The organism is Agarivorans sp. DSG3-1, assembly GCF_046774965.1.
In the GTDB taxonomy this organism is placed as follows: domain Bacteria; phylum Pseudomonadota; class Gammaproteobacteria; order Enterobacterales; family Celerinatantimonadaceae; genus Agarivorans.
Map to the genome: position 1 here is coordinate 1,207,058 of NZ_CP177241.1, position 115,343 is coordinate 1,322,400.

101 protein-coding genes, 2 tRNA genes and 4 rRNA genes (2 of these 107 running past the window's edge) are annotated in these 115,343 nt (G+C 43.1%); 54 read left to right on the forward strand and 53 right to left on the reverse strand.

All coding sequences use genetic code 11. The annotated features are described in order from the left end of the window. The 10 genes in view from ACLD71_RS05680 to ACLD71_RS05725 are tightly spaced (at most 22 nt apart) and all read left to right on the forward strand, a layout consistent with a single transcriptional unit that may run on beyond the window. Positions 1-200, forward strand: the 3' end of a protein-coding gene (locus tag ACLD71_RS05680) for a hypothetical protein (protein WP_411993512.1). 625 nt of this gene lie to the left of the window's left edge; only the last 200 of its 825 coding nucleotides appear in the window; its start codon lies beyond the left edge, outside the window; its stop codon occupies positions 198-200. After that, positions 197-616, forward strand: coding sequence for a flagellar hook assembly protein FlgD (locus ACLD71_RS05685; RefSeq protein WP_411993514.1), 420 nt, complete (start codon positions 197-199; stop codon positions 614-616). Before ACLD71_RS05680 ends, ACLD71_RS05685 begins: the two co-directional genes overlap by 4 nt. Positions 617-628: 12 nt before the next feature. Further along, positions 629-1,825, forward strand: a complete 1,197-nt coding sequence (flgF, locus tag ACLD71_RS05690) for a flagellar basal-body rod protein FlgF (protein ID WP_411993516.1) — start codon at positions 629-631, stop codon at positions 1,823-1,825. A gap of 10 nt (positions 1,826-1,835) precedes the next feature. After that, positions 1,836-2,573 carry a FliM/FliN family flagellar motor switch protein gene (locus ACLD71_RS05695; RefSeq protein WP_411993518.1) on the forward strand — a complete coding sequence of 246 codons (738 nt, stop codon included), beginning with the start codon at positions 1,836-1,838 and terminating at the stop codon, positions 2,571-2,573. A gap of 1 nt (position 2,574) precedes the next feature. Then, on the forward strand, positions 2,575-2,877 hold the full coding sequence (locus ACLD71_RS05700; protein WP_411993520.1) for a FliM/FliN family flagellar motor switch protein: 303 nt from the start codon (positions 2,575-2,577) through the stop codon (positions 2,875-2,877). Further along, a complete protein-coding gene (locus tag ACLD71_RS05705; protein ID WP_303552725.1) occupies positions 2,864-3,223 on the forward strand; it encodes a hypothetical protein in 360 nt (119 codons plus the stop codon). Before ACLD71_RS05700 ends, ACLD71_RS05705 begins: the two co-directional genes overlap by 14 nt. After that, positions 3,216-3,977, forward strand: coding sequence for a flagellar type III secretion system pore protein FliP (gene fliP / locus ACLD71_RS05710; RefSeq protein WP_411993522.1), 762 nt, complete (start codon positions 3,216-3,218; stop codon positions 3,975-3,977). The genes ACLD71_RS05705 and fliP overlap by 8 nt, the downstream gene beginning before the upstream one ends. Before the next feature lie 16 nt (positions 3,978-3,993). After that, positions 3,994-4,647, forward strand: coding sequence for a sigma-70 family RNA polymerase sigma factor (locus ACLD71_RS05715; RefSeq protein ID WP_411993524.1), 654 nt, complete (start codon positions 3,994-3,996; stop codon positions 4,645-4,647). 22 nt (positions 4,648-4,669) lie between these two features. After that, positions 4,670-7,579, forward strand: coding sequence for an alpha-amylase family glycosyl hydrolase (locus tag ACLD71_RS05720; RefSeq protein WP_411993526.1), 2,910 nt, complete (start codon positions 4,670-4,672; stop codon positions 7,577-7,579). A gap of 1 nt (position 7,580) precedes the next feature. Beyond that, positions 7,581-8,072, forward strand: a complete 492-nt coding sequence (locus ACLD71_RS05725; protein WP_411993528.1) for a tetratricopeptide repeat protein — start codon at positions 7,581-7,583, stop codon at positions 8,070-8,072. Positions 8,073-8,095: 23 nt separating this feature from the next. Here ACLD71_RS05725 and ACLD71_RS05730 read toward each other — a convergent pair whose 3' ends face one another. From ACLD71_RS05730 to ACLD71_RS05740, 3 genes are all read right to left on the reverse strand, one after another. Beyond that, positions 8,096-8,425, reverse strand: coding sequence for a hypothetical protein (locus tag ACLD71_RS05730; RefSeq protein ID WP_411993530.1), 330 nt, complete (start codon positions 8,423-8,425; stop codon positions 8,096-8,098). Positions 8,426-8,430: 5 nt separating this feature from the next. After that, positions 8,431-9,015: a tetratricopeptide repeat protein gene (locus ACLD71_RS05735; RefSeq protein WP_411993532.1), complete on the reverse strand. Its 585-nt coding sequence runs from the start codon at positions 9,013-9,015 to the stop codon at positions 8,431-8,433. A 164-nt stretch (positions 9,016-9,179) separates the two neighbouring features. Next, complete coding sequence (locus tag ACLD71_RS05740) at positions 9,180-10,097, reverse strand: glycosyltransferase family 2 protein (protein ID WP_411993534.1); 918 nt, start codon at positions 10,095-10,097, stop codon at positions 9,180-9,182. Positions 10,098-10,215: 118 nt separating this feature from the next. On the opposite strand from ACLD71_RS05740, the gene ACLD71_RS05745 reads away from it, so the two are divergent. Beyond that, positions 10,216-10,923 carry a hypothetical protein gene (locus ACLD71_RS05745; protein WP_411993536.1) on the forward strand — a complete coding sequence of 236 codons (708 nt, stop codon included), beginning with the start codon at positions 10,216-10,218 and terminating at the stop codon, positions 10,921-10,923. 331 nt (positions 10,924-11,254) lie between these two features. Further along, the gene (locus tag ACLD71_RS05750; RefSeq protein WP_411993538.1) at positions 11,255-12,508 is read left to right on the forward strand and encodes a hypothetical protein; all 1,254 of its coding nucleotides are present in this window, start codon (positions 11,255-11,257) and stop codon (positions 12,506-12,508) included. A 60-nt stretch (positions 12,509-12,568) separates the two neighbouring features. Here the strand turns inward: ACLD71_RS05750 and ACLD71_RS05755 are convergent, their stop codons facing one another. The 7 genes from ACLD71_RS05755 to ACLD71_RS05785 form a co-directional block, all read right to left on the reverse strand. After that, positions 12,569-13,585, reverse strand: a complete 1,017-nt coding sequence (locus tag ACLD71_RS05755; protein WP_411993539.1) for a transposase — start codon at positions 13,583-13,585, stop codon at positions 12,569-12,571. A 580-nt stretch (positions 13,586-14,165) separates the two neighbouring features. Further along, complete coding sequence (locus ACLD71_RS05760; protein ID WP_411993541.1) at positions 14,166-23,822, reverse strand: DUF6531 domain-containing protein; 9,657 nt, start codon at positions 23,820-23,822, stop codon at positions 14,166-14,168. Positions 23,823-23,954: 132 nt separating this feature from the next. Next, positions 23,955-24,332, reverse strand: a complete 378-nt coding sequence (locus ACLD71_RS05765) for a phage integrase SAM-like domain-containing protein (RefSeq protein WP_411994835.1) — start codon at positions 24,330-24,332, stop codon at positions 23,955-23,957. Between the two features lie 323 nt (positions 24,333-24,655). Beyond that, positions 24,656-26,089 carry a hypothetical protein gene (locus ACLD71_RS05770; RefSeq protein ID WP_411993543.1) on the reverse strand — a complete coding sequence of 478 codons (1,434 nt, stop codon included), beginning with the start codon at positions 26,087-26,089 and terminating at the stop codon, positions 24,656-24,658. Positions 26,090-26,160: 71 nt separating this feature from the next. Next, the gene (locus ACLD71_RS05775; RefSeq protein WP_411993545.1) at positions 26,161-29,235 is read right to left on the reverse strand and encodes an efflux RND transporter permease subunit; all 3,075 of its coding nucleotides are present in this window, start codon (positions 29,233-29,235) and stop codon (positions 26,161-26,163) included. 48 nt (positions 29,236-29,283) lie between these two features. Further along, positions 29,284-30,393 carry an efflux RND transporter periplasmic adaptor subunit gene (locus ACLD71_RS05780; protein WP_411993546.1) on the reverse strand — a complete coding sequence of 370 codons (1,110 nt, stop codon included), beginning with the start codon at positions 30,391-30,393 and terminating at the stop codon, positions 29,284-29,286. Further along, a complete protein-coding gene (locus ACLD71_RS05785) occupies positions 30,384-30,686 on the reverse strand; it encodes a hypothetical protein (RefSeq protein WP_137673546.1) in 303 nt (100 codons plus the stop codon). The genes ACLD71_RS05780 and ACLD71_RS05785 overlap by 10 nt, the downstream gene beginning before the upstream one ends. Positions 30,687-31,037: 351 nt before the next feature. On the opposite strand from ACLD71_RS05785, the gene ACLD71_RS05790 reads away from it, so the two are divergent. The 11 genes from ACLD71_RS05790 to ACLD71_RS05840 all read left to right on the forward strand — a co-directional run bounded on the left by ACLD71_RS05790 (position 31,038) and on the right by ACLD71_RS05840 (position 38,893). Further along, a complete protein-coding gene (locus ACLD71_RS05790; RefSeq protein ID WP_221075429.1) occupies positions 31,038-31,469 on the forward strand; it encodes a TetR/AcrR family transcriptional regulator in 432 nt (143 codons plus the stop codon). A gap of 362 nt (positions 31,470-31,831) precedes the next feature. Then, on the forward strand, positions 31,832-32,092 hold the full coding sequence (locus ACLD71_RS05795) for a hypothetical protein (protein ID WP_411993548.1): 261 nt from the start codon (positions 31,832-31,834) through the stop codon (positions 32,090-32,092). Positions 32,093-32,213: 121 nt separating this feature from the next. After that, entirely contained in the window at positions 32,214-32,885 is a 672-nt protein-coding gene (locus ACLD71_RS05800) for a hypothetical protein (protein WP_221075431.1), read from the forward strand. A 28-nt stretch (positions 32,886-32,913) separates the two neighbouring features. Beyond that, positions 32,914-33,252 carry a hypothetical protein gene (locus ACLD71_RS05805; protein WP_137673549.1) on the forward strand — a complete coding sequence of 113 codons (339 nt, stop codon included), beginning with the start codon at positions 32,914-32,916 and terminating at the stop codon, positions 33,250-33,252. A 73-nt stretch (positions 33,253-33,325) separates the two neighbouring features. Further along, a complete protein-coding gene (locus ACLD71_RS05810; RefSeq protein WP_411993550.1) occupies positions 33,326-33,484 on the forward strand; it encodes a hypothetical protein in 159 nt (52 codons plus the stop codon). Positions 33,485-34,028: 544 nt separating this feature from the next. Then, positions 34,029-34,364 carry a hypothetical protein gene (locus tag ACLD71_RS05815; protein ID WP_137673550.1) on the forward strand — a complete coding sequence of 112 codons (336 nt, stop codon included), beginning with the start codon at positions 34,029-34,031 and terminating at the stop codon, positions 34,362-34,364. A 282-nt stretch (positions 34,365-34,646) separates the two neighbouring features. Beyond that, complete coding sequence (locus ACLD71_RS05820; protein WP_221075433.1) at positions 34,647-34,868, forward strand: hypothetical protein; 222 nt, start codon at positions 34,647-34,649, stop codon at positions 34,866-34,868. 202 nt (positions 34,869-35,070) lie between these two features. Next, positions 35,071-35,628: a recombinase family protein gene (locus ACLD71_RS05825; RefSeq protein ID WP_411993552.1), complete on the forward strand. Its 558-nt coding sequence runs from the start codon at positions 35,071-35,073 to the stop codon at positions 35,626-35,628. Between the two features lie 505 nt (positions 35,629-36,133). Then, a complete protein-coding gene (locus ACLD71_RS05830; protein ID WP_411993553.1) occupies positions 36,134-36,352 on the forward strand; it encodes a hypothetical protein in 219 nt (72 codons plus the stop codon). A gap of 165 nt (positions 36,353-36,517) precedes the next feature. Continuing rightward, positions 36,518-37,261 (forward strand): hypothetical protein, encoded by a 744-nt coding sequence (locus ACLD71_RS05835; RefSeq protein ID WP_411993554.1) that lies wholly within the window; start codon positions 36,518-36,520, stop codon positions 37,259-37,261. Between the two features lie 780 nt (positions 37,262-38,041). Continuing rightward, positions 38,042-38,893: a DUF6602 domain-containing protein gene (locus ACLD71_RS05840; RefSeq protein WP_411993556.1), complete on the forward strand. Its 852-nt coding sequence runs from the start codon at positions 38,042-38,044 to the stop codon at positions 38,891-38,893. Positions 38,894-39,070: 177 nt separating this feature from the next. On the opposite strand, the gene ACLD71_RS05845 is transcribed toward ACLD71_RS05840, so the two are convergent. Then, the gene (locus ACLD71_RS05845; protein WP_411993557.1) at positions 39,071-39,526 is read right to left on the reverse strand and encodes a hypothetical protein; all 456 of its coding nucleotides are present in this window, start codon (positions 39,524-39,526) and stop codon (positions 39,071-39,073) included. Positions 39,527-39,555: 29 nt separating this feature from the next. Then, the gene (locus ACLD71_RS05850; RefSeq protein ID WP_411993559.1) at positions 39,556-39,891 is read right to left on the reverse strand and encodes a hypothetical protein; all 336 of its coding nucleotides are present in this window, start codon (positions 39,889-39,891) and stop codon (positions 39,556-39,558) included. A gap of 300 nt (positions 39,892-40,191) precedes the next feature. Here ACLD71_RS05850 and ACLD71_RS05855 point away from each other — a divergent pair, with 300 nt between their 5' ends. From ACLD71_RS05855 to ACLD71_RS05875, 5 genes are all read left to right on the forward strand, one after another. Next, positions 40,192-40,626 carry a TetR family transcriptional regulator gene (locus ACLD71_RS05855; RefSeq protein WP_411993561.1) on the forward strand — a complete coding sequence of 145 codons (435 nt, stop codon included), beginning with the start codon at positions 40,192-40,194 and terminating at the stop codon, positions 40,624-40,626. A 213-nt stretch (positions 40,627-40,839) separates the two neighbouring features. Beyond that, positions 40,840-41,367, forward strand: coding sequence for a prepilin-type N-terminal cleavage/methylation domain-containing protein (locus ACLD71_RS05860; RefSeq protein ID WP_411993563.1), 528 nt, complete (start codon positions 40,840-40,842; stop codon positions 41,365-41,367). 11 nt (positions 41,368-41,378) lie between these two features. After that, the gene (locus ACLD71_RS05865; RefSeq protein ID WP_411993565.1) at positions 41,379-42,332 is read left to right on the forward strand and encodes a DUF2971 domain-containing protein; all 954 of its coding nucleotides are present in this window, start codon (positions 41,379-41,381) and stop codon (positions 42,330-42,332) included. A 90-nt stretch (positions 42,333-42,422) separates the two neighbouring features. Continuing rightward, positions 42,423-43,352: a hypothetical protein gene (locus tag ACLD71_RS05870; protein ID WP_411993567.1), complete on the forward strand. Its 930-nt coding sequence runs from the start codon at positions 42,423-42,425 to the stop codon at positions 43,350-43,352. 310 nt (positions 43,353-43,662) lie between these two features. Beyond that, complete coding sequence (locus ACLD71_RS05875; protein WP_411993569.1) at positions 43,663-44,148, forward strand: hypothetical protein; 486 nt, start codon at positions 43,663-43,665, stop codon at positions 44,146-44,148. Positions 44,149-44,428: 280 nt separating this feature from the next. On the opposite strand, the gene ACLD71_RS05880 is transcribed toward ACLD71_RS05875, so the two are convergent. Next, positions 44,429-45,469, reverse strand: coding sequence for a transposase (locus ACLD71_RS05880; RefSeq protein ID WP_411993571.1), 1,041 nt, complete (start codon positions 45,467-45,469; stop codon positions 44,429-44,431). 2 nt (positions 45,470-45,471) lie between these two features. After that, positions 45,472-46,353 (reverse strand): site-specific integrase, encoded by an 882-nt coding sequence (locus ACLD71_RS05885; RefSeq protein WP_411993573.1) that lies wholly within the window; start codon positions 46,351-46,353, stop codon positions 45,472-45,474. 407 nt (positions 46,354-46,760) lie between these two features. Between ACLD71_RS05885 and ACLD71_RS05890 the strand changes: the two genes are divergently transcribed. Then, positions 46,761-46,991: a hypothetical protein gene (locus ACLD71_RS05890; protein WP_411993575.1), complete on the forward strand. Its 231-nt coding sequence runs from the start codon at positions 46,761-46,763 to the stop codon at positions 46,989-46,991. Between the two features lie 9 nt (positions 46,992-47,000). On the opposite strand, the gene ACLD71_RS05895 is transcribed toward ACLD71_RS05890, so the two are convergent. From ACLD71_RS05895 to ACLD71_RS05955, 13 genes are all read right to left on the reverse strand, one after another. Next, positions 47,001-49,520, reverse strand: a complete 2,520-nt coding sequence (locus ACLD71_RS05895) for a hypothetical protein (protein WP_411993576.1) — start codon at positions 49,518-49,520, stop codon at positions 47,001-47,003. After that, complete coding sequence (locus ACLD71_RS05900) at positions 49,517-50,836, reverse strand: hypothetical protein (protein ID WP_411993578.1); 1,320 nt, start codon at positions 50,834-50,836, stop codon at positions 49,517-49,519. The genes ACLD71_RS05895 and ACLD71_RS05900 overlap by 4 nt, the downstream gene beginning before the upstream one ends. A gap of 36 nt (positions 50,837-50,872) precedes the next feature. Then, complete coding sequence (locus tag ACLD71_RS05905; RefSeq protein WP_411993580.1) at positions 50,873-51,379, reverse strand: hypothetical protein; 507 nt, start codon at positions 51,377-51,379, stop codon at positions 50,873-50,875. Between the two features lie 323 nt (positions 51,380-51,702). Further along, positions 51,703-52,044 (reverse strand): helix-turn-helix domain-containing protein, encoded by a 342-nt coding sequence (locus ACLD71_RS05910; protein WP_411993582.1) that lies wholly within the window; start codon positions 52,042-52,044, stop codon positions 51,703-51,705. A 68-nt stretch (positions 52,045-52,112) separates the two neighbouring features. Further along, the gene (locus ACLD71_RS05915; RefSeq protein ID WP_411993584.1) at positions 52,113-53,282 is read right to left on the reverse strand and encodes a site-specific integrase; all 1,170 of its coding nucleotides are present in this window, start codon (positions 53,280-53,282) and stop codon (positions 52,113-52,115) included. Between the two features lie 170 nt (positions 53,283-53,452). Then, positions 53,453-54,817 (reverse strand): tRNA uridine-5-carboxymethylaminomethyl(34) synthesis GTPase MnmE, encoded by a 1,365-nt coding sequence (gene mnmE, locus ACLD71_RS05920; RefSeq protein ID WP_137673569.1) that lies wholly within the window; start codon positions 54,815-54,817, stop codon positions 53,453-53,455. Positions 54,818-54,904: 87 nt separating this feature from the next. Continuing rightward, entirely contained in the window at positions 54,905-56,545 is a 1,641-nt protein-coding gene (yidC, locus tag ACLD71_RS05925; protein WP_137673570.1) for a membrane protein insertase YidC, read from the reverse strand. A gap of 8 nt (positions 56,546-56,553) precedes the next feature. Next, a complete protein-coding gene (gene yidD / locus ACLD71_RS05930) occupies positions 56,554-56,808 on the reverse strand; it encodes a membrane protein insertion efficiency factor YidD (protein ID WP_137673571.1) in 255 nt (84 codons plus the stop codon). After that, positions 56,778-57,086, reverse strand: a complete 309-nt coding sequence (gene rnpA, locus ACLD71_RS05935) for a ribonuclease P protein component (protein ID WP_373681410.1) — start codon at positions 57,084-57,086, stop codon at positions 56,778-56,780. The genes yidD and rnpA overlap by 31 nt, the downstream gene beginning before the upstream one ends. A 49-nt stretch (positions 57,087-57,135) precedes the next feature. Beyond that, positions 57,136-57,270, reverse strand: coding sequence for a 50S ribosomal protein L34 (rpmH, locus tag ACLD71_RS05940; RefSeq protein WP_016400276.1), 135 nt, complete (start codon positions 57,268-57,270; stop codon positions 57,136-57,138). A 217-nt stretch (positions 57,271-57,487) separates the two neighbouring features. Then, positions 57,488-58,234 (reverse strand): amino acid ABC transporter ATP-binding protein, encoded by a 747-nt coding sequence (locus tag ACLD71_RS05945; protein WP_137673573.1) that lies wholly within the window; start codon positions 58,232-58,234, stop codon positions 57,488-57,490. Position 58,235: 1 nt separating this feature from the next. Then, the gene (locus ACLD71_RS05950) at positions 58,236-58,904 is read right to left on the reverse strand and encodes an amino acid ABC transporter permease (protein WP_411993587.1); all 669 of its coding nucleotides are present in this window, start codon (positions 58,902-58,904) and stop codon (positions 58,236-58,238) included. Continuing rightward, entirely contained in the window at positions 58,904-59,662 is a 759-nt protein-coding gene (locus ACLD71_RS05955; RefSeq protein WP_137673575.1) for an amino acid ABC transporter substrate-binding protein, read from the reverse strand. Before ACLD71_RS05955 ends, ACLD71_RS05950 begins: the two co-directional genes overlap by 1 nt. Before the next feature lie 227 nt (positions 59,663-59,889). On the opposite strand from ACLD71_RS05955, the gene dnaA reads away from it, so the two are divergent. From dnaA to ACLD71_RS05980, 5 genes are all read left to right on the forward strand, one after another. After that, on the forward strand, positions 59,890-61,293 hold the full coding sequence (gene dnaA / locus ACLD71_RS05960) for a chromosomal replication initiator protein DnaA (protein WP_137673576.1): 1,404 nt from the start codon (positions 59,890-59,892) through the stop codon (positions 61,291-61,293). A gap of 20 nt (positions 61,294-61,313) precedes the next feature. After that, on the forward strand, positions 61,314-62,417 hold the full coding sequence (dnaN, locus tag ACLD71_RS05965; protein WP_303513099.1) for a DNA polymerase III subunit beta: 1,104 nt from the start codon (positions 61,314-61,316) through the stop codon (positions 62,415-62,417). 10 nt (positions 62,418-62,427) lie between these two features. Continuing rightward, positions 62,428-63,513 carry a DNA replication/repair protein RecF gene (gene recF, locus ACLD71_RS05970; RefSeq protein WP_137673578.1) on the forward strand — a complete coding sequence of 362 codons (1,086 nt, stop codon included), beginning with the start codon at positions 62,428-62,430 and terminating at the stop codon, positions 63,511-63,513. Then, positions 63,506-65,923, forward strand: a complete 2,418-nt coding sequence (gene gyrB / locus ACLD71_RS05975; RefSeq protein ID WP_411993591.1) for a DNA topoisomerase (ATP-hydrolyzing) subunit B — start codon at positions 63,506-63,508, stop codon at positions 65,921-65,923. Before recF ends, gyrB begins: the two co-directional genes overlap by 8 nt. A 187-nt stretch (positions 65,924-66,110) precedes the next feature. After that, positions 66,111-66,587, forward strand: a complete 477-nt coding sequence (locus ACLD71_RS05980; protein ID WP_137673580.1) for an Hsp20 family protein — start codon at positions 66,111-66,113, stop codon at positions 66,585-66,587. Positions 66,588-66,642: 55 nt separating this feature from the next. On the opposite strand, the gene ACLD71_RS05985 is transcribed toward ACLD71_RS05980, so the two are convergent. From ACLD71_RS05985 to fadB, 14 genes are all read right to left on the reverse strand, one after another. Then, on the reverse strand, positions 66,643-67,890 hold the full coding sequence (locus ACLD71_RS05985) for a valine--pyruvate transaminase (protein ID WP_411993592.1): 1,248 nt from the start codon (positions 67,888-67,890) through the stop codon (positions 66,643-66,645). Between the two features lie 152 nt (positions 67,891-68,042). After that, positions 68,043-69,881, reverse strand: coding sequence for an alpha-amylase (locus ACLD71_RS05990; protein ID WP_411993594.1), 1,839 nt, complete (start codon positions 69,879-69,881; stop codon positions 68,043-68,045). Between the two features lie 86 nt (positions 69,882-69,967). Next, positions 69,968-70,417, reverse strand: a complete 450-nt coding sequence (locus ACLD71_RS05995) for a hypothetical protein (RefSeq protein WP_411993596.1) — start codon at positions 70,415-70,417, stop codon at positions 69,968-69,970. A 240-nt stretch (positions 70,418-70,657) separates the two neighbouring features. After that, positions 70,658-72,736: a glycine--tRNA ligase subunit beta gene (gene glyS / locus ACLD71_RS06000; RefSeq protein ID WP_411993598.1), complete on the reverse strand. Its 2,079-nt coding sequence runs from the start codon at positions 72,734-72,736 to the stop codon at positions 70,658-70,660. Positions 72,737-72,746: 10 nt separating this feature from the next. After that, on the reverse strand, positions 72,747-73,652 hold the full coding sequence (gene glyQ, locus ACLD71_RS06005) for a glycine--tRNA ligase subunit alpha (RefSeq protein ID WP_303554306.1): 906 nt from the start codon (positions 73,650-73,652) through the stop codon (positions 72,747-72,749). Positions 73,653-73,783: 131 nt separating this feature from the next. Then, positions 73,784-74,035, reverse strand: coding sequence for a sulfurtransferase TusA (tusA, locus tag ACLD71_RS06010; RefSeq protein WP_137673585.1), 252 nt, complete (start codon positions 74,033-74,035; stop codon positions 73,784-73,786). 174 nt (positions 74,036-74,209) lie between these two features. After that, the gene (locus ACLD71_RS06015; RefSeq protein ID WP_137673586.1) at positions 74,210-75,322 is read right to left on the reverse strand and encodes an ABC transporter ATP-binding protein; all 1,113 of its coding nucleotides are present in this window, start codon (positions 75,320-75,322) and stop codon (positions 74,210-74,212) included. A gap of 6 nt (positions 75,323-75,328) precedes the next feature. Then, positions 75,329-76,183: a carbohydrate ABC transporter permease gene (locus tag ACLD71_RS06020; RefSeq protein ID WP_137673587.1), complete on the reverse strand. Its 855-nt coding sequence runs from the start codon at positions 76,181-76,183 to the stop codon at positions 75,329-75,331. A 2-nt stretch (positions 76,184-76,185) separates the two neighbouring features. Then, on the reverse strand, positions 76,186-77,058 hold the full coding sequence (locus ACLD71_RS06025; protein WP_201798740.1) for a carbohydrate ABC transporter permease: 873 nt from the start codon (positions 77,056-77,058) through the stop codon (positions 76,186-76,188). Positions 77,059-77,164: 106 nt separating this feature from the next. Further along, positions 77,165-78,415 carry an ABC transporter substrate-binding protein gene (locus ACLD71_RS06030; RefSeq protein WP_303554310.1) on the reverse strand — a complete coding sequence of 417 codons (1,251 nt, stop codon included), beginning with the start codon at positions 78,413-78,415 and terminating at the stop codon, positions 77,165-77,167. Positions 78,416-78,553: 138 nt separating this feature from the next. Next, complete coding sequence (locus ACLD71_RS06035; RefSeq protein ID WP_137673590.1) at positions 78,554-79,993, reverse strand: ATP-binding protein; 1,440 nt, start codon at positions 79,991-79,993, stop codon at positions 78,554-78,556. Beyond that, complete coding sequence (locus ACLD71_RS06040) at positions 79,983-80,699, reverse strand: response regulator (RefSeq protein ID WP_137673591.1); 717 nt, start codon at positions 80,697-80,699, stop codon at positions 79,983-79,985. Before ACLD71_RS06040 ends, ACLD71_RS06035 begins: the two co-directional genes overlap by 11 nt. Before the next feature lie 131 nt (positions 80,700-80,830). Beyond that, positions 80,831-81,994, reverse strand: coding sequence for an acetyl-CoA C-acyltransferase FadA (fadA, locus tag ACLD71_RS06045; RefSeq protein WP_303554314.1), 1,164 nt, complete (start codon positions 81,992-81,994; stop codon positions 80,831-80,833). Between the two features lie 14 nt (positions 81,995-82,008). Then, a complete protein-coding gene (fadB, locus tag ACLD71_RS06050) occupies positions 82,009-84,168 on the reverse strand; it encodes a fatty acid oxidation complex subunit alpha FadB (RefSeq protein WP_411993602.1) in 2,160 nt (719 codons plus the stop codon). A gap of 271 nt (positions 84,169-84,439) precedes the next feature. On the opposite strand from fadB, the gene pepQ reads away from it, so the two are divergent. The 11 genes from pepQ (at position 84,440) to pssA (ending at position 95,867) form a co-directional block, all read left to right on the forward strand. Beyond that, positions 84,440-85,765 (forward strand): Xaa-Pro dipeptidase, encoded by a 1,326-nt coding sequence (pepQ, locus tag ACLD71_RS06055; protein WP_411993604.1) that lies wholly within the window; start codon positions 84,440-84,442, stop codon positions 85,763-85,765. Further along, on the forward strand, positions 85,756-86,385 hold the full coding sequence (locus tag ACLD71_RS06060) for a YigZ family protein (RefSeq protein ID WP_137673595.1): 630 nt from the start codon (positions 85,756-85,758) through the stop codon (positions 86,383-86,385). The genes pepQ and ACLD71_RS06060 overlap by 10 nt, the downstream gene beginning before the upstream one ends. Positions 86,386-86,454: 69 nt before the next feature. Continuing rightward, the gene (locus ACLD71_RS06065; protein ID WP_137673596.1) at positions 86,455-87,912 is read left to right on the forward strand and encodes a TrkH family potassium uptake protein; all 1,458 of its coding nucleotides are present in this window, start codon (positions 86,455-86,457) and stop codon (positions 87,910-87,912) included. Positions 87,913-87,914: 2 nt separating this feature from the next. After that, a complete protein-coding gene (gene hemG, locus ACLD71_RS06070; RefSeq protein WP_411993607.1) occupies positions 87,915-88,448 on the forward strand; it encodes a menaquinone-dependent protoporphyrinogen IX dehydrogenase in 534 nt (177 codons plus the stop codon). A 424-nt stretch (positions 88,449-88,872) separates the two neighbouring features. Further along, a 16S ribosomal RNA gene (locus ACLD71_RS06075) occupies positions 88,873-90,415 on the forward strand. Between the two features lie 76 nt (positions 90,416-90,491). Then, positions 90,492-90,568 (forward strand) — tRNA-Ile (locus tag ACLD71_RS06080). Positions 90,569-90,593: 25 nt separating this feature from the next. Then, positions 90,594-90,669 (forward strand) — tRNA-Ala (locus ACLD71_RS06085). Positions 90,670-90,905: 236 nt separating this feature from the next. Continuing rightward, positions 90,906-93,796, forward strand: a 23S ribosomal RNA gene (locus tag ACLD71_RS06090). Positions 93,797-93,913: 117 nt separating this feature from the next. Then, a 5S ribosomal RNA gene (rrf, locus tag ACLD71_RS06095) occupies positions 93,914-94,029 on the forward strand. Between the two features lie 88 nt (positions 94,030-94,117). After that, positions 94,118-94,233: ribosomal RNA gene (gene rrf / locus ACLD71_RS06100) — 5S ribosomal RNA — on the forward strand. Together the 16S, 23S and 5S rRNA genes with 2 tRNA genes alongside form the textbook arrangement of a ribosomal RNA operon. A 284-nt stretch (positions 94,234-94,517) precedes the next feature. After that, entirely contained in the window at positions 94,518-95,867 is a 1,350-nt protein-coding gene (gene pssA, locus ACLD71_RS06105; RefSeq protein ID WP_137672606.1) for a CDP-diacylglycerol--serine O-phosphatidyltransferase, read from the forward strand. 94 nt (positions 95,868-95,961) lie between these two features. Here the strand turns inward: pssA and ACLD71_RS06110 are convergent, their stop codons facing one another. Then, entirely contained in the window at positions 95,962-97,452 is a 1,491-nt protein-coding gene (locus ACLD71_RS06110) for a CoA-acylating methylmalonate-semialdehyde dehydrogenase (RefSeq protein WP_411993609.1), read from the reverse strand. A 24-nt stretch (positions 97,453-97,476) separates the two neighbouring features. Further along, positions 97,477-98,820, reverse strand: coding sequence for an aspartate aminotransferase family protein (locus tag ACLD71_RS06115; protein WP_411993611.1), 1,344 nt, complete (start codon positions 98,818-98,820; stop codon positions 97,477-97,479). Between the two features lie 103 nt (positions 98,821-98,923). Between ACLD71_RS06115 and ACLD71_RS06120 the strand changes: the two genes are divergently transcribed. Beyond that, the gene (locus ACLD71_RS06120) at positions 98,924-99,841 is read left to right on the forward strand and encodes a LysR family transcriptional regulator (RefSeq protein ID WP_137672603.1); all 918 of its coding nucleotides are present in this window, start codon (positions 98,924-98,926) and stop codon (positions 99,839-99,841) included. Between the two features lie 9 nt (positions 99,842-99,850). On the opposite strand, the gene ACLD71_RS06125 is transcribed toward ACLD71_RS06120, so the two are convergent. Further along, positions 99,851-100,504, reverse strand: a complete 654-nt coding sequence (locus ACLD71_RS06125) for an alpha/beta hydrolase (protein ID WP_411993613.1) — start codon at positions 100,502-100,504, stop codon at positions 99,851-99,853. A 92-nt stretch (positions 100,505-100,596) separates the two neighbouring features. Here ACLD71_RS06125 and ACLD71_RS06130 point away from each other — a divergent pair, with 92 nt between their 5' ends. Both ACLD71_RS06130 and ACLD71_RS06135 read left to right on the forward strand, forming a co-directional pair. Continuing rightward, positions 100,597-100,998, forward strand: coding sequence for an SMI1/KNR4 family protein (locus tag ACLD71_RS06130; protein WP_303516910.1), 402 nt, complete (start codon positions 100,597-100,599; stop codon positions 100,996-100,998). Between the two features lie 7 nt (positions 100,999-101,005). After that, complete coding sequence (locus ACLD71_RS06135; protein ID WP_137672600.1) at positions 101,006-101,323, forward strand: MGMT family protein; 318 nt, start codon at positions 101,006-101,008, stop codon at positions 101,321-101,323. A 3-nt stretch (positions 101,324-101,326) separates the two neighbouring features. Here the strand turns inward: ACLD71_RS06135 and ACLD71_RS06140 are convergent, their stop codons facing one another. Next, positions 101,327-101,614, reverse strand: coding sequence for a hypothetical protein (locus ACLD71_RS06140; protein ID WP_137672599.1), 288 nt, complete (start codon positions 101,612-101,614; stop codon positions 101,327-101,329). A 404-nt stretch (positions 101,615-102,018) separates the two neighbouring features. Here ACLD71_RS06140 and ACLD71_RS06145 point away from each other — a divergent pair, with 404 nt between their 5' ends. Then, on the forward strand, positions 102,019-102,330 hold the full coding sequence (locus ACLD71_RS06145) for a GIY-YIG nuclease family protein (protein ID WP_411993616.1): 312 nt from the start codon (positions 102,019-102,021) through the stop codon (positions 102,328-102,330). Between the two features lie 7 nt (positions 102,331-102,337). Here ACLD71_RS06145 and ACLD71_RS06150 read toward each other — a convergent pair whose 3' ends face one another. Both ACLD71_RS06150 and ACLD71_RS06155 read right to left on the reverse strand, forming a co-directional pair. After that, positions 102,338-103,144: a substrate-binding periplasmic protein gene (locus ACLD71_RS06150; RefSeq protein WP_411993618.1), complete on the reverse strand. Its 807-nt coding sequence runs from the start codon at positions 103,142-103,144 to the stop codon at positions 102,338-102,340. Between the two features lie 180 nt (positions 103,145-103,324). After that, a complete protein-coding gene (locus ACLD71_RS06155) occupies positions 103,325-104,206 on the reverse strand; it encodes a DMT family transporter (RefSeq protein WP_137672596.1) in 882 nt (293 codons plus the stop codon). A 113-nt stretch (positions 104,207-104,319) separates the two neighbouring features. On the opposite strand from ACLD71_RS06155, the gene ACLD71_RS06160 reads away from it, so the two are divergent. Beyond that, positions 104,320-105,228 carry a LysR substrate-binding domain-containing protein gene (locus ACLD71_RS06160; RefSeq protein WP_137672595.1) on the forward strand — a complete coding sequence of 303 codons (909 nt, stop codon included), beginning with the start codon at positions 104,320-104,322 and terminating at the stop codon, positions 105,226-105,228. Between the two features lie 104 nt (positions 105,229-105,332). Here the strand turns inward: ACLD71_RS06160 and ACLD71_RS06165 are convergent, their stop codons facing one another. Beyond that, the gene (locus ACLD71_RS06165; RefSeq protein WP_161985107.1) at positions 105,333-105,956 is read right to left on the reverse strand and encodes a TetR/AcrR family transcriptional regulator; all 624 of its coding nucleotides are present in this window, start codon (positions 105,954-105,956) and stop codon (positions 105,333-105,335) included. A gap of 292 nt (positions 105,957-106,248) precedes the next feature. Here ACLD71_RS06165 and ACLD71_RS06170 point away from each other — a divergent pair, with 292 nt between their 5' ends. The 4 genes from ACLD71_RS06170 (at position 106,249) to ACLD71_RS06185 (ending at position 109,244) form a co-directional block, all read left to right on the forward strand. Continuing rightward, on the forward strand, positions 106,249-106,779 hold the full coding sequence (locus ACLD71_RS06170; protein ID WP_411993621.1) for a twin-arginine translocation signal domain-containing protein: 531 nt from the start codon (positions 106,249-106,251) through the stop codon (positions 106,777-106,779). Then, a complete protein-coding gene (locus ACLD71_RS06175; protein WP_411993623.1) occupies positions 106,772-108,355 on the forward strand; it encodes a GMC family oxidoreductase N-terminal domain-containing protein in 1,584 nt (527 codons plus the stop codon). Before ACLD71_RS06170 ends, ACLD71_RS06175 begins: the two co-directional genes overlap by 8 nt. Before the next feature lie 78 nt (positions 108,356-108,433). Further along, a complete protein-coding gene (locus ACLD71_RS06180; protein ID WP_303516892.1) occupies positions 108,434-108,853 on the forward strand; it encodes a secondary thiamine-phosphate synthase enzyme YjbQ in 420 nt (139 codons plus the stop codon). Positions 108,854-108,932: 79 nt separating this feature from the next. Then, entirely contained in the window at positions 108,933-109,244 is a 312-nt protein-coding gene (locus ACLD71_RS06185) for a DUF3301 domain-containing protein (RefSeq protein WP_411993625.1), read from the forward strand. 1,841 nt (positions 109,245-111,085) lie between these two features. On the opposite strand, the gene ACLD71_RS06190 is transcribed toward ACLD71_RS06185, so the two are convergent. The 5 genes from ACLD71_RS06190 to ACLD71_RS06210 all read right to left on the reverse strand — a co-directional run. Next, the gene (locus tag ACLD71_RS06190; protein WP_411993627.1) at positions 111,086-112,444 is read right to left on the reverse strand and encodes an MATE family efflux transporter; all 1,359 of its coding nucleotides are present in this window, start codon (positions 112,442-112,444) and stop codon (positions 111,086-111,088) included. 154 nt (positions 112,445-112,598) lie between these two features. Next, positions 112,599-113,312, reverse strand: coding sequence for a sulfite exporter TauE/SafE family protein (locus ACLD71_RS06195; protein ID WP_411993629.1), 714 nt, complete (start codon positions 113,310-113,312; stop codon positions 112,599-112,601). Positions 113,313-113,378: 66 nt separating this feature from the next. Beyond that, complete coding sequence (locus ACLD71_RS06200; protein ID WP_411993631.1) at positions 113,379-114,398, reverse strand: Gfo/Idh/MocA family oxidoreductase; 1,020 nt, start codon at positions 114,396-114,398, stop codon at positions 113,379-113,381. Between the two features lie 17 nt (positions 114,399-114,415). Next, positions 114,416-115,246: a hypothetical protein gene (locus tag ACLD71_RS06205; protein WP_137672577.1), complete on the reverse strand. Its 831-nt coding sequence runs from the start codon at positions 115,244-115,246 to the stop codon at positions 114,416-114,418. A gap of 46 nt (positions 115,247-115,292) precedes the next feature. Then, positions 115,293-115,343, reverse strand: the end of a protein-coding gene (locus ACLD71_RS06210; protein WP_411993633.1) for a TetR/AcrR family transcriptional regulator. Its footprint extends 558 nt past the window's final position; only the last 51 of its 609 coding nucleotides appear in the window; its start codon lies beyond the right edge, outside the window; its stop codon occupies positions 115,293-115,295.

Consider the following 115,343-nt stretch of genomic DNA (forward strand, 5'->3'; position numbering starts at 1 on the left):
TTAACTCTATATCTTTTAAGAAATTAACTTATATCAGGTTAGTCGATGGAAATGTCAAAGTAGTGTTGCGAGATTATCGTATTGATCAAGAACAGATGAATGAGTGGTATCACGAAATTAGAAGTAGTCTTAAACCTCATACTGGCTATGTACTAAATGGAGTGAGCCACCCAACAATTGGTAAAGGGAGGTCATCGTGAATGTAGAAGCTATTGGCGCTAATTTAGGTGCCCAGCAGGCAAGTTCCTTGGATAATACAACCTTATCTCAAGAGGATTTTATTAAGCTTTTTATGGCGCAGTTGAACTTTCAAGATCCCTTGGAACCCGTAGATAACGCTGAATTTCTGGCTCAAATGGCTCAGTTTACTGCAGTAGAACAAACAAGGATGATGAATGAAAAGCTGGATAGTTTATTGGCATTTGGAACTGTTGAGCAAGCAACTAGTTTAATCGGAAAACCTGTTGAAATCCGCAGTGGAACAGCAAATCAACCAGGAATTGTTAAGGCTGTTGAATATACAGCAAACGGCCCTAGTTTGACGATCGACACTGGAAGCAGCGAGTACTTAAAAGGAATTTCTATCTCTGACATAACGGTTGTCACAGATCAGTAAAAGGAGATCAGTATGTTACAAGCATTTTATAGCGGACTATCTGGATTAGTTAGTTTTTCGAAAGGACTAAATCAGTTATCCAATAACGTTTCAAATATGAATACCCCAGGTTTTAAAGCTAAAGACTCTTTCTACCAAAGTGTTACCGGGGATAATGGCACTACTTTAAGTAACGAGTTTTTAAGGGAAAAACAAGGCGACATAAGAAGTACTGGTAATTATACCGACTTAGCTATAGATGGTGCAGGTTTCTTTGTTCTTCAAGATGGGGCAAACAGTTACCTAACTCGCGCTGGACAATTTACCATTGATGAAAATAATTTACTGGTAGATAAGGCAACAGGTTATGCAGTAGCTGGTATTGATAAGAACGGCAATTTACAAAACATCAATATTACCGATAACAAGTTCTTGCCACCTGAAGCAACGTCTAACGTTATGTTTGAAGGAAATATTTCAGCAGACGGCGACGCGCACTCAGTAGAAAATGTATTCGTTTTTAGTCGAATAGGAGAAAACTTAAATTACAAGTTTGAGTTCGCAGATAGACACGCAATATATAAAACTGAACAAGATGCAGATGGCGAAGATATTGAAGTACCAACTGGTGAGGTTGGTTGGACCGTTAAAGTCAAAGATGCTAATGACAATGTCGTTTCTACTGGAGAAGTCCGGTATTCCGCCGATGGAAAAATAGTCGATGCATTTAGCCAAATAGAAATAGAAGTCCCCCAAGATTCAGCAAATCCCGACGCTGATAAATCAACCGTAACTTTAGATTTTTCTAATACAAGTGGTTATGCCGCTGGAGAGTATTCTGATATGTCGGCGTCAGCAGAGGATGGGCATGCCTTAGCAGGATTGACGCGAGTAAGCTTTGATAAAACAGGTAGTTTAAAATTAACGTACTCAAATGGTGATGATGTAATAGCTGGCCAAGTTGCGTTAGCTAATGTCAACAACGTTAGTATGTTGAAGCAAGAAAGCGGAGTATTGTTTTCTGCAATGAACGACGGAGATGTCATTCTTGGTCGAGCCGATTCTGGCGAGTTTGGCGAAATTATTGGCGAAAGTATTGAGCTTGCTAACGTTGAGTTGGCAGAAGAGTTTGCCGATATGATGATAGTTCAAAGGGGCTATCAGGCTAGCTCTCATGTCATGAATATCGCAAATGAAATGATAGAAACTCTATATAATTCAGGGCGATGAAGTAAATCTTATGAAACCAATTAGATTTTCAAATCGTTCAGGTTTGCAAGTATTAATGGAAGCTTTTCAGCCCCTTGTTGAACAGTGGAAGATTAACTGGGTGTCTACAAATTCCGAGCACTTAGCACTCGAAGCCGATTTATTACTGTCACCACCAACTCAAAAAAGTTGGTTCAGTGTCAGTGCTAACAAAGGCCACTTATTTGTCCCACACGATGAACAAACATTAGTAAGTTTGGTCGAGCTTATTTTCGGCGTTGATGATAAAGCTGCCCGAGTGCTTTTAGAAAAAAATATAACTAAAACTTTGGTTTTTCATGCAATAGAAGAACTTCTATTGTCTTTTTCTGCGCATTTAGGTGGTAACTCAAAGCAACATTTGGTTGAGACTAACAAGCCTTCTTTGCAGTTCGGATTAATAAATGCCGGGGGATATGTTTTTACGCTTGGGCCAATAGAAATCGTAGCTGACGGCGCATTGACTAAAGTTGAAAACCCAAGTTCTTCTCAACTCAGTAGCTTAAGTTCTAGTATCGAGAAATCTAAGGTTACAACTGAAATATACCTACCGACTAGCAAAGTAAAATATGATCAAATAGTCAATTTGCAAAAAGGCAATTTGCTGATCACCGATGCTAAGGTGGGCAACGCTTTGGAGTTACGAGTTAACAACAAAGCATTTAAAGCAGGTTTTTTAGCAAAGCGGGAAAAAAACTTAGTTTTACAGATTAATAATGAGGACCGTTGAAATGGAAGAAGTAATTGTATCTGATTTAGCCATAGAAGAAGTAGGTGAAGAGATAGTTACTAACGACGTAACTTGGCGAACAGAGGCTATTAAAGAGGTCGAGGTTGAAATAGAAATTAGAGTCGGTCAGGCTTTAATGACAGTTGCGGAGTTATTTTCTTTAAATAAAGGAAGTATCGTAGAGCTAAGTAACCACCTTAACCAACCTGTGGAACTCTTACTGAACAACAAGGTTATCGGAGAAGGTGTTTTAGTCGCCTGCGGTGATAACTATGGCGTAGAAGTTACCAATGTTGCAGAGTGATGAAAAAGAGCTGATAAATACGCAAATCGTAAGTTCAGACTTAGCATTTAAATCCGCCCCAACTACTGACTTTTCAACAATGCTAAGTATTGTTGTTGTTTTATTAGTGGTGTGCGTCATAGCCTTTTATTTATCAAATAGAAATAGAATGTTCATCAAGAAGTCTCCTGCTACTAGTCAAGATAAGTGGCACCTAGTGGAACGAATTAAACTCTCTGATAGTACAAGTATATATATTGTTAGTGATGGTCAAACCCAATGGCCAATAGCAGAGTCGAGTAAGAATATCGAGGTATTGGCGTCAGTCAAAAACCGAGAGCATGATGCGAATATCCACAATGAATAATAGAAAAAGGTTGTTGTTCAAGAGTTGCTTAGTGTGCTTTATGGGGATGCCATTTATTGCACAAGCCGCCGTTCCTGGGGGCATACCGTCACTACCTGAAAGTACATTCTCATTGTTAGAGGACGATTGGCAGGCTCCGGTTAAGTACCTAGTTATGGTTACTGCATTATCGTTTATCCCTGCGGCAATGATAGCTGCCACCTCTTTTACACGAATAATTATTGTTTTAAGTATGTTGCGCATGGCATTGGGCTTGCAGTCCTCCCCGCCAAATTCAGTTATTGTTTTACTGTCTCTCTTCCTTACTTTTTTTTCTATGTCCCCAGTTATTGAAGAAGTAAATAACTTAGCGATAAATCCTTACTTAAACCAAGAGCAAAGTTTCAAGTCGTCTGTAGACATAGGAGCTGAGCAATTTAAGAAATTTATGGTTGTTAATACTGAAGAAAATGCCTATCTGTCATTACTCGAAGCTACGAACACGCCTCCTCCTCAGAGTATGGATGATTTGTCTTATTTACACTTAGTCCCCGCCTTCATGCTAAGTGAAATTAAAGTAGCTTTTCAGATGGGCTTTCTTATTTTCATCCCGTTTGTGCTCATCGACCTAATTGTTGCAAGTGTATTAATGGGATTGGGGATGATTATGGTGCCACCCATGACCATTTCAATGCCCTTAAAAATTTTGGTCTTCGTATTAGCTGATGGTTGGAATTTGCTCACGCACTCTCTTTTATTGAGTTTCGCTAATTGAAGACCCGGCTACCAAAATGAACGAAAACGCTAAGTTAACAGAAGTTGTAAACTTGTACTCTTCGTGGACAAGAGGTGTCGCGAAGAGTTTGTACATTAAATACTATGCTTCAGGTGTTGAGCTTGAGGATTATGTGCAATATGCAACAGTAGGGTTAATAGAGTCAGCCGAGCGATTCGATCGCAAGCAGCCTGTAAAATTTACCAGCTTCGCTTACTTACGCGTAAAGGGTACGATTCTTAATAACATTTATAAATACTCAGAGGTGGGTAGTCTCAGTCACAATATTAGGCGCAGAGAAAAAGAGCGTTTGAGTAGCTTAAAAGAAAGCGCAGAGACCACAATCGAGGCCTATTCTTCATTGGTTATCGAGCTGTCCATTGCCAACTTGATAGAGGACAAAGTAGAACATCTTTTTTCTGAAGAGCAAAATTTAGAGCCTTACCAAAACTACGAGAATACTCAAGTTTTGGGCTTACTTAAACCGTTACTCATACAACTACCCTATCTACAAAAACAAGTAATGACTTTGCATTATTTTCATCAATTGCCGTTTGCAAATATTGCTTCAGTGCTTAATCTAAGCCGCGCACGAGTATCTCAGTTGCATGTTGAGGCTTTACGAGTTGTGCGAAAGAAAATGGAAATTAACAAATGTTACGATTGCTAATTGAAAGGAAGCTATAAATAGTATGCTGGCAATTGCATGTACCTTAGTTGACGCGGAAGAACAGCTAGATTTTTTTATCCGATACCATCTGTCTATTGGTTTCGACCGTTTATATCTTTTCTTTGATGACCCTTTGGATAGTTCAATCGAAATTGCAGTCCGTTATCCTCAGGTAGTTGCAACTAAATGTGATGCTAGCTGGAGAGAACAATGTAAGCAAAGCTTAAAACCTAGCTCTATATTGGAGGCAGGTTTATACGATCAAGAGGCAATGATAAGGCAAGAGGCTAATTTACGGTTTGCTTTAAAAAAGGCATCTAAAGATAAAGTCTCATGGCTTTTACATATCGATATTGACGAATTGTTCTATGTTCCTACATATGATGCTAAAGCACACTTTAAAGAAGTTGCTAAAAGTGGGAAAAAAAACATCCTTTACGCTAATGCAGAAGCACTTATTGATTCAAAAAATACGACTCGTATTTTACCTAGTTCCAAGCTATTTAAGCGGAACTTCTTTAAACAAAACAAATGGGTCTTTTCCCAAGCACAAAGAGATCTACTTAAGTCGCTGGGTATCAAACCAGAGCATTATTTTCACTACTACCAAAATGGTAAATCTGCAATTCATTTAGACCAGGGTATAGAAGTTATAGATGTTCACAGTTTCAAAACCAAAACACCCCCCTTCCTCTGGGAGCAAGATCAGGCTAAGGTCTTGCATTTTCCTTGTCCCACTTATGATTCTTTTGAAAAAAAATATCAGCGTTTAGGGCTATTCTCTAATCAATGGCGCGGTAGCCCGCGAGATGGATTGTTTATTAGTAAGCTACATACCCAATCAAGAGATGTAGCAGCCCAAGGTGTGAAGCTAAAGGAATTCTACACATCTAATTTTTCGCTAGAAGATCTCGCCATTATAGCTTCACTTCAGCAGGCAGGTTTGGTTGATAGCATAGAGTCGTTGGAAAATCAGGTAAAAAGCCAACATCAACTAGTCGCTAGTTCTATAGCTTCTAGAAATAAGCTAATAGACAAATTACAAGGCTACTGTGAGCAACAAAATCTAAGTGCCAATCTTACTGAACCATTAATTAGTCAATTAGTTGAACACATTGGCCGTTTAGAATACGCCCTAAGTACGGTTTATCCTAAAGAAGGCTTAGCACATCAAATTATTGAATCGGCTTTCAAGCTAGTAGTTCAAGCAACGGAAACTCGATCACCTTTTTTCCGCGATGTTGACAACCAACGTGGTGCCGAACACGATTGGCTTTCGGCCAGTTCACGAGTCGGTGCTTGTTTGTATGTAGACAAATTTGCTGGCAACTTTTCGGGCTTAAAAGCACGCTTAAGTTATTTACGTGACATGGGAATAAACTATCTCTACTTGTTGCCTCCTTTTGAAGCACACCCAGGTAAGAATGATGGTGGATTTGCAATTAAAGACTATGAGCAAATTGCAGCTCACTTAGGTGGTAATAGCCAGTTTAATGAGTTTGTTTCTCTATTAAAAAAATATGATATCGGATTGTGTTTAGATTTCGTGCTTAATCATACTGCTATGTCACATGAATGGGCTCAAAAGGCGATAGCGGGAGAAGAAGACTACAAGAACTATTATTGGCTTTTTGAGTCTGAGCAAGAGGCCATACAGTGGCTGAATGGAGTAGAGGACACATTCCCAGAACAAGGGCGTGACATTAGCTTTAATAAAGAGCTGAACTGCTATATTTGGACAACCTTTAATCAGTATCAATGGGACCTAAACTACAGTAACCCTAATGTTTTTTTGGCTATGTTAGAAAAGCTGTTGTCATTGGTTAATATGGGGGTCGATGTTCTCAGGCTTGATGCTATTCCGCACATTTGGAAAGAGAAAAATACCGGTTGTAAGAACCGGCCAGAATGTCACTTGTTAGTTGAAGCATATCAAGCGTTTGCTTCAATGCTATCTCCAACAGTCAAACTTGTATCAGAAGCCATAGTGTCTCCCGATAAAGTAGAAGACTATATACAAGATGACCGAACCAGCTACGCTTATCGACCCGTACTAACAGCCTCGTTATGGTATTCAATTATGAGTGCCGACTGCTCGGTTATGAGGCATCAGTTATCGCGTTGGAGTGCTTTGCCAAAAAATTGTAACTGGATAAGCTATGTCAATTGCCATGACGATGTACACTGGGTGTTTAGCAATAATTCTTTACTTGAACAAACACCTAGCCTAAAAATCAATCATTTTTACGACAAAATACTGTCTTTCTACATCAACCCCACAGATAGCACTTTCGCCAGAGGAAAACTATTTCAAAGAGCGCGTATAGTAGGCTCAACAGCATCTTTAGCTGGCCTAGAAAAAGCCTTAGATAACTCTGACCAATTGGGGATAGAAAAAAGTGTAGCTCGTATTCTATTGATGCACGCTGTTGTCTTGTCTATAGGTGGTTTACCCATTATCTACATGGGCGACGAAGTCGCTGAACTTAATGATTATAGTTATGTCAACGATCAAGACCTTGCCTATGATTCGCGTTGGATCCACAGACCAAAGCGGAACTGGTTCGCACTAAAAAATGCTTTAGCGCGGCCAAATAGTCCAGAATCTAAAGTGCGTTCCAGCTTAACGCAGTTGTGTTTATCCAGAAAAAAATTGCCAGTTTTGTCTGGTCATATATTTAAACCAGCATTAACTGACTCGCGACAAGTTTTTGCCTTTACCAGGGAAGATAGCGAATGTGAATTTCTCTTCTTAGGTAACTTCTCCCCATTACCTCAGGTTATCGCCACTTTAGATAGTGCAAAAGAGTTAGCGGCGAATAATTGGAGAGATGTTTTAGATGATGACCCCAAAGAAAAACCATTACCCAAGTCACTAAAGCCTTATCAATATTATTGGCTAATTAGGATTAAAGTTAAAACGGAGATTTAATATGTTAAATGAGAAAAAATTATTGGAATCAGATGAGCTACTTGCGTTGTCTCGTATAGCTATTGAGCGTGAAGATTATGAAGGCGCACTTATGAAGCTAAAGTCAATATTAGATGAGCCGGAAATTCCAGTAGGAGTTTATGCTTTACTTGGAAGGGTATATGCCGCTTTAGAACTGTTCGAAAAAGCAATAATTGCGTTCGATGAGTACCTAATACATAGGCCCGAAGTAGTGCCAGAAAAGTTTCATCTAGGAGCTGTGTATAGAGAGATGGGAGAGAACGAAAAAGCACTACAAATCTGGGATGAAGTACTAGAGAAAGCACCTGATTTCCCGCCGGTTTTATACAATCAAGCTCTCTATTACCTAGAAGAGAAAGACGAAGATGGTGCAATAGAAAAGCTTAACTATATTATTGAAAATATAGATCCTGAAGATAACCATGTAGATATGGCCAATCGATTATTATCAACAATAAGTTTAGCGTCATAATTATCTATGCAAGAGAACAGATTCTATCTATTAGAGTTTAGAATCTGTTCCAATAAAAGTTGCATGTCTTCATCCGAAGCTAGCAGGCTTGAGATTTTACTACTTAGTTTATTAATATCATTTTCAGTCAGCTTTTCTGCCAAAGGATGCTTACTAATAATATTTTGGTTCAACTTAAAAATAGCTTCTTGTGGATTATCGTTATAGAGTTTTTTAAGTGCAGAAAAGTCTATAGGTGTCGGCTTTTTCTGCAAGCGTTCACTAACAGCCTCTTTCTTTTTTGTTCTACTTTGAGAGTTTTGTCCTAAGCGCTGTATACTAGTTGGCGCAATAGAGCGAACTATCTTAGTCATAGCTGTTACTGCTTATATGCGCCAAGTAAAAACGAATGAGTAGATAAGTCATCGATATTACTTTCTAACTCCGCTGCTGGCTTTGTGTTTTCGGTACTATTGTTAGCAATACTTGGCATTGTTTCCAATGCTTCAATTACACCTTCCATATCTCCGTTAAGTGAAGGGTTCTCATTATTAATACTAATACCCAGTTTAAGTTGTTCGATCGCTTCATTTTTTTTATTCTCTAGTGAGAATAAAATACCTTTAGCAAAGTGAATCAAGTACTCTGGAGTAGCAGTAGCTAACTCTTTTAGCTCAACAGCGCCATCTTCTGTTTGACCTGTTGCTAGTAGAGATAGTGCTAACTGAAATCGAGCTAGAGAAAAATCAGGTTCAGTTCTTAAACAGTCTTTAAAGCCTACTATAGCTTCGTTAAACATACCTAAACTAGCGTAAGTTGACGCCAACAAAAATTTCCCTTGATGATGTTCGGGACTCCTTTCTACTAACTCTTTTAAATAGCTCAGCGCTTTGTCATTTCGCTGATTGTTTGCCGCATCAATCGCTAAGTGAAAAAGCTCGTTAGTAGAGAAGTTCGACGTCATTTAGAAAATCCTTGTTCCGCTAAAGTAGAGGTGAAATTGTCGTGTTAAGTGAATGAAACCGACTAAGGTATACACACCTTAGAATAGCATTATTGCTTTAGGCTTAGGAAATAGAATATAAGTTTTAATCACAATATTGTTAGTTAACGTGCAGGTGCTATATCCTAAGTGCTTGCTATATCTTTCTGCTGACTATGAAAAACCATTTTATGTTCAAATATTTCAAAAATGCTAAGCCAGTCAAGTGGAGCTTTTTCACATAGGCCAGCTTCATAGAAGAACACATCAGAAAAGCTTTGTTGTTCTAATATTCTTATATCGTTATGCTTCGAGTAAAAGTATTGAATATTTTCTAGCCATTGGTGGTACTTGTCTTTGTTTAACTGCTCTGCAGAACTTAAATGCCAAACAGCATTATTAAGCATTTCAAACTCAACTGCTTCGTTGGTCAACCTATAGCCCAGCTCAACGTCTTCTAATCCCCAACCCAAAAATTTTTCATCGAAGAGAGTATTCAAAAATAGCTCTTTTTCTATACAGAAGTTACAACTCCAAAAAAGGTGCCACTTTCCTGCTAGGGTATTTATGGGGCGGTTAAAGCGTTGCTCCAAACTTAAACGAATGTCTTTATGCCATTTAACCTTGTTTGTAATGGCAGCCAACCCCGTTTTATTGTATTGGTTTAGCACTAAGCCTAAATAATGTGGCGGTATCTCATTTCTTGTGCCCAAAACTAACCGTCTTTTGGGTTTACACTTGAAGTACTGGCAGTATTTCGACAGTAGTGTTGGTTCTACAAAGTGGTCACCATCTACAAAAACCAAATAAGAATACTTTGCAAGTGCAGCACCTTTGTTCCTTGCCCTGGCCCTAGAGGATTGTTTGTTTCTAGGTAGGTAAAGGTAGTTGATTTTTATATTGCTTGGAAAGTCAGATAATTTATTGAGCGGTTGGGAACTCCCATCGTCAATAACTATAAGCTCAAACTCACCCTTTGAGTAATTAAGCTTGGCGTAAGAAGCTAGTGCCAAGTTCAACAATACTGGGTCATCTTTGATAATGATTACAATTGAAAAGTTCATATAAATTAACTACAAAGCCTACAAATCAGTTTTTATTATAAGCTTTTCATAATTTCTTGAAAGCGCTTTCTTGGGCGTGTAATGTGTAGAGTATATTCACAAGTAAGGGGAAACTTAGTTGGACCAGCCTCTCTGCATATTGCTAACAAACTATAAACGTCCGCAAAATATTCCAAACATTATTAATGAGTGCCTAAAGGTTAAAAACCTAGAGCAGTTGATCCTTATTGATAATTCGAAATTTGGTTTAGCCAAACAAATAGACTATCAGTTACCCTCAGAAGTTGTATACATGGGCGATGGCATAAACCGAGGCGCGAGTTATCGCTTTAGCATTGCTGCAAGCTTGAGGGGAAAAGCTGTACTGTGCCTAGACGACGATCTCTTTCTAAGTGCAGAGCAAATAGGGCTCTTGCAGGCTAAGTTTACAGAACAGCCAAATAGAATGCATGGGGTTTGGGGGCAGAAAGTGGTAACAAAATATAAGCAGTTGGTATTAGCTGGTGGTCTATATGGCCAAAACACCGAGTTAGATATACTTAATCGTGTTTATATGTTTAGCCCTTATTATGCAGAGCAAGCACAAGTATTCGCTAAGAATCTTGGCTTTAACAGCTGGAGCGAAATTGGTCCTACGGATGATATCTTGATGAGCTATTCTGGGGGTAATAAGCCACTATGCCATGATGTGGGGGCTATTCAAGACTGCCCTAGCTCTAATGCTCCTGGGGTAGCCGTTTGGATGAGTAAAGGCTTCCATAAAATTAGATCTCAGCTTGTAAGCCGTATTTTGGAATACAAGAGGAAACAACCCTTAGAGAGCTAACGCCCTTAAGCTCTTTCTTCACTCATGTGCAGGGCCATCCAACTAGTATTGCGTTTACTTATTCTACGAGCACTAAAGAGTTTCACAACTTGTGGATATCAAGGCATGAGGGGAGCAGCGTCGCGAAGACTAGGTACATCGCGCTGTTTTTATGGCTTTCAATTTCACGTTTATAGCAAGCGCCTTGCCGATATAAAACTACCTTAAGTTAAATATTGTTATGTGTCAGATCAACTATTGATAATTAATTTCCTAGTAAGTCTCTTACTTTATGTAAAATGTTGTTTTTATTAAATTAAATATAGAACTTAAAATACAAGGAAGTTAAGAAATGAAGTTTTGGAAGTTGTTATCTGTTGTCTCTGTATTAAGTTTAGCTGCTTGTGGTGGGGGAGGTAGTGACGGTGGTGGTGGCAACTCAGATGTTGAAGAATCTACAATTCTTTCTAGTCAATACCTACCTGCTCAAATTGGAGCGGTTTGGCGCTACTCCGATGTGAATACTGGCCAAATTCACCAGCTTTCCAGCTCCAGCGTTGCTTCATCTTCAAATAATACAGAGCGCTTTACGTTAAATTGGGAGCACAGTGGCTTTAAGCAATCCTTTAACCACTCACAAGGAGAGTTGTTTATTGAGAGCCTTCAGGTTGAACAGCTTGTTATTGATGGAAAAAATTACAAACTTAATTTCAACCTTTCCGATAATCCAATGCTTTTGTTACCCGAATTTGCGCCAGAAGGAAAACGCCCAGATCTTGGATACAAAGACTTGGGAGTTACTATTAGCCCAAGTATTGGGGCAACTTATGGCGACTACTTGCAAGAGTGGGAATATCACGGAATTGATACGGTTGTCACCGCCTCGGGTAATTATGAAGCGCTACATATTAGTTACTGGTTGGCGCTTAATGTGTCTGTAGATGTCGATGACTTGGGAGTCACTGTTAGTGAGCAGATACACCTCGAACAAGAGCTGTGGTTTAGCCCTTCTATTGGTATTGTTAAGTTAGTCGATCGAAGTGAATCAGCAACTCAGCCACTTGAGTTATCTTTTATTAGCTTTAATAAGTACTTAGATGATGCTGGGAATGCTAGCGAGTTACCAGTGAATATTAGCATTGATCAAGAAAGCCCTTGGCGTAACCTTAATGCTGCCTATGGTTTAGATCAATATTACGGCACTTGGGGAAATCAAAGTTACACATGTAATCCTGATCTTTCGAGTACCTCTATTTATGAATTAACGGTCGCAGAAGAGTTATTAACTTTACGCACTACAACCTACGATAGCCTTTATTGTATTAATGCAGGCACTGATATTCACAAGACAGAATCAATAAAATCAGGAACATATAGATTTATTGATAATGGAGAAGCGTCCTCTAGTATTTCCTTAGTTCTTAACGTAGAGAATCACCTTTATAGAGCTCTAAACGGTAGCGGAGAGTGGGGAGAATATGAGGAAATGCGGACAGGCGGAGGGGAAATGCTAACGCTAGAAAAGCTGGATAATTCTCGAATTAATTTGGGAGTTTATGAAGCTGAAACTCTGTATCTCAATGAATTGAATTTCATTGCTCCTTAGAGTTCAGCGGTTAATATTGCTTAGGAAAGCTCAAGCTAGCTCTTGAGCTTTTTTGTAGATTTAATATAGTGTTGCTGGCTTATCCACTTTCTCACATAGTTGTAATCGACCACGAGTGGCACACCAACTTCTTCCGGTTTGTTTAGCATGTTGCTGTAAATGCTCATTCGAACCAGCAGCGCTTATAAAGTGCTTATCAAAAGACTTTATTATTTTTAGCCAATCTTCTCGGTGAATACTTAATCTATCCATAATGGGCTGAACATGCGCAGGAATTGCGCCGCGTTTATCGGCACGCACGCAGCGGCCTGTCCAATCAACCAGTTCTATGTATTCATAAAGGTTAAAGGGTAAACCTGGGCTAGGTTTGCCATGGGCTATATATCCGGTAAATGCTAACACCTCACTTGGCTGCAAATCGTGCGTGGATTTAGCGGCTTTTAAGGCCAGTATGCGACGTTGAATACTGGTAAAATCAGAGTCTTCTGGGGTATCTGCTATTTTGGCTCTTACTGGATTTAAATCCACGTAAGCCATGCAAGCCAATACCGCTGCTTCATCAAGCAAGGCTTGAGACTTAAAACGCCCCTCCCAAAAACGCCCTTTGCACTGGTCTTCCTCATTGGCTTGGCGAGCAATGTGCTCATTTAGGCAGCGCATAAACCAACTAATATCAAATAGGCGTTCGCGCCATTGCTCTAGCCGCTCAATCGCTTTAGGGTATTGTTCGTCTTTAGCGTGTGGGTCATTAAGGTATTGCTCAACCGCATTGTGCCCGTTAAACAATTGCTTCCAACGGGTGTTTATCTGGCTATAGCTCCATTGTTGGGCTTGCTGCTGGTTAACCCGCAATACTAAATGATAGTGGTTACTCATCACCGCATAAGCCGCTACATCAATAGAAAACACCTCGGCGAGTTGAGTGAACTTATCAACTATCCATTGTTTGCGGTGGTTAAAGTTAGCACCACTTGCTCGGTCTTCGCCACACAAAAATGCTCTACGAACGCAGCGGCAAATGCAGTGGTAGTAGGGCGTACTGTCTAAACAAATTTGCTGCTGGCGAGCTCTGGTCATAACAGCACCTCTAGGGCTTGGAGTGTACTTAAAGCCTAGAAGTGCAGTTTGGGATTGTCAAAAAGACTTGGGTGTCCTTTCCTTCTTTTTTTCCTTCTTTTTCCTTCTTTTCCTGAGAAAAAGTGCCAAAGAAGTCTCCAAGTTTATTTGACCGTTACAGCTCCCAATAAGCTTAATCGGCAATTGATGGCATAGACTTCAGAGCTTGTGAAATTATCTTCATTATCTAGCTTGATATACATTTTAAATAAACTCGCCTCACCGTTTACTGAAGATAGCCATATGTATGTGAATTTGTTAAGCCACAACTTATAATTTTTAATAGTTCCTTTTTTACTTGATTTAGATAAAGGCGACCGGTATTTTTTTAGGCAAATGTAAAAGTTGTCAAGTTTCCCTGAGGATATGGCTACACTACCTTTACCGGAAACTAGTCGATAGCTAGTATTTGGTGAAAAACTCGCAAGATGGCTCTCTAGTTTCTTTCCGTCTGAGATCCTGCCAAAGAACATGATGTACGACCAAAAGATAAAGCCTACCACAGGAATTATTATCCTTAGGCTAGTTCGTACCGATTTAATCATTTGTCCAGCCCGCCTTCTATGATAGTGCCTGTACCCGCCTTGTAATATAAACCACCGCCTGGAAGAAGGGCGTTTACACCTTTATCCCAAGTAAAAGAGGTTTGTGTTCCCCAAATATTACCGTTATCAGCTCTTACAATGCCAGTATCGAGAGATTGAACTCCCAAGTCTATTTCTCCCCCCATAATTGTATAATCACCACTTAGTGCCAAATCGTATTGATTTGTAGGGAAAAAACTAAATTCCATTCCTGTGCTAGCTCCTGGGATGGGTATCATAAACTCGGAACCCACTTCGGCGCTGCCATAGCCACCATAACTAATATCCCACGAATCGAAATCAATTGAAATATACCCCCCAAAAGCAACTGCGCCTGTACCACCAGCGCTTGCACTATTAGTATTGCCTAGCGCAAAGGTTAGCCCGTCAACCCCTTCTCCGTAATGGTCAATGACGTAAACTGCGGCATCTAAGTCCCCTTCTGTTAATGCCAAAGTAACCAGGCCCGCAACTCCAGAAGCCGCTAGATGCGCTACGTCTCCTAGTGCACCAACAGCTTTATCAAATAGGTTAAACGATGCTTGCTGATTGGAAGTAGTGAATCGCGAATTGGGTACCGTTTCACTAAAGAAGTCGTATTCTCCAAGTGAGCGATTTAGTGCTGTTAAATGAGCTTGTTTGTTGGAGTTGGTTAATGTTTTGTTATTTTCTAAGCTATAGACTTCGTCTTTTGAGCGATTTCTATAACCCATGGCGACATTAAGTTCATTCATAGTCATGCCTTCAGTCGTCATGCCGCCAATATTTGCCCACATCATATCCGCTGGATTTAGACCCACTCTCGCTGTTGCTTGATCCCTTAGGCCGTTAGCGTAAGCGTCACTGATTCTGGCACTTCTCTGCATTTGCCTAGTTGCTTCAGCTTGAGCATTTTGTGCAGCATAAGCCGCCTTGCTATACCCGCCCGCGACACTATTACCAATCATATTACCAAAGGCATCAATGGCAATGCTCGACCATTCGCGTTTACCGCCTATGTCCATCCACTGCCTTGCCACGTTTTCAGCTGCGCCGCCTGCAAAGGATGAGGCCATATCTCTGGCCATGTAGCTGCCTTCAAGTGTCGCATCGCCAAAGGCGGCTTTACCTCCATACTGCCCCGCAATAGAGCCTGCCACACCTGCCGCCATGCCTTTCCAGCTAAAGCTGCCGTCGTCGAGGATTTTGTTGGTGAGATAGTTACCCGCAGTTTGAACGGCGGCTTTAGTGGCTATATGACCAATTTTGCCTGCTTCGCCGGCAAGGCTGGCCGCTTCACTAGCTATTGCACCAACTCCTGCAGCTAATGCGCCTCGCGCTCCTGCTTTAAACATGGCGCCAACATCAAAACCATCTTGTATGCCTAGAGCCATGCCAACAGCTTGGCCTGCTGCGTTACCCGCTGCCGCGGCCATTGCTCCGGTAGCTATTTTGCCTGCTAAGCCTCCGGCAATAGGGAAGTACACTGCTACAACCACTGCAACGACAACAGTCACAATAGCCACAATCATTTGTGCACAGCCGGTATCACTAGGCGGTGGTGCTACCGCTTCGGCATCGGTTTTGCCTACGACATCGCTAGGGTTATAAGGCTTAAAGGTGTCGCTGGTATTGTGTACGTTGCTATTCACCGTAGGAATAGTCAGGCTCATACCTTGCTTTAAGCTAGCCGTTGGCTCAATAGCGTTAGCATCGGCAATCATGTACCACAGTGAGCCATCGCCCCATAGTTTTTGGGCAATGCCTTTTAGCGTGTCGCCATTATTAACTGTGTAAGTACCGGGTGCCGCCTGTTGCATTTTAGAGGCTTCAACATAGTTGCTCTCAAAGTTACTGTCAGACAAAGACCCTGTGTCGCCGAGTACGTTGCCATTGGCGTAGTAGTAGTCTTGCATTTTGGTGCCGTCACGGCGGAATAGTACTTGCCCGTCACGATTGTTAATCAGCATGCGGTCGTGACCTTTGGAGCGGGTATTAGAGCCGCGCACATACAACAGCTCACCAAAGCGGTCGTAGTAATTTGTGACATTATTAGGTGTCCACTGGTCACGCGAAGTGGTCATAGTGGAGCTGGCTTGCTGGTAGCCTTCAAAATAGTTATAGGTTTTTTTGTGGGTTTCTGAGTAGCTCAGCGCATCTGAATCGGTAGTGAGCAGTTTATTGTCTTGACGGTAAACCTTGACGCTATAACCCGTTACATTACCAGCGCTATTGTATTTACCTGCGTAATCTACGTACGACGCGACGCGCAGTGCGGTTTTACTAAATACTTTTACCACGTAGGTATTGCTGCCATAGCCACCTCCGCGGGTTTCGTTTACGTGTAAGTCTCGTAAATTGTAGTTAGTTTGTCGTTTTAATTGCGAACCGTTGCCCCAGCTATAGGCGGTTCTGCCAATAGTTGTGCCTGTTTTTGCGTGGCTATTACCTTCGCCATTCTTGGTCGCATAAGTGTATTCGTTAGACAATCTGCCTAGGCTGTCGTAATTGCGGTACGTTTGCTTTGGCGGCGTTCCACTATACGTGGAGCTACTATGATTTTTCTTGTAGTAGGTATATTGAAGCTTACTTGAGTTATACAAGTATTTGTAATGCTCGTGGTCATACTTATTATCATGGCGATACACCTCTTGTGTACGGCGGTCTAACTTGTCGTAAGTAAAACGACGCGTACCATTTTTGTAGCCGCCTGTCGAGGTGGCATTGGCCATGATGATGCGGTTAGCGGCATCATAGGTGTAGTAGTAATCTTTAGTCTCTAGGCTGGCGTTGCTCGAGGTTTTGTATACTTCCGCTTTCACATGGCGTCGATTGCCCATGGCGTCGTATTCATAACTTAAGCTTTTAAGTCCAGAGGTGTTGGTGATGCTGGGTGGCACGTAGGCACTGCCATAGCTGGCGCTAGAACCGTCCATGATTTTAGGGGTATAGGTTTGTTGTGGCGATGTTACTTTCACCAGCTGACCTCTAGTATTGTAACTATTGGTAGTGGTTCGATTAAAGCTAAATACCAGCGTTTCTGAGCCGGGAACACTCACCATATTGCCGCCGTATTGATGCCTCTCTAAGTAAGAGTAATTACGGGTATATTTGCGGTAAGAGCTGTGTTTTTCGCTAAGGCGGTTACCCATTTTGTCGTAGGTATAGGTGCTTGACTCATTTTGCAGCAAGCCGCTAACAGAGGTGAATGTGGCACTCCATTGCGTGGTTTTAGCTCTGCCTAGCAAATTGGCGACGTCGTCCCAGCCATCGGTGCCGGTACGAGAGATGGTTTTTAGGTTGCCGTTTTCGTAGTAGCTATAGGCTTTAATGTTGTTGCCGTTAGTTTCGCGGTAAACCTGTTTGTGGCCGTTTAAACTTAGTGTTGTGGTTCGCCCGGCTAAGTCGCGGCGTTTGGTAACATTGCCGTAGGTATCAAACCACCAGTATTGGTAGCGGCCATCAGCATTGGTTTGTTTGTACTTTCTATTTAACGAGTCGTAGTAGTATTTGGTGACTACACGCTCTAGGTTGCGGGTGGCAATTACATTACCACTGGCATCGTATTTGGTGTAAACGGTATTGCTGCTGTTTTCGCTGGTACCGGTAATGTCTTTAACTCTTCTACCTGCTTGATCATAAGCATAGGTGCGAGTTAAGCCGTAGCTGTAATAACTCCCCGAGCTACTAATTAGACCTTCACGGGTGACAAGGCCGCGCTTGTTGTATTCGGTACGGCTGTATTGACCCAAGGCATTTTTGGTGTAGGTTTTATTGCCGTAGGCATCGTATTTGTAATAGGTGATAGCGCCTATTTCGTTACGCTCCCAAGACAATAGTCCTGCACTGTCGTAGGACCAGGTTCTTACTTTTCCTAGGGCGTTGGTTAAGCGGACTTGGTTGCCTAGCTTGTCGTAGCGATATTCTTGCTCCGCACTATATGGATTGGCTTTACCATAAACAGAGACCGCGGGGAGTTTTTCCCAAACTACTTGGTTATTTAGATTGAAGCGTTGCTCTGTAACTCCACCAAGCGCATTGGTACTCTTAATCACATTGCCCCAGCGATCAAATTGCTGCTTGGTAATGGGGGTTTGAAACGCCGACTGAGTATTGTTTCTAAATTGTGGTAAGCGCTGTTCGGTTAAACGGCCTAGCTTGTCGTAAATATTATAGGTGCTGTAGTCATCTTGAGCCGTTGCAGTACTGCCGACTAAAACTTGTTTGGTTACTTTGCCTGACAAATCGTAGAGCATAGCACTGGTATCGCCATTGCTCTCTCGTTTACCAATCATTTGACCGGCTTTATTGTAACTATAGTTATAGTTGAGGCTGGTGTTTTTACCAGAAGAGCTAATTTCCCCAAAAGCATTATAACGAGCGCTATCACCGCGGCCATTCACCGCTGTATAGATTTGGTTGCCGCGTTTGTCATAGTTATAAGTTTTGGTGATGGTGTAGTCGTTTTGGGTATCGCCGTACCAATAAGTATAGTTGTTATCAATAGCAAGCCTTTCAGACTTAACGTTGCCTTTTTGGTCGTATTTAATGTAGGTTGAAATGTCATCGCCGTTGGTGGTGACTATTTGTTGGCCACGGGCATCGAGTTTATAGTATGTTTCAACATCTCCTGTTTTGCCTGATGCGTCTTTATCAAGTTGGCGAACAATATCGCCATGAATGGTGTAAGTAAAATTACTAATGTGGCGACCATGCGCTGAGGGAGTATTAAATCCAGTGTTACCACTCGCTGTTAGGTGATCTACTCCTGCTTTAACGGTTTTTCGCCCAAGCGCGTCGTAACTATAATTAGTCATTCCGTTCGCAGCATTGAACTCAGCTGTAATGTTGCCGACTGCATCGTAGCTAGTTTTGGTAATGAGGGTGCCGGTAGCGCCACCTAGGTTTCCATCCGTGTAGAAGTTATGGCTGCTGGCACTATTTGCATCCCAGCGGTTCTCTTGGGTTTTTCTGCCTAGTGCGTCATAGGTATAGCTGGTATATCTGTCGTAGCCAATACTTGCTGTTCCACCTGTTCTCTTGTTGTAGCCGGAAGTGGAAATTGAAGTAGCCGTCTGCGCATACTCATTTTTTTGGCGCATTTGGCCAAATTCGTTATAAAAGTACTCTGTTAGGTAACCTAGGGCGTCGGTTTCGGCGCGTTTTTGACCATCGTTATTGTAATAGAAATGTTTATCTGCCCATGCGTCGTAGTCTACACGGGTACGTTCTTTTATTACTTCGCCAAATACGTTGTAGGTAAATTGAGTTTCTGGAGCAACGCTCTTAACTCCTACGCCAGAGTCGTAAATGGAGATGACGTCACCTTTGACTTTAAATACCCGGCCTTGGCGGTCGAAGTAGCGGGTTAAGCGGCGGTCATTGCTATTAGTGCTAATTCGGCTCGCAGCTAAACTTTCTGAAATGGCGTAGCCATCTCCAATGCCTGATAGGTTAAATTTGTTGTTGTAGCGTATAACCTGAACGGTTGACTCACTGGCGCTGCTTTCTCCGTATTTATACTCGGTAACATAGGCATCTTCGTCAATTTCATAACGCACGCGACCTAGTTTGTCGTATACCTTGTAAGTGTTAACTCCCATTTCATCTTTTTGAGCAACGGCTAAACCAAGCGCATTGTAGGTGATGGTTTTGCTGAGGCGCACTCTGCCAGTGCCACTGGTGAAGTGCACTTTACCATCACTGGCGCTAAAGTATCCTGGCTGTAAAATTTTGGTTTGGCGATTTGCTGCATCGTATTGATACTCGGTGACTCGTTGGTCGGCCGTGCCGTAACCTTCTATGCGCTTGGTTAGGTTGCCGTTATTGTCATAGTAGAACCTAGTATCTGGACGGGTGGTGGCATAAGTAGTATTGCTGCTGCTATTGCTAATGGCGTAGTGGATGCTGGGAGCCAGTTCGCGAGTTAAGCGATTGCTACTGTCATAATAGTAATGCCACGTTTTATTGTTCTTATTGGTGAACGAGGTTTTATTACCATTTACATCGTAGGTGTACGATTCTTTTTTACCGAGCGCGTCGGTAGTGGAAGTTAGACGGCCTGCGTTATCGTAGGTGTATTGGGTGATTCGATTGCCGGTTTTTGCATTTGCACCCAACCAACTGGCCACACCGCTTTCAGTACTCCACGTGCCAGTGAACTTTTTAGCGTATTGAATGGTTTTAGTAACTTGACCAAGCGCGTTAAACACTGATTCTTGTACATAGCCTAAGGTGTCTTTGCTGAAGCGTGCGCGGCCTAACTCATCAAAAAGCGTTACTGTTGTTCTATCTGAGGAACTGGCACCACTGCGTTTACCAACGGTTACGCCTACTTGATTACCAAAGGCGTCATAGTGATATTTGGTTAAAGTATCATCTGCTGAAATGGCGGAAGTATTGCCGTAATTAACAACTGTGTTAACTTCACCGCGAGCGGTGTAGGTGTAATCAGCAATATTGCGTAGCCCGCCAGTTGTTTTCCACATATCGGTACGCTGAATTTCGCCAAAATCATTATATGTGTAGTCAGTCAACAGGCCTTTAGCGTTAAATTCGCGAGTTTTTAGTCCGCGGCGGTCATAAGTAATGCTGTATGAGCGGGCATCTAAACCATGATCGCGAGCTGCGTTTAAGCGAGATGTTAATGTGCTGTTTATTGCACCACCAGACAAGCCGGAAAGGCTAATTCTTTTGGCAAATTGCCTAGTCTCGCTAACTTGTCCAAAGTTGTCATAGGTGGTTTCTGACACTTCACCAAGAGGATTGACGCTGTGTGTTAGTCGCCCTAATGTATCGTAGAAAAATAAGGTTTTATGATTACGCCCATTAATCGCTTGGGTTTTTCTACCCGCACCATCGTAAACATAAGTGGTTGACTGGGAACCTTGAGTTGTTTTAGTGAGTTCGCCAAATTTGTTGTAAGCGTTAACGACACTGGTGCTGCCATTGCTTTGGCTAAGCAGTTGACCCACTTTGTTATAGCTGAAAGTGGTACTCACGCCAACTGGGCTTACGGTGGTTTTGATCTCACCCGTTTTGCCGTAGTCTGTGCGAGTGCTTATTCTATTTGATGTACCACCGGCATAGCTTTGTAGGCTGGCTATAGTGGTAGTTGCGCTGATGTTGGCCGTAATGGCACTTTTATATTGATAGTTGTATTGGCGATTAGAGTACTCGTCATAGACAATCTCACTCAGCCCGCCTTCTGCATTCACCGAGGCCTTTAGGCGATTAGTACCGTCGTAGTAGTTAAAGCTGTGGCGGTCGTCTTGGTGAGCGCTTGGTCTTAGCTGGCTAAGTGAGCCAGAGGCTCGGTAACTGCTATTGGTGGCATTTTTGTATGCAATGCTTTCAACTAACAAACCTTGGGCATTGTACTTGCTTTCGCTTAAATAGCCGGCAGCATCTAAGTGGGCGATTTGCTTGCCAGTTAGATCGTAAAAGAAGCGCTGGGTGCGTGAGCCCATTGTGGTTTTTATTACCTGACCGGCACTGTTGTAGTAAGAGGTACTTACTTTGCCTTCACCATCTGTGCTAGTTAGTTGGTTGCCTGCCTTGTCGTAGGTAAATACGTTTACTCTATCTTTAGCACTATTTGCAGCTGGCTTAAATTGGCTGATGTGAGTTTTAGTAACGGTGGTACCGTTAAACCAGCTGGCTGTGCTAGTGTGATTCCAGTACGCTTTGGTGCTAGCAACTTGCCCTGTGGTGTTATAAAGCGTTTCCGTCACTAAGCCATCATGGCCGACGATGGCGTTTTGTCGCCCTGACTCATCATAAAAATAGAAGGTGCGTTGGCCAGTGGGCGACTGCGTCATGGCCACTTGGCCGTTAGCATTGTAGTAAGTGCGCGCTATACGGTGAGTACTACCGTATGAAGTATCAATACTGCTTAGCTTACCTGCGGCATCAAATACCGAGGTAGTGATTTTGCCCTCGGCGTTAGTGACCTTAACGGTGTTACCGCTATAAACCGTTGAACTTGAGTAATTATTGCCATTGGTCACTTTGGTTACGCGACCCTCTCCATCGTAGGCATAGCTCGATATTGTGTTTACACCATTTCGAACCGCGATAGATTGCAGTAGTTGCCCATGTTGGTCGTATACAAATTTGGTGCGAATGGCTGCGCTGTTGAAGGTACCAGCACCACTGGTTGTGGTAGTGGCGTAAGAGCGGGTCTCTGTAAGTTGATCGCGCCCATCGTAGTAATAATCTGTTCTACTGGTAAGTGTTTTATTTTGGGCGCCTCGCCAGCTTTCCATTTGACTAAGGCTTAACTGAGTACTTACTGGTAGTGAAGTAACATTGTACTTTGCCTGTTGGTATTGGATGGTGGCGTGTTTTGTACCTACAGTATTGTAATGGTGTGAGGTCACGCGCCCTTCGGCATCTATTACAAAACGCAGATGCTTTTCGCTGTCGTAAACATAACGAGTGGTGCTTGGAGTGGTCGTTTTATTTAGGTAAACCGTTTCACTAAGCAGCAGTTTACCGCTATAACGCCATTCAGTTTTATTTCCTTCCCCGTCAATGGCGCTGGTTCGATTACCTGCGCTGTCATAGGTATATTTGGCAACGTCGTAACCCGCACTGGCATTGTGCACCCGAGTTAAATGATCTTTGCTGTCGTAGTAGAAGCGCGTATCTAGACGACGAGCTGAAACGTTCAAACTGCTGGTGCTAGGGGTGAGGGTGCGGGTTAGTCGATTATCGTTGGCTGCATCAAAGTAGTATGTCCAGGTGCGATTAAAGCCATCTTTGATGTTGGTGTAACCACTACCATAGCTATAAGTTAATTTGTGGCCGGTACCATCGGTGACAGTGGCAATTTTGCTGCCCGTGTAAGTAAAGCTGACCTTGCTGCCATCACTTTGGTTTACTTCTCTAATGCGAGTGCTAGAACCATCATAAAGATAGTTGGTGGTGAAACTGTCTCCGGTTAGTGCGGTTTTTACTTTGGTTAAGCGCTGTGCACTGTCGTAGCTGTAATCGACTTGGCTTGTCCAGCTACCGTTAGCATAGGTAGTTAAGCGAGACATTTTGCCTGATGGGCCGTTGTATTCAAACGCCATGCGTTCGCCATTGCCAAACGTAATACTCGTTAGCTTGGTACCGCTATAGGTATAAGTTCTAGTGTTTCCATCGGCATCAGCGGATGAAATCAAATAACCGACGCTATTGTATGTATCTTTAGCGCCAGTTTTTAGATTGGTATAAACGTAGTTGCTACCCGATTTGGTGATTTGACCGACTTCATCTTCACCGTTGGTATTTTTAAACACACTGCCACTAAGGGAATAGCTTGCTGTGCTTGAGTCACCTCGGCGTAAAGTGATGCTGTTGCTGGAAATGGAGCTAAGTTGGCGTTCGAAACCAAAGCGCCACCCGTTGGCGTCTGAATCATTCCACGCGCCTTGGCTGTTGTAGGTTCTTTCAGCAATGATATCTAAGCCGCGACCAACCAAAATTTCATCATGGTCGGTGAGGACTAAGTTACCTGTGCTTGCATTGACATAATTGCCTAGGCCGCCTTGCCTGAGTGATGCGTTACCAGAACTAAAGTGGCTAGATAAGTGATTTAAAGAAGAGTCGGCCAAACCTAAATCGCGACCAAACATCAATGCTGTCATGCTGAAATCCCTGTCAATATCCTGTCGTCAATCGCTACGCCAGTCGCGAGTGACAAAAACTGTTTCTAAAAGAGTTATCAAGCGAGATTTTTATTTGTTAAGGACTAATTTAAATTTTTTGTAAAAAAGTTTTTAAAGGAGGCTAAATTGGCGACGTTCTTCTTGGTTATGGCTGGGCATTTTATGGATGCTGAGGTGCTTAGTTTTAGCCCAGTAATCGTATTCCTTGCTTTCCCCGTGGTTCAGATTGGTATACTTAAAACCGTCTAACCAGTCTTTGTCCAGTTCTTCAAAGTTAAGATCATGTTTTCCACAATAAACAAGCAGGTGCTTTTGAGCAGATATCCAGATCGAATAATTGGATTTTGAGGTGGTTTGGTCTTGGATATCAACTTGCTGCTGAAAGTAGTCGATAAAACTGGCTTCTTGTTTTGTTCTATCTTCAAAACCATGCTTTTGAGATTGCCATTCAACCAGTCGTTTGCCCTTGATGGTTTCAGCGAGAAGCAGATGTTCTTTGTTATGCTGGCATTTTTGAGATGTTTTTGTTTACTCTAAGTGTACGTTTTTCAATAGAAATTTTCATTTTAGTCCCCAATTGGGGACCATAATTAGAAAACAATGAAAACTAACGAACAGTGATATCTAATAAAATCAGTAAGTTAGTTGTCGTTGTTTGCCGTTAATTTCCCTTATTTACCCACTTTACTTTCCGATACAGAAAGTGAAGATGCCCATAAACACAGGTGTGGTTGCACACTTGGGGGACCGATTGGGGACCAAATTGATAAATGTGTTCTCAACCCAAGTGCACTTTCCTAATAGAATATAGTCTATTTAAAATTAGTGCATTGGCTTTCTGACATTGAAGTTTCTGAATCACCGCATTCTAATTTATGGGTACCATCACGATAATTAGTATATTTTTCCCACTTACCATCGCTATTATGGCTAGTCATAACTTGAGCGGGCTTACTGACGTTTTCACTGAAGTCATTTTTCGTTCTCGACCAATAGTCAGCGCCATGAGATTCATCACTGTAAAAATCGGTGTCTACTACCTCTCTAATCGGGGTTAAGTCTTCTTGAGTCACTGAATCTGTTACTCCAATTAGATGGCTAAACCCACTATTGTTGTCGGTATGGTAAACGTGTTCAGTAGAGCTAGATAGCTCAGAGCCGCTATAGTTTTTTGTGATTAAAGATTGCATTACCTCACTACCGGCGATCATTTGAGATTCACATTCTGTCCAATCGGTGACGTCATAATAAACTGAGTTTCTAACGCCTGATGACTGCTGTAAGGTTGTTTCTAGCCATTCACTCACCGAGCATCCGTAGCCAAACTCTGCATAGACTAAGTTGACAGTTTTCTCTATGTTCATACCACTACGCTGAACCGTTTTCATCGAACTTTTATCGAATAGACTCACCTTAGTACTGAGGTCATCAGACATAACAAAAGTCTCAGAATCGAAGTTACCATTAGATGTTTGAACAAATTCATAACGGTACCAATCGTCATATAGTGAATCCTTATTTGCTAGCCGCCCTAAGAAATATTCAACCCAAGCAAAATCTGCGTTTGGATGCTGATCTAGTAATTGCTTGGTTTCTTCATATGACTTTTGCAATCCGGGTACCAGTTTTTGTGCAAGCTGATGGAGTGAATCATCTCCGGAGTGGATATAGTCAGCGTACAATTCGCTAACAGTAATGTTGTATCGATTAGCAATTCGCCATTCTTGCTCTCGCAATCTATGTGCTATATCTTCTCGAAGTTCTTGTCCGGCAATAATAGACTGACAAGATAAATTTCCTGATTGATAAACGCGAAGTTCTTGCTCAACTTGCTTCCAAACAACGGAGGTTAACGGCGTCAAATTCAACAAATCTTGATCTGTCATTAATGCAAATTGAGGTGGGAAAACCATCGAATAAGCATTTTCTATAGGTGTATTAATAAAATCGGTATCTATCGCACCCACAGGCACATCTACGACTATAGGCACGTACTGAGCACATTGGCTATAACGTGACGGAATAACTAGCTCAAACTCTCCCTCTTCTTGCGTCACAACACTGGGTTCACCTGCATCATGTAAACTGTTGAAGTTTAGATCTAGGAAAACAGTAGCGCCGATGATATAGCCATCAATCGCTCTTCCTTTAAAGGCTTTAACTGGGTTATCGTTGTCAGTGCTGCCACCGCAACTTACCAATAGGGTTAATATGGAACAGTGTATTATGAGTTTAAATAGACTCATTATTTATCCTTAGATACTGTGATCCATTCAGGCTGGTTTGATGCCTGAATGGATGTTTTAGTGACTCTTTTTTAGAGGGGTAAATTAAGATTTTTTGTGCTTTCAGTAGCTTTTATGTTGAAGAAAATTGCATAAAGTACAGGCACTATAATTAAGGTGAGTAAGGTCGCGAAAGTAAGCCCGAATACCAATACAACTGACATCGATTTAAAGAATGCGTCAAAGAATAAAGGAATAACCCCTAGCACTGTGGTTAATGCTCCCATCATTACGGGTCTAACTCGGCTGGCCGCTGCGTCAACAACAGCATCGTGCCTTGGTTTCCCTTCAATAATTTCTAAATCAATTTGGTCAACCAACACAATGGCATTTTTAATTAGTAAGCCAGACAACGACAGAAGGCCCAAAATAGCCATAAACTCCATTGGTGTTCCTGTGGCTAACAAGCCTGTAGACACTCCGATCAAGGCCAAAGGTACTACCAGCCAAATAACTATTGGTTGCCTCACCGAGCCAAACAACACAAAAACAGTAATCACCATCGCAATAAGACCTAATGGAATGGTTGATGCCAAATTGTCATTAGATTCTTTAGAATCTCCATACTCTCCACCCCATTTCAAGGCGTAACCTTCTGGGAGGTCAATCGCTTCAATTTTTGGTTTTATGCGATTGAATAGATCGGTTGTAAGCTCACCGGGAACAGGATCTGACTGCGCCTTAATTTCCCATTGGCGGTCAACTCGCCTTACTAAACCATCACGCCAAACCGTTCTATACCCGTTAGTTATTTGACCAATAGGTACGCTGGCTCCGGTGATAGAACTAATAACTTGTAAGTTTTTGATATCGGTAACGCTGTTGCTCTCAGCTTTCGGTGCTTTGGCAATAATTGGGATCAGCTCATCGTTATCGCGGTAGGTACCTATTCTCATTCCTGAGAAGTTAGTCTCTAGCGCTGAGGCTAAGTCTTCTCTAGATACACCTACTCTTTGGGCTGCTTGAATTGCGTAAATAGGCTCGATTACGCTAATAGCTTGCCGCCAATCATCTTTAATAGATAAGGCTTTACCATCTTCGGCCATTATTGCTTTGGCTTGGTCAGCAAGGTGGTGCAATACTTTAGGATCAGGGCCACTAAATTTTGCCTCTATGCGTGAACCTCCACCTGGTCCTAATACAAACTTCCATGTTTTACCTTGGGCATCAGGGTAGGCGTTATCAATATAGCGTTGAATCTCGACAAGTAACCCATCGATAACTTTGTCATCTTGGGTGCGTATTAATAATTGGCCGTAAGCAGAGTTTTGTGACTCTGGGGCATATACAAGCATGAAACGCGGTACGCCTCCACCAATCGACGCTTGCACAGTTTTAACTCCTTCTAAAGACTGAATATGCTTCCCTAGGCTTTCTATATCTTTCTTTGTTTTAGTAATATCGGTTCCTTGTGGAAGCCAGTAATCAACAACAAACATAGGCGTCGTAGAAGCAGGGAAAAAGCCCGGTTTAACAAATTGGAATCCCCATACAGAGGCACAAAACAGCGCAACAACTCCCACTACAACAATAAAGCGTTGCTGGAGAGTGGCGTAAAGTAGTTTTTTGTATAATGTAGAGAAGCGGCTATCTGTTTGTTGGCTAAGATTGTCACCCAAAGATTCTTTGAACAACCAGAAGCAGAATAGCGGCGTTAAGGTAATAGCAAATAACCAGCTATACATTAAAGAAATAAGGATTACCCAGAACAGGTGACCGGTATATTCTGCTGTTGAACCAGGGGCGAATCCAATGGGAGCAAAAGCTATAATTCCTACTAGTGTTCCTCCCAACAAAGGCCAAACTGAGCGTTTAACAATTTGTTTGGCAATGGCTAATTTTTTAGTACCATTTAAAATACCTACCAATATCCCTTCGGTGACAACAATCGCATTGTCTACCATCATTCCTAAGGCAATAATGAGCGCACCTAATGAAATGCGATGCATAGGAATATCAACAAAATTCATCGTTGCAAGTGTGGCAAAAATAGTCAAAAGCAAAATCGCGCCAATAACAATGGCTGACTTAAAGCCCATAAAAATAAGCAGGGTTACAATCACTATCACCAGTGCCGCAATCACATTCACTACAAAGTTTTCAACTGACGAATCGACAATTTTACCTTGGTGATAAAACTCATGTAATTCAATTCCTAGTGGTCTTAGGTTTTTGGTTTCTGCTATCTTGGAATCAATATCTGAACCAATTTTTACGATGTTGCTGCCTAGTAGGCCTGAAATACCAATAGCCACAGCAGGTTTACCGTTATATAGATATTCTTTTTCTTCTGGTTCGCTATAACCGCGCCACACTCGCGCGATGTCTTTGAGATAAATAAGTTTACCGTCTGCGTCGGTGCTTATAAGGAGGTTTTGAATCGACTCAACCGAGTCAACAACATTGGTTGGGTCTATAACTAAGCGCTTATTACCAACTTTAACGTTACCCGACGAAACCACTGCGTTTTGTTGAGACAGTAGGCTAACAACATTAGAAATAGCTAAGCCTAACCTTTTAGCATCTTGATTCGATATCTCGACATAAATGGCTTCTTTTTGTAACCCGTCAAGGGTAACTCGAGCAACACCGTCTACTTGTAGCAATGAACTCTGTAAGGTTTTTGCGTATTTTTTTAACTCTGCGTTTGAATAACCGTCGCCCGTTACAAAATAGAGCAGACCAAATACGTCACCAAAGTCATCTGCCACATAAGGTTTACCGGCGCCTGTTGGTAAAGCTGACGAAATATCACTGATTTTATTACGCAGTTTGTTCCAAACTAACTGTAAATCACTTCGAGTTTTTGACGCGTCATATCTTACTTCTACGTTTATTTCAGACTTTCCATAGGTTGAAACAGATTCAATAGTCTTTACTTCGGCTAACTGTTGAATGGCTTTTTCTAAAGGTTCGGTAATTTCCAGCGCGACTTCATGAGGGCTTGCGCCAGGATAGCTAGTAACAATAACAGCTTGTCTAATCGTAAATTCAGGGTCTTCGAACCTCGCCATGTTTTGATAGGCATGCCATCCACCAACTATTGTTAACAACATAACAATAACGCTCAACACTGTATTTTTTATTGTAAATTCAGCAATATTCATTAGTTCTCGCCTGCTCACGGATAACTTTTACAAAATGACTCAATAAGATTATTTCCATTTTCTTACCTTCATCCCTTCGTATAAGTAGGTCGCTCCCGCACTGACTATTAGTTCATCTTTTGCTATTCCTGATGTAGCAGCGAGCATTTCACCAACACCTTCTGCTATGTGTATTTTCCGTTTCGTAACCGTCATGTTTTCACTATTTACTACCCAAACGTAAGCATCACTGCCATCACTTGTTATTGCGCTTAATGGTATTAGGGGGTGATTTTCCGAATGGTCTGCCAACGTGTGTATTTCGATGGTTGCATTCATTCCTGGAAGAACTAACAAGTTGCTAGGAGCTGAAAACTCAAAAGTAATGTTATAAGTTTGTGTTGCGCTATCTGCCAATAAGGTGGCTTCTCGATAATAAGCGGCAATTTTTCTCTCTGGGGCAATATCAAGAACAATAAAAGTGTTGGTATTATTTTGCTTATTTGTGCTTTGGTATAATTCCGCTAAATAGTTTGCTGGCATGTCGATAGATGCTTCTTGAGTATCGCCGCCAATAAACTTCACTATAGCCTGAGCGCTTGATACGGTTTGCCCATTATCGACCATTTTTTTAGCAATAACGCCATCAAATGGCGCGGTTAAAACAGAATCATTTATAGCTTGTAGGGCACTGTCTAATTGGGATCGCTTTACGTCGCGTTCAGTTAAACGTTCTTGCAAAGCGCTTTGGGAAATAGCATTTTTTTTAGATAATTGCCGCGCTCTATTGTACTCAATTTCGGCACTTCTAAATTGAGCTTTAGATTTGTTTAGGCTATTTTTCAGTTCGCGTTGGTCAAGGCTTGCAATCACCTCTCCTTTTTTCACGAATTGTGCATTTTTTACCGGAAGCGAAATAACTTTACCGCCTGATGTAAAGCTTAAATCAACAAGGCGATTATCATTAATGATTGCTGGAAATATAGATACTTCCTTGTCGCCAGCAACAGAAATTTTCATTATTTTTACGGGACGAACATCTTCATTTAGTGGACGCATAGAGTCCTCACCATTACAAGCAAGCATACCCGCTATAAAAACAGTTACCGTTATTAGTCGAAAACCCGCGCTATGAAACATTTTAATCCCCTTTAAAATAGATAACTGTTCTATAACCACTTGTTTTCGATGATGCCGCACATAATTGCGAGTTCTAATTTGTTGGTATTGTCTAAGCGTCTGAACTCCTTCTCTTGTGCTCTTTTCATGTCTTTTTTCCACCAATGGTTACGGCTAGCAATTTTGTACCTAGCTATCACTTTAAAGTTTGCTGCATCTTTATCTGATTTATCTATCTCACCAGCTAAATGGCAGGCGGTTATTTGCGCAAAGGTTTTTCCTGCGTCTTTTTGCTCACTGGCGTTAACCAACATAGGAGTCATTAAGGCCAACAAAACAATAAATTTTTTCATTCTTTTTTCCATATAGACCAATCACTGTGGCCATTATTGAGTGAGAAATGTAAGACCCCTTTGAGGTTTCTTAGCAAGGTGAGTTTTTGGTTATGCAAATAGGGCAAGAAGTGAGTTAGTCACTAGTTTTCTATTACCCACCAAAAAAGGATGCCATCCTTTTTTGGTGGATAATAGAGTGATGCTGCTGCTGGGTCAACAGATTTTTGACTAACTTTTACACAAAGGTTGTTTTAATTTTATGATCATCAATTCAAAAGAATCGTATAGGTCAAAAGTCTTGCCGGTCTAGTAAAGTAAATATTGCTAGTGCTACTATTGAAAAACATAGTGACAAAGAGTTACAACAAAATGCCGGCCAATTTAATGAGTATAAAATCGGAACGAACCAGAGCTAAGATTATTGATGCAGCCTTAAAAATAACCATGAGTGAAGGGTTTGATAAAGCTACATTTGTACATATAGCTGAAACGGCGGGCATTTCTAAGTCTGGGATTAATGCCCATTTTAAGAGAAAATCTGACATAGCAGCACAGCTAGCGCCGATTTACATTCAAATGATTAAAGAGCCTCTTAATTTTGACTCCACCACCGACTTTTATAATTCTTGGGTGGATTCGTTCAATACAAACGCACAATTTAAAGCGGCTATATTGTCTGTGGGACCAATCATCCCAAAGTTAGACGGTGTAAAAGGTTTATTCGATACCATCAATGGGCACCCGGAAGATGTTAAGCGGTGTGTGTATATGTGCGTTGGATTTTCCGTTATAAACAGTTAAAAAAGCGCGCAAAGTTCCCACCGCTTCCTTAAAAACATTCGAATAACTCCCATACTAATTAACCGAAACCAAACTTTCTCAAACTTGGTTTCGGTTGAATCATCAGCTTGAGTACTTAAGTATTTGCTAATGGTTAACACTCATATTGGTAGCTCCTAATTTAAGTTTCGATGCTTAAAGTTATTTTTCTTGACAACCATTTTCATACAACACAATATAAAAAGGATGCCGTCCTTTTTTGTGGGGGTGTCGTAGTTTTGTTGCAAAGTTTGCAACTAAGTTTCAGCAGTAAGATTGTTGGAAACAAGCAAAGCAAGTCGCTCTTGAACTGGGCGCTGTTTAATCCATAGAGAAGTATCAAAATGAAAAACATATTAGCTATTACAGCGCTATCTTTCGCTCTAATACTAACCGGTTGTGGTGAGCCTACATTATCAGCCGAAGGTGAAGCTGCTGTTAACTATTTAACTAACTACAACTATCTAAAGGACAATTGTGAAATAGATAGCATGGAAGATTTAGGTATGGCTATGGGCGTAGTAATGGTAAGCCCAGTGCTGTTAGCCGAACTAGGCCAAGATAAAGAAGGAAATGAAGAATTCTTAACCAAGAGACAAGCCTGAATCACGGGTTCATGTGGTGACGTTAGGCAAGCTATTAAAGACGCTGGTAAAGCATTTAAAGCTGTTAGCAAATAGCAAACCCTAAACCCTCGAAAGAGGGAAAACCGACCAGAGAGAAAATATGAATAAATTGCTCGCCTTATCAGCGTTAGTTATTGTCCTAGTTGGCTGCGATGCCGAGGTTATCGTGCCTGTAAACATTAGCCAAGTTAGCAACTTAGAGTTAAACGATACGGTCATTACTTCTCAAGCAAAAATTACCATCGATGGTTCATGTAAAGACCGCGAAACAGGTGCCGAGTCCGATTCATTGAGTAAAGCCAATGGAATGATGTGGAACTTGTTTGCCCGTGAGCATGAGTTTGTATCATGCAAAGCAACTAGCAAGTACGCATTCGATTCAATTGTTACATATAACATCGAAACCCAATTGATCACGAAACAAGGGGGCATGAATAGTTCAAAGAATAAACGTGAATTAGGGTTAGGTTTAGCCGACGGTAAAGTGTTGCTTATGGTATCTGATAAGCTCAAACAACGCTTGAAAGCCCGCACAGGTGAACTTGATTCAGTTGAACCAACCTTTAACGTAAAGCTAGTAAACGATACAACTGAATTAGTAGAAGCAAGTTCGAAAGGTGTCTATATCTATACAGGAAAAAGCTTCACGCCGTATCAAGAAGCAGGCTACACAATTAAACCTAAAGGCTCGTTCTACATAAGAACTGGCTCAGTTGGAGCTGATGCCCTCACTACTCATGGTTACACACATTTCGCAACAATCACTAAATAGTTAAACCTATCTAACCAAGAAGAACACAATGTCTAAAACTACTTTAATAAACTGCCCAACTTGTTCAAAAGAAATAGCTTCAACATCTCATAAATGTGTTGGCTGTGGCTCATTAATCAATAAGCCTAAACGCTCTATCTTCGGCAAGCTAATCAAGTGGTCGTTCATCTTATTTAACATATTTATGGCTTGGTGGATGTTTGCAGGTATGGACGCTGCAACCACTACTATGGATAGTTTAGAAGGTGCCGAGGCAGCAGGGGCAGCTATTGGTACGGGTATCGGGGCAATGCTTATATCAGGCATTTGGGTTATAGGTGACATCATTTTAGGCTTATTTGTATTGTTTACCCGCCCTAAATCTTAATAACTAACTCTTCGAATGGCTAACTAACCATCTAACTAAATAGTTAGCCTCAAATAACCAGGGCGACATAAAAATGAAAGCACTTAGAATACTTCAAATAACAATTATCGTTATTTTGCTGGTAGCAGCATTTATGCCGGTTAAAGCATTTTCAGCCAATCCAAAACTGATCCCTGCCACTACTTCTAGCCACGTTCACACCACCATTATCAAAGGTTTTTTACCCACATAAACCCAAACGATTGTTTACAACGTTGCTACTAATTAAAGACCTGAAGTGTATGGCGCTAAGTAAAGCGTAATAGCCACTCAATAGTGGGGGCGGCAATAAACCAGAGAGAAAACAACACATGTTAGCAATTACTAAATATGTCATAGCTTACTTCGTAATAGTAACTCTATTAACGCTAGGCCTATGTATTAGCGATGCCAAAGCAACCCCTGATTCAAAACAGAAAAAAATCAGGGACGAAAACCAAGGCGCATTGGTTAGCTATAACCCAGTAGTAAAGACACTGCGGCTCTGAATGATCAACCCACCAGATAATTAAACACTACTAATTGCTTGAAGTGCCAAGTAACCACAACCTTTTTATGTATATGAGTCTATAGATGTTAGGCATCCAATAGCGGGGAACAAATGAAGTACAACTTGTTGGCAACCTTGCTGCTTGTATGCGGTTTTGATGCTGAACCAGTAATAACATTCATAACAAATTTAACTCTATAACTACGGTCTCGTTTGAGGCCAATCAACCTAAATGGAAACCGCACACATGAAAAATGTATTAACTTTCGCAGCATTTACAACAACTCTTGTTCTAACGGGTTGTGGTGAAACCAAGTTATCACCGAAAGGGGAAGCGGCAATGAGTTATATGGCTAATTACGTTTATCTTAAGAATAACTGTGAAGTCGATTCAATGGCCGATTTAGGTATGGCTATGGGAATGGCTATGATGGCCCCTATTGTATCGGCTGAACTGAACGGTGATAAAGATGCTAGCGATTCATTGCTAAAAGAACGTTCTGCTAGGGTAACTGGTTCATGTAAAGAAGTAGACCAAGCAATCTCGGATGCAGGCAAAGCATTCAAAGCAGCTAGCCAATAATAACTAATCATGGCCTCTACGGAGACCTTTTTAAGCAAGAGATCCCCACTATGAAAAACTCAACTAGATTAAACATAGGCTATAGCCTACTTTACTTAAGCTTAGTATTCCTATTTGCAGGCCTAAAACTGCATCATGTAGATTGGTTCGCATTTTCCGGAGTATCAGCCGCATGCGCAATACTTCTAATCATCACAGGAACAATACACAACAGTATCGTTAAGTCTCACAACAAGATGATCAAACAAATTGAAGAGATGTTCGTAGTAGAAAGAGATAAGTATGAATAGTTTTGTTAAACGTCTTATCAATGTACTTAGTGCTATTGGCTACCTAACCTCAATCGGTTTTCTTGTGGCCGGGTTTGTTAATATCCGTCACGACGATGTGTTCTGGTGGGCATACCCAGTTATGGTTTTAATGGCCTTGGGTATTCCAGCTTTTATAACAGCAGGTCTAAGTTACTTAATTGGCATAGGGTTCAAACCATGGCATAAAAATTAAGCTCTATATTATCAGTGAACAATTGATCAAATTTGTCTACTTTTCTTCTGTCATCCCGATTTTTAGCATTAACACTATATTTTGAGTATACCCAAGTGACCACATTTGTCAGATGTCTACTTTCGTATTCAATAGGGTGGATATAACGTTTTGAATACAAACGTTTCATTCATTCTAGAGTTAATTGAATACAGGAGAGGGTATGTTAGGCCAGAATATTGGATATACACGAGTAAGCACTGCAGAGCAGTCAACCTTAAGGCAGTTGCATGGGTTACAGCTGGATATTGTTTTTGAGGACAATATTTCTGGCTCTGTTAAACAGCGGCCTGGTTTAGATAGTTTGCTGGCGCACATTCGAACTGGGGACGTTGTTCACGTTCACGACATTTCTCGTTTAGCGAGAAATACTGGGCATTTGCTCTCCCTCGGCGAGCTATTCCTATCTAAAGGGGTATCACTACATTTCCACAGGGAAAATTTAGTCTTTACCGCTGATAGTTCCAGCCCTATGAACCAACTTCTACTCACCCTATTAGGCGCTATTTATCAGTTTGAACGTGCGATGATTAGAGAGCGGCAAGCAGAGGGCATCGCGTTGGCCAAAAAACGCGGTGTATACAAAGGGCGAAAAAGTACAATTAATAAAGACGCTGTAGTGGAGTTGAGGCTCGCAGGTTTAAGCTACAGAAAGATCGCTAAGGAGCTAAGTATTAGCTTATCTAGCGTACAGCGAGCTTTAAAGCAAACTAATGAATAAAGCATTGATTCATTTTTTAGTGTTACTAATTAGGTCTATTGGTTCAAGTTTATGAGGGAGATAATAGATATATTACCTTTCTGGTTTACTTCCTAGGAATACCCTAATTGGGATCCCAATTAGGGCTCCAATACTGGACACCCCTTCATTTGGCTGAATTATTTGCTAAAGCCATTACTAATCTATTTAACGATATATCGGTAAGTCATTTGATGAGATAACAAGGGGTTTTTAGTTCTGTATTATATTCGTTGCTGTAATTGTTAGGCTTAGAGTTAGCGAATCATTTGAAAACCCCTTTTAATCCGTTATGGATTAAAATTTGAGGTTAAGATTATGAGTAACATCACTCGTGAAATGGCTCAAAGTGGATTGATGACGGTTCTTAAAATATTAGATCTATGGGGGGTGTAATCAAGCACAAAATTTCGCAATTTTAAACATCGATATAGCTGACTGTCATAACCATCATGCCCTTCACTTCGAGTCAAAGCTACTACTTAGAATGAGTTATGTGTTGAGTATTCATTCAGCCCTCAGAACTATCTTTAGTGAACGTAAGAATTTTTATGGCTTCATGAAGATGGTGAATATAAATGGCTCTTATTTCGGCAACACGCCGTTAAGTATTATCTCTACAGGCTCTTTAGATGATTTGGAGCAATTAGCTAATCACATGGTATTACTGAGTAAGGGTACTATTACTTCACATCATATAAACTGAGTTGATATAGCAACGACTCTTACCAAGTTGAACCATTGTTTTCTGTATAGGAAGTAGTTACCGTGCAGGGCTAACAAGTTTTTGCCCCATTATGTGTTACAGCTCCCTCAAAACTACTTTTAATTATCTGTTAGCTTGCAAAGTATACATAAAGGAAATCAATCAATGAAAAAATTATTGGGTCAGCTGTTGATATCTGCCATCAGCTTATTTTATTTGCCATTTTCAATGGCTGAGTCGAGCTGGGAGTATAGGTCTGAATATGGCTTCTTTGGAAAGCTAAGTTTCTCTAAAAAATATGAATCACCAGTACCAAAAGATTACAAATATTGGATAACTCTAAGTTTTGATTGTGGATACTCAGGTAAGGATATGCACGATTATTATGGTTCAAGCCCTAAACTACCTTATTTGACTCTTTCTGGGCATGATGTCGAATTTTTCTATGCTGACGGCGTAAAGTCTCCAGATGTTTTTGGTTACAACTATTCAAGAATTGGTGGTGGTCAAGTTAAAGATATTCTTGAACAAAAAGTGATTGTTGTTCGAGATATTAAATCAGGAAAACAAGTCCAACTGGATCTCACAGAGCTACCGGAATTAGTGGAACAGCATAGTTATGAAATTAATGAATGTTATACAGCGTACCAAAATTTAGAGCGTGAACTACTTGTATCTGATATCAAACTATATGGTGGTTGGTTTTTAGGTTTGTGCATGTTCGTACTAGTTTTTGTTAAAAAGTTTCATGGAAAAACAATGTTTAGTCGATTTTTTGCTTATGCACAAAAGCAGCGTCAAGGAAGCAAAGAAAAGCGATTTCAACAAAAGGTTTCTAAACGGGTTGAAGAGTTAGAAATTGAAGAGCAAGCTAAGGAAAAATTACACAAAAAAAGGAGTAGCTTCTAAAATAGTAAGCTAATCGGGTCGCCGGAGGTATCTAGCTTCCAGCCCCCACAACACCCTGCATGCGGCTCCGCGCAGGGCGTTTCCTGAGAATGGTTAAAATACAACGGCCGATTAGCTCCTTTGCATTCCAATGATGGCGTCTGTTTTTGCGCCATGGCTCCTAAGTCCGGTCGGATACGGAGACAATGGGCTGCACAGGATCCTCATTGATTTTCAGGTTCAGGCCTTCACCATGCCCCAACCATTACTATGGGCGCTGGGCTTCTGCTGACTTCTACTTAATTACCTTAAAAGTTACCCCCTAAAGCGCTATCGTTGTTCATCATGTTCGCTCACTTAGGTTGATGAGGCTTAAGTGCCGGTCCTGTTGAGCTAGCGGCCAAGCTAGTGAGTTAAACGACCGCGTGTTAAGCAGATCTCCCCAGATAAGAACATGCACTGTCTCTGCACTGCTGCATCATTTACGGTAGCCGTTAGATCACGTGGCTTCGTTGTCTTGTGCCAGCTCGCCTCCAGCCTACGCCCCATATGATGTTTTTGTTCATCAGCTCGCAGATTTGCGTCCGTCTTCCTTTAGATATTCTCTCGCGGTAATGCCCTTGCCATTCGCTAGTAGTTAGCGTTAAATAATCAAAGAGTTATTAAACGGTGACCTTTCTACAGAGGACTTTCACCTTTCTAGTTCATGCCCATGGCGTACACAAAAACAGCCAAGGTGACGCCCAAAAGCGGCGCGCTTGCTGTTGGCGTTAGCTCTTCTAAGGATAAAGGACTCATACTTTGAAATATAGGCGCGAACATGGAACGAGAAACCCTGTAATTGAACAGGAAGAAAAGTCTATATTACTAGCGGTAGATCGGGCCCTTTCATCTTCTTCAAATTCTCAGACTATAGGCAGAAATGGCGAACTACCTTTGGTGGACTTTCTAAACCGTTATTTACCTCCAACCTTCAAAGCAGTGTCTGGTCATTTCTTGACTCCTAAGGGCAATATTTCTCCACAAATTGATGTAATGGTTCTTGACTCAAGGTATCCATTATTAGCAGAAAATATTGATGGTTCAGTATTGGCAATGCTTCACTCTGTTGTACAAACAATTGAAGTCAAAACTAATATGACTTCAACAGACTTAAAAAAAATTGCTAGCGATACGAAAAAAATTCGTATCTTAATGAACGAAGTCGATAGCTTTGCAAATCAAGAATCATTTAGTCCGCCTACAGCAATGGTTTTAGCATATAGAATTAAGAATAAGCTAGACACCGTCGAACAGTCGTTTTGCAAACACTCAGAACCAGATAAATTTCATTTCGATTTAACGATTCTTAGATTATCGGAAACGGATTTAAAGCACCAGAACGTTGGCTGCGAGTTGCGTTTTGAACCAGTTCAAGCAGAAGATATGCCCGAGTTCAAAGAAAAGTATGATGTGCCTGATGAGTACCTAAATGGTAATTTTGTGTTTGGTATTCGTGCAAGCTACACACCGTTGTCAGATGTGTATTATTCCATGGTGCAAACAGGCTATTACACGCTTGGTGCGCGAGACTTTGGGTTTAATGATATTGGTGAACACGTTATGGATTATATGTCTTGGTCTACTGCGCGTTGGAACGAATTATATGAATAATCAGGCAATCAGGCAAAGCAGCGGACCCCGCAAACTCATTTTTGTCCAGAACCTCGTTACAAGCTAGAAGCAGTTTCTCCCCTTCGGATAACAAAATGCAGAGCGACACCGTTTTATCTGGTTTATGCCGTTTCTACATCAAATTGATTTCAACAAAGCTGCTTGCAGTCTCACTGATTAGTAACAGTTGGTAGTTGTTAGTGTGCCGGTAGTGTTTGATGTGCAATAAACCGGTTTATTGCGCTGTAACTGGTCGTTTAAATCTTTCCATGCTTGAGTATTCGCTTGAGATTGAGAAGCAACTTGTTGTTTGTGTTGGTTCATTCGACTAATAAACGAATATATGTAAGAGCATTGTAATTCTGTTACGTAGTCATTCTTACGCGCTTCATACACAGAGCTGATGGTTGCTACTTTCGGTTCAGACCAAGTGCTTACTGCATAGTTAGCTGCATCTCTTAGTGCAGCAGCGGTTTTTCCATCTATTTTATTGCTATTAAGGCAGTTTGTTCCTAATGCGTGCATTCTACCTATGTCATTGGCTGCTTCGGTAGTCATCACAGGTTTAGTCATCGCACAACCGGATAGCGCTATTGATGTAATTAGTGCTGTGCTGGTTAGTAATTGTTTCACTATTTATTTTCTTCTAGTTCAGGGATTAATTATTGAGGATATTGAATTTGGTCGTAACTATTTAATGCGATGCTGGGTTTGCCTTTGTAGTAAGACACATGGCCACTGATACATACACGAGTGTTCACGTATTTATCGAGGCGTTTAGCATCACTAGGCATGAACCGGAAAGAGACTGCTGTTAGTCTATGGTTTGGATAGTGACCATCAAGGTTAACGAAAAGAGCTTTCTTAGAAAGTACTATTTGAGATACCACACCACACGTATCAACGTTAGATGCTGTTGCATCCTTGATACATAGTGCAATGGTTACGAGTAGTAATGGTGTTATGTAGATAAATGGGTGTTTGGGGCTAATTTTCACCGGTTTAGTCCTAAATTATTGGAATCAGTTTGCCATAACCATAATGTTGCTTCTATCAACGGGTTAAAGATTTTAGGTTTAGATATTCTGTCTACGATCATCTAGAGGCTTGTTATATTTCAGCACATATTATTGTAATCAAAAAAGGGTGTCATCCTTTTTTACGGTTAATTGTAATAGGCTCATGTTTAGGTTTATTGGTTGCAGGGTCCTGAACACAATCTGGGTTACCAAACCGTTAGTACTTCACCCCTTTGTTTCTTTGATGTAGCATAAACGTCCTTTTTTTATTAGTGTCTAATGATGGCCAAGTCTACTCAAGCTGAAGCGGCAGTTACCCGTCAAAAAATAATCGATGCCGCTTATCACATCACCATAGATAAAGGGTTTGAACACGTTACATTAGGTGTACTTGCTAAGGCTGTCGGGATTACTCGCTCTGGGATTAATTGTCACTTCAAAAAAAAAGAAGATTTAGTCAACGTTCTTGAACCTATATTTTCAAAAATGCTGACCGCACCACTGGATTTTAGTTCAACAGATGCTTTTTATGATTCGTGGAAGACGGCGTTAAGGTGTGACCATGAATTTAAAGCAGCAGTTAAAGCGTGCGGGCCTATTATCCCACCTCGTAAGGGGATTGATGGATTGATAAATAAGTTACATGGCCCTAGGCAAGAGGTTGAAGACAGCGTATTAAAGTGTATCGGGTACGCGACCTACACTCTGTCGTAGTTCAAATCATAGGGCGTTCATCCACTCCTTATTCTTCAATTTAAGATTTCTTCTACTAAATCTACTTGACTAAAATTAGTTAGCGAACGTAAAATCACCATCTTAAGGTGCGATGCACTTTAAGGTGCGCTTGTTAACTGTAGCTTCGTGAAGAGACTCTGGCGATATTCTGCAGTAGTTTGGTCTGAGGCTTAAAGTCTTAATTAGTATGGTATGCCTTGGTTTGATGGCGTGTTTATCTTGAATATTATCAAAGGCATAGGAATGAAGAGTAAAGGTTTTACAATAATAGAATTAGTCGTTGTAATAGTGATACTTGGAATTCTAGCTGTTACCGCCGCACCGCGTTTTATTACCCTTCAAGGTGATGCAAAAAATGCTGCACTTGAGGGAGTTAAAAGTGCAATGGAAGGTTCATTTGCAATGGCATACGGAAAATTAGCGATTGCGGGTTTAGAGAAAGGATATGTACTGCCATTGAATCCGGCGATAGACGATTGGTGTCAATTTTGTATGTTTATAAATGGATATCCGGCTAACAATACCAATACGTTGATTACACTAGTTGATGGCGTTGGAAATAGCAGAGTTGAACCTGAATCAGATTTTTACATATGGCCAAGTACATCGGCAATAATCGCCTTTCGTGATGCAAAAGCACCTTTTGTAAATTGCTACCTTAAATATAATCCACCTGAAGATAATAAGCCCTACAAGATTGATATTATACCGTGTGAGTAATGGGAGTCGCTTTGAAGCAACTTTTTAAATATTTACCTGAACCAAGAAATTTGTTTGATGAAGGGTTTATTCGTTTATCTCAACCAGTTGCTCTAAATGATCCGTTCGAGGCATCATTTTGCAGTGAAAGTCTAGATGAGCTAAGTTCACATTTTGATTATTCAATGGCGCAAGATCCTGAGTTTGGGGATATTACATTTTCACAGTATATCGAAATGAGAAAGCACAATATTGGTGTTATTAGTCTTTCTGAAAATAAAGAGAACTTATTGATGTGGGCTCATTATGCTAACGAGCATAAAGGTGTTGTTGCTGGAATTTCTCACTTCTCCAGAATGGATTCTATTTTTCAAAAACTATTCAGGGCGGACACTCTTATAAATACTTCATGGGGCGAAAATTACAGCCCGTTTGATGGCATACCTAAACCAGTATCCTATAGAAAGGGACTTCGTTATAGAAATGATAAATTTGATTATGACTACTCGAATATAGATGCTGAAGGCGCAGATCGAATCTTATATGAAGTATTTATGCAAAAAAGCGATGAATGGATATATGAGCAAGAACATAGAGTTGTTCTGAGGCTTGAGCAAGCTGATAGGGTAGTAATCGAAAACGTTCAACATATTGAAAATGACGCAATAAGAGAAAGAATTATTTCATCTAGTTACTCATCCATAAACTCAGTTGACAGTAGTTGCATAATAAATTTGTACGAGATAGATGATGATGTCATACGTGTTTCAGTCGCAATGCAATTAGCTAAATTAAGTCATAATCCTAAAAGCATCTATTTAATGAAATTAAATCCAAGTTGTATTAACAATTGCTTACTTGGTTTAAACAGTTCATTTAATAAAGCAACTGTTCAAGGTGCATTTGCAAGTTCAGTCGGATACTTAGATATTTGGAAAGCTGTTAGAAATAACGATTACTACAGTCTTGAGTTTACGCAAATATAACAAGGCATTTAAACGGAACAAAAACAGTGGGTTACGTTTCGCTTCGCTACACATTTTAACCCACTATTTTTGTCCGCTTAATGCGGCGTTATGGCTCTTTTTCCAAACATCATTAAATTATGGGGTATTAGGATGTTAACAACACTTTTAGATGACTCTGAACCAAGTAAAATTAGGAAATCAATTTTTATTTTTGCATCTATAATTCTTTTTTCGTATTTTCATCAATTAACAGTAAGCGCTCCCAAAGCATTGTTTTCTTCTGCAACTAGCTCGGTTAACGAGATTACAATTGGTTATAAAGATCTGTTAATGATGTTGGCTTTATTTCAGTCTTACTTGCTGATAAGGCTTTTATTGTCGGTGAAAATTGCATTTGCAGTTTTTAACAAAAACTGGAAAGTTGATGAATTTAAAGAAGATGAGGACATAGCATCTCTAGAAAGAGAGTTAGTCGAATTCAAAAATAAAGCGGCTGAAAAAATTGCTTTAAAAGATTGCTTTGATGACGTAATAAGGAAATTAGATCAAACTATTTCCAATCAGGAGGTTTTGCTGTCTCCCATAGAATCCGCATGTAAAGTTAGTGAAAATACAGCCGCGGATCAGTTGAAATTAACTAATTTACTTCAAAGTCAGAGTAATATAGATAAAGTCACAATTGAGCAAATAAATGACTTATATAGTTTTAATTGTGCCGACTTACCGCACATTGTGAGCCGGGTTCATAATGCAAGAGATCAATTTTGTGCTCTCGTTAATAGTGTAGATGCAAGTTTATCTGAGTTGAACGAATTTAAAGAGAAAACAAAGGATTTCAATCAAGAATTTCCAAAATCCAACTACAATGCAGTCCTTAAAATAAATCAAAAAAGTCTTTTAAACTCAACGAAATTCAAGCATTTTGAAATTTTACTTTTTGAATTGATTATTCCTTCAGTTGTTTGTTTTACCTCAATATTAATTTGTTTATTCCCTGAAAACTCAATCGCCTCATCAATAATAAGATTTATTTTCTAGTAAGCGCGCCATAACAAACAATTTAAGAGTGACTCCCAACGCGTGGCGATTTCACTCAGATTTGAATCTTGTGTTTACGGCGCAGTGGTTGAGTTTGGTGTTCTAGCATTGTCGCACCTTAATTGGGCGTTAGGCATAAGTAAACTCAACTAGTTGTTTTATGACTCTAAATTTTTTAACAATCAGAGTTCTTTATTATTTAATTTTATGTCACTAGTATGTAGAACAAATGACATCACATTAGCTCTAGGTAATTCTTTTGAACAAAAAGCCAGTAATAATAGTCAAGAAGCGTCGTAAGGTGAATCTTGTGCAAAATGAACTCACAGCTTCGCCTGTGGTGAAAAAATTTAGCTCACTACTAATAAATACTACGAATTATTCAGATTCAGATTTAAGTTGGTTGGGTGGAGACGAAAATACTGATTTGAGTTCTACAGCAGCGGAGCCCGAAAAAGACAATTGGTTAAGTGGAAGCGAGATACTTGATATTGCCCTAATGACCGAAGCACAAGTCACAATCCGTCTTCATAAACTTAAAGTTGAACCCAAAGAGCGAAATATAATCGATCTATTAATTGCTATTGGTTTTGACTTGGCGGAAATAAAACCATGCCTCAATTCTAATTTAAAGCTTGAATACATTTATATATTAGCTTCAAAGAGGTTAATGAAGGAAGTCGAAGAAGAAGAATATCGTAAAGACCCTTTACGTGGATACAGTTCGTACTTTGATGAAGGGGATAGTGCTTTTTGGGAGAGTAAAGGTGGGTTCGATCATTGGTGCAAGAAATAAATAGCTAAATGTAAATATGCCTAACAAATAAGAATAGGTGTCGCGCAGCCGACACCTTATTCGGGTGTTGAACAAGCCCGATGCTCCTTTCTATAGTAAATAACGGTGTTGATGTTGGCGGGGCCAAGGCCTTGTTACTTTTTACAAGGCGAGTTTGGCTAAGACAGGATGAATGGTGTTAAGCCTTTACCTGTCATACGTGGTGCTAAGCTGTTATTTTTTGTGTGTTTTCATCCTCATGTTAAGCCCTGCCATTATCCTTATACTGTTCGCCTTTCGGCTAGCTCGTTCGACTTACGCCTGTGCAGTGCATGGGGTGTTGGCAGCAAGGGCATGGCCGTGTTGTGCTGTTGTTGTCGGTTTGGAGCGTGGTGAGGTTAAGGCGTTGTGGCACTCGCAGTAGTAACTGAATGCGCCGCAATACGTGTTTGGCGTTACCCCGTAAAAAACCATAATCTCTCACCCGCTGTAATCCTTTGGGTAATTCATGCTGCAAGATAAGCCTTAAGAATTGCAAGGTAGGCAGGGTGCGGATTTTGGTTGTGTGGCTTTGGCTATCTTGATACCTAAAGCTCACTTGGCCATTAGCGGTACTGATGATGTCGTTATCGGGTAATACACCGCGATACAAGTATCGCGAGAGGTATTTAAGCGCGGGCAGCCCAAAACCTACATTGCGACAATCTACCACCCACTTAGCGGGTATCGCCTTGGGCAGAGACAACGCCTTGTGGTGGTTAATCGCATCCAGCATTCTCCCTCGCCATACCTTGGCCAGTGCAAAGGCGTTAAACAAGTACTGCTTGTTGGTGTGATGCCACTGCTGCTTAGCGCTGTGATAGCGCCCGCCGGCCACCAATACATGTAAATGAGGGTGCAGATTACGCTGGCGGCTATGGGTATGCAGTACCGCGGTAAAGCCTAATTCGCCCTTGTTCTGGCGTTTGGCAAAGTCCTTTAACAGGCTTGATGCCACCTTGAACATAATTTGGTATAAGGCTTTAGGCTGCACGCGGGCTAACGCTCTTAATTCATAAGGCAGGGTAAAGGTCACCATAAAGTAAGCAACAGGCAGCAGTTTTTGTTGTTGGCGAGTTAACCAGCCCGTGGTGCAATGATGTTGGCACTGTGGGCAATGCCTGTGGCCGCAAGAAAGCGTCAATTGGTCATGATGAGGGCAATGCTCACACTGCCAATGGCTCTGACCTTGTTGCTCAGTTTTACAGCGCAGCATGGCATACATTGCCCGTTTAGCATCGGCATTTAAATAAGGCGCAAGCTCAGCCCCATGCTGATGAAGTAAATCAATGAAGGTGCTCATGGTTATGCCCACATTAAGGTAAGAGCATCGGTGAGTCTATTCACCGCCCTTGCCGCATCTAATTGCTTCACTTGGGTCAACTGGGTATAACGCGCAGTGGTGTTTAAACTGGCGTGTCCCAGTAAGTGTTGTAAGGAGCGTAAATCCAAGCCTTGTTCAAGCAGATGGGTGGCATAACAATGGCGCAGCGAGTGAGGACTAATGGGTTTATGAATACCGCAATCGCGCAATACCCGCTTCAAGGCTTTTTGTATGCCACCTTTATCCATAGGCACTTTTACCTGCTTGCCTTGGCGTGGAAACAGCAGCCGAGCATGCCGATGGCTTTGCCAATGAACTCGCAAAGCCTTAAGAGTACGATGTGGCATGGGCACTAAACGGTCTTTACCGCCTTTGGCATCACGCACATGGATGTGCATGGCCTGACTGTCAATATCATGAATGCTTAACTGTAATCCCTCGCTCAAACGTAGCCCCATGGAATACAACACCAAGAAGAAGACTTGATAGCGGGGTTGCTGAGTCATGCTAATCACTAAGCCTACTTGCGCAGGGCTTAAGATATCGGGTAAGCGTTTCACTTGAGGGGGCTTTACAATGTTTAGCCACTGCCATTGTTTATCAAGGGTGTAGCGATAAAAGAACTGCAAGCCATTGCGGTCTAGCTTCACGGTGCTCCAAGAATGAGAACTGATGAGCTGAGCAAAATAGGCCTTTAAATCAGCGGTGCTTAAGGTATCAGGGCAGCGGTCAAAGTGGGCCGAAATACGACGTACCGCACGTGAATACGCATCAATGGTAGCGGGGCGTTTCCCTTGTAAGGTTAAATTGGTAAGGTGTTGTTTATATAAAGCATTATAACGATGTTGTTGGCTAGGGTTCATGCTGCATACTCCGGTTAATCACGACCGATTGGCCGTGTAACATTGAGTATGAGATATCTGGTGCTATGCACTCTGCGCAGAGCGGCTTCGTTCAACAAGGCATTCCAGGTGACGCCTACGGCGCACCTGAATGCGGCGTTAACTCCGATCTAACCGTACTGAATCTAATCCGAACCACCGATATTTGAGCTAATAACGTAACACGCTTTTGTCCAGAAGAGTGCTACAGCAAAAATTTCAGTACGCCTTCATTAGCTATATTGTCATCATTTCAAATTGTTACGCTTACGAGTGTATGTGGCTATGCATAAACTGTTTATAGGTACTTCATGGTCGCTTACTTTAAAAAATTGTCAGAAATTACATATAAGGTCTAATTCTTAAGCATTTCAAACTAGGAGATACGAATGTTTAGTAATTTAGAAATGACCTTAACCAGCGCTTGGATTGACGGTGAAGATGAAGTCGCTGCAGCGGCTGCTTCGATGTTAGAGCCATTAACTGTTTTCAGGTTGCCTGCCAAGTATATTCAGTCTCTTGATGCTAATGAGGAGACATTAAAGTTATTAGTTATATTACTTAACGAGAAGCGGGATATCGAGATCAGCAGACATCCCGCTGTTATGAGGCATAACTAGAATTACTTACTAAGCTTTAACGGGCTTCGACCTTGTTGCCCGTTCGTTAGTTTTAAAGTTAACTTCCAGCGGTATGATATTTGTACTTGCCAAAAATAGATAACCAAAAAATAGCAAGTGTTCCTTTACTCGGTTACAACAGCGAGAATTTTCAACAATGCATATTGAACACCCAAGTCGAGTATTCTCATCGCGCATTGTATCCGACGCTAAGCCGAGTGTTTGATATTTCTTCGGCCAATTTTTAAGTGGCTGCCCACCACTATGCCTACTAAACCTAAGCCCAATATTTATGCCTCTGGGGAGCAGAGTAGATAGTCTTTGCATTATAGTCTTAACAGACAGGGGAGAGAGTAATACATCACTGTGAGGTAAACTAATTTCAATAAATAGCTTCAGTGCTCCAAAGACTTGGTTAGCCCAAACATGATTAAAAATCCTGGCAGCTATTTCCTTATCATATCTATGTGCCAAAGGCCTCAATGTGCCGCTGTGGTTAAGTGTAAAGAGAGGCTTTCCTTTTCTCGTCATTAGCGCTGTTAAATTCTCATGAGCACTCTTAAGTCGCGCTATTTGAAGCTTCGTACATAAACTGTGAATCGCTTTCGTGCTATAGCTTTGATGCAGCAGCGCTAAAGTCAGCGTTATCTGGGGCGGACGAGAGATTCTATTTATTTTCTTAGGCCGGCCACTTTGTTTTATATGCAGAGTAAATGCGCTGAGTAATCGGCTTGTCACACCATGCTGGATTTCCTGCGGAGTTGCTGAAGGGTGCGTACGTTTATGGGCCCCAATCATTTTTCCTATGCTAATCGAACTGCAGTCGGTAATTTTTGCTATATCGACAAGTGGTTGGATGTTAACAAGGCTTTCTGTCGTTTGTTCGTGCTCAAAATGACGATAATGGTGTAGGCCAACTTGATAGTCAGTGTGGCCTGCGAGCCGATTAAACACCTGTTGTGCGTTAGTTGCATTTGCATCTTCTGAGCCCGTCAGCGCCAAACGAATTGCTTTTATTTCTTCAGCAACCATGCCTGCATAGCGTTTTATTAGCGTATTCGATGCAAATAGAATTAGGGCTAATCGAGAAAATGCACAGTGCCTAAATGTGTAGCAGCTGCAGTGTTCATTGCTTGTTAGCGCACGCAACTGCGCACCAGCGTCATCAATCACGCTATCCAGTGGGATATCGAAGAGTGGTTGCTGTGAGTCGGCGCCATATTGCGCGACACGAAGATTAATCAGGGCATTTATCCATAAGCGCTCAGCTTCAGGAATTAAAACTGTGGGAAGCTCCCTAGTTGCTTGTTGCGTTTTCAATGAGTGGTCAAAGCTTGCTCTCACCTGAATACCTAGTTCATCATGATGGGCGACATCTTTGATACGTAAATTCACCGCTTCTTGGGTTCGCAGGCCCAGTCGATTCATGATGATAATAAATACACCCGTTTGAAGTGCGGCCATTGGCGAAGACTGTGCTTTGGTGAGAACTCCGAAAAGGTGTGTCCATTGTATCTGATTGATGTATCCAGCATTTATGATATTGCCTAAATGCTGGTTTGTTACGCCATCAATCGATTGTTCGGTAAAGTCTTCTATAGCGCGCTTGCATAAAAACAGTGTCCGAACGCTACTTATTTTCTTTTGTTCAGATAGCCGTTTGGATAAACGTCTCACTTTTTCCTCAATGTTGGTTGATGAGAAATCAATGAAATCATCATGTAAAAGCTCTTTGAGGTGGCTTCTATCAGTAGCAAAGCTGCTGAGCTTTTTGTGCTGTCTATTTATCAAATACTCACATGCTGCGACTACACCGTCGTGTTTACCAATATGCTCAGCTCGCAGTTGGCGGATTAAAGTGAGCTCAACAAGCCCTTGCGTATCGCCTTTTTTAGGAGACGCTTGTGATAATAATTTCCCGGACACGGCAGAGCGGTGTTGAGTGGGAGCCTCAATCTGAGTCATCGAAATGGTATTTTGTTGCAGCCACCGGGCGTTGGTGTGTGTTAGTGGGGCGCTCTGCAGCGGCTGAAACAGTTGTTCTATTTGAGTAGCAGATAATTGTCCGTAGTAGTTAAACGTATAATGCTCGCAGAGCTGTTTGTAAAAAAGCCTTTCTGTTGTCGTTGTTGGAAGGCCTAGTGGTACCAATTTTCGCCTTATCCGCTGCCAACTATTATCTTTATCCCATTGCAGCTGTGAGTTTAGCTTTGATAGGTAATTGCAAATGAGGCCTGCTGTAACACCGACGGGATAGAAGCGCGACTCCAATCGAGCCACGCCTTTTTCGTCTCGAACATTGCCGCTGCATGTATTGTTAGTAGCGGTATTTAACTCTAGCCAGATTTGTGAGTCATAACGAACCAAATGTCGGAGGCGAGGGATGATGGCTGCTAAACGCTGATGGGTAAATTCGCCTTGCTGCAATAGCAATGCACAGGCGATGTTATCGGCCCAATCTTCCTCTTCCCAAGCTTTTTTATTTTCATTTTCGATGAATGACACAAAGCTATCGATGATAGTTTTCATAACTCCACCCCCCAAAAATCTTGCTCATCTATCCAGTTAGCAATAGTTGTAAGATTTCCTGAAACTCCCGCAGGAGAAGCGTTTGCTAGCGTGTCGTAACCAAACCATCTATCTGCAAGCAGATAAGAAAATTCGTTTCTCAAGTGCTGTTGTAAGTGACGTCGTCCAGCGTTTAATGGCATCGATGCTATTTCCGTTATGCCAATCGAGCCTAATAACTCTTTTCTAATATTGGCTGTCATCGGAGTGACACTAGGGCTATTTGAGTGGCACTCAATGTAGAAAAAAGCCGGACGCTGGCCATGATAAACGTCGTTAATATAATCAAAAACTGGCTTGGCTTTGTAAGGTGGTGCAGTTAGCCAGTCTTCTAGTTTTTCGTAATACCAGGCAATAAGGGATTGTAAACGTTTTGGTAGTGGCAGTAGGCGCTTTGAGGAAGGCCCTTTGTCTTGAACCTGTACGCTATTTTGTATAAGTGGTGGTAGGTACCACCTTTGACATTGAGAAGGTCTGCAGCCTAGACCAATTTCTATCGATAGGGATGTGAACGCCGCAAGGCTATTTAGAAAAATGAGTTCATCATTCATACTCTGAAAAGGCACGCTTATTACAGCCTTTAACTTGGCTAATACTGAATGAAGCATTTGGGTATCGACTGGCGGTGTTGTAAAACCTTGCGCTTCTTGAGGCTTTTTCCAAGTAGGGTAAATGTCACTCGCGCGGAGCAGGCGCTGTTGGAATGTATAACTGTAAATTTGAATATCGCCCAGCAGTATTGCTCGGTAATACAACGTCCAGGTGGCCCGATTATTCGATACTGTGAGGATATCAACGTGCTCTCGATGTATAGGGCTCATTTGTTCGAGCATTAGTCGTTGCAATCGGGTCGGAGTGAGTCCTTTTTCGAGCAGGTTGCATAAACGGGTTAATGATGCTGAGCTGTAAACTTCTTTCAGGTTAATGAGCGCTAACCACCCCTCAGCTAAAGCCTCTGGTAGTGTTATTTGCACGCTGCGCTTGCCAAAAGGCAGATTGATGTTGATATTGATGGATGGACAGGAATTACTTATATAAGCTACGAAGCTTAGTACTTGGTTTTCATCGCTTTCACTTGGCTTCAACATTGTAATGGCGTTGAATAAACATCTTGCTGAAATACCTGTTAATGCTGAGCTTAATAAGAGGCTTTCATAAGGTCGGTGCGCAGAACCATATAGTCTAGAAATCGCTTTATGTATGGTATCCTTGGGTAATATTTGACGAGTGGCCTTACCGCTGGCAACTCGATTTTTTCTATGGATAGTAGAAGACATCTCTTTCTCCGAGTTTATTGTGTCTTCTTAGTTAGGTTAATTCCTTTTTGAAATTGGCTCGTTTCTCAAAAATTTTTTGTCGAATGCTGATATTTGGCTTTGTAACGTAGAGTTTGGTATTTCTAAAAAGTCACTGATGAAGGTAGCGGTTATCAATTTGCCATTCGGTTGAATAAATCCTCGCTCTAAGAGCCATTCAGCATTTTGTTTTAAGACAAAACTCAATAGATGTAAGCTTGTTCCGCTGTATATTAAGGATTCATTCGTCAGCATCTGCCAGCTACGTTTGAGTAGGAAAGGTATTGGTTTACTCGATAGATCGTTACATATTGCCTCTTGGAGGTTCTGTTTTTTTGCAATGGCTAAGGCTATGTGCCCAGAAATAATGCAGTCATTTGCTATTTCTAATTGAATTGGTGTCGCGTTATAGGTTTTGAAAAGTGTAGGTGGAATCTGGAATTGATTTACTAGGTTACTTACAGACGGTTCTATGCTGGGTAGTTCTGCTATGTCTTTTAGTGGATAAGCTTTTGGCTGTCTCATATCGTGATCTCATTACATTAACTGTAATGCTTTAGGGTAAATTTGGGGCTTATTTAGCTAAAAAGTACTTTTTCCAATTAAAGAATATTTGAGCTATTTTTTTTGTTGGTTTGAGCTTTAAGTTGAGGTTTAACACATTCTTTTGTTTTTAGGTGCTTATGCGTTTTTATCTGAGCCAGTTCTAATAGGAACTGAATTGAGTATTTTGTTTTTAAGTTATTGTATTAAATGAGTTATTTTTTGTTTTTGAGTGTTGATAACCCCTCAAAAAAGGGGGTGTTTTTTGGGGGTGTCAACAGGTGTTTTCTTACACCGGTCTAATTTTAATGCGGTGTTTTTACATTTTTATTCATATGGTTCGATGCTCTTTGCTCTATTTCGCGTTGAGTTGCTATACGATTTTCTTTTACCCACACAATAATTTCATCACGGTCAAATCTTAGGTGTTTACCTATCTTTGAGTGAGGGATTTTCTGATTAGATGTTAGCTTATATATTTGTGCTGATGTCATTGAAAGCAGGACACCGCACTCGTTAATGTCCAAGATTGGCTTATTAATTAAGTCTGCCACCTGGGTTCTACGCTTAATATCAGAAATAGAATCTTGTATTTTGGCTATCTGCTCTAAAATCGATTTGATAAGTGCAGCATCGTTGTTTTTCATCTTTAGCTATTACCGGATTATTTCTAGTAATAGCTAAAGGGTAAATTCGCCCGCGCATTTTTCGGTTTTCAGCTAATTTTTGAAACTATTTTGATATCTGGAAAACTGAGCATAGCATCCATGCGTTTTTGCTCAATTATGTCAGCGTAAATTTCGGTCGTTTTAAGCTCACTATGGCCAAGCAGCCGAGATACTGAATAGATGTCTATACCTCGCGAAAGTTGAATCACTGCAAAACTGTGGCGGCCGGAATGAAAGGTAACATGCTTGCTTATACCAGCCGCTAGACACCATCTTAGTAATTCAGTATTTGTGTAAGACGAGTAACGTAGACTTTTAAAAACACGCTCATTAAACGCCTTGGGTTTCCCCAGTAGTTGTTCGGCAGATTTGGGTAGGTCAAGATACTGTAGACTCTTAGCATCGCCGTGAGACAGCTTACTTTGGTTGAAAATTATTCGCTTATGGCCTTGAAATGATTCAATTTCTGACCAGGTGATTTTTTGTATGTCGCACCATCGCATACCCGTTAAACAAGAAAACAAAAATGCGCGTTTGAGAATCGGGTAGCGACAATCCGTTTGAGCTAGAGAATTGACCTCATCTAATGTCAGATAAACGCGCTGAGTTGTTTTGGCTTTGATACTGCTAACTTGGGGTAAAGGATTATCACGGATGATTCCTTCTCGATGTGCTTCGTTGATCGCCGCCCGAATTTTATTGAAATAGGCGCTTTGCGTATTGCGAGATAACGATGTATCACTCTTGGTTTTTGCTTTATTTGTCAGGTAATACTTAAAACCGTCTAACCAGTCTTTATCTAGTTCATCAAAGCTAAGATCATGTTTTTCACAATAAAAAAGCAGGTGCTTTTGAGCAGATATCCAGATCGAATAATTGGATTTTGAGGTGGTTTGGTCTTTGATATCAACTTGCTGCTGAAAGTAGTCGATAAAACTAGCTTCTCGTTTTGTTCTATCTTCAAAACCATGCTTTTGAGATTGCCATTCAACCAGTCGTTTGCCCTTGATGATTTCAGCGAGAAGCAGATGTTCTTTGTTATGCTGGCGTTGTTGAGATGTTTTTGGTTGGTCATAAACAAACAAATCGAGCGTTTCATAGGTTTTTTTTCGCCGATTTTTACCCTTTAAGTCAGAGATATAACCGTAATCATAAATAAGTCGTAAAGCTCTTGTTTTGTTTGCTCTAAGTGTACGTTTTTCAATAGAAATTTTCATTTTAGTCCCCAATTGGTCCCCAAATCACGGTTTCATCGTGTCATGGGGACCAATTGGGGACCATAATTAGAAAATAACGGAAAACAATGAAAACTAACGAACAGTGAGATCTAATAAAATCAGTAGCTTAGTTGTCGTTGTTTGCCGTGAATTTCCCTTATTTGCCCACTTTACTTTCCGATACAGAAACTGGTGAAAATGCGGCTGAGTAAATCGTCGGAGCTGAACTCACCGGTAATTTCGCTTAAGTGTTGTTGTACCAAGCGCAGTTCTTCGGCCAACAGTTCACCTGCTTGATAAACTTCTAGTTGGGTTTTGCCATTGTCTAAATGTTCTGCTGCAAGTTCGATGGCGTTAAGGTGGCGACGACGCGCCATAAAACCCCCTTCCATATTGCCTTGAAAACCCATGCATTGTTTTAGGTGGTCTTTTAGCTCTGCTAAGCCTAGCTCGGTTTTAGCTGAAATCTTATAAACAGGGTGTCCGTGATCCATTACTACGTCTAAGCTTTCGCCGGTAACATCGGCTTTGTTTCGCACTACCGTCATGCCCATATTGGTGGGTAGCTTCGCCACAAATTCAGGCCAAATTTTTACGGGGTCTAATTCTTCAGTGGTGGTGCCATCCACCATAAACAACACCCGATCAGCATTATTGATTTCTTCCCAGGCGCGCTCTATACCTATTTGCTCTACTACATCGGCATCTTCTCGCAAACCGGCGGTATCGATGATGTGTAAGGGCATGCCATCAATATGGATATGCTCGCGCAATACATCACGAGTCGTGCCGGCTATGTCGGTAACAATGGCGGCTTGTTTGCCCGCTAACGCATTCAGTAAGCTTGATTTACCCGCATTTGGCCTACCCGCAATAACCACACGCATGCCTTCTCGTAATAGCGAACCTTGGCGTGCTTGCGCTTGAACAGTACTTAGCTCATTGATAATCGCGTGTAAGTCGGTTTGAACTTTACCGTCACTTAAAAAGTCGATTTCTTCTTCTGGGAAATCGATGGCAGCTTCTACATAAATACGTAAGCGAGTAACGTTTTCTACCAAGCTGTGAATCTTGTTAGAAAATTCACCCTGTAGCGATTGTAAGGCACTTTTAGCAGCTTGCTCACTGGTAGCTTCAATAAGGTCTGCAATGGCTTCTGCTTGGGCTAAATCGAGCTTATCGTTGAGAAAAGCACGCTCACTAAACTCACCTGGGCGTGCCATTCGCAATCCGTCTATCTGGCTTATTTCTCGGATTAGCATATCAATCACTACTGGACCGCCGTGGCCTTGTAGTTCTAATACATCTTCGCCGGTGAAGGAGTTCGGCCCTTTAAAATACAAAGCTATGCCTTGGTCTAAGGTATCGCCTTGTAGGTTTTTAAACGCTAGGTAGTCGGCATAACGAGGAGCAGGGCATTTACCCAATAATTTTTCTGCCACTTGTTGTGATAAGGGACCGGATACACGAATAATACCTACGCCGCCACGACCAGGTGCTGTGGCTTGGGCCACAATCGTATCATTTGAATTCATGCTGACTCTCTCTGAAATTATGCGTCAAAAAAAATGCCACTCAGTTTTCACTGAATGGCATTTTAGCATTGTAGCTAAACTTTGTGCCTAGCGTTTATGCAGGCCGTTTTTCTCTAGGTTACGGTAAATAATGGTTTGCTGAATCAGCGTTACCACGTTACTCATTAGCCAGTAAAGTACTAGACCAGCTGGGAACCATAAGAAGAATACGGTAAAGATAACAGGCATAAATTGCATAATTTTAGCCTGCATTGGGTCAGCAACCGTAGTTGGAGACATCTTCTGAATGAAGAACATGCTCACACCCATTAGCACTGGTAAGATGTAAAACGGGTCTTGAACCGATAAATCGGTAATCCAACCAAAGAACGGTGCATGACGCAGTTCTACGCTTTCCATTAATGACCAATACAATGCAATGAAGATAGGCATTTGCAGCAAGATAGGGAAACAGCCACCTAAGGGGTTAACCTTTTCTTTCTTGTAGAGTTCCATCATGCCTTGCGACATTTTCTGACGGTCGTCACCATACTTCTCACGTAGTGCTGCCATTTTTGGCTGTAGCAAACGCATTTTCGCCATTGAGGTGTATTGCGCTTTAGTTAGCGGGTACAACAAACCTTTAACGGTGAAGGTAATCAGGATAATAGCTACACCCCAGTTGCCTACAAAGCTATGGAAGAACTTAAGCAGCTTAGATAGCGGTTGAGCAATAAACCATAACCAACCGTAATCTACAGTAAGATCTAGGTGCTTAGCTGATTCAGCCATTTGTTCTTGAAGCTTAGGACCCACCCACAATGCACTGCTTAACTTAGCACTTTGGCTAGGCGCAACGGTTTGTACAGGAGCTTTATAACCCATGAACACAAAACCATTGTTGCTGTTAGAGTACAGTTGATTGGTGTCGCCAGCATTTGGTAGCCAAGCCGTTACAAAGTAATGCTGCATCATGGCAACCCAACCACCTGTAGTGGTTTCACTTAGGTCAGATTTTTTGATGTCTTTGATGCTGTACTTAGAGTAGCGCGTAGACTCACTTGAGTATGCGCCACCGCGGTAAACAGGCATTACCATACTAGAGCTATGCTCTTTTTCAGTTTGCTTAATTTGGCTGTAAAGTTGCAGACTTAAAGCGTTGTCACCATTGTTGGTCACATCAAAATCTACTTTAACGTCGTAGCTACCGCGGGTAAGGGTAAAGCTTTTAGTAAAGCTACTGCCGTTTTCGTCTTGGTAAGTAAAGGCTACTACCAATTCATCGCTGCCATCGGTCATTTCAAAACTGTCGCTGCTTACTTGATAAACAGGGCGACCATTGGCGTTAGCGTCTGGGCCATCACGACCAATCAAACCACTTTGGGCGATGTAGGTAAAATTCGGGTTTTCTTCAAGTAGCACAAACGGGTCTGCAGAGTCTTCTTCTATTGGGTAAGCCAATAGCTCAGCACTTACTACATCACCGCCTTGAGCGCTAATTTTAAGTTTTAATACGTCTGTCGTTACAGTGATTAACTGACCCGCCGAAGTGGCTTGAGTTAAGTCTGAATCGTCGTGAGATAATGCACTGGCTGGCACATCACTATTTGCATTCGCACCAGTTGCGTTAACAGTATTGGTGGCAGTTGCTACTACAGGCTGTGGGCCGTAGTCTTTTTGCCATTGCTGATATATAAGAAAACTTACAAACAGCAACCCAATTATCAGTAAATTGCGTTGAGATTCCATAATATTAGTTAATCACTATTTGTTTTTTCGGAACCTGGAACCGGATCGTGTCCGCCAGGATGTAGAGGATGGCATTTTAATAGACGTTGGCTTGCTAACCAACAACCTTTTATCACACCGTGCAAATTAATTGCTTCAATCGCATAGTCTGAACACGATGGCGTAAATCGGCAGCGCGGGCCAAGTAGTGGACTTATCACATATTGATAAGCCTTTATCGGCATAATTGCGATTATTCGCAACGGCGCGTTAGTCTTCGCCATGATTTCTCCAGAAGCTTCATCAATTCTTGATTACTTAAATCTGAAATACCGTTCTTGGAAATAACCACAATGTCTACTGCAGGTAATTGATGCTGATGTAGACGAAAGCTTTCTCTTGCTAAACGCTTAATACGATTACGACCTACAGCGAGTTTAATACTTTTTTTGGAAACAGCTAAACCCAAACGAGGATGAGAGAGAGTATTGGTTTTTGCAAGGATGGTGAGTTGAGGAGTACCCACACGAACGGGGTTGGAGAATACGTGTTTAAAATGCATGGGAGTTAACAAACGTAACTCCCTGCCAAAAGTTTGTCTTTGCACTTAATTATGCAGACAAACTTGCGCGACCTTTAGCGCGACGACGTGCCAAAACTTGGCGGCCGTTTTTAGTTGCCATGCGAGCGCGGAAACCGTGGCTACGCTTACGCTTTAATACGCTTGGTTGAAAAGTACGTTTCATATTTATTACTCTTGCTAGCTAGTTTTTTACTGTACAGTCGGTGCAATTAACCAAAATGGTAGGCGCACCGGGTAAAAAAGAGGCGAAATTCTAATCATTCGCCACTTCTAAGTCAAACGAAATATCGCTTAATCTTAAATACTCTTTTTCAAAAGATCCTTTGGATCTTGGGCGGCATTATAGTGCTCCTATATATAGGTGCAACAGATCTATTTAATTAGACTTCGCCGCGCTTTACAATTCGAGAGATAAACTGTTGAGTTCTGGGATCTTTTGGGCTGTTAAATAGTTGCTCTGGGCTACCTTGCTCTACTATTGTCCCATCACTCATAAATACCACTCGATCCGCCACTTCTCTTGCAAAGGCCATTTCATGGGTGACAATAATTAAAGTTTGCTTTCGCTGGGCCAGTTTCTTTATCAGGGCCAGCACTTCGCCCACCCATTCAGGATCTAGTGCCGAGGTGGGCTCATCAAACAAAATGGCTTTGCTATGGGTGGCCATTGCTCGACCAATACCTACCCGTTGCTGTTGACCACCCGAAAGTTGGCTAGGGTAATGTTTGGCTTTATCCGCTAAACCAATGTCGCTTAAGATCTCTCTGGCGGTATTCAGTGCTTCCGCTTTCGGTTGTTTCCACACAGTAATTAACGCTTCGGCGATATTCTGCTCAGCATTTAGATTGGCAAACAAGGAGTAGTTTTGAAAAACAAAAGACAACTTCCTGCGTAATGCCAATACATCCTGTTGTTGATGATGCTTTGCCTCAACATTCAAATTGTCGACACTAATGGTCCCTGAGTCTGGTTGCTCAAGGTAGTTAATGCAGCGCAAAAAAGTAGATTTACCCGTTCCAGAAGGCCCGATGATAGCAACAACTTCGCCCTCTTTAACCTCTAAATCGATGCTGTTAAGCACTGTTTGACCATCAAAGGCTTTACTAAGGTTGGATACTTTAATCATGCTAATAAGCCTTGGATAATCGTTTTTCTGCTACGTTTTGTAGCTGGGTAAACACGGCCACTACGGCCCAATAAATAAGTGCAACAGCTAAAAATGATTCAAAGAACTTAAAGCTACTTGAAGCTTCCATTTGCGCTTTGGCCATGATCTCGGCAACCCCTAAGGTGAATGCTAAAGAGGTGCTCTTAATCATATCAATCAGGTAGTTCATTAAAGACGGCAACGCGGTACGTAATGCTTGCGGTAAAATTACTCTGCGCAGCGCTTGCAGGCGGGTCATGCCAAACGCATAGCTAGCATCCCACTGGCTTTTATCAATAGAGTTTATTGCTGCTCTAATGCTCTCTGCTTTATATGCCGAGAAATGCAGGCTTAAACCTATGACCGATGCGCTAAAGGCGTCTAAGCCAATCAGTATTGGGAATACTTGTGGTAAACCGTAATACAAAATAAATAGTTGGACTAACAATGGAGTACCACGGAAAAACGAGATAAACACCACTGCAAATTGGTTGAGCACTGGCAGCTTAAATACCCTAAATAGGGCTAAGATTAAGGCCAGTATTAACGCAAAAACGGCTGCAATAGCAGCCATTTCCATGGTTGTTCCCAAATACTTAAACAGTATTGGGAACAATTCCATCATGTAGTTAAAGTCAAAAGTTGACATTATTTGGTGATGTCCCCGTCAAACCATTTTTCAGATATTGTGCTTAAGCTACCATCTTGCTGCATTGCTTCTAAGCTAGCATTTACTTTTGCTTGTAAGGCTTGGCCTGCTTCGTTGTTTTTGAAAGGCATCGCGTTTTCAATGGTTTCGAATGGCTGGCCTGCTAGCGCTAAGGGTAGACCAGATTTTTTAATCAAGGCTAAAGATGATACTCGGTCCATAACAAAAGCGTCTGAGCGACCCAAGGCAACGTCTTGCTCAATGCCGGTGTCGTAGGTAGCAATATTTATTTGCTTATCGCTGTCGTGTTTTCTTAATAGCTGCTCAAAGTTTGAACCTAGGTTAACTGCTACTTTTTTGCCTTTAAGATCGTTAATGTCCTTTATCTCGTCGTTACCTTTACGCACAACAATTTGCGCACCGTCTACAACATAAGGATGTGAGAACAAGTATTTGGCTTTACGCTCATCAGTAATAGTGATTTGGTTAGAAATAGTATCTACTCTACCTGTTTCTAACATGCCAAATAGGCCAGAGAAGTTTGCGGTAACGTACTCAACCTTCCAGTCGTTACGTTTAGCTATTTCATCCCATACATCAACTTCAAAACCTTGTAGCTTGTCTTGCTGAACAAAAGTGAAGGGGAAGTAACGACCAGACATACCCACTTTGACGGTATCTTGAGCAAATGCTGACCAAGGACTTAGGCTAACCAGCAGTAAAGCCATTAGTAATCGTGATTTATTTAGTAGTTTCATTTCGATTCTTCTATTCAGCGAGTAGTGTATGGCAAAAAATTCTAGTTCATAGATGATATTTGCACAAATACGCTGTTGTTATATCAAATAACCAAGCTGTTATGTGGTGACCAGAATGTTATTCACATATTTGTTATCTGCTTGTGAATAATTCATAAGAAACCTAGAGTTTAAGCGGCTTCCGTTATAAAATAGACGGTCTTTTTGGTGATAACGCGGAGTCGCGAGTGAGTGGGTCTCTTTGGCAACAAATCTTAGTACGTTTACAAGATGAATTGCCGGCAACAGAATTTAGTATGTGGATCCGACCACTTCAAGTAGAACAAGATGCAGAGCTATTGGTGTTGTATGCACCAAATCGTTTTGTACTCGATTGGGTAAAAGACAAATACCTGATTCGTGTGAACGCCTTGCTCGAAGAGTTTTGTGGAAGTGATAAGCCTAGTTTGCGTTTTGAGGTAGGCAGTAAGCCTGCAAGCGTAACCAGAACCGCTACAGTTAAAAGCGAGCCTGCTCCAACAGGTGTGAGAAATGTTTACGTCAATAACAATGACTCAGGTAAAAGTTGGGATAAGGAACCCGCTGTTAAGTCAGCTTTAGAAGCTAATCACCGCAACAACATTAATGCCACCTACCAGTTTGATAATTTTGTTGAAGGTAAATCAAACCAGTTGGCTAGGGCGGCAGCTACGCAAGTTGCTAATAACCCTGGTGGGGCGTATAACCCACTATTCCTATATGGCGGTACCGGCTTAGGTAAAACTCACTTATTGCATGCTGTGGGTAACGGCATTATTGCTAATAAAAAGAACGCAAAAGTTGTGTATATGCACTCTGAACGTTTTGTTCAGGATATGGTAAAAGCATTACAAAACAATGCGATAGAAGATTTTAAACGCTACTACCGCAGTGTAGATGCCTTGCTCATTGATGACATTCAGTTTTTTGCTAATAAAGAACGCTCACAAGAAGAGTTCTTTCATACCTTTAACGCACTGTTAGAAGGTAATCAGCAAATCATCCTTACCAGTGATCGCTACCCTAAAGAAATCGACGGCGTTGAAGACCGTTTAAAAAGTCGTTTTGGCTGGGGCTTAACTGTTGCTATTGAACCGCCTGAGTTAGAAACGCGGGTGGCTATTCTAATGACTAAGGCTAACGAAAATAATATTCGCCTGCCTGACGAAGTTGCTTTCTTCATTGCCAAACGCTTACGTTCTAACGTACGTGAACTAGAAGGGGCGTTGAACCGGGTGATTGCTAACGCTAATTTCACTGGGCGCGCTATTACTATTGATTTCGTTCGTGAAGCTTTGCGCGATTTACTGGCGCTGCAAGAGAAGCTAGTCACCATCGACAATATTCAAAAAACTGTCGCAGAGTACTACAAGATTAAAGTGGCAGATCTGCTATCTAAGCGTCGTTCTCGCTCTGTGGCTCGTCCACGCCAGTTAGCCATGGCCTTGGCCAAAGAGCTAACTAACCATAGCTTGCCAGAAATTGGTGATGCTTTTGGCGGGCGAGACCACACTACGGTATTACATGCGTGTCGTAAAATTGCTCAGTTAAAAGAAGAAAGTCACGACATCAAAGAAGATTACCAGAATTTAATTCGTACATTATCGTCATAATCGGAGAGGCGTTATTAAGTATGCAATTTAGTATTAATCGGGAACAACTGCTTAAACCTTTACAGCAGGTAAGTGCCGCACTCGGTGGGCGCCCAACTATTCCTATTTTAGGTAATGTATTGCTAGATATTAGCAATCAGCAATTGTCTATCACTGGCACCGATATGGAAGTAGAGCTTATCGCTACGCTTCCTTTAGAGAGCGCAGTAAATGAAGGGCGTGTAACCGTACCGGCTAAAAAGTTTGTTGATATTTGCCGAGGCTTGCCTGATGGTTGTGAAATTAGCTGTAAGGCTGATGACAACCGTTTAGTGCTTAAATCTGGCCGCAGCCGTTTTTCTCTGGCTACATTACCTGCCACTGATTTTCCCAATATTGAAGATTGGCAAAGTCAGCAAGTTATTCAACTTACTCAGGGTCAGTTAAAGAACCTGATTGATAGCACACAGTTTTCTATGGCGAGCCAAGATGTTCGTTATTACTTAAACGGTATGTTGTTTGAAACCGACGATAAAGGCTTAAAAACCATTGCTACCGACGGCCACCGATTGGCCTTAGCAGAGCAAACTTTTGATCAGCCTTTACAGCCGCAACAAGTGATTGTGCCACGAAAGGGCGTAATTGAGTTGGCGCGGATGTTGGAACACGAAGACCAATTGGTTGAACTGCAAATTGGCAGTAATAACATCAGGGCAAGTGTTCAAGGTTTCACGTTTACCAGCAAATTAGTCGATGGTCGCTTTCCTGACTATCGCCGCGTGCTTCCAGCAAATAGCGATAAGGCCTTGATCTCGGGTCGTGATGAGCTTAAACAAGCATTTTCACGAGCGGCTATTTTGTCTAATGAAAAATTTAGAGGTGTGCGACTTCAACTAGAGTCAGGCACCTTAAATATTACTGCTAACAACCCTGAACAAGAAGAGGCCGAAGAGATCTTGGATGTTGATTACAACGCCGAAGACTTAGAGATTGGCTTCAATGTTGTTTATGTACTCGACGTGCTTAATGCGCTTAAGTGCGAGCAAATTCGTATTAACATGAGTAACAGCAATAGCAGTGCGCTAATTGAAGACGCAGAGCAAACAGGCAAAGCAATGTATGTTGTTATGCCAATGCGTTTGTAGAACTGTTTAGATGCAGATACAAAGCTTAGGCTTACAACATTTTAGAAATATAGAAAGTGCCAGCCTTAACCTCAATCCACAGCTTAATGTGGTATTGGGAAAAAATGGCAGTGGAAAGACCAGTGTACTAGAAGCTATTTATTATTTGGGCTTTGGTCGGTCTTTTCGTAGTAATAGAGCCAGTAAGGTGATTAGTTACCAGCAAGACAGTTTTGTAGTGTTTGCTCAGTTGGAGGAACACAAAATTGGTTTGCAAAAATTTAAAGGTGGAGACACAGCCTTAAGAATTAACAAAGAAACGGTACGTAGCCAAGCGGTTCTCGCCTCTTTGTTGCCTATACAGATTCTTCACCCCGAAGGATACGGCTTAGTAGATGGTAGTCCTAAACATCGAAGAGCCTATTTGGATTGGGGAGTGTTTCACGTGGAACATCAGTTTCACGGTGCTTGGCAGAACTATAAACGAATATTGAAACAGCGTAACGCACTGTTAAAGCAAACGCGTCAGTACCAAGACTTAGTTTACTGGGATAAGCAGCTTGTGGAACTGGCTCTAGTAGTTAGTAAGCAACGGCTGGAGTATGTTACGAGTATTAAGTCGACTCTATTTGATTTGGTTGAAGAGTTTCTTCCTGAATACAAATTTGAGTTAGCCTTTTATCAAGGATGGGACGAACAAAGCGATTTAGCTGATTTGCTAAAAAGCAGTTTTGAGAGGGATAGAATGTTGGGTTATACCCAATATGGGCCTCACAAAGCAGATTTAAAGTTTAAGTTTAATGGCATCAATGCGGTTGATTTAATCTCGAGAGGGCAGTTAAAGCTATTTGTGTGCGCACTAATATTGGCGCAAGGGCAACATGCTCAACAAACTAGTGGTAAGAAAACTGTATACCTTATCGATGATTTTGCTGCCGAACTAGATATGTCTAAACGACAGTTGTTGGCAACGTGCTTACAACGACATGGGTCTCAAGTTTTTGTTTCTGCAATTGAGGAACAAATGCTAGATGGATTTGATTTAGAAGGATGCACAATGTTTCACGTGGAACATGGTGTTATCAGCGACTATAAAACGAGAGTAAAACATGGCTGAAAATGAATATGGCTCATCGAGTATTAAGGTACTAAAGGGCCTTGATGCAGTAAGAAAACGTCCTGGGATGTATATTGGCGACACCGATGATGGCTCAGGTTTACATCACATGGTCTTCGAAGTTGTAGATAACTCTATCGATGAAGCATTGGCTGGTCACTGTACAGATGTGGTTGTTACCATTCATAGCGATGGTTCGGTATCTGTATCTGATGATGGTCGTGGTATCCCTGTTGATATTCACCCAGAAGAGGGGGTATCTGCAGCTGAAGTAATTATGACGGTACTTCACGCTGGTGGTAAATTCGATGATAATTCTTATAAAGTATCGGGTGGTTTGCACGGTGTTGGTGTTTCTGTAGTAAACGCGTTATCTATTAAGTTACAACTTACAGTTAAGCGCCAAGGACATGTTTACGAACAGTTTTACACTTTAGGTGAACCGGATGCACCTTTAGCTGTAGTAGGCGATACCGACAAAACAGGTACTGAATTACGTTTTTGGCCAAGTGAAGAGATTTTCTCTGATACTAAATTCCACTACGATATTCTTGCTAAGCGCTTACGTGAATTATCATTTTTGAACTCGGGTGTATCGATCATCCTTAAAGATGAGCGTGATGATAAGCAAGATCACTTCTGTTATGAAGGTGGTATTGAAGCGTTTGTATCTTACCTAAATACCAACAAAACGCCGATTCACCCTAAAGCATTTAGCTTTAACTTCCAGCGTGAAGATGGCATTGCTGTTGAATTAGCGATGCAGTGGAATGATGGATTCCAGGAAAACGTTTATTGTTTTACCAATAACATTCCGCAAAAAGATGGTGGTACCCACTTAGCTGGATTTAGAGCTGCGTTAACTCGTACTCTAAATAGCTATATGGAGAAGGAAGGCGTTAACAAGAAAGACAAGAATAACGCGACCGGTGATGACGCTCGCGAAGGTTTAACTGCGGTTGTTTCGGTTAAAGTACCTGATCCTAAGTTCTCAAGCCAAACTAAAGATAAGCTAGTTTCTTCAGAAGTTAAGTCTGCGGTTGAACAGACCATGGGTGAGAAACTAAGTGAATACTTGTTAGAGAACCCTCAAGAAGCCAAAATTATCACTCAGAAAATTTTGGATGCTGCTCGCGCACGAGAAGCTGCTCGTAAAGCACGAGATATGACTCGTCGTAAAGGTGCGCTAGATTTGGCTGGTTTACCAGGAAAACTGGCCGACTGCCAAGAGAAAGATCCTGCTCTTTCTGAACTATACATAGTGGAGGGTGATTCTGCGGGAGGTAGTGCTAAGCAAGCGCGTAACCGTAAGAACCAAGCTATTCTTCCGCTAAAAGGTAAAATTTTAAACGTAGAAAAAGCCCGCTTTGATAAGATGCTTTCTTCTCAAGAGGTAGCTACTCTTATTACCGCAATGGGTTGTGGCATTGGTAGAGATGAATATAACCCGGATAAAACGCGTTACCACAACATCATCATCATGACCGATGCGGATGTGGATGGCTCGCACATCCGCACCTTGCTACTAACTTTCTTCTACCGTCAAATGCCTGAAATTATTGAGCGTGGTTACATTTATATTGCTCAGCCTCCTTTATATAAGGTGAAGAAAGGTAAACAAGAGCGCTATGTTAAGGATGAAGAATCACTAACAGAATACTTAACAACTTTAGCCTTGGATAATTCAGGGTTGTATGTGAACCCTGAAGCGCCTGCTATTGGTGGCGAACAGTTGGAAGGTTTAGTAACCCAGTACCGTCGAGTATGGAAAAACAACGAGCGTTTGTCTCGTCGCTACCCAATTGCTCTGCTTAGCCAAATGGTATATCAGCGTCCTATTAGCGTTGAAGAACTAAAAGACAATGAAGTGTTAGAGCAGTGGTCGGAAGAACTCATTGCACCAATTAATGCTGAATTGCCAAGTGGTAACTACTACTCGATTGAAGTAGAAAAACACGAAGAACGTGATATCTACTATCCAGTAGTTACGCTTCGCCAACATGGTGTTGACGTACAATTTAAGTTTGAGCCGGAGTTCTTTGCTTCAAATGACTACCAAGATATTTGTAGTTTACATGGCAAGTTAAATGGTTTGATCGAAGAAGGTGCTTACATTAAGCGTGGTGAAAAAACCAAGCCAGTTAAGAACTTTGAAGAAGCGCTTAATTGGTTAATGGCTGAGTCACGCCGTGGTCTATATATACAACGTTATAAAGGGCTAGGTGAAATGAACCCAGACCAATTGTGGGAAACTACAATGGACCCTGAAACTCGCCGTATGTTGCAAGTAACGGTTGAAGATGCGATTGCTTGTGATCAATTATTTACTACTTTGATGGGTGACCATGTTGAACCTCGCCGTAACTTCATTGAAGCTAACGCGTTGAACGTGGAAAACCTTGACGTGTAATCGATAGCGTTAAAGGTTAAGACTAAAAAAGGCAATATGAAAATATTGCCTTTTTTGTACTTGAAAGAGTAAAACTTACCCCCCATATATAGTAATAACAGGATGCCACATGGTGGGTGCTGTTTAGAAAGGGACGCAGCAATAGTGCTGGTCCAATACAATTTATTGCTCTATGAGGATAATATACATGCGTAATCAATATGACTTTTCACCTCTTTATCGCACCGCTATTGGTTTTGATCGCTTAGCTAGTTTTATTGAAGCGGCTTCTAACCAAAGCGCCCAATCTCAAAACAATGGTTACCCGCCTTATAATATTGAAGCGGTAGACGAAAACCATTATCGAATTACTTTAGCTGTTGCAGGTTTTGCTGAAGATGAGTTATCAATCGTTGCTCGAGAAAATGCATTGATTGTTACTGGAACTAAGCAGAAAAAAGCCAACAATACAGAAACTAAGTTCTTACACCAAGGTATAGCTGAACGCGGCTTTGAGCGAAAATATCAAATCGCTGACCACGTTAAAGTGAAAGCTGCAAATCTTGAAAACGGGTTACTGTTTATTGAACTTGAGCGCGAGATTCCTGAAGCGCTTAAGCCTAAGCAAATTCCAATTAATGGAAAAATAAATTCGGTAGAAACTTTGGAAGCTAAAACAGCTTAAAGATGAAGTAATAAAGATAAAGAATGAAAAGGGCCACAAGGCCCTTTTTTAGTGTTTAATCCTCGAGTAGAGGATTAACGACTGAGGCGAGTATTTCAATGCCTTGTTTTACGTTGGCTTCACTTTGGGCGAAATTAAGTCGAATACATTCTTGAGTATGTCGCCAGCTATTACTCACACCAGGGAAGAAATAACTACCAGGTACAATCAATAGACCTTTCTGTTTAAGTGCTTGGTACAGCTCTTTATCGCTGATGGCTAAACCTTCGAACCATAACCATAAAAACATAGCACCTTCTGATTTATGAATCCTGAATTTGGTTGAGGGTATTGCCGCTTGTAACCAATTTATTGCCTGCTGAGATTTACGCTGATAAAAAGGGCGAATAATGTTGTTGCTGGCATCTAGTAGGCTATTGTCTTTAAGCATCTCATTCGCTAATGCAGGGCCAACACCACCGGGAGACAAATTAATAATCCCAGATAAATTACTCACCGCCTTAATAGTTTCTGGCTTGGCTATTACAACACCGCAGCGGGTGCCTGGTAATCCAAGCTTCGATAAGCTCAAACATAAAATCGTATTGTCATCCCAAAATGGCGTAGCTTCGTCGGTAAACACCAAGTTAGGGAAGGGCAGGCCATAAGCATTGTCGATAAGCAGTGGCACGCCATGTTGCTTGGCTAGTACCGATAGTTTGCTAATTTCATCATCGGTAATGACATTGCCAGTAGGGTTGGTTGGCCGAGAAACACAGACTAGCCCAATGCTTTGATCTAGATGTAGGTGGTCAAAATCAACGTGGTACTTAAACTGTCGCTTATCCAAATATTCAATGTTGGGTTTGTTGCCAATAAATAGGTCTTCGTCTATGCCGCTGTCTTCGTAGCCAATATATTCAGGTGCTAAGGGAAACAGGACCTTCTTGCTGTTTTTACCCTTTCCAGCAAATAGATTGAAAAGGTAAAAAAATGCGCTTTGGCTACCATTCGTTAAGGCAATGTTCTCACTTTTTATATCCCAGTGGAATTCATTGCTTAGAAATTCAGCCAAATTAGAAATAAATACCTTATTTCCTTGAGGGGCGTCGTAATTACATAGCGCGTTGAGCAAGCTCTTGTTATCTAAGCCGCTACGAAGATGCTGCTCAAAAATTTCGGTCATTTCTGGTATTTGAGCTGGATTGCCACCGCCAAGCATGATCATCTCATCGCCCGCCCGAATACCTTCATCAAGGTCATCCATAAGCTGAGTGATGCCTGCATGGCGAGTGAATTTATTGCCAAAATCTGAATATGTCATAACACACCTTTTTCTATATAGGCGTCACCATAACAAAGATTGCTTTCTAATGGCAATTAGCCCAGTTGTTCTAGGTTGATTAGTTAATCAAAGAGGAAATAGATATAAAAAAAGCGGCCTAAGCCGCTTAAATATATGTTGTGAGTATCGCTTTAGTTAGCTGCTTGTCCTACATAAACTACCACTACTGCATCATCACCTTTGCGTCGTTCAAATACGTAAGGAGTGGTATTCAACTGTTTATGCTCCCCTGCGCCAATGGCTTGGTGACGCTTACGGAATTGAAGCAATTTTTGCCAGTGATTGTGGACGGTTAAACGTTGCTCATCATTCAATTGCTCCCAATTCATATCTGAACGGGTCGCTTGATGTTTATCTGAGCTGCGTGGTCCTTTCTCGCGAGCAGTTTCATCACCGTAGTATACTTGAATGGCTGTTGGCATGAGTAAGAAAGCAGAGCCCAATTGTTTTTGTTGCTCTAGATCTTTGCTGATGCTGCCATAGGCAAGTTTTGTATCGTGAGATGAGACGTAACTCAATACTTTGCCATCTCGCTTACCAAGTACGTCTGCGTAACGCTGATAGCCGTCTTGCATGTTAGTGAAGCAGTTCATGCCTTGCTTAGCTAAATCTGTTTGGTAAGTAAAATCGATGAGTGAATCAAAGCCGCTATTGAATAGCTTTGAATTATTAAGGCCTTGCCCCCAGAACTCACCAGTCATCCAAAAGTCACTGTCATCTAGTACTTTATCGGGATTGTTTTGTTTCCACTCGCTAAAGGCTTTGCTTGAAGCCAGTTTTAGTTCCATCCACGCTTCTGGTTCTACGTGTTTCACGGTATCAGCTCGAAAGCCATCGATACCGTACTCACGTACCCAATCAGACAACCATGTAACTAGGTAATCACGAACTGTTGCACCAGGAATTTCTACTGCTTTTGTATCGGGCTTGTTTTTGTAGAAAGGAGGTAGGCTTACTACATTGTCTGATTCAGTTTTGAAATCTGGCAAGTAAGCCAAAGACATTTCTAAATCACTTGGGCCTGGATTTGGGTAGCCTGAAATATCAGTACGAACCCACTCTGGTCCCCACCACTTAACCCATTCTGTTCTCGCACCGTAATCAATGTAGTCGTTAAAGCTGTGCCAAGTTTCGCCTTTACCTGGAGCCCAGTTAGTCCACTTCTCACCTAAGTAGGTTTCAATGGGGACATCATATTCTTGAGTCGCACCAAAACCGAACTCTTGCATATCGCCTAAGGTCGCGTAGCCGGTGTGATTCATTACAATGTCCATTACCACGCGTATGCCACGAGCATGAGCATCATCAACAAACTGCTTAAACTCTTCAGCGGTACCCATGTTTTGGTCCATTACTGTGTAGTCTTGTACATAGTAGCCGTGGTACCCATAATGCTTAAAGTCGCCACGCATACCACCGCCAACCCAGCCGCGAATCTGTTCGTAAGGAGCGGTAATCCAAATGGCATTGATGCCTAAGTCTTCAATGTAATCGAGCTTTTTACTTAAGCCCGCGATGTCACCACCATGGAAAGTACCAATTTCATTTTTGCCGTCATTACTGCGGCCGTAGCTATTGTCGTTGTCAGGGTTACCATTGTAGAAGCGATCGGTCATCACAAAATAAACAGATGCGCTATCCCAACTAAATTCATCCGCTTTTTTAGTGACTGACTCGAGTAACAGTAAACCTCCACTTTCTGGTGCGGGAGTAAAGGTGACTTTACCTTGATATACAGTGCTCATTTGGCCGCTGTAAAAGTCTCTTACGGCTGTACCTTCTTCAAAGCTGCTGCTTACATCCACAGATACGGGCTGACCATCCCATTGTAGACATTGCGCGCTTTGGCTTAATGCTTCGCTTGAACTACTGGCTGCGCTGGTGCTATTGCCTGTTTGAGGCGAAGAGCAACCGGCTATAGCCATACTGACTAAACAGCCGAGCAGAGCGGGTTTAATGAATTGCTGCATTTTTTTACATCCATATAGTTTTTGTTAGTGACCGACAGAAACAAAAAAGCCCCCTCATAGGGGGCTTTGAATAGAAAAGCTAAGGCTTACATTTCAACTTTTTCTACGTAAGTTACAGGAATCTCTTCTGACCAGTCTAAGTAGAAGCGGTATACGCCATCAACTTCTGGAGTGAATTTGAAGTTATCAAATGCTGAACATTTGTTTAACTGGCGACGGTCACCAATTTTAATTTCAGCTTCACCAGCTAGGAAACCAAAGTTAGTACCACACTGCCATGCAGCATCACCAAATTTCCACTCGTACGGTTGGCCATCAGCAATTAAAGGCTCATCAACAGATGAAGTAGCTGACCATACGTTTTTCTTACCTTCTACAGGCATCAATTTGTATTCTGGAGCCGCATCCCACCAAGTGAATACGCCACGTAGATATACGTCACGAGTTAATTTACTGCCGCCGCCGCTAGAAGCACAACCAGCTGCTACTATGGTGATTAGTGCTAGCACACCTGCTTTCATTAAATTCTTAAGCATTTCCAATTCCTTTATATTTTTATAGCTTTCCTTTGTCTTTGCAGACAAACATTACGTAATGAGCTGAACTCGAGCCTATTTATATCGAAGCTAGCCCAGAAAAAACGTGCCAAGCTCACACTACTATGCTGAAAAGGATTTCAAGATTTAGCTAATTTTATTAAAAGGGTTAACTAGATCAAAAAAAGCCATCTCCTTGTTTAGAAGATGGCTTTTTTATTACACCAATTAGCTGTGAAGCTACTGAATCACTGAGATGTCTGCAATTTCTAAAAATAGCTGACGAAGTGAATTTAGCAGGCTTAAACGGTTAATTTTTAGTCCGTCATCTTCACTCATTACCATCACGTTATCGAAAAAGTTATCTACAACATCGCGTAAGTTAGCAAGCTCGATTAGTGCTTGTTGATAATCGCCTTTTTCAAGCAAAGGTTTTAGCGTAACAGCCATTGAATCAACTGCTGATGCTAAGGCTTGTTCTTGCGGCTCTTGAAGCAAACTAGCGTCAACTTGTGGTTTAACAAAGTCTGGGTTTTTCGCCAGAATGTTAGACACTCGTTTGTTGGCTGCCGCTAATGCTTGGGCTTGTTCTAAAGAACGGAAGTGGCTTACCGCCTTAATGCGTTGCTCAATGTCTGCCAACTTAGTTGGTTTACGTTCCAATACGGCAGTAATCACGCTGGCATCAATACCTTGCTCAAGGTACATCGCGCGCAGGCGAGCATAAATAAACTCGATAAGCTGAGTATGAACCTTGGCTTGCTGTTCTTGGCTAAGTTCAAGCGGCAATAACAGCAGTGCACTATTAATTAACGTATCTAAATCTAATTCAAAACCTTTGTCTTGAATGATACGAATTATACCTAAGCTTGCCCGGCGCAACGCAAATGGGTCTTTATCGCCTTTTGGTAATTGGCCAATGGCAAAAATACCCACCAAGGTATCTAGCTTGTCGGCAATCGCGACTGCTGATGCTACCTTGGACTCAGGCAGTTTGTCGCCTGAGAAGCGCGGCCAGTATTGCTGATTTAAGGCATTAGCGACATCTTCATGCTCGCCGTCGAACTTGGCGTAATACATGCCCATAACGCCTTGAATATCTGGGAATTCAAGCACCATTTCGCTGTTTAGATCAGCTTTTGATAACAAACCTGCACGTTGAGCGTGCTGGCTATTGCCACCAATCTCACCTGCAATTTGTGCTGCTAATTCAGAAACGCGGTTAGCTTTATCTAATAAGCTACCGAGTTTTTGTTGGAATACCACGTTAGCAAGCTTATCTAAACGGCTGTCTAAACGTGACTTTTTGTCGGTATTAAAGAAAAATTCGGCATCGGCTAGGCGAGGGCGAACCACTTTTTCGTTACCAACAATTACTTGTTGAGGATCTTTGCTGACAATATTAGATACGAAGATAAAGCGCGGTAGTAAGTTACCTTTGGTATCTAAAATTGGGAAGTATTTCTGGTTATCTTTCATTGTGTAGATCAGTGCTTCAGCAGGCACGTCTAAGAACTTGTCCTCAAAACTACCTACCATAGCCACTGGCCACTCAACCAATGAACATACTTCTTCAAGTAGTGCTTCATCCATTTCTACTACACCACCTTCGCGGGCAGCTTCAGCTTCGATTTGTTCACGAATAATCGCTTTACGCTGTTCGTAGTTCACTATCACTTTACCGCGACGGTCTAATTGTTGAACATAATCATTGGCATGGTTTAGTTCAAATTCAGCATCGCCCATAAAGCGGTGGCCGCGCACAGTGCGAGCCGATTCGATACCAAGAATATTGCCTTGAACTAATTTTTCACCGTACAACATCGTAATAGTATGTACAGGGCGAATGAATTGAATTGATTTCGCTCCCCAACGCATTGGTTTAGGGATAGGCAGTTTTGTTAAGGCATCTGCAACAATATCAGGGAACAATTGATAAATAGTTTGGCCGTTAATTTCAGCCTTATGCAGTAGCCATTCGCCTTTGTCGGTTTTTAGTCGTTCGGCTTGTTCAACGGTAATGCCATTTGAGCGTGCCCAACCTTCGGCTGCTTTAGTGGCATTGCCGTTAGCATCAAATGCGCTGCTAATGGCTGGACCGCGTTTTTCTACGACTTTATCGGGTGTTTTTTCATTCAAAGCTTGAACAGAAAGCGCTAGGCGACGAGGCGCAGCAAACCATTCAATACTATCAAACTCAAAACCGGCTTTTTCTAAGCTTTGTTGTACATTGCTTTTAAAAGACTCAGCCAAGCCACGTAAGGCTTTTGGTGGCAACTCTTCGGTGCCGATTTCTACTAATAGGTTCTCGTTACTCATGCTGCCTCCGTTACTTCTTGTCTTTGCATAAAGGGAAACCAAGCGCTTCTCGTGCACTGTAATAGGTTTCCGCTACGGCTTTTGATAACGCTCTAACGCGCAAAATGTAGCGTTGGCGTTCGGTGACCGAGATAGCATGACGAGCATCAAGTAGGTTGAAGGCGTGTGAGGCTTTCATTACTTGTTCGTAAGCGGGCAAAGGTAAACCTGCTTCAACTAATTTTTGGCTGTCTTTTTCGCACTGATCGAATTGTGCAAATAGTGCTGTAGTGTCGGCGTGTTCAAAATTGTAGGTTGATTGCTCGACCTCGTTCTGGTGGAACACATCGCCATAGGTCACTTTACCCATTGGCCCGTCGGTCCACACTAGGTCGTAGATACTGTCTACGCCTTGAATGTACATCGCTAAGCGCTCTAAACCGTAGGTGATTTCACCCGTTACTGGTGAGCACTCTAAGCCACCCACTTGTTGGAAATAAGTGAACTGAGTAATTTCCATACCATTCAACCAAATTTCCCAGCCAAGGCCCCAAGCACCTAAAGTTGGCGATTCCCAGTTATCTTCTACGAAGCGGATATCGTGAACTTCAGGATTAATGCCTAGTTCGACTAATGAACCTAGGTATAACTCTTGAATGTTATCTGGAGAAGGCTTCATCACTACTTGAAATTGGTAGTAATGCTGCAAGCGGTTAGGGTTTTCACCATAACGGCCATCGGTTGGACGACGACATGGTTGTACATAAGCACTCGACATCGGTTCTGGACCGATAGAGCGCAAAAATGTTTGCGGATGAAAGGTGCCTGCACCTACTTCCATGTCTAAAGGTTGAACAAGAACACAGCCCTGACGAGCCCAGTAGTCTTGCAGGGCCAAAATAAGGCCTTGAAAGGTTTTAATATCGTATTTATGCATGATTTTAGTGTCGCGCGTATGAAAAATAATCGGTTTTATAACTGACGGAGTATACCCTAGCACGCAGGCAGACCCTAGTGCTGTTGTATCGGGAATCGCTGATAAATTAGACTTTTTTGAAACAAACTCGGCTAACTACCTTTCTTGATCAAATATTGAAAGGGAGTTTGGTCAGTTTTTTTGGCCACTAAGGTGTGATCCATAAACTCACAAAAGCTTACCATGTCACGAGTGGTGGACGGATCGTCGGCTTGCACCAGCAAGGTTTCGCCGATATTTATGTTACGAATGGCTTTGCGCACCATCATCACCGGTTCTGGACAGCGCAGGCCCAAAGCATTTAGTTGGTGATCGGCTTGGCTAAATTCTGTGTTATTGCTCATCAAACGTGGTCTCTTTTTGCTACTTTGTCATTGTATAACAGCTGGTTGAAAAGTGGCAGCTGTCAGCATTGACGATTGACAGCTTAACTTGTAGAGAGTGATGTTCAGATAAAAGAAAAGAGGCCGAAACCTCTTTATTGCAGGGATAACTAAAGGGAGTGGTGCAACAAATACTTAGCGAATGCGCTGTTCGTTATTCGGGTCGAAATACACTGCGCTAGACAGATCAAACATTAAATTTAGGTTTTCTCCCATTGTTGCTGGTTTATCGGGGTCGAGTCGGCAACTAATTTCTTTGCCATTCAAGGTTACCAAGGCAATGGTGTCGGGGCCGGTAGGTTCTAATACACCGAGCTTCAAGTTAAGGGTGGTGACTAAGGGTTTGTCTTTTTTGTAAGGATTCACATGGGTTATTTGTTCTGGCCTTATGCCCACCACTAATGATTTACCCGCATATTTTCCTAGGTGCTCTGGCAGCGGAATTTGATGTTGCTGTTGTTGGTCACATACCAATGAGCCCATCAAGCCATGTTCGCTTTGCTCAACACTGCAGTGCAAAAAGTTCATTGCGGGTGACCCCATAAAACCAGCGACAAACATATCAGCAGGATCGTTATAAATCTCCGAGGGGCTACCTAGTTGCAAGAGCTGACCGTCTTTCATCACGGCAATTCTATCGGCTAGGGTCATTGCTTCAATTTGGTCGTGGGTCACATATACAATGGTGGTGCCTAAACGTTGGTGTAGCTTTTTAATCTCGTGGCGCATCTCTACGCGCAGTTTGGCATCTAAGTTACTTAAGGGTTCGTCAAACAAATAGATTTTGGGTTGGCGGGCTAGGGCGCGTCCCATTGATACTCTCTGTTGCTGACCACCAGAGAGCTGTGAAGGCTTGCGGTCTAACAGGTGCTCAATTTGCAGTAACTGCGCGACTCGAGTTATTTCAGTCTCGCGGGCATCCTTATCCATTTTTTGAATTTTTAGGGCAAACTCAATATTCCCACGTACCGTCATGTTCGGATAAAGCGCATATGATTGAAACACCATGGCGATGTCGCGATCTTTGGGGTCAACATCGTTAACCACTTTTCCGTCAATGCAAATGTCGCCGCTAGTTATTTCTTCTAGGCCGGCAATCATATTCATGAGTGTAGATTTACCACAGCCAGAGGGACCAACTAAAATTAAAAACTCGCCAGCATTAATCGAGATATTAATATCTTCCAGGGTATTAGGGGCACTTTTACCATAGCGTTTGTAGAGTTGTTTTATATCTAAGGTCGCCATTGTTTCTTATCCTTTTACTGAGCCAGCGGTTAACCCGCGCACAAAATACTTTCCAGCTACTACGTAGACAAACAGAGTGGGTAGCGCAGCAATAATGGCAGCGGCCATATCCACGTTGTATTCCTTCACTCCGGTGCTGGTATTTACTAGGTTGTTTAACGCGACCGTAATGGGTTGTGAATCGGAGCCCGAATACACCACTCCAAACAAGAAGTCGTTCCAAATTTGTGTGAACTGCCAAATGATGCACACCATGATGATGGGCTTAGAAATAGGCAGCATAATTTTGAAGAAAATAGTGAAGAAGCCTGCGCCATCTAATTTAGCGGCTTTTACTAACTCCCCGGGAACCGACACATAAAAATTACGGAAGAATAGAGTAGTAAATACCAAACCGTAGACAACATGCACAAACACTAAGCCAGTGGTGGTATTAGCCAAGCCAAACTTACCTAAGGTGGCGGCCATGGGCAGCAAAATTACCTGAAAAGGAATAAAACAGCCAAATAGCATTAAGGCAAAGAATAGGTTTGAGCCTTTAAAGCGCCAATGCGCAATAACGTAGCCGTTTAGTGCCCCAATTAAGGTTGAAATGAAAACCGCAGGAACTGCCATTTTAAAAGAGTTCCAGAAATAACCTTTTACTCCCTCACAGGTGACCCCAGTACAGGCTGTACCCCAGGCTTTAAACCACGCGTCAAATACCCATACTTCAGGTAGAGATAGTAAGTTGCCACCGCGAATATCCGGCAAAGATTTAAACGAGGTAAGCAGCATTACTAATAGCGGCATCAAATAGATAGCGCAAAATAGAACTAATATTGAATAGATGAAGATGCGACCCGGTGAAAATTTAGTCATGATTATTGCTCCCGGTTACGCAGTTCTGAGTACAAATACGGCACTAAAATGGCGAGTACACCGGCTAGCATCATCATCGCACTGGCGGCCCCTAAGCCCATTTGCCCGCGAGTAAAGGCGTGGGTATACATAAACAGTGCTGGTAAGTCTGACGAGTAACCTGGCCCTCCGGAGGTGAGTGCGGTCACTAAATCAAAACTCTTAATCGCGATGTGCGAGGTAATAATTACCGCACTAAAAAAGACCGGACGTAAACAAGGCAGGATGATTTTCCAGTAAATAGTGGGCATGCTGGCGCCGTCGATCTGAGCTGCTTTAACAATACTTGAGTCAATGCCGCGTAGGCCCGCCAAAAACATCGCCATAACAAAGCCAGAAGATTGCCACACGGCAGCAATAACTAGGGTATACACCGACATGTCATTGCTCACCAGCCAATTAAATTCAAAGCTGGTCCAGCCCCAATCATGCATCATTTTCTCTAAGCCCAGCCCTGGGTTTAGGATCCACTTCCAAGCCGTGCCCGTGACAATGAACGACAAGGCCATAGGGTAGAGATAGATAGTTCGAATAGCTCCTTCTTGGCGAATGTTTTGGTCTAACAAAATAGCCAGTAAGGTGCCTAAAATTATTGAAATGATAATGAACAGTACGCCAAAAATCAGCAGGTTGATGCAGGAGGTAACCCAGCGATCATTCTCCATCAGTTTGTTGTATTGCAATAAGCCAGCCCACTTAAAATTAGGTAAAAAACGTGAGTGGGTTAGAGACAGGTAGCCAGTCCAAGCTACGTAGCCATAAATACATACCGTCACCAAAAAAATCGAAGGTGACAAGATGATTTTGGGCAACCATTTTTGCAAGGTATTAAACATAGTACAGCCTCGTTCGAACGCCATGTTCAAACTAACAAGGTAATAGCAGGTGCAAGCTCCGACCGGCTGGCCGGAGCATGATACTTATTTAGATAAGTGGGTAGGTTTACTTAGCGGCTTTAACAACACGCGCTAATTTAGTCACGGTTTCTTTTGGGTCACCATCAGGGTCGTTAAAGAAATTCGTTACTACGTCATAAATAGCGCCTTGTACATAACCCGTGGTGGCTAGGCCGTGGGCCATACTTGGCACCAAGTCACCCGAGGCATTACTGGCCTTGAAGGTAGCCATTGAATCCAAGGCACAGCTATCAAATTTGCTCATATCCATATCGGTACGTACTGGAATCGAGCCTTTGTTTAAGTTGAAGACCTCTTGGAATTCAGGGGTTAAAATAGTTTTCGCCAAACTCTTTTGGGCAGTCACATTATCGGCATTACTTAGCTCAAACATGGCAAAGCTATCGATGTTAAAGGTGAACTGTCCATCGGTACCTGGTGCTGGTAAACAAACAAAATCTTTACCGGGTACTTTGCCTGCAGCAATAAATTCGCCTTTCGCCCAGTCACCCATAATTTGCATGCCTGCTTGGCCATTTATCACCATGCTGGTGGCAATGTTCCAATCGCGACCAGGAGAGTCACTGTCGATGTAGTTACGCATTTTTTTGAATACGGTGAAAACTTCCACCATTTTGTCGCCACTAAGTACCGCATCATCATGCATTACAAACGCTTTGTTGTAGTCTTCTGAGCCCAGTATATCTAAGGCTATTGCTTCAAATACTGTGGCGTCTTGCCAAGCTTGGCCACCGTGAGCTAGCGGAATAATGCCTGCAGCTTTTAGCTTCTCAGCTGAGACAAAAAATTCATCCATGGTGGTAGGGATCTTAGCGCCGGCTTTTTCAAATACGGCTGGGTTTGCCCATAACCAGTTTACTCGGTGAACGTTTACCGGTACTGCTACATAATCACCATTAAACTTCATTACATTCGTGACAACTGCTGGAACAACCTCATCCCATTTTTCTGCTTTAGCCACGTCGTTCAAGTTGCTTAGGAAGCCAAGATCAGCCCATTCTTGAATATCATGACCTTTAATTTGCGCTGCCGCTGGGGGGTTACCTGAAATAGCGCGGGTTTTTAATACCGTCATAGCACTTTCACCGCCGCCGCCTGCTACTGCAAAGTCTTTCCACGAATGACCTTGAGCTTCTAGCATTTCTTTGAGTACGCCTACCGATTTGGCTTCACCACCTGAAGTCCACCAGTGTAAAACTTCTACTTCACCTGCGTATGCCAGGTTAATCGCGCTAGTAAGTGCCAGGGTAGAGGCTAGAGTTGCAAATTTACGCATATTGATGCCTTTGTTATTTTTTTGTGAATTCCATTCCTTATTCACCAATCTTTACAGCAGGCGATTGGCTAATTAATAGACTAGATGAAACAGCTTGATAACAAAGTAACCTTTTGTAACTAAGTTGTTACAAATTGGTTATTTTATGTGAGGCAGTTGGAGTTTTACTTCTAAACCTCCTTGAGGCAGGTTTTGCAGAGTAATATCACCACCATGAGCGTGGGCAATATTGCGGGCAATACCTAAGCCCAAACCCGAGCCTGAATCATCTTTGCTGATACGAACATAAGGGTTAAATACCTCTTTAATCCGTTCCTCTGGAATACCAGGGCCGTGGTCTACAAACAGTAAACACAGTTCTACATCGTCATCGAGTAAGTAAATCTCAATGTCGTTGCCGTACTTAATGCCATTTTCAACCAGGTTGCTAATACAGCGCTTAATCGCCAAGGGCTTACCGCGGTAAGGTTCAAGAGCCTCACCAAACACAATCACCTTACCCGAGAAGGGTTCTATGCAGTGTTTGAGGTGGGTCATTATGTTTATATCACTTAAGTTTTCGTGAATATCGGTATCTTTTACCGTTTGTAGTGCGCCTTTGGCCATGATTTCCAGTTCATCTAAATCACGGTTAAAGGCATCAATGACGGTATCGTCGTCTAATAACTCTGCGCGTAAGCGCAAACGAGTAATCGGGGTCTTTAAATCGTGTGAGATAGAGCGGAACAGCAATTCCCGATCTTCTATATACCGTTTCAATTTACCCTGCATGGTATTAAAGGCACGGGTGGCCTTACGGATTTCGTCGCTGCCTTCTTCTGTTAGTGGCGGCTGGAATAAGTCGATAGTCAGCCTAGAAGCCGCTTTAGCTAAACGCCGCAGTGGTCGAGTTTGTCTACGCACTAATACAAAAGTAAACAGCAGCAAGAAGAACGTCATTAGAGCGATAAACATCACTCGATCTTGCGGCAGTAAATTGTCCTGCAGCGTCATATAGGGAGCGGGTAAAAGTGCGGCCAAGTAAATCCATTCGCCACTCTCTAGTTCGATTTGAGTAACCAAGATTGGCGGATTTAGCGGTTCAATTTGCAGTGTATGTGAGGCCCAAGAAGAGGGTAAATCTTTAAGCAAAATGTCATTTTTAAGAACATGCAGCTTGTCGGGCATGGAAAAATCAACATCAATCATTGGGCTGCGACTTAGCTCACGATGTAATACTTCGCCAACCGTTTGAATCACAATGTTTTTGCGGTGGCTGTCGGGAATAGATTCAATGTTAATGTAATCTTTGTTCAAGGAGACAAAGAAACGAGTACCGCCCATTTTACGAAGCTGATTCAACACGATGTGCCGATACTCAGAAGGTAACGATTCAAAAAAGGTAACCGTAGAGGCTAGGCTCAAGGCCAAGTTTTGCGAGGTAGAGCGCAAGCCATCAGATTCTGATTGCCGCAGCTGATAAAACCAAATAAAGCTGCTGGCACCTTGCGCTAAGCCAATGGCCAGTAACAGTAACAGCAGCATCCTCGCTAATAGCGAGTTAGGCTTTATTCGTTCAATAAAGGCCTTAAACTTCATGGCTGACTTGCGTCACCATCATATAACCTACGCCACGTATGGTGCGAATTAGGCGAGTTTGGCTGCCGTCATCTTTGAGGCGCTGGCGCAAACGACTAATTTGTACATCTATACCGCGCTCCATAGGCAGGCTTTCGCGACCGCGAGTCGCATCGCTAATGGTGTCTCTGTCTAGGGTTTCGTTAGGGTGTTGCAAAAACAGCTGTAACAAGCGGTAATCACTGCTCGATAACTCAAGCTTGTCGCCATCTTCATGCTCAAGCTGTTGTGTTTGACTGTCTAAACGCCATTGACCAAAGCGAATGTAGCGGGTGTTTTGCTGGGCATTGGCGGTAACTTGCGAGCGTCGTAACAAGGCTTTGATTCGAGCCAGTAGTTCACGCGGATTAAATGGTTTGCCAATATAATCGTCGGCACCCAGCTCTAAACCCACAATGCGATCCATTTCGTCAGAGTTAGCGGTTAGCATGATGATTGGCACGTTTGAAGTGCGGCGAATTTTTTGACACAGAGTGAAACCATCATCTCCCGGTAGCATGATGTCGAGAATGATCAGTTCTGGGTCATTGGTTTCAAGCAATTTGGCCATTTCTTCACCGTCATTGGCGCTAATCACATCAAAACCTGACTTACTTAAATACTGTTCAAGTAAGCTACGAATTTCTAAGTCATCATCAACAACCAATAACTGTTTAGCTAAAACCATGGGCCTCTGTACTATTTTTTGCGAAGTAAGTGGCGTTAAGGATAACAAACAACCGGCTTAGGAAAAATGCCTGCGGAGCGTGAGTAAAAAAAATGGGAGCTCAATGCTCCCATTTTTGAGTTTAAGTTTGCTTATGGTCGTTCAAATACCGTGGCAATACCTTGGCCTAAACCAATACACATGGTGGCCACACCTAGCTTGGCGTCTTTGGCTTCCATTAGATTGATAAGGGTGGTGGAGATTCGGGTGCCCGAACAACCTAGTGGGTGGCCTAACGCGATAGCGCCACCGTTTAAGTTAACCTTGTCTTCCACTTGGTCCAATAACCCTAAATCTTTCACGCAAGGTAATGATTGCGCGGCAAAGGCTTCATTAAGTTCAAATAGGTCAATGTCTTCTACCTTTAAACCAGCACGTTTAAGCGCTTTTTGTGTAGCAGGTACAGGGCCATAACCCATGATAGAAGGATCGCAACCAGCAATTGCCATTGAGCGTACTTTGGCGCGAACGGTTAAACCCAGCTCGGCGGCTTTGTCTGCCGACATCACCAACATGGCTGAAGCACCATCTGATAAAGCCGAAGACGTACCAGCGGTCACTTTACCGTTGGCGGGGTCAAATACTGGGCGTAATTGCGACAAACCTTCAGCTGTGGTTTCAGGGCGAATTACTTCGTCAGTTTCAATTAACTTTAAAGTGCCGTCTGCATCGTGACCTTCAATAGGGAAGATTTCGTTGGTGAATCGACCTTCTAGGGTTGCCTGATGTGCTAAGCGGTGTGAACGCGCACCAAACTCATCCATGGCTTCTCGGCTAATGCCGTGCATTTGTGAAAGCAATTCGGCGGTTAAACCCATCATACCGGCAGCTTTGGCTACCGATTTAGCCATACCCGGGTGAAAGTCTACGCCATGGTTCATTGGTACGTGACCCATGTGCTCAACACCACCAACAATAAATACATCACCTTGGTCGGCCATAATTGCGCGAGCGGCGTCATGCAAAGCTTGCATTGACGAACCACATAAACGGTTTACGGTAACAGCACCCGTTGAATGAGGTAAACCCGCCAACAGCGCCGCATTACGCGCTACGTTGAAACCTTGTTCTAGGGTTTGTTGTACACAACCCCAGTACACATCTTCAATGTCATTTGGGTCTAGCTTAGGATTACGCTCTACCAAGCCTTTCATCAGCTGGGCAGACAAATCTTCGGCGCGAACATTTCTAAAACAGCCATTTTTTGAGCGGCCCATAGGAGTTCGAATACAATCAACAATCACTACTTCTTTCATTTTATGTTCCTCCATTAGCCTTGTTTGCCATAGTAAGTTTCACCTGCCGCTGCTTTAGCGCGCAAACCGTCAGTCACTTGATAAAGTGGACCTAAATCGGCGTATTGATCTGCTAAGGCTACGTACTTGTCAAGACCCATGGTGTCTAAGTAGCGGAACACGCCGCCACGGAAAGGAGGGAATCCTAAGCCGTACACTAGCGCCATATCGGCTTCGGCAGGGCTTTGAATAATGCCTTCTTCTAAACAACGTACTACTTCGTTAATCATTGGAATCATCATTCGAGCAATAATCTGCTCGCTGCTGTATTCGTAACGTTCGTTGCAAATTTGCTTGAGTAAGTCGTAGCTGGCTGGATCGGCATCTTTCTTGGGTTTGCCTCGACGATCTTTGGTGTAGGCATAAAAGCCCAAGCCATTTTTCTGGCCAAAACGTTCAGCTTGGTACATCACATCAATGGCATCTTCGCCGTCTTTGCTCATGCGCTCTGGGAAGCCATTTGCCATTACCGCGCCGGCGTGGTGGCCGGTATCAATGCCGACGACATCAAGTAAGTAAGCTGGGCCCATTGGCCAACCGAATTGCTTCTCCATGATTTTGTCTACTTTTACAAAGTCAGCACCGTCTTGGAGTAAGCGAGTAAAGCCAAAGAAGTAAGGGAACAATACGCGGTTAACAAAGAAGCCCGGGCAGTCGTTAACCACTACCGGGGTTTTACCCATTTTAGCGGCGTAGGCGACTACGCTGTCTATGGTTTCCTGTGAGGTCTTCTCACCGCGAATCACTTCAACCAACGGCATACGATGCACTGGGTTGAAGAAGTGCATACCACAGAATTTTTCTGGGCGGCTTAAGTTTTTCGCCAGTAGCGAGATAGGGATAGTAGAAGTATTAGACGCCACAATGGTGTCTTCAGATACTTTTTGTTCTACTTCTTGTAGTACAGCCGCTTTAATTTTTGGATTCTCTACTACTGCTTCTACTACGATATCGCAGTTAGCAATGGCTTCGTAATTAAGGCTTGGGTTAATGGCCGATAGAATTTTACCCATCTTCAAGCCATCAATGCGGCCACGCTCAAGTTGCTTATTCAGTAACTTGCTGGCTTCATTCATGCCAAGCTCTAATGCCGCTTGGTTAATGTCTTTCATTACTGCCGGTACGCCGCGGCTAGCGCTTTGATAAGCAATGCCGCCACCCATTATACCTGCGCCTAATACAGCCGCTTGATTAATGTTTTGGGCATTCTTCGAGGCTTTTTTAGCAAGGCCTTTAAGTTGTTGGTCGTTTAAGAAGATACCGACTAAGGCTTGGGCTACCTCAGATTGAGCCAAACCGATGAAGTATTTGCTTTCTAAGGCAAGTGCCTCGGTGCGGCCACAACGGGCGGCTTTTTCCATGGTTTTAACCGCGGTGATCGGCGCGGGGTAGTGAGGGCCTGCTTTAGCTATCACCATGCCTTTGGCACAGTTAAAGCTCATAGTGGCTTCTATTTGGTTTAAAGCTAGTGGCGATAACTTAGCTTGGCGACGACTCTGCCAGTCGATTTTTTCGCTAATGGCGTCTTGCAACATAGTTAAGGCGGCATCACGCAATTTCTCTGCTGGGACTACGGCGTCTAACATGCCAAATTTTTGAGCAGCTGCGGCCTTATAGTTTTTACCGGTGGTAATCCACTCCATCGCATTGTCGGCGCCAATGACTCGTGGTAACCGCACTGTGCCGCCAAAACCAGGCATAATACCTAATTGGGTTTCTGGTAGGCCTATACGCGCACCCGGCTCGCCTACACGTAAGTCGGTAGACAGTATAAATTCGCAACCGCCACCTAGGGCGTAACCATTAATCGCAGAAATAGTTGGAACGGCTAAATCTTCTAGGGCATTGAAGATGTCATTCGCTTTGGTTAGCCATGCGGCTAACTCTTGCTCTGGTAGGGCGAATAGGCCCAAAAACTCGGTGATGTCAGCACCAACAATGAAGGCATCTTTGGCTGAACTTACTAACAAACCTTGTAAAGCTGATTGCTGCTGCAATGCAGTAATGGCCTCATCCAGTGAGACTAAAGTGCTTTTGTCTAGCTTATTTACACTTCCTTGCTTGGCATCGAATGTTAGTTCAGCGATACCGTCGGCAATATAGCGAACACTGAGGTTCTCGCCTTGATATATCATTCTGCTCTCCTTGTAGCTGGCGTACATTGCACCAGTTTTGTGTAGGGGTTAGAGATTAATTTTGTAATCAGTTTGTTACTCAAACATTAAAACAAATATAACGATCATTTAAAACACTTGTTTAATTTTTTGTCGGAAGCCGCACAAAACGAATGGGTCACTGCAACTTGTTTCCGGCAAGAAATCATCAATTAACTGCTCTAGATCCAACAATCTGTTTATTAAATGCGCTATAACTAAATAGCTAATTAATAGTCGTAGAGAGGGTGCTATGCCAACTATTCATCAACTGTTTACTCAGCATATCGAGCAACTACAGCATCGGGTGGCTGATGTATTAGAGCGAGAGAATCTAGAGGCGCTGATTATTCACTCGGGTTATCCGCTTAGAACCTTTCTTGATGACCAGCATTACCCTTTCAAAACAAATCCGCATTTCAAACATTGGTTGCCACTAACCGCTCATCCACATTGTTGGCTAGTGGTTGATGGTCACACTAAACCCACGCTTATTTATCACCAACCGAGTGACTATTGGCATAAAGCCGCGGGGGATCCTGAAGGCTTTTGGGTAGACAGCTTTAATATTAAGTTGATGGCAAACCCGCAAGACATAGAACCGTTCCTGCCCAGTAATAGAAATCGTTGCGCCTATATTGGCGAGCATCCGGAGTTAGCAGAAGCCTTAGCTATTGGTGAGCGTAATCCCGAATCAACACTGAGCTATTTGCATTACTACCGTGCCTATAAAACCGATTACGAAATAGAGTGCATTGGCGAAGCGAACCGCAGAGCGGTAAAAGCACATTTAGTCGCCAAGGACTTGTTCTTTGCTGGTGCTTCTGAGTTTGAAATTAACTTGGCGTATTTGTCTAGCTTAGGGAAAAGTGAGCACTCACTACCGCACTCTAACATTATTGCCCTAAATGAAAACGCAGCCACTCTTCACTACACAGCCCTAAGTGCAAAGAAACTGGCAGAACAACAACACTACTCGTTATTGATTGATGCGGGTGCAGAATATCGTGGCTACGCGGCAGACATCACCCGTACTTACGCTTATCGAAAAGGCTTGTTTGCTGAACTGGTGGCCGAGATGGACAAATTGCAGTTAGCCCTAATTGCTGATTTAAAACCTGGTCACCCTTATACCGACTTACACCTAAAAGCCCATCGTCAGCTAGCAAAGTTGCTGGTGGACTTTGAGTTTGTTTATTGCAGCGCAGCAGCGGCGGTTGAGAAAGGCATTACTCGATGCTTTTTCCCGCATGGTTTAGGACATCACTTGGGTTTGCAGGTGCACGATGTAGGTGGTTTTATGCTAAATGAAGATGGTGAGGTTCAAGCTGCTCCTAGCCACGATCCATTTTTGCGCTGTACTCGCATCATCGAGCCGCGTCATGTATTAACTATTGAACCTGGTTTGTACTTTATTGAAAGTTTGTTGAGTGAACTGGCTGAATCTGAGCATACCCGCTTGATTAATTGGTCACGGGTTGATGAAATGCGTCGCTTTGGCGGCATTCGCATTGAGGACAATGTGGTGGTTACCGCGCAAGCTTGCAACAACTTAACCCGAGAGCAGAATTGGAAATAGCACACACTAGCGACTATTTACGACCTATTGAGCAAGTTAGCACTGAAGAAACTATTAAACGTAGTCGTTTTATTAGCTACCTTATTCCGGTGGCTAATCGGCAAATGGCTCAACAGCAGCTGGCAGAAATAAAACAAGTACACCCTCAAGCTCGTCATCACTGTTGGGCTTTTGTGGCAGGTCATCCAAACGACAGCCAATGTTTAGGCTTTAGTGATGATGGCGAACCCTCGGGCACTGCTGGTAAGCCTATGCTGGCTCAATTACAGGGGAGTGGCTTAGGACAAATACTGGCAGTGGTAGTACGCTATTCTGGCGGAATAAAGTTGGGTACTGGTGGTTTGGTTAAAGCTTATGGTGGCGGCGTTCAACAGGCGTTAAAACTAGTCAATACCGAAACGGTTGTGGCTAGCGGTCAGTGTTGGTTAACCTTTGACTATGCCTTTACTACCCAAGTTGAAATGCTGCTTAGCCGCTTTCAAGCCAGCAAACTGGATACTCAGTTTTCAGATTCTGCGCAAATGCAGGTAAGCCTCCCCTTAAGCGAATATGAGTCCTTTAGACAGCAACTCATTAATGTCTCAAGTGGGCAAATTAGCGTGAGTAAGCTGTTGTCTTAAGTTGTCTTGTGTGGCGCTTTACTTCAAGATATACAGCATAAACTTTATTTAGACAGAGAAACGACACGGATGCAAATCAGAGCGATTATTAGGATCGTTGGGCTTCTAGTAATGCTATTTAGTCTCGCTATGATTGTTCCAGCCTTGGTGGCGGCTGTTTATAAAGATGGTGCGGGTAAAGCCTTTATGGCGGCATTTGCACTGTGTGTTAGTGCCGGTTTTCTGTTGTGGTTCCCCCAACGTCATCAAAAAACTGAATTAAAAGCCAAAGAGGGTTTTTTAATTGTGGTGCTGTTCTGGACAGTACTAGGCAGTGTAGGAGCGTTGCCGTTTATTCTTACCGAAAACCCCAATATGTCGATTACCGACTCCTTCTTTGAATCCTTCTCTGGGCTTACGACGACCGGTGCAACGGTTATTGTAGGCATAGAAGAACTGCCCAAAGGCATATTGTTTTATCGGCAAATGCTGCAGTGGTTAGGGGGGATGGGAATCATTGTTCTTGCGGTTGCGGTACTGCCCATTCTAGGTGTTGGCGGTATGCAGCTGTATCGCGCCGAGATCCCTGGGCCAGTAAAAGATAAGAAGATGACCCCGCGAATTGCCGAAACCGCTAAAGTGCTGTGGTACATCTATCTGTTTCTCACCATTAGTTGTTCGGTGGCGTTTTGGCTAGCGGGAATGTCTTTGTTCGATGCGATATGCCATGCCTTCTCTACCATCGCTATTGGTGGCTTCTCCACTTACGACGCCAGCCTTGGCCATTTCGATAGCTCATTAATCAATACCATTTGTGCAGTATTTCTTATTATCTCTGGGATTAACTTCTCCTTACACTTTGCTGCCATTAATGGCCGAGCCATTACCTTTAAGTACTATTTTCTTGATCCCGAGTGTCGTGCTTTCTTCTTTATACAAATGAGTCTAACCCTGATTTGTGTGGCTATTTTGCTTGCTCAGCAAGTTTATAGTTCGCCTACTGTGGCCTTAGACCAAGCCTTTATTCAGTCTGTCTCCATTTCTACTACTGCTGGTTTTACAACAACCAGTTTCTCAGAGTGGCCGCTGTTCTTGCCTGTACTACTGGTATTTTCCAGTTTTATTGGCGGCTGTGCAGGGTCAACCGGAGGGGGCTTAAAGGTTATTCGAGTATTCTTGTTAAGCCTGCAGGGGATGCGCGAGTTAAAACGCTTAGTCCATCCGCGAGCGGTATTTCAAATTAAGCTGGCCAACAAAGCATTGCCAGACCGCGTGCTCGAAGCAGTTTGGGGCTTTTTCTCTGCTTATACCTTAGTGTTTGTTATTTGTATGTTAGGGCTTATTGCGGCGGGGATGGACGAACTGTCGGCATTTTCAGCCGTGGTCGCTTGTTTAAATAACTTGGGGCCAGGGCTGGGCCAAGTGGCGGTGCATTACTCAGACATTACCGACGCAAGTAAATGGGTGTTGCTTACTGCAATGCTATTTGGACGTTTAGAAGTATTTACCTTATTGGTGTTGTTTACACCTGCCTTTTGGAAAAGTTAATCATGAAACTACTGGTACTGTATTCAAGCTGTGAAGGGCAAACCTTAAAGATAGCTAAACACATTGTTGCTAAACAAGCTGACACTATCGAGAGCGCAGATTACTTCAATATAGAAGAGGGTAAGCAAACCCTTCAATTAGAAGGCTACGATAAAGTACTTATTGGTGCGTCTATTCGTTACGGAAAATTTAGGCCGCAATTGTTTGCATTGCTTTCTGAGTACCAACAACAGCTCGCCAAACTGCCCGTAGCATTTTTTGGGGTATGTTTAACTGCACGCAAGCCAGAGAAGAGTACCCCTGAAACCAGTGTATATATGAAGAAGCTAAATCAAACCGCAGCCTGGACCCCTAAACTTCAAGCAGTGTTTGCCGGCGCCTTGCTGTATTCTCGATACACATGGTGGCAAGCATTATTAATTCAACTGATTATGAAGATGACCGGCGGAAGCACAGATAAAAGCCAAGATATCGAATTAACCGATTGGAACAAAGTTGATGAATTCGCTACAGAGTTCGCAAATCTGCATGAATAAACAACAATCCGAGCGTTTTTTAAGTGTTCTTGCACAAGCTTTGAACACTTAAACAAAAAACTTCAATTTTCTTCAAAAAACGCTTGCGCCGCCAGCGCGGATCCCTATAATGCGACTCCACTGACACGGCAAGCGGCGCTGCAAAGCGATGTAGAAACGATGTCAGGGTTGGTAAGGCCTGAGGCTTTATTAACGGCGCAAAAACTTCTTCTTAATTAATATTAAAAAGCGGTTGACAGCCACAGAGGAAAGCGTAGAATGCGCACCTCGCTTCGGCAACGAAGCAACGCTCTTTAACAATTTATCAAGCAATCTGTGTGAGCACTCACAGGGCATTAAGCGAAAAAATTAGCTTAAGTGAACTGGATGCTTGCACTGTTTTAACAGTAATAATTTTCAGTTTTTACTTTGAGCGAAAAAACTTTGATTGAAGAGTTTGATCATGGCTCAGATTGAACGCTGGCGGCAGGCTTAACACATGCAAGTCGAGCGGTAACATTTCTAGCTTGCTAGAAGATGACGAGCGGCGGACGGGTGAGTAATGCTTGGGAATATGCCTTTACGTGGGGGACAACAGTTGGAAACGACTGCTAATACCGCATAATGTCTTCGGACCAAAGGAGGGGATGCTTCGGCACCTTTCGCGTAGAGATTAGCCCAAGTGGGATTAGCTAGTTGGTAAGGTAATGGCTTACCAAGGCGACGATCCCTAGCTGGTTTGAGAGGATGATCAGCCACACTGGGACTGAGACACGGCCCAGACTCCTACGGGAGGCAGCAGTGGGGAATATTGCACAATGGGCGAAAGCCTGATGCAGCCATGCCGCGTGTGTGAAGAAGGCCTTCGGGTTGTAAAGCACTTTCAGTCGTGAGGAAGGGGTAGTAATTAATACTTGCTATCTTTGACGTTAGCGACAGAAGAAGGACCGGCTAACTCCGTGCCAGCAGCCGCGGTAATACGGAGGGTCCGAGCGTTAATCGGAATTACTGGGCGTAAAGCGTACGCAGGCGGCTTTTTAAGCCAGATGTGAAATCCCCGGGCTCAACCTGGGAATGGCATTTGGAACTGGAAAGCTAGAGTTTTGTAGAGGGTGGTAGAATTTCAGGTGTAGCGGTGAAATGCGTAGAGATCTGAAGGAATACCAGTGGCGAAGGCGGCCACCTGGACAAAAACTGACGCTCATGTACGAAAGCGTGGGGAGCAAACAGGATTAGATACCCTGGTAGTCCACGCCGTAAACGATGTCTACTAGTTGTCTGTGAGTTTAACTCGTGGGTAACGCAGCTAACGCATTAAGTAGACCGCCTGGGGAGTACGGCCGCAAGGTTAAAACTCAAATGAATTGACGGGGGCCCGCACAAGCGGTGGAGCATGTGGTTTAATTCGATGCAACGCGAAGAACCTTACCTGCCCTTGACATACTAAGAACTTACTAGAGATAGTTTGGTGCCTTCGGGAACTTAGATACAGGTGCTGCATGGCTGTCGTCAGCTCGTGTCGTGAGATGTTGGGTTAAGTCCCGCAACGAGCGCAACCCCTATCCTTATTTGCCAGCACGTAATGGTGGGAACTCTAGGGAGACTGCCGGTGATAAACCGGAGGAAGGTGGGGACGACGTCAAGTCATCATGGCCCTTACGGGCAGGGCTACACACGTGCTACAATGGCATGTACAGAGGGATGCGAACTCGCGAGAGTAAGCGGACCCCAAAAAGCATGTCGTAGTCCGGATCGGAGTCTGCAACTCGACTCCGTGAAGTCGGAATCGCTAGTAATCGTAGATCAGAATGCTACGGTGAATACGTTCCCGGGCCTTGTACACACCGCCCGTCACACCATGGGAGTGGGCTGCAAAAGAAGTGGGTAGTTTAACCTTCGGGAGGACGCTCACCACTTTGTGGTTCATGACTGGGGTGAAGTCGTAACAAGGTAGCCCTAGGGGAACCTGGGGCTGGATCACCTCCTTATTATGATGCTGATGTCCCTGTGACGTGTTCACACAGATTGCTTGATAGAAAGTATAGAGAACGTTGGAACCTGTTTAGGTCTGTAGCTCAGCTGGTTAGAGCGCACCCCTGATAAGGGTGAGGTCGGCAGTTCAAGTCTGCCCAGACCTACCAAGGGTCCAACGGTTAGTAAGAAAATGGGGCTATAGCTCAGCTGGGAGAGCGCCTGCCTTGCACGCAGGAGGTCTGCGGTTCGATCCCGCATAGCTCCACCATTTCTTACCTAAAAACCAAAGATAAGTCGCCGATACTTGGCCATTTAGCTTTGGTTTTTTTGATGAACCAATGCTCTTTAACAATTTGGAAAAGCTGATAAAAAATATCTCAAAAATACGAGTTAAATAACAAGTGTTTTTGGTATTCAAAAAAATAAGGTGATCGTACTCGAATGGCAGGATTTATACAGCCTGACCATTCAAGTTAGTTAAGCGACAACATTTAGGTGTTGTATGGTTAAGTGACTAAGCGTATACGGTGGATGCCTTGGCAGTCAGAGGCGATGAAGGACGTGTTAATCTGCGATAAGCCATGTTAAGTCGATAAAAGACGTTATAGACATGGATTTCCGAATGGGGAAACCCACTGCATTTTATGCAGTATCGCAACGTGAATACATAGCGTTGCGAGGCGAACCCGGGGAACTGAAACATCTAAGTACCCGGAGGAAAAGAAATCAACCGAGATTCTGGTAGTAGCGGCGAGCGAACCCGGATTAGCCCTTAAGCTTTTATGTGATTAGTGGAATGTTCTGGAAAGGACAGCGATACAGGGTGATAGCCCCGTACATGAAAATCTACTTTAAGTGAAATCGAGTAGGACGGCACACGTGATATGTTGTCTGAATATGGGGGGACCATCCTCCAAGGCTAAATACTCCTGACTGACCGATAGTGAACCAGTACCGTGAGGGAAAGGCGAAAAGAACCCCTGTGAGGGGAGTGAAATAGAACCTGAAACCGTATACGTACAAGCAGTGGGAGCCCCTTCGTGGGGTGACTGCGTACCTTTTGTATAATGGGTCAACGACTTAATTTCAGTAGCAAGGTTAAGCGAATAGCGGAGCCGTAGGGAAACCGAGTGTTAACTGCGCGCATAGTTGCTGGGATTAGACCCGAAACCCGGTGATCTAGCCATGGGCAGGTTGAAGATTGGGTAACACCAATTGGAGGACCGAACCGACTAATGTTGAAAAATTAGCGGATGACTTGTGGCTGGGGGTGAAAGGCCAATCAAACCGGGAGATAGCTGGTTCTCCTCGAAAGCTATTTAGGTAGCGCCTCGGACGAATACTAGTGGGGGTAGAGCACTGTTAAGGCTAGGGGGTCATCCCGACTTACCAACCCTTTGCAAACTCCGAATACCACTAAGTACTATCCGGGAGACACACGGCGGGTGCTAACGTCCGTCGTGGAAAGGGAAACAACCCAGACCGTCAGCTAAGGTCCCAAAGTCATAGCTAAGTGGGAAACGATGTGGGAAGGCTTAGACAGCCAGGATGTTGGCTTAGAAGCAGCCATCATTTAAAGAAAGCGTAATAGCTCACTGGTCGAGTCGGCCTGCGCGGAAGATGTAACGGGGCTAAGCTATGCACCGAAGCTACGGATGCTTGACTTGTTCAAGCATGGTAGAGGAGCGTTCTGTAAGCCGTTGAAGGTGAGTCGTAAGGCTTGCTGGAGGTATCAGAAGTGCGAATGTTGACATGAGTAACGATAAAGGGGGTGAAAAGCCCCCTCGCCGAAAGACCAAGGTTTCCTGTTCAATGTTAATCAGAGCAGGGTGAGTCGGCCCCTAAGGCGAGACTGAAAAGTGTAGTCGATGGGAAACAGGTTAATATTCCTGTACTTCGTATAATTGCGATGGGAGGACGGAGAAGGCTAGGCCAGCATGGTGATGGTTATCCATGTTTAAGGTTGTAGGCTGGACACTTAGGAAAATCCGGGTGTCTAAGGCTGAGAATTGATGACGAGTGTCTACGGACATGAAGTGGTTGATGCCCTGCTTCCAGGAAAAGTCTCTAAGCTTCAGATTATACGAAACCGTACCCCAAACCGACACAGGTGGTTGGGTAGAGAATACCAAGGCGCTTGAGAGAACTCGGGTGAAGGAACTAGGCAAAATGGTACCGTAACTTCGGGAGAAGGTACGCTCTTGATGGTGATGGGATTTACTCCCTAAGCTGCTGAGAGTCGCAGATACCAGTTGGCTGCAACTGTTTATTAAAAACACAGCACTGTGCTAAATCGAAAGATGACGTATACGGTGTGACGCCTGCCCGGTGCCGGAAGGTTAATTGATGTGGTTAGTCTTTGGACGAAGCTATTGATCGAAGCCCCGGTAAACGGCGGCCGTAACTATAACGGTCCTAAGGTAGCGAAATTCCTTGTCGGGTAAGTTCCGACCTGCACGAATGGCGTAATGATGGCCAAGCTGTCTCCACCCGAGACTCAGTGAAATTGAAATTGCCGTGAAGATGCGGTGTACCCGCGGCTAGACGGAAAGACCCCGTGAACCTTTACTACAGCTTGACACTGAACATTGACCCTACATGTGTAGGATAGGTGGGAGGCTTTGAAGCGTTGTCGCTAGATGATGTGGAGCCGACCTTGAAATACCACCCTTGTAGTGTTGATGTTCTAACGTTGGTCCCTTATCGGGATTGCGGACAGTGTCTGGTGGGTAGTTTGACTGGGGCGGTCTCCTCCCAAAGAGTAACGGAGGAGCACGAAGGTTGGCTAAGTACGGTCGGACATCGTACGGTTAGTGCAATGGCATAAGCCAGCTTAACTGCGAGACAGACACGTCGAGCAGGTACGAAAGTAGGTCATAGTGATCCGGTGGTTCTGTATGGAAGGGCCATCGCTCAACGGATAAAAGGTACTCCGGGGATAACAGGCTGATACCGCCCAAGAGTTCATATCGACGGCGGTGTTTGGCACCTCGATGTCGGCTCATCACATCCTGGGGCTGAAGTCGGTCCCAAGGGTATGGCTGTTCGCCATTTAAAGTGGTACGCGAGCTGGGTTTAGAACGTCGTGAGACAGTTCGGTCCCTATCTGCCGTGGGCGTTTGAGAATTGAAGGGAGCTGCTCCTAGTACGAGAGGACCGGAGTGGACGAACCGCTGGTGTTTGGGTTGTTATGCCAATAGCATTGCCCAGTAGCTACGTTCGGAACTGATAACCGCTGAAAGCATCTAAGCGGGAAGCAGGCCTTGAGATTAATTCTCACTGGGACTTTAAGTCCCCTGAAGGGCCGTTGGAGACTACAACGTTGATAGGCAAGGTGTGTAAGTGCTGTGAGGCATTGAGCTAACTTGTACTAATTACCCGTGAGGCTTAACCATACAACACCTAAGTGGTGTGTATGTTTGATGAAGATTATCTTATTTAGAAACCAAGAGTGCTTGTTAGACTCGTGGGATGTTTCAGCTTTTTCGAATGTTAAAGACAACAAGTTTTTGCCTGGTGGCAATAGCGTTGTGGACCCACCTGAACCCATGCCGAACTCAGAAGTGAAACGCAACTGCGCCGATGATAGTGTGGGGTTTCCCCATGTGAAAGTAGGTCACTGCCAGGCTCCAAATACTAAGCCCGCTCAATGAGCGGGCTTTTTTATCTAAGCAGTGATTTAGGCCTGTGCCTTTGTTTAGATGAACCCGTTTTTGCCTAGTGGCAATAGCGTTGTGGACCCACCTGAACCCATGCCGAACTCAGAAGTGAAACGCAACTGCGCCGATGATAGTGTGGGGTTTCCCCATGTGAAAGTAGGTCACCGCTAGGCTCTCAATTAACTAACCCCAAAGTCGTCAGACTTTGGGGTTTTTTATTGCCTGAATGAAAGTGAAATGATTTAGAAGCGGGGTGTAATTGCTAAATTGACAACTTGTCCTAACCACTACTAACCAACAAATAAACTGGTGCGTTATGCGAAAGTTTGGATGCTAAGCGCCTAGGAGTGCGTTACTGACGACACTTTTACGCTTTGTTGATGGCTTTCTTAGTGACCTTGCAAATCCTTTGTTACAATGAACTTAGCATAGAGCGACCAACCAAGAATTTATAATAATGACCCCACGCTTTTCTCGTAATGCCTCTTTACTGTCTCTGCCTAAAATAGCTCAAGATCCTGAGCGGTATGAGGTGTTATTGAGCGCTAAAGCATATCGATTAAAACTACTAGAGCTAATTGCTCAAGCTGATTCACGAATCTATATTGTGGCGCTTTATCTAGAAGACGATGAAGCTGGCCGTTCTGTTATGGATGCTCTCTATGCAGCCAAACGCCAACGCCCTGACTTGGAAATAGTGGTATTAGTTGATTGGCATAGAGCACAGCGCGGTTTAATTGGGCAACAAGATGCTCAAGGCAATGCAGCGATGTATCGCGAGTATGAAGCAAGGTTTCCAGGCTCTGTGAGACTGCTTGGCGTACCTGTTAGCCATAGAGAGTTATTTGGGGTTCTTCATCTCAAAGGCAGTATTGTTGACGACACTGTGATTTATAGCGGCGCCAGCATCAACGATATTTATCTTGAGCAACAGCAGCGCTATCGTTCCGATCGTTACCAGTTGTTAGGTAATCAACGTTTAGCTAACGCAATGGTAAATTATGTCGATCAATTTCTCATAGATTGTGACGCAGTTTCTAGTCTGTCTACAGCGACACCGTTAAGCACCCGAATGCTTAAACCTGCAATACGGCGCTTGCGAGTCACTTTGCAACGCGAACAATACAACTATTATCCGCAGGACCTCAGCGAGAGCCAAGTAGGAGTGACTCCTTTACTTGGTTTGGGGCGTCGCCAAAACCTGTTAAACAAAACCATTCGCCAGTTGGTGGTGAGTGCACAACACCAACTCACAATATGTACCCCTTATTTTAATCCCCCTAGCTCTTTGTCTAGAGAAATAACTAAAGCGCTTAAGCGTGGGGTAAAGGTTAAGCTCATTGTTGGCGATAAAACGGCCAGTGATTTTTATAGCGATCCTGAGCAAAGCTTTAAAGTCATTCATGCTTTGCCTTACTTGTATGAATGTAATTTAAACAAGTTTGTAAAGCGTCAGCAGCGTTATATCAATAACGGCTTGCTAAGTATTAATGTTTGGTCGCATGAGAAAAATAGCTTTCATGTGAAGGGGATTTGGGTTGATGAGCGGTTTACCTTACTGACCGGGAATAATTTGAACCCAAGAGCTTGGAACCTCGATTTGGAAAACGGCTTGTTGCTAGATGACCCCAACGGTTTGCTACACGCTAAGAGAGATGAAGAACTTAATAATATTCTGTGCCATACCAGCTTGGTGCATAAGCCGTCAGATCTCGAACAACTCAATCAATACCCACTACCAGTGAAGCGTTTGTTAAAGCGTATCTCTCGAGTGCGCGCTGACCGTTTACTAAAACAAATTTTGTAGCATCAAGTTTAAAAAATGCCCAGCTGAAGCTGGGCATTTTTAATGCATATAGTTAGCTAAAGCTTAAACCACAGGCGCAGTGTTTTAGTTTCTGCTAGCTAGGGAAAGAAAAATTAACGCCTTCCCTCACCGAAGATGAAGGCCAGCGCTGGGTAATGGTTTTACGTTTTGTATAAAAACGCACGGCATCTGGTCCATAGGCATGTAAATCACCAAACAACGAACGCTTCCAGCCGCCAAAGCTGTGAGAAGACACTGGTACAGGTAAAGGAACATTAATCCCTACCATGCCTACTTGAATGTTGTCTGAAAAGTAACGTGCGGCTTCGCCATCACGAGTATATAAACAGGTGCCATTGCCAAATTGATGCTGATTAATGAGCTGCATCCCTTGTTCCATACTGTCTACGCGGACCACACATAATACCGGCCCAAAAATCTCCTCTTGGTAGGCTTTCATGTTACTGGTTACGTGGTCGATTAAGGTACCGCCAACATAAAAACCCTCGGGATAGCCCGCCACCTGAGGGTTTCGGCCATCAACCACCACTTTGGCGCCGTCTGCCTCTGCGCTGCTAATGTACATAGCAACTTTGTCGCGTTGCTCCGCGGTAATCAGTGGTCCAAAATCATTTTCTTTATTCGAATAAGCGCCCACTTTTAGGCTTTGCATGGCATCACTTAAACCCGCAATCAGTTTGTCGGCTGTATCATCGCCTACTGTAACGGCTACCGATAATGCCATGCAGCGTTCGCCAGACGAACCAAAAGCAGCACCAAGCAGTGAGTTAACGGCGTTGTCCAAATCGGCATCTGGCATAATTATCGCGTGGTTTTTTGCGCCACCTAATGCTTGGCAGCGCTTACCGTTGGCGGTTGCTGTGGCATAAATGTATTCGGCAATTGGGGTTGATCCAACAAAGCTTACCGCAGCGACTCGAGAATCACTAAGTAGGGTGTCTACCGCTTCTTTATCGCCATTTACTACGTTGAATACGCCATTGGGCAAACCTGCCTCATGTAATAGTTCAGCAATCAACAAGGTGGCTGACGGATCTCGTTCCGATGGTTTTAGTACAAAGGTATTTCCACACATAATCGCCATTGGAAACATCCACATCGGCACCATTACTGGGAAGTTAAAAGGAGTAATACCTGCGACAACACCCAGCGATTGAAATTCACTCCATGAATCAATGCCTGCTCCCACGTTTTTACTGTGTTCGCCTTTCAGTAACTCAGGTGCATAACAAGCATATTCAACATTTTCGATACCGCGAGTCAACTCGCCCATGGCATCGTGTACTATCTTGCCATGCTGCTGGCCTACTAATTCACAAATTTGTTCGGAATTTTCTTCCAGCAAGCTTTTATAGCGAAACATGATTTGAGCACGTTTAGCGACAGGTGTATTTCGCCAGGCAGAAAAAGCGGCTTGAGCAGCCGATATGGCTTGTTCTACAGTAGCCTTAGGCGCTAATGCCACTTGGTTAGCAACTTTACCGGTTGAGGGATTGAATACATCTTGTAAACGGTTGTGTTCGGTTTGTGTCTCGCCGTTAATTAAGTGACCAATGATAGACATGTTATGTTCCTTTTCCTTAAAAGCTTAGGCGTGGCCTGATAAGTGCTGAATCGTGTCGCCTAATGCATTAAATAGGCTGTCAATTTCGTTTGCGGTAACCGTAAACGGAGGCGCAATTTGTAGAGTGTCTGCACCATAGCGTACGTAGAAACCTTGCTGCCACATCGCTTGTGCGACTAAATAAGGGTTTAGCGCTGGCTCCCCTGGTGCGTGTTCAAGATTTAACCCTACTGCCAAACCCATATTACGAATATCACTGACTAACTCTAAGCCAGCTAACTGATGGGCTGCTCGCTCTAGTAATGGAGACATTTCTCGCGCCCGCTCAATCGTATGTTCTTTCTCTAATAAATTTAGAGTGGTCAAGGCTGCTGCACACGCAATGGGGTGAGCTGAATAGGTATATCCATGTGGCAATTCCAACATATAGTCCGGGCCACCTTCTGCCATAAAGGTATCGTAAATTTCCTGCTTACAGGCTACGGCACCCATGGGAATAACGCCATTTGTCAGCTGTTTAGCCATGTTGATGATGTCGGGTGTTACGTCGCACGCTTCGGCACCGGTTTTGTAGCCTAAGCGACCAAAGGCGCATATCACTTCATCAAAAATAAGCAGTATTTGGTGTTGGTCGCAGATCTCACGCAAACGCGTTAAATAGCCGAGCGGAGGAGGAATAACTCCAGCGCTGCCAGCCATGGGTTCTACAATGACGGCGGCAATGTTAGAGGCATCGTGAACTGCAATTAGATCCAATAGGTCATTAGCCAGTTCGGCGCCTTTCTCTGGCTGACCTTTGGTAAAGGCATTTTCTGGCAATACGGTATGGCGCATATGAGCGGCATCGACCCCCGCGCCAAAAATAGCGCGATTGGGCCCTATACCACCTACTGAAATACCGCCAAAGTTCACCCCGTGGTAACCCTTACCGCGGCCAATTAATTTGGTTTTACTGGCTAAACCCTTCTTTCGCCAGTAAGCGCGAGCAATTTTGAGTGAGGTATCTGCTGATTCTGAACCCGAACCAGTAAAAAACACTCTATTTAGCCCTGCTGGCATAAACTCAGTGATTTTTTCAGCCAGTTGGAATGACGCTGGATGACCAAACTGGAACGCTGGCGAATAATCTAGTAGGCCGGCTTGTTTAGTTATTGCCTCGGTAATCTCTTGGCGGCCATGCCCCAAGCCACAGGTCCATAAACCAGACAGACCATCAAAAATTTTGCGGCCATCGGCATCATAGTAGTAATTGCCTTTGGCTTGTTTGATGATGCGTGGGTCTTGTTTGAACTGGCGATTACCAGAATAGGCCATCCAATGACTATCGAGCTGATTTTGCGTAATGCCCATTTGTTCTAGTGTTGCCATTTGCATCCCCAAGCAAGCTTCATTTGTTGGTTTAGCTTAAAACTCGCGTTGCGTTTCATAAATGTGTATCTTTCAAACTAAAGTTTCATAAAGGTGAAACAAAATGCAGAAGATACTCGGCCAGTTAAGCGATATTGATTTACGTTTGCTCAAAGTATTTAGAGTGGTGGCCGATTGCGGCGGCATTTCAGCGGCTGAAGTAGAACTGAATATTGGTCGCTCTACCATTAGTCGGCATGTGAAAGACCTAGAGATTCGACTCGGGGTAACCTTATGCCAGCGTGGGCGAGCTGGTTTTGTGCTCAGCCCTGAAGGGCAGCATGTTTACCAATCTAGCTTACGCTTAATGGGCGCGTTAGATGAGTTTCGTGCCGATGTACAAAGCTTGCATAAAGACATGACGGGCAAGCTGGCCATTGCCCTGTTCGATAAAACCGTTACCAACCAGCAGGCTAAGATCTCAGAAGCACTGCAGTTGTTTGACCAACGTGCGCCCAAGGTTAGCTTAGATTTATACGTAGAAACTCTTTCAGTGATTGAAAGTGGAGTCATCGAGGGGCGCTATCAGCTGGGAATTGTGCCGGGTCAGCGACAATCTAGTAGCCTTAACTACCAATACTTGTTTGATGAGAAAATGGCGCTGTATTGTGGCTATCACCATCCTCTATTTAAGCGCAGTGATATAACCATTAGCGCGCAAGAAATAGTGGCTCAAAAATATGCGGGTCTTGGCCATCACTCTCCCAATATGGATACTTCGCAGCGTAAAGGTTTTAGCCGCCAAGCGACTGCCTACGATCAAGAAGCGATTGCTACTTTGCTATTGTCGGGCGCCTATTTGGCTTATTTGCCCGAGCATTACGCTAGAAGCTTTGTGGAACAAGGCTTGATAAGAGCATTAGGGGGTGAAGACTTTGCTTATCACTGCCCATTTTTAGCAGTAACGCGTCATTCACCAAAGCCTTCTCGAATTCTAGCCTGTTTTATCGATTGCTTGAATCAAGCTCACGGAGTTCAGTAAGGGCAAATGCTAGCGTATTAGGTGACTTAACCAGGCGCTAATCGCTTTCACTTGGCTGGGCGATACACTATGAGCCATATCAAACTGCTGAAATTCCACTTGATAGTGTTGAGCTTGCAACTGGTTAAAGGCTCGTTGGCCGAGGTTTAATGCCACTACGTCATCTTGGCGACCATGTTGAATTAACACTGGAGTGTTAGTTTGCAACGCTGTTGTGGGCAGGCTTTCTGCTAATAAGTAAGTAGACATGCATAACAAGCCACCCAAGCTATTTGGGTAATTTAAGGCGCACTGATAGGCAACGGCACCGCCTTGGGAGAAGCCAGCAATAAAGATTTTCTCGCTAGCAATACCCAAAGTAACTTGTTGCTGAATGACTTGCTCAATCTGTTCGCTTACCTCATCTAGGTGGGAATGGTTAATCTGTCTTTCGGGAGAAAAGGCTAAAATATCGTACCAGGCGGGCATGAAATAACCGGCATTTACTGTCACCGATCGAGTCGGTGCTGCCGGAAAGATAAAACGTACCGCGGCATCGGCAGGCAGTTTGAGTTGTTTTGCCAAAGGAACAAAGTCTTCTGGCCCCGCGCCTAATCCGTGCAACCAAATTACACAGTGGCGCGCCGGTTGTTGTGGTTCTACAGTAATAGCATTATCAAGCATCGAGTTTCCTTTGCTGAATGAGAATCTTCTCTGTAAGCTGTGCAAAATTTTAAGCAACGGGCATTGTATGCCAATACCTCGGAGAGACAAGCATGCAAGAACTAATAGATGAAATAAGGGATGCAGACCAATCGGGTGCTTACCCAAGCGATCTTCCTACAGAAGCTCAATTAGTTGAAGTAGAAGAACTCATTCTAATCCCGATGCCTGGTGACTTACGTGCTTTTCAACTTACCGTAAGTAATGTTGCTATTGGAAGTTTAGAGCCGGTGACCATTAGTGACCCGTATTTACATACTTACTTACCGGAAGTTGCCGCCACCGCTTGGAATTTGGGTTTGCCTCGTGAGTTCATTCCTATTTGCCAGAACGGTGATAACTTTTACTTTATTAGTCAAGAAGGTGAAATAGGTTACTGGCAGGGTCAAGAGGATTTAGTTCCTGAATGGGATACCATTTGGGATTGGGCAACCGAAGTATGGATGCAAAGCTAAGTCGTTAATGGATGAGAAGCAGCAGTACCTTGCCAAGTTTTGGCTGGTGATCGGTCATATTCCCGAGGGACGAGTCGCCACTTATGGTGGTATAGCCGAAATGGCCGGTTACCCAAGAATGGCTAGAGCGGTAGGGCGCTGCCTTAAAACCTTACCAGAAGGCTCAAGTCTGCCGTGGCATCGAGTAATAAATGCCAAGGGCATGATTTCATTTCCTGAGGGTTCTCCTCAGTACCAAACGCAGCGGCAACGTTTAGAAGACGAAGGCATTATTTTTCGCAATAATAAGGTACCTCTAGCTCAACACCTTTGGTTGGGCGACTAGCTGTTACTGCTTTTGTTCGCCTAGGTGTAAGCTTAACTTGTGCTCTAAGTAATCACTAGACAGGCCAGTGAGTTGCTTTAGCTGATGCAGTTCTTGTTGTTGTTGCGTATTTAAACTAAAGACTTCTTTCACTGCGAGTTTGTTGTTTTTCTTCGCCGATAGGGGAAAGGGTACAACGTTACTGACTTGGCGAGTCGCGTAAGTTTTATTGGCTTGGTAACTATCTACATTGCAAAACTGCTTAGCATTAACAGTAAGCAAACGTCTCTCTTTAAGATCGTGTAATACCATGATCTACCACTCTCTATTTATCGTTTAAAACTACTGAGCAATAGAGTCACTATTTGTTGGCTTGAACATCTCTGGATATTCGTTGACAGCCGGTTGGTAAGTGCTTATTGCTACTTCATTCTAGCTTGAACTAGTTGTTGTTTTTATCATTGACGCACTCAGCTTAGGCCAACCAATACTCAAATCAATGGTTAATTTTGCGCTTAGATGATGGACCACTGTTATGTTGCTGATTTAACTTTAATAAGGCCTAAAATTCCAAGGAGAACCTAGCTGTAAAAGAAGTTTTACAATAAGACTAAAGTTGTAGCTAAAGTCTATTCTTGTTACCGTTTTAACTTGAACCTAAGGTTCTGCTAGTTACACTGCATATCACTGAATAACTTTGATTAAGTAGCCACGATTTGCCAGAGCTTTCGCTAACCTCATCAACTCCCGCGGTAAAACCGTGGTTTTTGTATATCATTCGTACCAAAAACCAGCATCTTTACACCGGAGTTACCACAGATGTAGAGCGCCGCTTTAGCGAGCACCAGCAAGGTGGATTAAAAGGCGCAAAAGCGCTGCGTGGTAAAGGTCCATTGATTTTGGCATTTCAACAGCTCATGGCGTCTAAGCAGCAAGCAATGCGCTTAGAATATGCTATTAAACAACTCTCAAAGTCGAAAAAAGAGTTGCTGGTCGCGGGTAAGTTAGATTGGCAAAACCTTTTGTAAACGGGCCTTAATCGGGACTATTTTGCCAATCTTCTAAGCCGTAACGTGCCAATATTTTTTCCAGTTCTCCAGTTTCGCGCATCCCAACAATTGCCTCACTGAGCTGAGAGGACAAGGCTCTACTTTGTGGATTACTGGGTGAAAAAGCGATGTATACCAAACTTGATTCAAACTCTTTAGCAAAGCGAATCTTTTGGTTATCTCCTTGCTGATGGCTGTAATAACTTGCCACGCTTTTGTCTTCGATGTACCCATCAATTCGCCCTTCTTGTAATAGCTTATGCATCTTTACTAAGGGTTGATCACTGCGTACGGTGATGATGTTTCGTTTGTGCTGCTTCGCTGATACGTAGCTATCGATAGCGGGACCATAATCATAATTAGCAATGACAGCAATACGTAGTTCTTCCAAGGACTCAATACCTTGATATTGCCAGGTGCTATCATTGCGCATTACCAATACTTGGGTCGCGCGGCCAATGGCTTCACTAGGGTAAATAAAACCCTCGGCTTCACCATTTACGGCGCCAACCACACCTTGATAAACCCCTTTCTCACTATGCCTTAATGCTCGTGTCCATGGCATTTCGCGAAAGTTAACCTGATATTTAGGGCTATAAGCGCGCTGAATGATTTCTATCGCATAACCAGGCCGCCGACTATTGGGTTTACAGTTAAATGGGCACCAGCGGTCTGCAGCAAACGTTAATTGTTCAGTTTGGTTGGCCTGAAGTTGCCAAGGTAGGCTGGCTAAGACCAAGCTGACAACGGCGAGAGCGACCTTTAGCAAGGGAAGCTTATGTAAATGGAACAAACGAACAGCATCGGGGAAAATCTCAATACAACAAACTTTGACAGTGCATTATGCTGATTTAATAAAGGATTGTATTGGAAAGGCTTAGCATATTGAGCGAACAAACTAAGCTTGCTGTCTACTAAAGTTGACAGTAAATACTTCAGTTTAGCGAGAGCGCTCATTCTCTCGCTATTCGGCCTAGTTATCTATAACTGGTGCGGTGGTATCTTTGCTTTTGGGTTTACGTAAGCTGCGTTTACCGATTAACACTAATGGTAAAACAATCATTGCTGCGCCTAACCAAGTGAGCGCATCAGGCATTTCATTAAAGCTGACCCAACCAACCACTGCTGCGCCTATTAAGCCGGTGTACTCGGCGCTGGCAATAGTATTGGCATCGGCGGTTCGATAAGCCACAACAGAGCCAGCATGCAAAAACAGAATAAACAAACTACTGCCCCCAGCAAGAGTAACCAACGACCAGTTAATGCCATGTAATTCTGGCCACGCCAACAGCAAGGTGGCAGGTACTACCATTACGTTGGTCCAAAATAAACTGGTGACAACCGATTCCTGCTTAGGAATGTATTTCACGGTTAAGTTACTCAAGGCCAGTGTTAAGGCGGTGCCAAGAGCCGCCGCTGCGCCCCAATTAAACTCTGTAGGCCTAATAATAACTAGAACCCCAATAAAACCGATAGTAGCAGCTACCACTTGAGTGCGGTTAACGGTGCTTTTATGCAGCCACATGCCTAGCGGTAACATCATAATTGGTGCGGCGTAAAACAATGCGTTAGCAGTGGCTAGCGGCAAGGTCATTAATGCTACAACCATGCAGCCAGATCCCGCTAACCATAAATGTCCTCGCACCACGTGGATCAGCGGCTTTTGAGGTAGTTTATTCTTCGTGAATAAAAACAGCGGTAACAACAGCATTAAGGTACAAAGTTGGCGGTACAACAATATCTCGAATACCGAGGCTTGTTCGCCGGCTATTTTCATTAATGCATCGGATAGCACCGCAATCTGGTTGGCCACCACCAAAATAACAATGGCGACAAGAGTGTAGTTGTTTCGCATGCTTGCCCCCTATGCTGCAGCTAGTGTTGAATAGTAAAGGCAGTGTAGAGACTTGTGAAACATTAAAAAAATGATAATAATTTAAAATACATGAAAAAAATGAATGTATTTTTATGCGCACACTTCCACCATTAAACGCCTTAGTCGCTTTTGAAGCTGTTGCTCGTAACCAAAGTGTGGCTAAAGCTGGCAGCGAACTAGGGATTAGCCAGAGTGCAGTGAGCCACCGCTTGCGCTTACTTGAAGATTACTTAGCAGAACCGTTGTTCGAAAAAGTTGGCCGACAACTGCAGTTGAGCGATACCGGGCGCGGGTACTTTGTAGAAGTAGAGCGTATTCTTAATGAGCTCAGTCATCTTACTCGACAAGTTAAAGGCGAGGGTATCGATCAGCTGCGACTTACCTCTTATAGTTCGTTTGCGCTTAAGCGTTTAGTGCCTTTGTTGCCTAGTTTTAGAGCGCGACATCCCGATATTGATTTACGCCTACAAATGGTCACCGAAGAACCGCTGCTTTCCAGCAAAACCGGTGACTTGTTTATTTGTTTTACGGCCACTGCTCCTGGTTATGTGAGCCGACTGCTGCACAAAGAGCGCTTAGTGGCGGTGTGTTCACCAAGTCTTTACCAAGAAATCGATCATCAAAATTGGCGACAAGATTTACTCAACTTTCCGCTGCTTTCTTGCGACTTAGACGAAGATGCTAAGCAGCCCGGAGGTGATTGGGCAGTATGGTCGAAAGGGCTTGGTATTGCTTTGCCGGTCAACCAAGGCTTTCATAGTTTTAGTCATCAAGTATTAGCGTTAGAGGCGGCAGAAACCGGTCAAGGGATTGCACTGGTCAGCGACTTTATGGTGGAGAAAGATATTCGCGAAGGTAAATTGGTCGATCTGCCAGTATCGTCGGTTTATACCGGCTACGATTTTTACCTGTGTTTTAAACAAGCACGCAGTCGCGAACAAGGTTTGCGGGCAGTGGTTGATTGGCTTGTTGAAACGGCGGCTAGCCCACTAGATCGCTAAATGTACTTTAACAGCCAGCATGCAGAGATATCTTTGGATGATCCTATCTAGCAGAGGCTGCCGACGGGTAGCGACTTGAAAAAGTAATTGGCTACCTTGTTGGTTTAATCTGCGAGTAACTTTACCAATAACAAGCTCAGGCTATCCACAAAGTCTACGCGTAAAATGGCAAACTCGTCATTTTGCATAACCTGTTGCATGGTGGCTGAAGGGTGGCTGGTATGCCAGCAACCAATCACACTTTGGTAAAGAAACATAACCTTAGTAATAGCTTGTTGTTGGTTAGCTTGTGGCGACCAATGCATAAACAAGGCACACAGCTGTTCTGCCATTGCTTTTAAATCACGTTTGAAACTAATCGCTTGTTCTATGTTTTCTTGCTTCTCTAAGACCGTGTGCAAAATAGCCGACAAGTAACAAAAGGTGGGTTGAGCTGCGATGGTTTCGGCTAATACTCTTGGCTTTAAGCTTTGTTTAGACAGGCGCTCAATATCTATCAGTAGGTGGTTGGCCTCTTCCAAGTACAACGCCATAAATAAGCTTTCTTTGTTGGCGAAGTAGCGATATAGCGCGGGTTTAGATAATTCCAGGTCATTGGCCAGCTGGCTTAATACCACACTCTCATAGCCGTGTTCGGTCAAGGCTTGCTTAGCGGCGTGTAAAATTTGCTGCCGACGAAGTTGTTTTTGTTCAGGGCTAATCGCGCGCTTTTTTATTGCTGTATCCACGGTTTTTTTCATTAAACTATTGATAGTTTTACCTTAGCCAGTAATGGCCAGAAAAGCCATTAATCATATGAGTGATCGCTTACAAGTCTTGCCTTTGCTAATGCATACTGCGCTTGAGCTTCTAAACTTGTTGTATGAATAAGTGGGTTTTCGACTCAATCTTGCGATCAGTCGGTCACTATTTGATTAAGTTACCATTGGAAACTTGCATATTCATTAAGCTACGCTATATAAGTTACTATGGGTATTTTAATTGCTTGTGTCGACATTTCAAGTAGGGCAAGGAGCCAAGGTGAAGCTAACAAGACGTAAATTGTTGCAATATGGCACTGTTACCGCAGCAGCGGTGGGTGGAGGGTCTTGGCTATTCTCCCATTATCCTCTGCAGTTTACACCCCAAGCTGGTTTGCGTTTGTCTGCTCAACATCAGCAAATTTTCTGGGCGCTTATTCCGGCTTTTTTAGAGGGTGGCGTCGCGGCAGATGACAAACCAGCTTTACAGCGAGTTCTTGCTAACATCGATCATGCTTTTGCAGTGTTGGAACCGCATACTCAGGCTGAGTTAAGGCAGCTACTCGATCTGCTTCAGTCACGAGGCGGTTGGTTATTATTAAGCGCTGGTGCAAGTCAGCTTAGCCAGCTCACCTTGCAACAAAAATTACAGATATTGCAGCAATGGCAGCAGCATTATTTGCAGTTACTTCGCCAAGCTTATCAAGGCCTGCACGAACTGATTATGGCTGCTTGGTATGGTGATCCGGTGTCTTGGGATCAACTTAACTACCAATTACCCGCTCAAGCAAAAGGACTGCTTAATGATTAAGGATATTATTGCTGAAGGCTTAGCGGCGGGTTGGCAACATATTGATGGTGCCGAACAGCAACAAGATAAAAGCATAGAGTGCGATGTATTGATAGTTGGCAGCGGCGCGGGTGGTGGAATTACTGCTCAAGTATTAACTCAAGCTGGCTTGAAGGTGCTGATTGTTGAAGAAGGCCCACTGAAAAGTAGCCAAGACTTTAAGATGCAGGAGCGCCAAGCCTACCCCGACCTTTATCAAGAGTCGGCAGCTCGAAAAACCAAAGATAAAGCGATAGGGATTTTTCAGGGGCGCTGTGTTGGGGGATCTACCACGGTAAATTGGACAACCTCACTCCGTACCCCAGAGCATACCCTCAGTCATTGGCAGCAACGTTGGGGCTTTACCCACATTAACGCTGTATCACTGGCGCCTTATTTCCAACAAGCTGAACAAATGTTGGGCATACAACCTTGGTTAACACGTAACCAAAACAACAGCTTACTGGCTAAAGGTTGCGATGCCTTGGGCTGGTCATATCAAGCCATTCCACGCAATGTAAAACAGTGCTGGGATCTGGGCTATTGCGGGATGGGCTGCCCAACCAACGCCAAGCAATCCATGTTAGTTACAACAATCCCAGCGGCCTTAAATGCTGGTGCAAGCTTGTTAAGCCGGTTTAGGGTTCAGCAACTAACCATTGAAAATGACCAAGTGGTGGGTGCGCAGCTTATCGCTTTAACCAAGAACCAAAGAACCACTAAGCGGGTATTTACTGTTAAGGCTAAGCATGTGGTGTTGGCTGCAGGAGCAATTGGCTCACCAGCTATATTACTGCGCTCAAAAGTGCCAGACCCTTATCAACGAGTGGGCAAGCGAACCTTTCTTCACCCGAGTGTAATGAGTGGTGCATTGTTTGAGCATGTAGTGGCGAGCCATCAAGGCGCGCCGCAATCGGTATATTCCGACCACTTTGTTTGGCAAAACGGCAGCGAAGGCGCGTGTGGTTATAAACTCGAAGTGCCACCGGTACACCCTATTTTATTGGCAACCAAAACAACTGGCTTTGGCCAATTTCATAGTGAGATGATGCAGCAGATTAATCACCTACAAGTGACCATTGCTTTATTACGTGACGGTTTCCATGACGATAGTGTTGGTGGTCAAGTTCAGCTGCGTGACGACGGCAGCCCGGTGCTAGATTACTCGATTAGTGACTATTTGTGGCAGGGCGCACGCCGTGCCTTATTAAGCATGGCTGAGCTGCAGTTTGCGGCAGGTGCAAAAAAGGTTTACCCCTTACATGAGCAAAGCCAATTGGTGAGCTCTTGGGCTGAGGCTAAAAAGCTCATCAAGCAGTTGCCCATGCAGGCTTTAGCGACACGCTTGGCTTCTGCTCATGTCATGGGAGGTTGCGCCATGGGAGGAGACGAGCAAAACTCAGTGGTTGATGAAGCTGGAAATTATCGCTGGCTAAGTGGCTTAAGTGTGATTGATGGGTCGGTATTTCCCACCAGTTTAGGGGCTAACCCGCAACTGAGTATTTATGCCATGGCACTACGAAACGCTGAATTATTGGCTAAATCACTGCATAGATAGCTTTATCGCTGAGCCAGCATTTACAAAGCTAGCGCGCCACTGCTAGTCTTTAATAAAGCTTAAAATAGGTGTTGCTTCATGTGGTTACAACGTTTGGTTAGATTGAAAGCGCGACCACGCGGCTTTCATTTAATTACCGAAGAGTTGATTTTACAGTTACCGGAGTTACAAGACTTCAAAGTGGGCTTATGCCACCTTTTGTTACAGCATACCAGTGCCAGCTTAAGCTTGAATGAAAACGCCGACCCCACTGTTCGCGCCGATTTAGAAGCCCATCTCAATAAAATGATTCCCGAAAACGCGCCTTATTTTCAGCATACCTATGAGGGTGCCGACGACATGCCTGCACATATCAAAAGCAGTTTACTTGGCAGCCAAATCACCCTACCTGTGAATCGAGGGGAGTTTGCCTTAGGGATTTGGCAGGGGATTTATTTAGGCGAACACCGCAATGATGGTGGTAACCGTCAGTTAATCGCGACCATTAGTGGCGAATAATACTTGATGTAAAACGCTTACTTGTTATTAGCGCGTGTGACCCAATATCTTGAAGATACTCATTACTTAAGTTGGTGCTATGGATTTACTGGCGATCTTCATTTTTACGTTTATTGTGATGTTCTTTTGGCGACGCCGAAAAGACGCAGAACGTGCTCAGCATCTAATTAAGCAAAAGTGCCAAACCTTAGATCTACAGTTACTTGAAGTTAACTTTACCCAAGAGAAACCGCAAAAAATGGCAGGTTACTGGCGCTGGTGTCGCTTCTACCAATTCGAGTTTTCGTCTACTGGTGATAGCCGCTACCAAGGTGTATTGATAATGGCCGGCAGCCAGTACAAGTTTGATTTGCCGGTCTATAAGGTAGAGGACGACCTTTATCAAGGCTAATTTGTTGGGTTAGTTTGAATGCGACTTGTCAGTTTCAATTCCTTGATATGATTAGATCTGACAGCTTGCGCTAAATTGGTTTTGCCCCAAAGTTTGTTAGAACAGCCCTAACGGTAAACCTATTCACCCTTCGTTTTTCTCTTTCTGTGCAAAACTCTCACACTGTTGCTTCATTTAAGGTGGCTGTTAGATCACTTGGCTTCGTTAGCTTGAGCCAACTCGTCTCCAGCCTACGCCTAATATGATGCTCTTGTTCAGCTCGCAGATCTGCTAGCTGCTTCCTTCAGACATTTCCTCACGGTAATGCTCTTGCCATACACTAGAAGTTAGCGTTTAATAATCAAAATGTTATTAGATGGTGACCTTCCTACAGAGGACTTTCACTTCATTAGTTCAAGCCCTTGCAGGGCGTACACAAGAATTTTCGAGCAGACAATTTCCCATCGCTTCGCGATTATAGATAACCGTAAATCGCAGCTTAAAACAGCGTTAGGCTTCGGATGATAAAGAACAGAGTCATTATTAAATGTTGGCCGCAAAGGCAGTTCAAGCAAGACCTCAAAACTCTCAAGCCATCCTCTGGGTTAGATTGGTTTAGAACGTTGTTTACTAGCGAGAAACGCTATAAGCGACAGCTGATTATAGATGGTATTCAGAACTCTGAGCTGGAAGTATTTTGGTCACTAGAGAGCCGCGCGTCCATTCTAGTGATTAGTAAAGGCGATGTTGTAGCCAGAGTGTGTTATAGATATATAGATTTCGGTAGTATGCGAATCAAGAGTAAGCGAAAAAGGTGGGAGTTCCTAGGGGACATTACACTAGATATAGGGTTTGAGTTTCATAAGAAAAAGTTATTTCGAAATAATGTAGTCGTTGGCGAGCTGACATCTGATAGTTCGTGTGTTCAACTCGATTACGATGAGGCAGTAATTGATGAAGTTTTGGCTCTGTGTATTCTCTCTTCGGAAATACTTGAGTCAGAAATGACAACCATGTAGAAAAGCAGGTATCTAATTGTGGTAGGCCTAGTCCCATTCTATGGTGAAAGATTACCCAATCGGAGCATTTCCGTCTTGTTGCTGACTAATATCACTAACAAATTTTTACCCCCTTATGTGTTCCCTTCTCTTTGTAAGCAGAGGCTTGAGCTTAAATTGTCAAAAAGAGTCAGATGCCTTTTCGGTTCTTTCTTTTGAAGATAAAAAATACATGAAAAAACCTGAGCCAACAGGTAACACAATTGCAGTCAGAAGTAATAAGATTTTGTTTCCCCAGTGTCGTCTAGATAATGCAAATAACAGCGTGTAAACGAAAATATGCGCTAGAAAAACATACAATAAAAAATGCGCTATATACCCTAAATAAGCCATGAAAAATGACGGTCCAATGATACTTTCAAAGTACTGAGTATAAATAGCGATGAACACTGTACCCCAGATACTTATTCCAACACTATCAATTGCAAAACTTGAGAACTTATTACTCATAGCTAAAATTTGATGTTCCACATGGTAGGTTAGCACTAAAATTTATTGATTTAGCAGATATGGCACCTGCTTTTGTAAATCCAATAATAGCCAGAGGTAAGTTATATACACCTTATGACAGTTTTGCATGGGGCGTTAAGTAAAAACGTGAGTTGTTACTTATGTTTAAGCGTAGATTAGGCAATGTTGTAGATTCCTAACTACCTTGCTGTCTTAACTCGCTTCTCTGTGCGACCTATCGCATTTATCCAATTGTTTTGTCCAATTGTGAGTTACGCCACCCTATGGGTTGACTGTACGCTCTTGTCGGGGTTTTCCAATGTATGCGTAAGATCGAGGAAACGCGACTACACCTTAGTCATACATCAGCTTCTCAGCTTTTTGATGATCAAACTCTTTCAAAGACTTTCTAGCGAGTAGCCTAAACGGTAGCGCTTTAACGATTTCTTCAAAAGGTTGAATCGCAAAGGCCCAGAATATCGACACTTCATAATGCAAAATTAACACGGCACATAATGGTATAGCGATAAGCCATTGCCCGATGAAGTTAATTTTGAATACTGAGGTGGTTTTACCTAAGGCTCTTAGTGCGTGACCGTGCACAGTATTGTAACCACGAACTGTCGGTAAGAAGATATATAGTGGGGCAATAAGGCTTAAGGCTTGGTAAGTTTCAGCATCTAAGTCTGGGTAAATGTTAGGTAATATAAAGCTTAAGCCAGCAAAAGCTATGGCGCATAGCACCGAAATGCCTACGGATACATCTATGCTTTTATCTACGTTCTTTCCCAGGTTATTCAGGTTTTTAGAACCAATGGCTTGGCTAATACTAATTGCTGAAGAATGTGCCCAGGCGGCGATAAACTGGGTGCCAGCTCTTAGCCATGGCGTGACTAAGGTAATAGCCACATAAGCGTTAATATTAAGCTGTGAGTAGAGCAGTTGGTAAATGCTGATGCCAATTTGCAGAATGGTGACGTTGGCGGCAACCGGGAATATTTCATTAGCATGTGAACGAAGGCTGTTAAGCAGAGACTTAAGGTTTTGAGTAAACCTTAGATCGAGGCTGGGATCGGCCTTAACGCAAATCGTTAAATAGCTCATTCTAATCACTATGGCCACCAAGCTACCTAAGGCAGCGCCCTCTAGTCCCATGCCATGGGTATTGGAAAAACCATAGATTAAAAAGTACGACAACACCGCGTTGATTGGCATCTCTATCAAGTAGCCTTTGAGCGGTATTTTGCTTTTACCTTGGCTATTTAGCAGGGCAATTATCACCTGAGTCATCGCGGTAAAAAGCACTAGGTATTTAGAGTAAGATAAGTAGCTGATGATTTGCTGCTGCAGTAAACCATCATCGGTAAGTACTGCCATAATAGGCTGGTTACCAAAGGACAAAATCAACCAAAAGACTAAGGCAACAGTGAAGTTGATAATAAGCCCAGCCCAAAAGCCTTTTGCGACAGACGCGCTATTGCCCGAGCCCACTGCGCGGCTAAGCACTAGCTGCGAGCCATTGGCTAAGGCCATTTGAATACCCAAAATAAACGCTACCAGTGTTGCGGCTATCCCCATTGCTGCCAAAGGGATTTCACCAAGAGGGGATACCAGCAGGGTATCCACCATTAACATAGACTGCATCAACAAGCCGTTTAGCGCTAATGGCCAGGCTAAGGCAATGTTTTTTCTAAGGTATGTTTGAGAAGGCACGCTATTCCTTACCTAGCCGCACAAGAATATTTGAGTTACTGGTGGTAACTAAGAATAGGGCGTTTGTCAGCTAATACAGGTAATTGTTTGATTATAATGAGCGATTATACAATATTTGTATGACAAATGTATTGGTTAATAATAATTTTGAGATTTAGGCCAATAAAAAGTAGCTAAGCATTGCGCTACCGCCAGATATGGCACATAAGCTTAAAGAAAAAGCCCGCATCCAGTGTTGTGGTAGTCGTTTGCCATAACGGCGACCCACCCATGCTCCGCATAGCGCAGCGGGGATTAGCGGTAAGCTTGCTTGGAAATGCTCTAGCGACATAAAGCCAATAGATAGCTGCACTATCAAAGACATTATGCAGCTAGTGACAAAAAACGCCGATAAGTTTGCCCGCAAATAACTGGCTTGTTGATGCTGTAAAAGTAGTGCCATTGGCGGCCCACCAATCGAGCTACTAGTACCCATAAATCCAGACATAAATCCCGCTAAAGCCAAACGCTTTGGGCTTGGGGTTAAACGTATGGGGAACAAACTAATCGCTACGGCAATCAGTACCGATAAGCCTAGCCAAAAAGACAGCTTACTAAGGTCAGCCCATAACAGCAGCGCGCCGCCAGCAATAGAGCCAGGAATTCGACCTAATATGGCGGCAGTTAAGCCTTTAAAAGAGATACTGGCTCGATGTTCAAAAGCACTTAGGGTAGATACAACCAACGCTACAATGACCACGGGACCTGGTACATAAATAGGTGAGAGTAAAAATAACAGAGGAGCGGCAATGACCGCTAAACCAAAGCCAATGGTGTATTGCACCAACGCACCAACAAAGATAAGTAAACAAGCTATAGCTGTGATCACTTTGCCACCTCTTATTCCCGCTTTGAAGGAGCAAAGTGGGCAATATTGATAAATGCTGTTCAGTGTTTAGTTAACTGAACATATCGTTTGTTGCTGGTGGCTAAGTGTGGCGAGCTCAATTAACGCTATTACTTCACTGGCTTGATGAGCGTTTACTGCCAAGGTTTCACCCTTAGTCACTGCTGCTACAAAGTTATCATAAAAAGCCAAATAATTACCTTTTATTAAAGGCTTATGAACAATAGCTTGACCCGCTAAATGAATTTCACTGCGATTGGCGTCTTGGCCCAAAATACGTGCCTTGGCCGACAAACCTGCTGCCAACTGTTGCTCTTGTGGATCCATGCCCCATTTTGCATAAGAGCCTTTGCTGCCATGCAGTTGAAAGCGTGGCCCTGGTTCTACTATTAAAGAGTTACAACTAAGCTGTACTTTTTTGTCGGAATAGATGAGGTGTAAATCAAAAAAATCTGGAGTTACCGCGCCATCTCGCTGAGTGGCGATGTGTGCCCAAAGCTTTTCCGGTTTTCCAAATAAGCACAAGCTTTGGTCAATAAGGTGAGCACCTAAATCATATAGTACCCCGCCACCTTGCGGGTCTAATTCTTTCCAGCGCTGCTTTACCACTGGGCGGTAGCGATGAAAGTGTGCCGCATAGCTATGAATGCTGCCTAAGCTTTGATTAGCGATGAGCTGTTGAATGGTTAGAAAATCGCTATCCCAACGGCGGTTGTGGAACACACTTAGGCATTTACCTGTTTCGTCGGCAACTTGTTGCAGCTGCAAACACTGTTCGCTATCAACGGCTAAGGGCTTTTCTACAATCACATGTTTGCCGGCTTTCATTGCTTGCTTGGCTTGTTGAGCGTGCAGTGCGTTTGGGCTAGCAATGACCACTACATCAATCTCAGGATGAGCCAATACCTCATCTGGGCTTAAGCACTGCGCGTGTGGGTAACTGTTGGCAATTTCTTGTTTTCTTGAACTAGCAATGGCAAATAATGAAAGTTGTTCGCAGGCGGTAATTAACGGGGCATGAAATACCCGTCCAGATAAACCAAATCCAATAATACCAACGTTTAACATACTTGCTCCTAGTCGCTTTAAGGTAAAGGAATGGTAGCCAATTTAATGGTCTCAGGTTGCTGGCGTATTACCGAGAGTAACCAAAGTTTGTCACCGTCGCTGGCAATAGCTTGAGCGGTATCCTCTTGGGCTAATGCAATCACATTAAGTACTTGCCCAGATTCAGGCTCTATCTGCAATAAACTGCTATAGCGAGAACTCAAGGCGTACCACTGGCCTTGGTGCCAGGTCATGCTGCCTATTTGATATTGAGCCAAACTAGCTTGCTGTTGCTCTGTAATCTGTAAATCAAATTCGTCTTGCTGCTGGCCATCACGATCTGCGCGGTAGCAACGTTTTAAGCCTTCGCGTTCACAGGTATAAAATAGCGCGGCCTTGGGATCCCATACTAAACCCGCGGTTTTATGGTGCAAACCTCCGCGTAGCCATTTACGTTTATCAACAAACTTCCAGCGTTGCTGGTGAGCTTCAAAATAGAGTAAGCGGCCATCACCAGAAATACCAATTAAGTGTTCATCAAGCAAGGCTAGATCGGCGATATCGCCGCTGGCGGGCAGCGGCTCTAATTCTGCGCTGGTTAATTGCTGATTAAGATAAGCGAGTTGTGCTGAGCCATTCACCAAAACAGTTTGCGGGGCCAGTGTGCCAACCAGCCAACGTTGTTGATTCGGTAGCCACAAAAGACTAGCAGCATTGGCGATACCATCAATTTGCGCTTGAGGCTTTGGTGTTAGTGTTTTGCTGGCCAATGGACTGTCTTGAAACTGACTGCTTGGCGGCGGGAACATGACTAAGCCCACAAGGGTTCCGATCATCAATAAGGCAATTAAGCCAATAACTTTAAGCATCTAGAGCCAACCTTGGCGGGTAATAAAAGGGTGAATATTGGCCATTTTAGTGGGCAGCTTTTGCCTGATAATGGCTTAAAAACATCGTAATAGCGCT

Bases quoted from the DNA above. Each gene is read 5' to 3' on its own strand.
- flgF (WP_411993516.1), top strand. From the start codon at position 629: ATGTTACAAGCATTTTATAGCGGACTATCTGGATTAGTTAGTTTTTCG.
- ACLD71_RS05695 (WP_411993518.1), top strand. From the start codon at position 1,836: ATGAAACCAATTAGATTTTCAAATCGTTCAGGTTTGCAAGTATTAATG.
- ACLD71_RS05700 (WP_411993520.1), top strand. From the start codon at position 2,575: ATGGAAGAAGTAATTGTATCTGATTTAGCCATAGAAGAAGTAGGTGAA.
- ACLD71_RS05705 (WP_303552725.1), top strand. From the start codon at position 2,864: ATGTTGCAGAGTGATGAAAAAGAGCTGATAAATACGCAAATCGTAAGT.
- fliP (WP_411993522.1), top strand. From the start codon at position 3,216: ATGAATAATAGAAAAAGGTTGTTGTTCAAGAGTTGCTTAGTGTGCTTT.
- ACLD71_RS05715 (WP_411993524.1), top strand. From the start codon at position 3,994: ATGAACGAAAACGCTAAGTTAACAGAAGTTGTAAACTTGTACTCTTCG.
- ACLD71_RS05720 (WP_411993526.1), top strand. From the start codon at position 4,670: ATGCTGGCAATTGCATGTACCTTAGTTGACGCGGAAGAACAGCTAGAT.
- ACLD71_RS05725 (WP_411993528.1), top strand. From the start codon at position 7,581: ATGTTAAATGAGAAAAAATTATTGGAATCAGATGAGCTACTTGCGTTG.
- ACLD71_RS05730 (WP_411993530.1), bottom strand. From the start codon at position 8,425: ATGACTAAGATAGTTCGCTCTATTGCGCCAACTAGTATACAGCGCTTA.
- ACLD71_RS05735 (WP_411993532.1), bottom strand. From the start codon at position 9,015: ATGACGTCGAACTTCTCTACTAACGAGCTTTTTCACTTAGCGATTGAT.
- ACLD71_RS05740 (WP_411993534.1), bottom strand. From the start codon at position 10,097: ATGAACTTTTCAATTGTAATCATTATCAAAGATGACCCAGTATTGTTG.
- ACLD71_RS05750 (WP_411993538.1), top strand. From the start codon at position 11,255: ATGAAGTTTTGGAAGTTGTTATCTGTTGTCTCTGTATTAAGTTTAGCT.
- ACLD71_RS05755 (WP_411993539.1), bottom strand. From the start codon at position 13,585: ATGACCAGAGCTCGCCAGCAGCAAATTTGTTTAGACAGTACGCCCTAC.
- ACLD71_RS05760 (WP_411993541.1), bottom strand. From the start codon at position 23,822: ATGACAGCATTGATGTTTGGTCGCGATTTAGGTTTGGCCGACTCTTCT.
- ACLD71_RS05770 (WP_411993543.1), bottom strand. From the start codon at position 26,089: ATGAGTCTATTTAAACTCATAATACACTGTTCCATATTAACCCTATTG.
- ACLD71_RS05775 (WP_411993545.1), bottom strand. From the start codon at position 29,235: ATGAATATTGCTGAATTTACAATAAAAAATACAGTGTTGAGCGTTATT.
- ACLD71_RS05785 (WP_137673546.1), bottom strand. From the start codon at position 30,686: ATGAAAAAATTTATTGTTTTGTTGGCCTTAATGACTCCTATGTTGGTT.
- ACLD71_RS05790 (WP_221075429.1), top strand. From the start codon at position 31,038: ATGCCGGCCAATTTAATGAGTATAAAATCGGAACGAACCAGAGCTAAG.
- ACLD71_RS05795 (WP_411993548.1), top strand. From the start codon at position 31,832: ATGAAAAACATATTAGCTATTACAGCGCTATCTTTCGCTCTAATACTA.
- ACLD71_RS05800 (WP_221075431.1), top strand. From the start codon at position 32,214: ATGAATAAATTGCTCGCCTTATCAGCGTTAGTTATTGTCCTAGTTGGC.
- ACLD71_RS05805 (WP_137673549.1), top strand. From the start codon at position 32,914: ATGTCTAAAACTACTTTAATAAACTGCCCAACTTGTTCAAAAGAAATA.
- ACLD71_RS05810 (WP_411993550.1), top strand. From the start codon at position 33,326: ATGAAAGCACTTAGAATACTTCAAATAACAATTATCGTTATTTTGCTG.
- ACLD71_RS05815 (WP_137673550.1), top strand. From the start codon at position 34,029: ATGAAAAATGTATTAACTTTCGCAGCATTTACAACAACTCTTGTTCTA.
- ACLD71_RS05820 (WP_221075433.1), top strand. From the start codon at position 34,647: ATGAATAGTTTTGTTAAACGTCTTATCAATGTACTTAGTGCTATTGGC.
- ACLD71_RS05825 (WP_411993552.1), top strand. From the start codon at position 35,071: ATGTTAGGCCAGAATATTGGATATACACGAGTAAGCACTGCAGAGCAG.
- ACLD71_RS05830 (WP_411993553.1), top strand. From the start codon at position 36,134: ATGAGTTATGTGTTGAGTATTCATTCAGCCCTCAGAACTATCTTTAGT.
- ACLD71_RS05835 (WP_411993554.1), top strand. From the start codon at position 36,518: ATGAAAAAATTATTGGGTCAGCTGTTGATATCTGCCATCAGCTTATTT.
- ACLD71_RS05855 (WP_411993561.1), top strand. From the start codon at position 40,192: ATGATGGCCAAGTCTACTCAAGCTGAAGCGGCAGTTACCCGTCAAAAA.
- ACLD71_RS05860 (WP_411993563.1), top strand. From the start codon at position 40,840: ATGCCTTGGTTTGATGGCGTGTTTATCTTGAATATTATCAAAGGCATA.
- ACLD71_RS05870 (WP_411993567.1), top strand. From the start codon at position 42,423: ATGGCTCTTTTTCCAAACATCATTAAATTATGGGGTATTAGGATGTTA.
- ACLD71_RS05880 (WP_411993571.1), bottom strand. From the start codon at position 45,469: ATGAGCACCTTCATTGATTTACTTCATCAGCATGGGGCTGAGCTTGCG.
- ACLD71_RS05885 (WP_411993573.1), bottom strand. From the start codon at position 46,353: ATGAACCCTAGCCAACAACATCGTTATAATGCTTTATATAAACAACAC.
- ACLD71_RS05890 (WP_411993575.1), top strand. From the start codon at position 46,761: ATGTTTAGTAATTTAGAAATGACCTTAACCAGCGCTTGGATTGACGGT.
- ACLD71_RS05895 (WP_411993576.1), bottom strand. From the start codon at position 49,520: ATGAAAACTATCATCGATAGCTTTGTGTCATTCATCGAAAATGAAAAT.
- ACLD71_RS05900 (WP_411993578.1), bottom strand. From the start codon at position 50,836: ATGTCTTCTACTATCCATAGAAAAAATCGAGTTGCCAGCGGTAAGGCC.
- ACLD71_RS05905 (WP_411993580.1), bottom strand. From the start codon at position 51,379: ATGAGACAGCCAAAAGCTTATCCACTAAAAGACATAGCAGAACTACCC.
- ACLD71_RS05910 (WP_411993582.1), bottom strand. From the start codon at position 52,044: ATGAAAAACAACGATGCTGCACTTATCAAATCGATTTTAGAGCAGATA.
- ACLD71_RS05915 (WP_411993584.1), bottom strand. From the start codon at position 53,282: ATGAAAATTTCTATTGAAAAACGTACACTTAGAGCAAACAAAACAAGA.
- mnmE (WP_137673569.1), bottom strand. From the start codon at position 54,817: ATGAATTCAAATGATACGATTGTGGCCCAAGCCACAGCACCTGGTCGT.
- yidC (WP_137673570.1), bottom strand. From the start codon at position 56,545: ATGGAATCTCAACGCAATTTACTGATAATTGGGTTGCTGTTTGTAAGT.
- yidD (WP_137673571.1), bottom strand. From the start codon at position 56,808: ATGGCGAAGACTAACGCGCCGTTGCGAATAATCGCAATTATGCCGATA.
- rnpA (WP_373681410.1), bottom strand. From the start codon at position 57,086: ATGCATTTTAAACACGTATTCTCCAACCCCGTTCGTGTGGGTACTCCT.
- rpmH (WP_016400276.1), bottom strand. From the start codon at position 57,270: ATGAAACGTACTTTTCAACCAAGCGTATTAAAGCGTAAGCGTAGCCAC.
- ACLD71_RS05945 (WP_137673573.1), bottom strand. From the start codon at position 58,234: ATGATTAAAGTATCCAACCTTAGTAAAGCCTTTGATGGTCAAACAGTG.
- ACLD71_RS05950 (WP_411993587.1), bottom strand. From the start codon at position 58,904: ATGTCAACTTTTGACTTTAACTACATGATGGAATTGTTCCCAATACTG.
- ACLD71_RS05955 (WP_137673575.1), bottom strand. From the start codon at position 59,662: ATGAAACTACTAAATAAATCACGATTACTAATGGCTTTACTGCTGGTT.
- dnaN (WP_303513099.1), top strand. From the start codon at position 61,314: ATGCAATTTAGTATTAATCGGGAACAACTGCTTAAACCTTTACAGCAG.
- recF (WP_137673578.1), top strand. From the start codon at position 62,428: ATGCAGATACAAAGCTTAGGCTTACAACATTTTAGAAATATAGAAAGT.
- gyrB (WP_411993591.1), top strand. From the start codon at position 63,506: ATGGCTGAAAATGAATATGGCTCATCGAGTATTAAGGTACTAAAGGGC.
- ACLD71_RS05980 (WP_137673580.1), top strand. From the start codon at position 66,111: ATGCGTAATCAATATGACTTTTCACCTCTTTATCGCACCGCTATTGGT.
- ACLD71_RS05985 (WP_411993592.1), bottom strand. From the start codon at position 67,890: ATGACATATTCAGATTTTGGCAATAAATTCACTCGCCATGCAGGCATC.
- ACLD71_RS05990 (WP_411993594.1), bottom strand. From the start codon at position 69,881: ATGCAGCAATTCATTAAACCCGCTCTGCTCGGCTGTTTAGTCAGTATG.
- ACLD71_RS05995 (WP_411993596.1), bottom strand. From the start codon at position 70,417: ATGCTTAAGAATTTAATGAAAGCAGGTGTGCTAGCACTAATCACCATA.
- glyS (WP_411993598.1), bottom strand. From the start codon at position 72,736: ATGAGTAACGAGAACCTATTAGTAGAAATCGGCACCGAAGAGTTGCCA.
- glyQ (WP_303554306.1), bottom strand. From the start codon at position 73,652: ATGCATAAATACGATATTAAAACCTTTCAAGGCCTTATTTTGGCCCTG.
- tusA (WP_137673585.1), bottom strand. From the start codon at position 74,035: ATGAGCAATAACACAGAATTTAGCCAAGCCGATCACCAACTAAATGCT.
- ACLD71_RS06015 (WP_137673586.1), bottom strand. From the start codon at position 75,322: ATGGCGACCTTAGATATAAAACAACTCTACAAACGCTATGGTAAAAGT.
- ACLD71_RS06020 (WP_137673587.1), bottom strand. From the start codon at position 76,183: ATGACTAAATTTTCACCGGGTCGCATCTTCATCTATTCAATATTAGTT.
- ACLD71_RS06025 (WP_201798740.1), bottom strand. From the start codon at position 77,058: ATGTTTAATACCTTGCAAAAATGGTTGCCCAAAATCATCTTGTCACCT.
- ACLD71_RS06030 (WP_303554310.1), bottom strand. From the start codon at position 78,415: ATGCGTAAATTTGCAACTCTAGCCTCTACCCTGGCACTTACTAGCGCG.
- ACLD71_RS06035 (WP_137673590.1), bottom strand. From the start codon at position 79,993: ATGAAGTTTAAGGCCTTTATTGAACGAATAAAGCCTAACTCGCTATTA.
- ACLD71_RS06040 (WP_137673591.1), bottom strand. From the start codon at position 80,699: ATGGTTTTAGCTAAACAGTTATTGGTTGTTGATGATGACTTAGAAATT.
- fadA (WP_303554314.1), bottom strand. From the start codon at position 81,994: ATGAAAGAAGTAGTGATTGTTGATTGTATTCGAACTCCTATGGGCCGC.
- fadB (WP_411993602.1), bottom strand. From the start codon at position 84,168: ATGATATATCAAGGCGAGAACCTCAGTGTTCGCTATATTGCCGACGGT.
- pepQ (WP_411993604.1), top strand. From the start codon at position 84,440: ATGCCAACTATTCATCAACTGTTTACTCAGCATATCGAGCAACTACAG.
- ACLD71_RS06065 (WP_137673596.1), top strand. From the start codon at position 86,455: ATGCAAATCAGAGCGATTATTAGGATCGTTGGGCTTCTAGTAATGCTA.
- hemG (WP_411993607.1), top strand. From the start codon at position 87,915: ATGAAACTACTGGTACTGTATTCAAGCTGTGAAGGGCAAACCTTAAAG.
- pssA (WP_137672606.1), top strand. From the start codon at position 94,518: ATGACCCCACGCTTTTCTCGTAATGCCTCTTTACTGTCTCTGCCTAAA.
- ACLD71_RS06110 (WP_411993609.1), bottom strand. From the start codon at position 97,452: ATGTCTATCATTGGTCACTTAATTAACGGCGAGACACAAACCGAACAC.
- ACLD71_RS06115 (WP_411993611.1), bottom strand. From the start codon at position 98,820: ATGGCAACACTAGAACAAATGGGCATTACGCAAAATCAGCTCGATAGT.
- ACLD71_RS06120 (WP_137672603.1), top strand. From the start codon at position 98,924: ATGCAGAAGATACTCGGCCAGTTAAGCGATATTGATTTACGTTTGCTC.
- ACLD71_RS06125 (WP_411993613.1), bottom strand. From the start codon at position 100,504: ATGCTTGATAATGCTATTACTGTAGAACCACAACAACCGGCGCGCCAC.
- ACLD71_RS06130 (WP_303516910.1), top strand. From the start codon at position 100,597: ATGCAAGAACTAATAGATGAAATAAGGGATGCAGACCAATCGGGTGCT.
- ACLD71_RS06135 (WP_137672600.1), top strand. From the start codon at position 101,006: ATGGATGAGAAGCAGCAGTACCTTGCCAAGTTTTGGCTGGTGATCGGT.
- ACLD71_RS06140 (WP_137672599.1), bottom strand. From the start codon at position 101,614: ATGGTATTACACGATCTTAAAGAGAGACGTTTGCTTACTGTTAATGCT.
- ACLD71_RS06155 (WP_137672596.1), bottom strand. From the start codon at position 104,206: ATGCGAAACAACTACACTCTTGTCGCCATTGTTATTTTGGTGGTGGCC.
- ACLD71_RS06160 (WP_137672595.1), top strand. From the start codon at position 104,320: ATGCGCACACTTCCACCATTAAACGCCTTAGTCGCTTTTGAAGCTGTT.
- ACLD71_RS06175 (WP_411993623.1), top strand. From the start codon at position 106,772: ATGATTAAGGATATTATTGCTGAAGGCTTAGCGGCGGGTTGGCAACAT.
- ACLD71_RS06180 (WP_303516892.1), top strand. From the start codon at position 108,434: ATGTGGTTACAACGTTTGGTTAGATTGAAAGCGCGACCACGCGGCTTT.
- ACLD71_RS06185 (WP_411993625.1), top strand. From the start codon at position 108,933: ATGGATTTACTGGCGATCTTCATTTTTACGTTTATTGTGATGTTCTTT.
- ACLD71_RS06200 (WP_411993631.1), bottom strand. From the start codon at position 114,398: ATGTTAAACGTTGGTATTATTGGATTTGGTTTATCTGGACGGGTATTT.
- ACLD71_RS06205 (WP_137672577.1), bottom strand. From the start codon at position 115,246: ATGCTTAAAGTTATTGGCTTAATTGCCTTATTGATGATCGGAACCCTT.